This window comes from Pseudomonadota bacterium (assembly GCA_036339585.1).
Taxonomy (GTDB): domain Bacteria; phylum Pseudomonadota; class Alphaproteobacteria; order UBA8366; family UBA8366; genus UBA8366.
The window spans coordinates 57,672-140,808 of record JAYZAS010000006.1; the positions used below are offsets into that span (position 1 = coordinate 57,672).

Annotated in this window: 79 protein-coding genes and 1 pseudogene (1 of these 80 running past the window's edge); 18 read left to right on the forward strand and 62 right to left on the reverse strand. The window is 44.7% G+C overall.

Annotated elements, in window-relative coordinates:
* From VX941_06350 to tpiA, 13 genes are all read right to left on the reverse strand, one after another.
* Positions 1 to 106 carry the start of a helix-turn-helix transcriptional regulator gene (locus VX941_06350; protein ID MEE2933028.1) on the reverse strand. 626 nt of this gene lie to the left of the window's left edge, so only the first 106 of its 732 coding nucleotides appear in the window; the start codon lies at positions 104 to 106; its stop codon lies beyond the left edge, outside the window.
* Positions 107 to 356: 250 nt separating this feature from the next.
* Positions 357 to 800, reverse strand: a complete 444-nt coding sequence (locus VX941_06355) for a type II toxin-antitoxin system RatA family toxin (GenBank protein MEE2933029.1) — start codon at positions 798 to 800, stop codon at positions 357 to 359.
* Positions 801 to 809: 9 nt separating this feature from the next.
* On the reverse strand, positions 810 to 1,757 hold the full coding sequence (gene lipA, locus VX941_06360) for a lipoyl synthase (GenBank protein ID MEE2933030.1): 948 nt from the start codon (positions 1,755 to 1,757) through the stop codon (positions 810 to 812).
* A 7-nt stretch (positions 1,758 to 1,764) separates the two neighbouring features.
* Positions 1,765 to 3,177: a dihydrolipoyl dehydrogenase gene (gene lpdA / locus VX941_06365; GenBank protein MEE2933031.1), complete on the reverse strand. Its 1,413-nt coding sequence runs from the start codon at positions 3,175 to 3,177 to the stop codon at positions 1,765 to 1,767.
* Positions 3,178 to 3,191: 14 nt separating this feature from the next.
* Positions 3,192 to 4,457: a pyruvate dehydrogenase complex dihydrolipoamide acetyltransferase gene (locus VX941_06370; protein MEE2933032.1), complete on the reverse strand. Its 1,266-nt coding sequence runs from the start codon at positions 4,455 to 4,457 to the stop codon at positions 3,192 to 3,194.
* A 19-nt stretch (positions 4,458 to 4,476) separates the two neighbouring features.
* Entirely contained in the window at positions 4,477 to 5,844 is a 1,368-nt protein-coding gene (locus VX941_06375) for a pyruvate dehydrogenase complex E1 component subunit beta (GenBank protein MEE2933033.1), read from the reverse strand.
* Between the two features lie 46 nt (positions 5,845 to 5,890).
* Complete coding sequence (gene pdhA, locus VX941_06380) at positions 5,891 to 6,901, reverse strand: pyruvate dehydrogenase (acetyl-transferring) E1 component subunit alpha (GenBank protein MEE2933034.1); 1,011 nt, start codon at positions 6,899 to 6,901, stop codon at positions 5,891 to 5,893.
* A gap of 287 nt (positions 6,902 to 7,188) precedes the next feature.
* On the reverse strand, positions 7,189 to 7,503 hold the full coding sequence (locus VX941_06385) for a septum formation initiator family protein (protein ID MEE2933035.1): 315 nt from the start codon (positions 7,501 to 7,503) through the stop codon (positions 7,189 to 7,191).
* 138 nt (positions 7,504 to 7,641) lie between these two features.
* The gene (gene eno / locus VX941_06390) at positions 7,642 to 8,913 is read right to left on the reverse strand and encodes a phosphopyruvate hydratase (GenBank protein MEE2933036.1); all 1,272 of its coding nucleotides are present in this window, start codon (positions 8,911 to 8,913) and stop codon (positions 7,642 to 7,644) included.
* 41 nt (positions 8,914 to 8,954) lie between these two features.
* Positions 8,955 to 9,791: a 3-deoxy-8-phosphooctulonate synthase gene (gene kdsA, locus VX941_06395; GenBank protein ID MEE2933037.1), complete on the reverse strand. Its 837-nt coding sequence runs from the start codon at positions 9,789 to 9,791 to the stop codon at positions 8,955 to 8,957.
* Positions 9,791 to 11,428 carry a CTP synthase gene (locus tag VX941_06400; protein MEE2933038.1) on the reverse strand — a complete coding sequence of 546 codons (1,638 nt, stop codon included), beginning with the start codon at positions 11,426 to 11,428 and terminating at the stop codon, positions 9,791 to 9,793. Before VX941_06400 ends, kdsA begins: the two co-directional genes overlap by 1 nt.
* A 63-nt stretch (positions 11,429 to 11,491) precedes the next feature.
* Entirely contained in the window at positions 11,492 to 11,818 is a 327-nt protein-coding gene (gene secG / locus VX941_06405; GenBank protein MEE2933039.1) for a preprotein translocase subunit SecG, read from the reverse strand.
* Between the two features lie 100 nt (positions 11,819 to 11,918).
* On the reverse strand, positions 11,919 to 12,674 hold the full coding sequence (gene tpiA / locus VX941_06410) for a triose-phosphate isomerase (GenBank protein MEE2933040.1): 756 nt from the start codon (positions 12,672 to 12,674) through the stop codon (positions 11,919 to 11,921).
* 173 nt (positions 12,675 to 12,847) lie between these two features.
* Here tpiA and VX941_06415 point away from each other — a divergent pair, with 173 nt between their 5' ends.
* Positions 12,848 to 14,737, forward strand: a complete 1,890-nt coding sequence (locus tag VX941_06415; protein ID MEE2933041.1) for a peptidyl-prolyl cis-trans isomerase — start codon at positions 12,848 to 12,850, stop codon at positions 14,735 to 14,737.
* Positions 14,706 to 16,226 (forward strand): anthranilate synthase component I, encoded by a 1,521-nt coding sequence (gene trpE, locus VX941_06420; protein ID MEE2933042.1) that lies wholly within the window; start codon positions 14,706 to 14,708, stop codon positions 16,224 to 16,226. The genes VX941_06415 and trpE overlap by 32 nt, the downstream gene beginning before the upstream one ends.
* Here trpE and VX941_06425 read toward each other — a convergent pair whose 3' ends face one another.
* Positions 16,227 to 17,219 carry a divergent polysaccharide deacetylase family protein gene (locus VX941_06425; GenBank protein ID MEE2933043.1) on the reverse strand — a complete coding sequence of 331 codons (993 nt, stop codon included), beginning with the start codon at positions 17,217 to 17,219 and terminating at the stop codon, positions 16,227 to 16,229.
* A 624-nt stretch (positions 17,220 to 17,843) separates the two neighbouring features.
* Here VX941_06425 and VX941_06430 point away from each other — a divergent pair.
* From VX941_06430 to gltA, 8 genes are all read left to right on the forward strand, one after another.
* Positions 17,844 to 18,422 carry an aminodeoxychorismate/anthranilate synthase component II gene (locus VX941_06430; GenBank protein ID MEE2933044.1) on the forward strand — a complete coding sequence of 193 codons (579 nt, stop codon included), beginning with the start codon at positions 17,844 to 17,846 and terminating at the stop codon, positions 18,420 to 18,422.
* A 10-nt stretch (positions 18,423 to 18,432) separates the two neighbouring features.
* A complete protein-coding gene (trpD, locus tag VX941_06435) occupies positions 18,433 to 19,449 on the forward strand; it encodes an anthranilate phosphoribosyltransferase (GenBank protein ID MEE2933045.1) in 1,017 nt (338 codons plus the stop codon).
* The gene (gene trpC / locus VX941_06440; protein MEE2933046.1) at positions 19,449 to 20,288 is read left to right on the forward strand and encodes an indole-3-glycerol phosphate synthase TrpC; all 840 of its coding nucleotides are present in this window, start codon (positions 19,449 to 19,451) and stop codon (positions 20,286 to 20,288) included. Before trpD ends, trpC begins: the two co-directional genes overlap by 1 nt.
* Positions 20,266 to 20,742: a cyclic pyranopterin monophosphate synthase MoaC gene (gene moaC / locus VX941_06445; GenBank protein ID MEE2933047.1), complete on the forward strand. Its 477-nt coding sequence runs from the start codon at positions 20,266 to 20,268 to the stop codon at positions 20,740 to 20,742. The genes trpC and moaC overlap by 23 nt, the downstream gene beginning before the upstream one ends.
* Positions 20,742 to 21,953: a gephyrin-like molybdotransferase Glp gene (glp, locus tag VX941_06450; protein MEE2933048.1), complete on the forward strand. Its 1,212-nt coding sequence runs from the start codon at positions 20,742 to 20,744 to the stop codon at positions 21,951 to 21,953. Before moaC ends, glp begins: the two co-directional genes overlap by 1 nt.
* Before the next feature lie 213 nt (positions 21,954 to 22,166).
* Positions 22,167 to 22,862 carry a transcriptional repressor LexA gene (lexA, locus tag VX941_06455; protein ID MEE2933049.1) on the forward strand — a complete coding sequence of 232 codons (696 nt, stop codon included), beginning with the start codon at positions 22,167 to 22,169 and terminating at the stop codon, positions 22,860 to 22,862.
* A 150-nt stretch (positions 22,863 to 23,012) separates the two neighbouring features.
* On the forward strand, positions 23,013 to 24,410 hold the full coding sequence (gene gltX, locus VX941_06460) for a glutamate--tRNA ligase (GenBank protein MEE2933050.1): 1,398 nt from the start codon (positions 23,013 to 23,015) through the stop codon (positions 24,408 to 24,410).
* Between the two features lie 148 nt (positions 24,411 to 24,558).
* Positions 24,559 to 25,878 carry a citrate synthase gene (gltA, locus tag VX941_06465; protein ID MEE2933051.1) on the forward strand — a complete coding sequence of 440 codons (1,320 nt, stop codon included), beginning with the start codon at positions 24,559 to 24,561 and terminating at the stop codon, positions 25,876 to 25,878.
* 87 nt (positions 25,879 to 25,965) lie between these two features.
* On the opposite strand, the gene lpxB is transcribed toward gltA, so the two are convergent.
* From lpxB to VX941_06650, 37 genes are all read right to left on the reverse strand, one after another.
* Positions 25,966 to 27,123: a lipid-A-disaccharide synthase gene (lpxB, locus tag VX941_06470; protein MEE2933052.1), complete on the reverse strand. Its 1,158-nt coding sequence runs from the start codon at positions 27,121 to 27,123 to the stop codon at positions 25,966 to 25,968.
* Positions 27,124 to 27,128: 5 nt separating this feature from the next.
* Entirely contained in the window at positions 27,129 to 27,977 is an 849-nt protein-coding gene (gene lpxI / locus VX941_06475) for a UDP-2,3-diacylglucosamine diphosphatase LpxI (GenBank protein ID MEE2933053.1), read from the reverse strand.
* Positions 27,940 to 28,743: an acyl-ACP--UDP-N-acetylglucosamine O-acyltransferase gene (lpxA, locus tag VX941_06480; GenBank protein ID MEE2933054.1), complete on the reverse strand. Its 804-nt coding sequence runs from the start codon at positions 28,741 to 28,743 to the stop codon at positions 27,940 to 27,942. The genes lpxI and lpxA overlap by 38 nt, the downstream gene beginning before the upstream one ends.
* Complete coding sequence (fabZ, locus tag VX941_06485; protein ID MEE2933055.1) at positions 28,740 to 29,228, reverse strand: 3-hydroxyacyl-ACP dehydratase FabZ; 489 nt, start codon at positions 29,226 to 29,228, stop codon at positions 28,740 to 28,742. The genes lpxA and fabZ overlap by 4 nt, the downstream gene beginning before the upstream one ends.
* 26 nt (positions 29,229 to 29,254) lie before the next feature.
* The gene (locus VX941_06490; protein ID MEE2933056.1) at positions 29,255 to 29,848 is read right to left on the reverse strand and encodes an OmpH family outer membrane protein; all 594 of its coding nucleotides are present in this window, start codon (positions 29,846 to 29,848) and stop codon (positions 29,255 to 29,257) included.
* A gap of 3 nt (positions 29,849 to 29,851) precedes the next feature.
* Positions 29,852 to 32,233 carry an outer membrane protein assembly factor BamA gene (bamA, locus tag VX941_06495; protein ID MEE2933057.1) on the reverse strand — a complete coding sequence of 794 codons (2,382 nt, stop codon included), beginning with the start codon at positions 32,231 to 32,233 and terminating at the stop codon, positions 29,852 to 29,854.
* A gap of 54 nt (positions 32,234 to 32,287) precedes the next feature.
* Positions 32,288 to 33,385: an RIP metalloprotease RseP gene (rseP, locus tag VX941_06500; GenBank protein MEE2933058.1), complete on the reverse strand. Its 1,098-nt coding sequence runs from the start codon at positions 33,383 to 33,385 to the stop codon at positions 32,288 to 32,290.
* Between the two features lie 10 nt (positions 33,386 to 33,395).
* Complete coding sequence (locus VX941_06505) at positions 33,396 to 34,607, reverse strand: 1-deoxy-D-xylulose-5-phosphate reductoisomerase (protein ID MEE2933059.1); 1,212 nt, start codon at positions 34,605 to 34,607, stop codon at positions 33,396 to 33,398.
* Entirely contained in the window at positions 34,598 to 35,428 is an 831-nt protein-coding gene (locus tag VX941_06510) for a phosphatidate cytidylyltransferase (GenBank protein MEE2933060.1), read from the reverse strand. The genes VX941_06505 and VX941_06510 overlap by 10 nt, the downstream gene beginning before the upstream one ends.
* Positions 35,403 to 36,128, reverse strand: a complete 726-nt coding sequence (locus tag VX941_06515; protein MEE2933061.1) for an isoprenyl transferase — start codon at positions 36,126 to 36,128, stop codon at positions 35,403 to 35,405. Before VX941_06515 ends, VX941_06510 begins: the two co-directional genes overlap by 26 nt.
* A gap of 15 nt (positions 36,129 to 36,143) precedes the next feature.
* Complete coding sequence (gene frr / locus VX941_06520; protein MEE2933062.1) at positions 36,144 to 36,707, reverse strand: ribosome recycling factor; 564 nt, start codon at positions 36,705 to 36,707, stop codon at positions 36,144 to 36,146.
* Positions 36,708 to 36,720: 13 nt separating this feature from the next.
* Positions 36,721 to 37,440 carry a UMP kinase gene (gene pyrH, locus VX941_06525; protein MEE2933063.1) on the reverse strand — a complete coding sequence of 240 codons (720 nt, stop codon included), beginning with the start codon at positions 37,438 to 37,440 and terminating at the stop codon, positions 36,721 to 36,723.
* Between the two features lie 44 nt (positions 37,441 to 37,484).
* Positions 37,485 to 38,411: a translation elongation factor Ts gene (tsf, locus tag VX941_06530; protein MEE2933064.1), complete on the reverse strand. Its 927-nt coding sequence runs from the start codon at positions 38,409 to 38,411 to the stop codon at positions 37,485 to 37,487.
* Between the two features lie 57 nt (positions 38,412 to 38,468).
* The gene (rpsB, locus tag VX941_06535; protein MEE2933065.1) at positions 38,469 to 39,401 is read right to left on the reverse strand and encodes a 30S ribosomal protein S2; all 933 of its coding nucleotides are present in this window, start codon (positions 39,399 to 39,401) and stop codon (positions 38,469 to 38,471) included.
* Between the two features lie 156 nt (positions 39,402 to 39,557).
* Entirely contained in the window at positions 39,558 to 42,983 is a 3,426-nt protein-coding gene (dnaE, locus tag VX941_06540) for a DNA polymerase III subunit alpha (protein MEE2933066.1), read from the reverse strand.
* A 110-nt stretch (positions 42,984 to 43,093) separates the two neighbouring features.
* Positions 43,094 to 43,780, reverse strand: a complete 687-nt coding sequence (locus VX941_06545; GenBank protein ID MEE2933067.1) for an ABC transporter ATP-binding protein — start codon at positions 43,778 to 43,780, stop codon at positions 43,094 to 43,096.
* On the reverse strand, positions 43,773 to 45,017 hold the full coding sequence (locus VX941_06550) for a lipoprotein-releasing ABC transporter permease subunit (protein ID MEE2933068.1): 1,245 nt from the start codon (positions 45,015 to 45,017) through the stop codon (positions 43,773 to 43,775). Before VX941_06550 ends, VX941_06545 begins: the two co-directional genes overlap by 8 nt.
* A gap of 2 nt (positions 45,018 to 45,019) precedes the next feature.
* Complete coding sequence (locus VX941_06555; GenBank protein MEE2933069.1) at positions 45,020 to 46,363, reverse strand: proline--tRNA ligase; 1,344 nt, start codon at positions 46,361 to 46,363, stop codon at positions 45,020 to 45,022.
* Positions 46,364 to 46,457: 94 nt separating this feature from the next.
* Positions 46,458 to 46,946, reverse strand: a complete 489-nt coding sequence (locus VX941_06560; protein ID MEE2933070.1) for a hypothetical protein — start codon at positions 46,944 to 46,946, stop codon at positions 46,458 to 46,460.
* Between the two features lie 490 nt (positions 46,947 to 47,436).
* Positions 47,437 to 47,673, reverse strand: coding sequence for a DUF1467 family protein (locus VX941_06565; GenBank protein ID MEE2933071.1), 237 nt, complete (start codon positions 47,671 to 47,673; stop codon positions 47,437 to 47,439).
* 34 nt (positions 47,674 to 47,707) lie between these two features.
* Positions 47,708 to 49,384, reverse strand: a complete 1,677-nt coding sequence (locus tag VX941_06570) for a ribonuclease J (GenBank protein ID MEE2933072.1) — start codon at positions 49,382 to 49,384, stop codon at positions 47,708 to 47,710.
* The gene (locus tag VX941_06575; GenBank protein MEE2933073.1) at positions 49,381 to 50,151 is read right to left on the reverse strand and encodes a type III pantothenate kinase; all 771 of its coding nucleotides are present in this window, start codon (positions 50,149 to 50,151) and stop codon (positions 49,381 to 49,383) included. The genes VX941_06570 and VX941_06575 overlap by 4 nt, the downstream gene beginning before the upstream one ends.
* A complete protein-coding gene (locus tag VX941_06580; GenBank protein MEE2933074.1) occupies positions 50,148 to 50,900 on the reverse strand; it encodes a biotin--[acetyl-CoA-carboxylase] ligase in 753 nt (250 codons plus the stop codon). Before VX941_06580 ends, VX941_06575 begins: the two co-directional genes overlap by 4 nt.
* Before the next feature lie 13 nt (positions 50,901 to 50,913).
* Complete coding sequence (nuoN, locus tag VX941_06585) at positions 50,914 to 52,362, reverse strand: NADH-quinone oxidoreductase subunit NuoN (protein MEE2933075.1); 1,449 nt, start codon at positions 52,360 to 52,362, stop codon at positions 50,914 to 50,916.
* Positions 52,363 to 52,374: 12 nt separating this feature from the next.
* The gene (locus VX941_06590) at positions 52,375 to 53,910 is read right to left on the reverse strand and encodes an NADH-quinone oxidoreductase subunit M (GenBank protein ID MEE2933076.1); all 1,536 of its coding nucleotides are present in this window, start codon (positions 53,908 to 53,910) and stop codon (positions 52,375 to 52,377) included.
* A 5-nt stretch (positions 53,911 to 53,915) separates the two neighbouring features.
* Positions 53,916 to 55,871 carry an NADH-quinone oxidoreductase subunit L gene (gene nuoL / locus VX941_06595; GenBank protein MEE2933077.1) on the reverse strand — a complete coding sequence of 652 codons (1,956 nt, stop codon included), beginning with the start codon at positions 55,869 to 55,871 and terminating at the stop codon, positions 53,916 to 53,918.
* Positions 55,872 to 55,877: 6 nt separating this feature from the next.
* Entirely contained in the window at positions 55,878 to 56,186 is a 309-nt protein-coding gene (gene nuoK, locus VX941_06600; GenBank protein MEE2933078.1) for an NADH-quinone oxidoreductase subunit NuoK, read from the reverse strand.
* Positions 56,187 to 56,188: 2 nt separating this feature from the next.
* Positions 56,189 to 56,803 (reverse strand): NADH-quinone oxidoreductase subunit J, encoded by a 615-nt coding sequence (locus VX941_06605; GenBank protein MEE2933079.1) that lies wholly within the window; start codon positions 56,801 to 56,803, stop codon positions 56,189 to 56,191.
* A 37-nt stretch (positions 56,804 to 56,840) separates the two neighbouring features.
* A complete protein-coding gene (nuoI, locus tag VX941_06610; protein MEE2933080.1) occupies positions 56,841 to 57,338 on the reverse strand; it encodes an NADH-quinone oxidoreductase subunit NuoI in 498 nt (165 codons plus the stop codon).
* On the reverse strand, positions 57,338 to 58,369 hold the full coding sequence (gene nuoH / locus VX941_06615; GenBank protein ID MEE2933081.1) for an NADH-quinone oxidoreductase subunit NuoH: 1,032 nt from the start codon (positions 58,367 to 58,369) through the stop codon (positions 57,338 to 57,340). Before nuoH ends, nuoI begins: the two co-directional genes overlap by 1 nt.
* Positions 58,362 to 60,431: an NADH-quinone oxidoreductase subunit NuoG gene (gene nuoG, locus VX941_06620; GenBank protein MEE2933082.1), complete on the reverse strand. Its 2,070-nt coding sequence runs from the start codon at positions 60,429 to 60,431 to the stop codon at positions 58,362 to 58,364. The genes nuoH and nuoG overlap by 8 nt, the downstream gene beginning before the upstream one ends.
* Positions 60,432 to 60,450: 19 nt before the next feature.
* Positions 60,451 to 61,746, reverse strand: coding sequence for an NADH-quinone oxidoreductase subunit NuoF (nuoF, locus tag VX941_06625; protein MEE2933083.1), 1,296 nt, complete (start codon positions 61,744 to 61,746; stop codon positions 60,451 to 60,453).
* Positions 61,747 to 62,325, reverse strand: coding sequence for an NADH-quinone oxidoreductase subunit NuoE (nuoE, locus tag VX941_06630; GenBank protein MEE2933084.1), 579 nt, complete (start codon positions 62,323 to 62,325; stop codon positions 61,747 to 61,749).
* A gap of 8 nt (positions 62,326 to 62,333) precedes the next feature.
* On the reverse strand, positions 62,334 to 63,512 hold the full coding sequence (locus tag VX941_06635; GenBank protein ID MEE2933085.1) for an NADH-quinone oxidoreductase subunit D: 1,179 nt from the start codon (positions 63,510 to 63,512) through the stop codon (positions 62,334 to 62,336).
* A gap of 2 nt (positions 63,513 to 63,514) precedes the next feature.
* Positions 63,515 to 64,147 carry an NADH-quinone oxidoreductase subunit C gene (locus VX941_06640; GenBank protein MEE2933086.1) on the reverse strand — a complete coding sequence of 211 codons (633 nt, stop codon included), beginning with the start codon at positions 64,145 to 64,147 and terminating at the stop codon, positions 63,515 to 63,517.
* A 43-nt stretch (positions 64,148 to 64,190) separates the two neighbouring features.
* On the reverse strand, positions 64,191 to 64,730 hold the full coding sequence (locus VX941_06645; GenBank protein ID MEE2933087.1) for an NADH-quinone oxidoreductase subunit B family protein: 540 nt from the start codon (positions 64,728 to 64,730) through the stop codon (positions 64,191 to 64,193).
* Positions 64,721 to 65,086: an NADH-quinone oxidoreductase subunit A gene (locus VX941_06650; GenBank protein ID MEE2933088.1), complete on the reverse strand. Its 366-nt coding sequence runs from the start codon at positions 65,084 to 65,086 to the stop codon at positions 64,721 to 64,723. Before VX941_06650 ends, VX941_06645 begins: the two co-directional genes overlap by 10 nt.
* 413 nt (positions 65,087 to 65,499) lie before the next feature.
* On the opposite strand from VX941_06650, the gene VX941_06655 reads away from it, so the two are divergent.
* Together VX941_06655 and VX941_06660 are read left to right on the forward strand one after the other, a co-directional pair.
* The gene (locus VX941_06655) at positions 65,500 to 65,979 is read left to right on the forward strand and encodes a tetratricopeptide repeat protein (protein MEE2933089.1); all 480 of its coding nucleotides are present in this window, start codon (positions 65,500 to 65,502) and stop codon (positions 65,977 to 65,979) included.
* A gap of 107 nt (positions 65,980 to 66,086) precedes the next feature.
* Positions 66,087 to 66,806 (forward strand): metallophosphoesterase, encoded by a 720-nt coding sequence (locus tag VX941_06660; protein ID MEE2933090.1) that lies wholly within the window; start codon positions 66,087 to 66,089, stop codon positions 66,804 to 66,806.
* 3 nt (positions 66,807 to 66,809) lie between these two features.
* On the opposite strand, the gene VX941_06665 is transcribed toward VX941_06660, so the two are convergent.
* From VX941_06665 to VX941_06680, 4 genes are all read right to left on the reverse strand, one after another.
* Positions 66,810 to 67,259, reverse strand: a complete 450-nt coding sequence (locus VX941_06665) for a GNAT family N-acetyltransferase (protein ID MEE2933091.1) — start codon at positions 67,257 to 67,259, stop codon at positions 66,810 to 66,812.
* A gap of 113 nt (positions 67,260 to 67,372) precedes the next feature.
* The gene (locus VX941_06670) at positions 67,373 to 67,717 is read right to left on the reverse strand and encodes a hypothetical protein (protein ID MEE2933092.1); all 345 of its coding nucleotides are present in this window, start codon (positions 67,715 to 67,717) and stop codon (positions 67,373 to 67,375) included.
* Entirely contained in the window at positions 67,717 to 69,048 is a 1,332-nt protein-coding gene (locus VX941_06675) for an acyclic terpene utilization AtuA family protein (GenBank protein ID MEE2933093.1), read from the reverse strand. The genes VX941_06670 and VX941_06675 overlap by 1 nt, the downstream gene beginning before the upstream one ends.
* 145 nt (positions 69,049 to 69,193) lie before the next feature.
* A complete protein-coding gene (locus VX941_06680; protein ID MEE2933094.1) occupies positions 69,194 to 70,147 on the reverse strand; it encodes a hypothetical protein in 954 nt (317 codons plus the stop codon).
* Between the two features lie 302 nt (positions 70,148 to 70,449).
* Between VX941_06680 and VX941_06685 the strand changes: the two genes are divergently transcribed.
* On the forward strand, positions 70,450 to 71,457 hold the full coding sequence (locus VX941_06685) for a ligase-associated DNA damage response exonuclease (protein MEE2933095.1): 1,008 nt from the start codon (positions 70,450 to 70,452) through the stop codon (positions 71,455 to 71,457).
* Entirely contained in the window at positions 71,454 to 73,031 is a 1,578-nt protein-coding gene (locus tag VX941_06690; GenBank protein ID MEE2933096.1) for a cisplatin damage response ATP-dependent DNA ligase, read from the forward strand. Before VX941_06685 ends, VX941_06690 begins: the two co-directional genes overlap by 4 nt.
* A 313-nt stretch (positions 73,032 to 73,344) precedes the next feature.
* Here VX941_06690 and VX941_06695 read toward each other — a convergent pair whose 3' ends face one another.
* Entirely contained in the window at positions 73,345 to 73,527 is a 183-nt protein-coding gene (locus VX941_06695) for a hypothetical protein (protein ID MEE2933097.1), read from the reverse strand.
* A 203-nt stretch (positions 73,528 to 73,730) separates the two neighbouring features.
* Here VX941_06695 and VX941_06700 point away from each other — a divergent pair, with 203 nt between their 5' ends.
* Positions 73,731 to 75,005, forward strand: coding sequence for a DEAD/DEAH box helicase (locus tag VX941_06700; GenBank protein ID MEE2933098.1), 1,275 nt, complete (start codon positions 73,731 to 73,733; stop codon positions 75,003 to 75,005).
* 76 nt (positions 75,006 to 75,081) lie between these two features.
* Here VX941_06700 and VX941_06705 read toward each other — a convergent pair whose 3' ends face one another.
* The 3 genes and pseudogenes from VX941_06705 to VX941_06715 all read right to left on the reverse strand — a co-directional run bounded on the left by VX941_06705 (position 75,082) and on the right by VX941_06715 (position 76,558).
* Positions 75,082 to 75,651 (reverse strand): hypothetical protein, encoded by a 570-nt coding sequence (locus VX941_06705; protein MEE2933099.1) that lies wholly within the window; start codon positions 75,649 to 75,651, stop codon positions 75,082 to 75,084.
* 42 nt (positions 75,652 to 75,693) lie between these two features.
* Positions 75,694 to 76,038: pseudogene (locus VX941_06710) on the reverse strand (DUF427 domain-containing protein).
* 49 nt (positions 76,039 to 76,087) lie between these two features.
* Positions 76,088 to 76,558, reverse strand: coding sequence for a TerB family tellurite resistance protein (locus VX941_06715; GenBank protein MEE2933100.1), 471 nt, complete (start codon positions 76,556 to 76,558; stop codon positions 76,088 to 76,090).
* Positions 76,559 to 76,897: 339 nt separating this feature from the next.
* On the opposite strand from VX941_06715, the gene VX941_06720 reads away from it, so the two are divergent.
* The 3 genes from VX941_06720 to VX941_06730 all read left to right on the forward strand — a co-directional run bounded on the left by VX941_06720 (position 76,898) and on the right by VX941_06730 (position 80,053).
* Positions 76,898 to 78,385, forward strand: a complete 1,488-nt coding sequence (locus VX941_06720; protein MEE2933101.1) for a lyase family protein — start codon at positions 76,898 to 76,900, stop codon at positions 78,383 to 78,385.
* A 211-nt stretch (positions 78,386 to 78,596) separates the two neighbouring features.
* Positions 78,597 to 78,896: a hypothetical protein gene (locus VX941_06725; GenBank protein ID MEE2933102.1), complete on the forward strand. Its 300-nt coding sequence runs from the start codon at positions 78,597 to 78,599 to the stop codon at positions 78,894 to 78,896.
* A gap of 260 nt (positions 78,897 to 79,156) precedes the next feature.
* Entirely contained in the window at positions 79,157 to 80,053 is an 897-nt protein-coding gene (locus VX941_06730) for an NAD(P)-dependent oxidoreductase (GenBank protein MEE2933103.1), read from the forward strand.
* 136 nt (positions 80,054 to 80,189) lie between these two features.
* Here the strand turns inward: VX941_06730 and VX941_06735 are convergent, their stop codons facing one another.
* From VX941_06735 to arsB, 3 genes are all read right to left on the reverse strand, one after another.
* Positions 80,190 to 80,414: a hypothetical protein gene (locus tag VX941_06735; protein MEE2933104.1), complete on the reverse strand. Its 225-nt coding sequence runs from the start codon at positions 80,412 to 80,414 to the stop codon at positions 80,190 to 80,192.
* Positions 80,415 to 80,560: 146 nt separating this feature from the next.
* On the reverse strand, positions 80,561 to 81,286 hold the full coding sequence (locus tag VX941_06740) for a hypothetical protein (protein ID MEE2933105.1): 726 nt from the start codon (positions 81,284 to 81,286) through the stop codon (positions 80,561 to 80,563).
* 295 nt (positions 81,287 to 81,581) lie between these two features.
* Entirely contained in the window at positions 81,582 to 82,643 is a 1,062-nt protein-coding gene (arsB, locus tag VX941_06745) for an ACR3 family arsenite efflux transporter (protein MEE2933106.1), read from the reverse strand.
* Positions 82,644 to 83,137: the final 494 nt, after the last annotated feature.

The following is an 83,137-nucleotide window of genomic DNA, read 5'->3' on the forward strand; positions in this document are numbered from 1 at the left end:
CAATGTTATTCATTGTCGCGAGTGATATCCCAGAGGCCTTAGCAAGATCTAGCTGCTTTGCACCAACCAGCGCTCTTGCTGCTCTAATTTGGCCAGCTTTTATCAAAGTGATCGACGCAGCACTATCATTATCACTAATAAAAAGTCCTTCTTTCTTAAATACTACCTACGATACCTAAAATAATAGGTTCAAAATTGGTTTAGCACAACTAATTTTCTATATTTTGTGTCTAATATTCCACTCACCACAACAAATAGAACCAAGAGTGCGATTAAATATGGGTCGAGGTTAATAACACTACATTTGTAGTTTTTTTTTATATCTTTAAAAAGTGACTTACGGTGCTTTTTTTCAGTTAGGACTTACCGTAATGTATGCTGTCAGCTCTTTGTTCAAAAGCAGCCACCATACGGGCTACCGCCTGTTCAAAAAAAACGCCTATCACTCCCTGTAGCAAACGAGAATGAAACTCGAACTCAATTGAAAAATCTACAACACACCCCCCATCCTGAGCCTCTGAGAATTGCCAGGTATTCAAGAGCGCGCTAAACGGTCCATCAACGGCGCATACTTCTATTTTTAGCTCTTCCTCGATGAATTTTATCTCACTTGTATAAGTTTCACGAATGCCTTTATATCCAACAGCCATTTCGGCTATCATCCTAGATTCGGTTTTGTCGAGAACACGCACCGCAATGCACCATGGAAGAAATTCTGGATACATGTCTACATCCAGCACAATTTTAAAAACAGAATTCGGAGAGTGTGCTAGGTAGCGGCGTTCGGAATGACGATACATTGAAGCTTTTCAAGCTTGGGCGCTTTTAAGAGTGCCAAGGCGAGCAGCCCGCAATCGCCTGAAGTCGTCATCGGCATGATATGAAGAACGGGTAAGAGGCGACGATGAGACAAGCAAAAATCCCTTTGCTCGAGCCTTCTTTGCATACCCTTCGAACTCATTTGGTGTAACAAACCTGTCGACTGCCGCATGCTTCACTGTAGGTTGAAGGTATTGTCCGATCGTCATGAAATCTACATCGGCTGCGCGCAAATCATCCATCAATTGATATACTTCACCCTTACTTTCACCAAGCCCCACCATAAGACCAGACTTTGTGAATATGGTAGGGTCTAACTCTTTTACTCGAGCTAACAAAGTTAGGCTTGTAAAATAACGAGCGCCCGGTCGAATGCCTGGATAGAGGCGCGCAACCGTCTCGATATTATGGTTAAATACATCTGGCGCTGCCTCCACCACAATCTCAACCGCGCCAGCTTTTTTCATGAAATCAGGGGTGAGTACTTCAATAGTGGTTTTCGGAGCCATCTCTCTAATAGCATGGATCACTGCCGCAATGTGCCGCGCACCACCATCAGGCAGGTCGTCGCGATCCACCGAAGTTATAACTACGTGCTCAAGACCAAGTTTTGAAACAGCAGCACCAGTTCGTACCGGCTCAAACGGATCTAGCAATCCAGGTTTTCCCGTCGAAACATTACAAAAAGCACAAGCACGCGTACAAATATCCCCCATAATCATAAAAGTTGCATGCTTCTTAGCCCAACACTCACCAATATTTGGGCAAGCAGCTTCCTCACAAACAGTGCTGAGGCCGTGCTCAGAGACTATTGCCTTGGTTTCAAGATATCCCTCAGAAACAGGAGCTTTGACGCGGATCCAAGGAGGTTTCCGCTTGACTGGATTGTCTGGGCGCCTCTGTTTTTCAGGGTGTCGGGTGCGTTTCTTTTGCATCATCGCCTAGCTAAATATGGATGGCCTGATCGTAAGCATCAAGTACCGATTCGTGCATCATCTCCGAAAGGGTCGGATGCGGGAAAATAGTACTCATAATTTCTTTCTCAGTGCTTTCAAGAGTTTTTGCTAGCCCATAACCGTGAATTAATTCCGTCACTTCGGCACCAACCATGTGCGCACCAAGTAATTCGCCTGTTTCCCTGTCAAAGATTGTTTTGATAAGCCCCTCTTCCTCACCGAGGGCAATAGCTTTACCATTCCCCATAAATGGAAAACGACCAACTGAAATTTGGTGCCCCTCATCCTTTGCCGCCTCCTCGGTGAGCCCGACCGATGCTATTTGCGGCATACAGTAGGTACAACTAGGTATATTTTTTATCTCCAGCGGATGGACATCCTGTCGCTTCATTATTTTATCAACGCAAATAATAGCCTCATGGCTTGCCTTGTGAGCGAGCCACGGGGCACCAACAACGTCTCCGATTGCATAGATGCCAATTTCATTAGTCTGAAGCCATTGGTCCACCAATATATGACCATTTTCAGTTTTTACCTTTGTTTGCTCCAAGCCAAGATTCTCAGTATTTCCAACGATGCCAATCGCCATCACTACTCTGTCTACCGTTATTCTTCGGGGTTTGTCTGCGCTTTCTATTTGTGCCGTTACCGTTTTGGCCCCCTTCTTTAAATCACTCACTTTCGCGCCTGTAATGAATGTGATTCCTTGTTTTTCAAACTCCTTTTGAGCAAATGCAGAGATTTCAGAATCTTCCGTGGGCAGTATGCGGTCCAACATCTCGACAACCGTTACTTCAGCACCCAGGTTACAAAAGAAACTGGCAAATTCAATGCCGATGGCGCCGGACCCTATAACGAGCAGAGATTTTGGTACTACTTCGGGTACCATTGCGTCCTTGTAAGACCAAATAAGCTTGCCATCCGTTTCCATGTGAGACAGCTCGCGCGCCCGCGCTCCAGTAGCCAATATTACGTGTTTAGCAACCAAATCTATCTGAGGTTTACCATTTTTTTCTACTGTTATTTCATGCAACCCGGCGTGCCCACCACTCAGCTTCCCATGACCGTCCACTACGTCAATATTATTCTTCTTAAGCAGATGCTGAACGCCTATTGAGAGCTTTTTTGCTACATTTCTACTTCGCTGAACCACTTTGGAAATGTCGAAACTAGCTCCAGAAACCGTTAAACCGTACTCTTCAGCCTTTTGCAAATAGCTATAAATTTCGGCACTTCTAAGCAACGCTTTCGTCGGAATACAACCCCAGTTGAGACAGATCCCCCCTAGATGATTAGCTTCAACCACAGCTGTTGTCATTTTTAGCTGGGCCGCACGAATGGCTGCAACGTACCCTCCAGGGCCGCCACCAATTACAACGAGATCATATTGTTTTTTTTCCATCTTTGAAATGCCGCCTATAGTAGCATTGTCATTGGATCTTCAATTAATCCACTTAAACATTTCATATATTCCGCTGCTACTGCTCCGTCCACTGCACGATGATCCGCAGAAAGCGTTAAATTCATTACTGTTGCCACTGCCAGCGCACCATTGTGCACTACCGGAGACTGTTGTCCCGCCCCAACGGCAAGGATACAGGCTTGTGGGGGATTTATAACTGCATCAAAACTTTTTACACCATACATCCCAAGGTTAGATATGCTGAATGTCCCGCCGGTATACTCCTCGGGAGACAGCTTCCCGTCACGCGCTCGTTCTGCAAGTTCATGCATCTCTTTTGAAATTTGCTCCAAACCTTTGCCATCTGCATTGAAGATTATAGGAGTAATCAACCCCCCCTCCACGGATACGGCTACTGATATATCGGCAGATCTGAACACTCTAATTCCCGACTCCGTCCAGCAGGAATTCGCATTGGGCACCTTCTTCAAGGCTACACCAGCTGCTTTGATGATGATGTCATTAATTGAAAGCTTGTATGCACCATCAGCTTTTTTATTAAGTTCCGCTCGAAATTCTAGTAGTTTGTCGATTTCGCAATCAACTCTCACATAGAAGTGCGGTACCGTTTGTTTTGATTCTGTCAGACGTGCTGCAATAGTCTTGCGCATAGTCGAGTGTTCTATTAATTCATATTCTTGATTATTTGTGTCGCTGGTAGGATTTGCAGCAACAACAGCAGGCAATCCACCCGATAAAACGGCCTCAATATCGCGTTTTACAATTCGCCCATTGGGGCCTGATCCGCTGATTTCATCCAATCCAATTCCTGCCTGAGAGGCCATTCTTTTTGCTAGTGGACTGGCTAGTACGCGGTCTTTATCTACGGGATCTGCACCTTCTCCAAGACCTTTATGTTCCGGAGGAGTATGGTTAGCTTTTAAAGGGGTAGCCTCGCGCTCCCTTTCCGCAATTGGTATCTCAATCTTATTTTCAGAAACGAAATCTTCTGTAAGTTCGATTTCGTCAGCGGTTTCACCGTCTTCCAAAAGAAGAGCTATAACAGAATTGACAGCAACATTCTCGCTTCCCTCTTGCACTAATAATTTTGCTACCCTGCCCTCCTCTACGGCCTCAACTTCCATTGTCGCTTTATCTGTCTCAATCTCTGCAAGCACATCACCGGAGGCAACATCATCTCCTATGCTTACGTTCCATTTAGCGAGCTTACCGTCGGTCATGGTTGGCGACAGTGCTGGCATAAGAATTTTCACCGGCATGAGATAACGTCCTTTTTTGCTAACGGTAACATACGGCCTTTGCAGCCTCTGCGATGCTATTTGCCTGAGGTAATGCTAGATTTTCAAGATTAGCAGCATAGGGTAACGGAGCATTAGCTCCAGTGACCCGCGCGACCGGAGCGTCTAACCAGTCAAAAGCTTGGTCGGTGATGCGTGCACAAATTTCTGCACCCACACCTGACTGGGGAAAACCTTCTTCACAGCTTACCACACGGTTGGTCTTTTTAACTGAGCGAATAATGGTTTCATCATCCAAAGGTCGCAACGTTCTGAGATCAATGACTTCAGCACTTATGCCTTCCTCAGCTAATGCTTCTGCCGCCTCCATTGCCCTACTCACCATTATGGAAAAGGCTACTAAAGTAACATCCTGGCCAGCACGGACAACCTTTGCACTGCCAATCGGAACAGTCCAATCGTCGGTATCCGGAACTTCAAAACTGTGTCCATACAGTATCTCATTTTCCAAGAAAATTATTGGATTTGGATCACGTATTGCACTTTTTAAAAGTCCTTTAGCATCGGAAGCAGACCAGGGTGCAACCACTTTTAGACCGGGAATAGCTGAATACCAAGCTGCGTAACATTGTGAGTGTTGGGCTGCAACTCTTGCCGCTGCTCCATTTGGCCCCCGAAACACAATAGGACAACCCATCTGTCCGCCCGACATGTAAAGTGTTTTGGCGGCGGAGTTGACGATCTGGTCGATCGCCTGCATCGCAAAATTGAAAGTCATAAATTCAACAATTGGCCTTAACCCCATAAAGGCTGCTCCAATACCCAAGCCCGCAAACCCATGCTCCGTAATAGGGGTGTCAATAATACGCTTTGCACTGAACTCATCTAATAGGCCTTGGCTAACTTTATACGCACCCTGATATTCGGCAACCTCCTCGCCCATTAATAGAACATTTTCATCTCTACGCATTTCTTCAGCCATGGCATCCCTTAATGCCTCTCGTACTGTCTGAGTGGAAGTTTTACCATTCCATTCGAGTTCCGAGCTCATACCGTTATTGCTAGCCAAAACCATCGCGGTTTCCTCGGAGTTTTTTGTTTTAACGGTTAACTCATCGGGTATCACAGGTACCTGGGCGATATCGTTATTCGGCACTTCATCATCCCCATCTGCAAACATAACCGCTATAGGTGTTTTAACAGCAACCTCTTCTGCCCCCTCCGGCACCAATATCTTTCCAAGGGTACCCTCATCTACGGCTTCAATTTCCATTGTCGCCTTATCAGTCTCTATTTCTGCCAGCACCTCCCCAGGGAGTACACTATCGCCCTCAGACTTGAGCCAACGTGCCAACTTACCAGCCGTCATTGTAGGGGATAGCGCGGGCATCAAAACTTCTGTTGGCATCTACAGGTTCCCTCTCTGATCTTTTTTATATATAAGAATCAATATTTTAACTCTCCACCAAAATATCTGTGTAGAGATCGGATGGCTCAGGCTCGGGACTATTCTGTGCAAATTCAGCAGCATCCAAAACTATATGCTTTATTTCGGTATCTATCTTTTTAAGTGTGGCCTCATCTATAACTTTTTCTTTCAACAAATGACCCTTCATGCGTTCTATGGGATCCCGCTCCTCACGAACCTTTGAGACCTCATCTCTACTTCTATACCGGGCGGGATCAGACATTGAATGGCCTCTGTATCGGTATGTCATCATTTCAAGAATATAAGGCCCCTTTCCGGCTCGGCAGTGTGAAACTGCTTTTTTCCCAGCTTTTAAAACCGTCGAAACTGCCATGCCGTCAACCTGCTCACCAGGAATACCATAAGGCTCTCCTCTTACGTACAGGTCCTTACTAGCGGATGACCTCTGCACACTCGTGCCCATACCATATTGATTATTCTCAATAATATATATGACTGGCAATTTCCAAAGTGCAGCCATATTGAAAGCTTCATAAACCTGCCCTTGGTTAATCGCACCGTCCCCTAAATAAGTGAGTGATACATTTTTGTTCTTGCGATATTTGTGTGCAAAAGCAACTCCCGTTCCAATTGGGACTTGTGCAGCGACAATTCCATGACCACCATAAAAATTTTTTTCTTTCGAAAACATATGCATGGATCCGCCCTTACCGCGGGAATATCCGCCCACGCGCCCTGTCAACTCTGCCATAACACCGCGCGGGTCCATACCGCATGCAAGCATATGCCCATGATCGCGGTAACTGGTTATCACTGAGTCTTGTGGTGTAATAGCCTCTTGCATGCCCACAACAACGGCCTCTTGCCCAATGTAGAGATGACAGAAACCACCAATTAAACCCATCCCATACAACTGGCCGGCCTTCTCTTCGAAACGTCTGATTAACAGCATTTCTTTGAAAAGCTCAATCTGCTTTTCCGGCGCAATCTCACGAATAGCTTTCTTAGATCGAGGAGGAGTTTTTTTCTTCGCCATAGGTATGTCCAATACAATAACGACAGTGAACCACATACGTGGTTGTACAAATAGACCTAGCGCTAAAATCACAGGACAGCAATAGTTAAAAATTTATAATAATATCAATGCTTTATTAATTTTTAACTCAAAACAAGTTAAGGTATGAATGAAACCGTTTGAATTAAAATCGCGTTTACCGAGCTCACAAAGTAATTTTATTACGTAACGCCCCGTTTGGACACTTTCAAGGTAGGCAATTTGCATTTGTCGTCCCTATTGTGACCTAGTATTAGGACATCAAATGACTATCTCGAAAAATACAAAAGCAGATCGTCACTGCGCATAAGGTTAAGCGCCGCACCTGCTCGCTCCTCTAGAAGATCAAGATCCAAGCTCGTGTGACGAAGACCTCTTACCTTGATCTCCAGAGCTTTTTTTTCTAGATGGATTTCATCAAGTGCGGCCCGCGCGAGAGTCACCTTATGCTTCAACTTGATGTAGGAAAAGATACCTTTATCCCCTTGAATAGAATGGTAGGTGAAATAGCCAATAACCATGATGAACATGGCAGCAGGGAATACGACTTTTGCTCGCGATATCAATTCTTGCACCGTTGACATGTTGCAATGGAATCACGCCTCCACAAAAGAATCAACCGGCAAAAAGTGCCTACTCGAGGTAATTAGTCAGCAACCGCTGTAAATTTATACATTTACATGAAATTATATGGCAGGCTTTTGGCTCTTTTACATTTCGATTTACCGAACTATAGAACACCCAGCATAAACTGCGCTTACGCCAAGTTCCTCTTCTATTCGCAATAACTGATTATATTTCGAAAGCCGATCAGAACGGGATAAAGAACCGGTTTTGATTTGCCCACAGTTTGTAGCAACAGCAAGGTCAGCAATTGTTGTGTCTTCTGTTTCACCAGACCGATGCGACATAACGGCACCAAAACCGGCACGCAATGCTGTGTCAACGGTCTCAAGCGTTTCCGTAAGCGTGCCAATCTGGTTAACCTTAACTAAAATTGCAGTTGCCGAATTTTCCAAAATTCCCCGCTTCAATCGCTCGGGATTTGTAACAAAAAGGTCATCTCCAACAAGTTGTGTCTTCGCTCCAATAGCCTCCGTAAGTGCTGACCAACCATCCCAGTCATCCTCATCCATACCATCTTCAATGGAACAGATAGGATAGCGAGCCACAAGATCCGTTAGATAATCGACCATTTCGTCTGAGCTCAGGCTTTTGCCCTCGCCGGACAGAACGTATTTTCCATCTTTAAAGTATTCTGTAGCGGCACAATCAAGGGCTAGCAAAACGTCATCGCCAGGTTTGCAACCGGCCGCCTCAATTGCACGCATAACAAACTGCAAACCTTCATCAGTGGAGGCTAGATCGGGTGCAAAACCTCCCTCATCTCCTACATTCGTATTGTGCCCGGCATCACTCAAAGCGCTTCGAAGAGCATGAAATATTTCCGAACCAATACGAATGGCTTCACTCACGCTCTCTGCTTTGACAGGCATCACCATAAATTCTTGTATATCTATCGGATTATCTGCATGAGCTCCGCCATTTAATATGTTCATCATTGGAACAGGAAGCGTGTTAGAAAACGCACCACCGATGTAACGGTATAGTGGTAGTCGAGACTCCAGAGCGGCCGCTTTAGCTAATGCCATCGATACCCCCAGAATCGAGTTAGCGCCCAACCTGCTTTTGTTTTTGGTTCCGTCTAGATCGATCATAAGATTATCAAGGTGTCGCTGATTTCGACCATCCATACCGGACAACAAATCGAATATTTCTGTATTCACTGCTTGAACCGCTTGAAGAACACCCTTTCCCCCATACCTATCTGATCCGTCACGTAGTTCAACAGCTTCATGACTGCCAGTTGAAGCCCCAGAGGGCACCGCCGCCCGTCCCTCCGCTCCTGATTCAAGCATTACATCAACCTCCACAGTGGGATTACCTCTGCTGTCGATAATCTCTCGCGCTTTTATTTCGATAATAGCAGACATGAATTACCTCAGGTTTAACGTGGTTGTGAAGAAACTGGCGCCTATTCAAATTTATTTTTTACTATCTCATCTATCTCTTTCAACTTTTTGAGAAGAGACAAAAGATTTTCCAACTCTAACATATTTGGCCCATCTGAAGGCGAATTATCGGGATCCTGATGCGTTTCTACAAATACAGCAGCAACACCTACAGCCACAGCTGCTCTAGCAAGGTGTGGCACCATACCCCTATCACCACCCGATCGGGTGCCCTGCCCTCCCGGCTGCTGGACAGAGTGAGTCGCATCATATACGACGGGGAAACCGAGTTTGGCCATGATTGGAAGAGACCGCATATCTGAAACTAAGGTATTGTATCCAAAGCTCGCTCCCCTTTCACACAACAGTACATTATTATTCCCTACTGCTGTGATTTTTTCAGCAACATTTTCCATATCCCATGGTGCTAAAAACTGTCCCTTTTTTACGTTAATGCATTTCCCAGTGTGCCCGGCAGCCTCTAAAAGATCCGTCTGCCGACAAAGGAATGCTGGTATTTGAAGGATATCAACAGCCTCTGCAACTACTGAGCACTGCCCCACATCATGAATATCGGTTAATACAGGGCATCCCAAGCTCTCACGAATTTCCGCAAAAATTGGCAAGGCCTCTTCAAGTCCAACACCACGAGGACTTTTTGTTGAAGTCCTATTAGCCTTATCAAAAGAAGTTTTGTAAATAAAATCCAAACCCAGACTATCAGTCACTTTTTTTATGGAGGAGCTCATTTCAAGGGCATGCGCTCGACTTTCCATTACACATGGTCCGGCTATAATTGTGATCGGAAGATCATTTCCAATCCTGCAATTTCCTACGTGAACGTGGCGAGGCCTTTCCATTAAACCAACCTAGATTGTGTTACTGCGGCCTCAATAAAACTTGTAAATATTGGATGAGGTGCGAATGGCTTAGACATCAATTCTGGATGGAATTGTACCCCAACGAACCAAGGATGATCTGGTATCTCAACTATTTCAGGTAACAAACCATCAGGTGATAGCCCCGAAAATGCAAGCCCAGCATCTTCGAGGCGTTTTTTGTACGTAATATTTACCTCGTAACGGTGACGGTGCCGCTCTGAAATCTCTGGCTGATTAGAGAAAATATTTGAAACTTTAGTTCCCTCAACCAGCCGGCATGGGAAAGCACCAAGACGCATCGTCCCCCCCAAGTCGCTATCGTCGTTACGCCTCTCTATTGTACCTCCCTTGTTCCATTCCGTCATTAGTCCTATGACTGCATTTTCGGTTGGGCCAAACTCGGTCGAGCTAGCATTTTTAATACCTGCTAAATTCCTCGCTGCTTCGATTACCGCAAGCTGCATTCCAAAACAAATACCGAAATATGGGACACGGCGCTCACGTGCGAACCGAGCTACGGCAATTTTCCCTTCTGCGCCGCGTTCTCCGAAACCACCAGGCACCAATATGCCATCACAATTTTCAAGAGACTGTACAGGATCTAAAGATTCAAAAATCTCAGATTCCAGCCATTTCAAGTTCACTCGTACCTTATTAGCGATACCTCCGTGAACTAGAGCCTCACTTAAAGATTTATAAGCATCTAAAAGGTTCGTGTACTTGCCTACAACTGCGATATTTACCTCCCCTTCTGGCGTTCGCAATATTTTGGCAATTTTTTCCCATCGACTTAAATCAACTGGCTTCTGAGCATCTTCCTCCATTTGGAAATGCCTTAAAACCTGAACATCAAGCCCCTCGCGATGATAAGAAAGCGGAACTTCATAAATCGACTCTACGTCCAATGCCGGTATTACTGAGTCTTCTTGAACATTACAAAACGACGCTAATTTTCGGCGTGCATCAGGAGGTATATCGTGCTCAGAACGACACAGCATTATGTCGGCCTGGATCCCGACACTCAAAAGTTCTTTAACTGAATGCTGAGTTGGTTTGGTTTTCAGTTCGCCGGCAGCATTTAGATATGGAACAAGTGTTACGTGCACAAAAAGAGCTCTATCCGAGCCTAATTCATTACCTAGCTGCCGTATTGCTTCTACGAATGGGAGCCCTTCTATGTCGCCCACGGTACCGCCTATTTCAACTAAGACAAAATCTTCGTCGTCAAGATCATCAGTTATGAATTCTTTAATAGCATCTGTCACATGCGGAATTACTTGCACCGTACCGCCGAGATAGTCGCCCCGTCTCTCTTTGAGGAGCACTTTGCTGTATATACGCCCGGCCGTTACATTATCGCTTCTCTTTGCGGGTACCCCTGTAAAACGTTCATAATGCCCAAGGTCGAGATCTGTCTCTGCCCCGTCATCGGTCACGTAAACCTCACCATGTTGATAGGGACTCATCGTGCCCGGATCCACGTTCAGGTAAGGGTCCAATTTTCTCAGGCGCACCTTAAAGCCCCGCGCCTGAAGCAGGGCCCCGAGCGCGGCAGAGGAGAGCCCTTTGCCTAGTGATGATACAACTCCACCAGTAATAAATATAAACCGTGTCATTATTGACTAACCAATTTGATTAGCTCCCTAATCAGCAGCAAAATATGATCGTTTTGCCATTTGTTATTTTGATAAAGGCACTGTAGGGGGCTTTTTGGTATTTGGTGTCAACGGAGCACTGCGCTCATTGCCCGCATTGGGCTTATCTAAGTTTATATTACTTTTGTTGTGACTTCCGGCAAGGATAGCTAAAGTCAGGCTTGTCGCTATGAAAGAACCTGCCATGATAGCGGTCGCACGAGTAAGAAAATTTGCAGATCCGCGCACGCTAACGAGTGCGCCTCCGCTTCCCCCGATTCCTAGTGCTCCGCCCTCGCTTTTTTGCATCAAAACGGTCACAACCAAACCTATAGCCAAAAGTAAGTGAATAACTAAAATAATTTGTTCCATTTCCGCTCCATGGAAGCCGTGTAAAGGATACATAGCCCCGCATAAACAATCAAAAAACAGGGCTTAGATGTGAATGTTTAGCCAACATTAGGCGCGCTGGCTAGGGGCAAGATTCAGCAATAGCTATGAATTCCATTGATGTCAGGCTAGCACCACCAATTAGACCACCATCAACATCAGCGAGAACCATTAACGATTTGGCGTTATTTGCCTTAAGAGACCCTCCGTAGATTATGCGAATACCCTGGGCCGACTTTTCATCAATTAACTGCTTTAAAACCCCACGTATAGCATTATGCATTTCTGCAACTTCATTTATTGTAGGTGTTTTGCCGCTACCGATTGCCCAAATAGGTTCGTAGGCAATAACGGTATTTTGATCATCAGCCCCGTCTGGCACTGAAGTATGTATTTGTGCTTCTACTGACTTAAGTGCCATGCCCGAGTTGCGTTCATCATTAGTTTCACCAACACAAATAATCGATGTAATCCCTGCAGCCCATGCAGATCGTGCCTTAGCAGCAACAATTTGATTCGTTTCACAATGATCGGCTCTCCGTTCAGAGTGACCCACGATTGTATATGCACAGCCAACATCACGCAGCATAGAGGGACTGATATCTCCCGTATGGGCGCCCTGGTCATTTATATGGCAATCCTGTGCTCCAAGATGAACAGAGCTAGAACTTATAGCCTTACCTACCCTCTCTAAGTAGATTGAAGGCGGACATAAAAGAATATCGAGGTCTAAGTTATCGGCTTTAGCAGCCACTTCAATAGAGAGTTTTTCGGCGGTAGAGCTGGTGAGGTTCATCTTCCAATTACCAGCTATCAGGGGTCGGCGTTTTGGTGTCATATTTCAAAGCTTCTCTTTGTAAGATTTTGGTGAAAAACCACGATAAAGCTATATTAACCGATATGGGCTTGTTGTTGAACCGAATACGCTTGTTGTGATAACCGTCGCAGGCTATCAATCCCGAATTGGTCAACTACGGTATTTTGATCAACTGTTTTTGAAGGATAAATAATATGTTGCAGAACATTCGAGATGGCATCGCCAAGATTCTTGTCTATCTGCTTTTCGGCATTCTTATTTTAAGTTTTGCACTGTGGGGTACTACCGATTTTTTTGGCCAAGGCGCAGTGCAGACTGTCATAGCTGAGGTCGGTGACAGTAAAATTACCGCTAAAGCTATAGAAAGGCAGTACCGTCGACAGATCGATACACTCCGCAAACGCGGAATAAATGAGGAGCAAGCGCGAAAATTTGGCGTTCTTGACAGTGTAGTTGAACGTGTTGTTGATGCCAGCGTTTACGACTTAGCTGCCGAAAACCTCGGCTTAACCGTTGCAACAAGTGCCATCGAGCGCGATATACGAGATCGATTCGGCCAAATTGGTTCCGTCCAATTCGATCAATTATTGCGCGACAATGGCTATACCCTGCAGGAATATGAGGCCGCCCGGCGCGCGGAAATACCTCGTATGCAGATGATCGAAAGCCTTTCTGCTGGAGCTGCGGGCCCAAAGAAGTTGTTGAATTACCTTTATAGATGGCAGGCAGAAGAAAGAACTGCCGCAGTTTTTAAGGTTTCAGTGAACAAAAGGGATGTGCCAAGGCCTAAAGAAGCAGAGCTAATTAAGTTTCACAGTGAAAATCCACAGCTGTTCACGTCGCCCGAATACCGAAACCTGGTATTCGTTCACATCGATCCGGCAAAATTGGAACGATTAACTAAGGTGGATGAGGCCGTTCTCAGACAAATATATCAGGATAGGATATCTGATTTTACGCAAGCTGAAAAAAGAAAAGTCTCGCAAATATTGTTTGAAACGAAGAAAGAAGCGGATATAGCCCGTGCCAAAATAGAAAAAGGTTTGGATTTTGAGTCTGTTGCGGATTTAGTTGCTGGGCAGGACAAAAAGACAACACAGCTCGGCTCTGTGTCACGAGAAGACCTACCTAACACCCTGGCAAAAGAAATTTTCCGTTTAGGTAAAGGTAAAGTTTCCAATCCTGTAAAGGACGAATTCGGGTATCGTATTTTAAAAATCGATGATATTTTCCCAGAGCGAGTGAAGCTTTTTTCAGAAGTTAAGGCAGAATTAGGTCAAGAAATTCGCCAAGAACAAGCACTTGAAGATGTGATCCGAATATCAAATTCTCTCGAAGATTCGCTTGGTAGGGGACTCACTATTGAAGAAGCATCCGCCGAACAAGGTATAGAATCTCGACGAATAATAAACATTGACCAAGATGGGCGAGACGAAAATGGAAAAATGGTGGCCAATATTCCTGGTGAGCCCTTTTTAAAGACGCTATTTGATGCTGTGGAAGGGCAAGACACATTTATGACGGAAACTGCAGCAGGTGGATTCTTCGTTCTTCGAGTAAATAACATAAAAAAATCATCGGTTGTTCCGTTGCAGCGTGCGAAGGGACGAGTGCGTATTGCGTGGAGTGAGGCAAAAAAAATGAACCTCTCAAGAGTGAAAGCAGAAAATTTAGCTAACAAAATTAATGACGGTGCCACTATTTCTCGCGTAGCATCGTCGATAAAAGCAAAAGTTTTTAATATCGGCCCGACAAACCGCTTCGATACGGTTGAAGGAATACCACGCGAGTTAATTGCAAAAATTTTCAACCTAAAAGCTAAAGGCAAGGCTAGTTTTAGTAGAGGAAACGGCGAGTATTTTGTTGCATCACTTTCTCGAGTTACATCAGCAGATGGGCGCGTTGACAAAAAAAGAATCAACGCTCTCAAAAATGAAGTCAAAATATCGATGGTGTCGGATATACTTTCACAGCTTCAATCAGCAATTAGAGAATCACACGAAGTATCTATTAATAAGGCGGCTTTGAAGCAATTGTTTGAGAGCAATGAAGATGACAGCGGAGCATTGGGTGACACCCCCTAACTCGTCAACAATTATCGAGGCGTATGAGGCTGCCACTCCACAAGTCTATTGGGAGGGTCGAGTAGCCGATGTTGAAACACCAATTTCAGCAATGCTCAAATTGGCGGCCGATGAGCCTTACAGTTTTCTTTTGGAATCCGTCGAAGGCGGAAAAATACGTGGTCGTTACTCGTTTATTGGCCTTAACCCCGATTTGATCTGGCGCTGCTTTGACGCGAAAGCTGAAGTTTGCAGATCTCCACAGCGTGACAAACCTATGATTTTTGAACCATGCGCTGAAGATAGCCTAACCTCATTGCGTTCTCACCTCGAGGAGTCTGAAATCAAGATGCCTTCGGGGATGCCTCCTATGGCAGCAGGACTTGTTGGTTACATGAGTTATGACATGGTGCGATTAATGGAGCACTTACCGGACAACAATAGTGACCCGTTGGGCCTACCATCAGGTATATTTGTAAGACCTACCGTAATTGCAGTTTTTGATAATATAGGTGACACAATCACAGTTGTTACTCCGATTCGTCCCACAGCCAATCTATCAGGCAAAGATGCTCTTGAAGAAGCAAAGGCTCGTGTTGCACTTGTTTGGCAAAATTTAGATGCCCCATCTCACCCGCCCCGTATCCCTTCCAAAAATCAAGAGGCATGTGAATTCACAGCCAATATGTCCAAAAACGATTTCTGTAAGATGGTAAAACGAGCGCAGGAATACATACGCGCTGGTGATGCATTTCAAGTGGTCGTAAGTCAGCGTTTTAAGTCGTCATTTGACCTTCCTCCGCTTGAATTATATCGTGCCTTGCGTCGCCTCAACCCGTCCCCATATCTGTTTTTGCTCAACTTTGTAAATTTTTCTGTTGTTGGCTCCAGCCCGGAAATACTTGTAAGATTGCGAGATGACACGGTAACAATACGACCCATCGCAGGAACTCGACCTCGCGGAAAATCTCCAGCCGAAGACAAAGCGTTAAAAGATGACCTGTTAGGCGATCCGAAAGAATTGGCAGAACATCTGATGTTGCTCGATTTGGGACGGAACGATGTTGGCCGTGTGTCAAAAACCGGAAGCGTAAGTGTGACTGAAAAATTCACCGTAGAATATTATAGTCATGTCATGCATATCGTTTCAAATGTAATAGGTATTATCAAAAAAGAGTATGATGCGCTATCAGCATTAGTAGCCGGTTTCCCAGCAGGCACTGTTTCTGGAGCGCCAAAAATAAGGGCAATGGAAATTATTGATGAATTAGAAACCGAAAAACGCGGCATTTATGCTGGCTGCATAGGATATTTTGGGGCTGATGGCGATATGGACACTTGTATTGCATTGCGAACGGCTGTTGTCAAAGATGGGACGGTTTACGTGCAGGCTGGTGGTGGGGTAGTGGCCGATAGCGACCCAGAATTGGAGTATGAGGAAAGCCGCAATAAGGCGCAGGCGATTATAAGAGCCGTCCAAGCTGCCAAAAATATAAACCATTCGGTTTAGCTAAAACTTCTTGCGAGTGGTTTTGGTAAGCTGTCGACCAACAGTAGCTGCAACTGAGATAAAAACGAAACCACGCTCTTTGGCAGCCGGTATCCAAGCTCGCAATGCCGCAATGGTCGTATCATAAGGATGTCCAATCCCAACAGCAGTACCATTTTTTTTTGCTAAAACCTCAAGCTGCGAAAGCTGTTTTTGAATTGCTTTTTTTTCAACTTTGTTATCCAAAAAAATATCGCGAACAGCGTGGGGAACTCCCATTTTCATAGCAAGAAATTGTCCACGTGTTTTTGTGGTTGTCCTGGAATCTAAGAACAATAAACCTCGCCTTTTTAATGCCCGCATAACGATTCTCATGCCAGGGTACCATGCTGTAAACTTGCTTCCCATATGGTTATTTATCCCTACAAAACCATTAAATTGACTAAGATTCCAAGAAACTCGGTTTCGTAACTGCGCTGAGCTTAAGCTTGTAAGAAGGGCATTTTTACCCGGGTTTTTGCCTGCATCAATGGGCTCCATGGGCAGATGAACGAGTAGTTCATGCCCACGACGACGCGCTGCAGCAGCATGTCGATGAAGATTTTTCCCGTATGGAATTAAGGCGAGTGTTAAGGGCGGAGGCAACCCTATGGCTTGCTTAGTAAGGAGTTGATTTACCCCGAGATCATCTAGGACGATCGCTATAGCGGGTTTATTGGCTATATTATTTGCTAATCGCGCTGAATGGATCCGCCATGCCAATCTTGTTTTTTTTGAATTCAGGTATAGCTCATTTGTCTTGGCATGCGGGACCCTATCAAGGGTCGGTATCTTCGACCTGTTTGGCGACGAAATATTTTGTTCTGCATGAGATTTTGTTTTGGTGAAAACTTTATGCAGAGATTTTACCTTCTCCCCACCACTATTATCGATAACCGTTACTGGAACGCTGTAATTCTCTAATTTGTTTTGCTTACTTGAGATTTTGGTTTCCGTTTGCGTAGGCTTAAACAAAAAAACACCAAAAAACATGCCCATACAAAAGACAATGAAAACCCAGAGTATCTCGCGGAATAACCCTGACCCAATCTTAAAATCGGCCTTATTATTAAAAATGCGCTCCAAAAAACGCTTCGATCTCGCTTTTTTTGTGGATCGTTTTTTGATTTTTGATTTGGGTTTGCTACGCCGGGCCAATTGTTATCTTTCGGTTATGGAGGATTAGGAAAACATCACTAACAATCCTAGGTAAGTCAAATATATAAGTGCAAATTAATCATATAAACCCGAGGGTTTTTTCTGAGTATTTATCATATAAAAAAAATGCGAAAACTCTAAGCCAGCGACAATGGACTTTTTTCAAAAAGGTTTGATGCTTTACCAAAATATAGTGGTAAAACATCAAAGGTTCAGGAACACAATGATGACACGGCTATCTCGTAAGAAAAGCTTTTCACAAGTTTTTTTTAAAAAGCGCAGTCTACATTTATGGACTTTATGCGGCCACCACCGGATAAATAGTCCGAGGGCTTTTTTGTCCGTTTGGGAATGGCGTTCTCGTTTCAAATGCCCCATATTAGGTCTTTAACAAAAGTACACACATGCCTACGATGTCAATGAACACGAGCAAAATCTAAAATGTTTCTTCTAATAGATAACTATGACAGCTTTACGTATAATCTGCTTCATTTTATGGGAGAATTAGACGCTGAAGTTTTGGTTAAACGCAATGATAGTTTGTCAGTTAAAGATGCTTTAAACTTGGAACCTGAGGGTATCGTGATATCTCCTGGCCCGTGTGGTCCAGAGAGCGCTGGCATAAGTGTTGAACTCATCAGAAAAGCTGCAGGATACATACCGGTATTAGGGGTTTGCCTAGGCCATCAATCCTTAGGGCAGGCGTTTGGTGCCAAAATTGTACGCGCACCAGCACCAATGCACGGAAAAGTTAGTGATGTGAACCATACGGGGATAGGAGTTTTTGCTGGCATCCCGTCCCCCTTCAAATCAACCCGTTATCATTCTTTATTAATCGAACGTGAGACGTTGCCGGATTGCTTAAAGATTACTGCAGAAGCTGATAACGGCCTCATTATGGGAATAGAACACAACGAACACCCGCTTATTGGTGTGCAGTTTCATCCGGAAAGCATAGCGACAGAATATGGACATAAATTACTAAAAAATTTCATTGATATGACTTCCGATCAAAGGTGAGAAGCATTTCATGCAAAATCTAAAAGAATATATTACCAAAGTTTTTGAAAACGAGACGTTAAGCAAGGATGAGGCTAGCAAAGCTTTTGATGTTATGATGTCCGGTGACGCCACGCCGGCTCAAATTTCTGCATTCCTCTCTGCATTACGTTTTAGGGGCGAGACAGTCGAAGAGATTATTGGTGCGGCTGAGACAATGAGAAAAAAAATGAAGCACGTGAATGCTCCGATAGACGCGATAGACATAGTTGGCACTGGCGGCGATGCGCACGGTACTTTCAATATATCAACAGCAACAGCCTTGGTTGTGGCGGGTACAGGTGTTCCAGTAGCTAAACACGGCAATCGCGCGTTCTCGTCCCTCTCTGGGGCAGCAGATGTTCTCGCTGCGCTGGGAGTCGATCTCGAAGCTAAGAAAGAACTTGTAGAAAAATCAATTGTTGACGCAAAAATCGGATTTTTAATGGCCCCTATTTACCATAGCGCGATGAGACACGTTGGCCCGACCCGCGCTGAGATTGGTGTAAGAACTATTTTTAATATTTTAGGCCCGATGTGTAACCCGGCATCAGTAAAGTATTTGTTGGTGGGCACATACGACTTAAAATGGCTAGTTCCAATGGCAGAGACACTCTCGGGTCTTGGCGCTAGAAGGGCCTGGATTGTTCATGGCAATGACGGCATGGATGAACTTACAACAACGGGCACAAGTGCAATTGCACAGCTGACAGACGGTAATATTAGCACCTTAGAAGTTAGCCCGCGCGACGCAGGCCTACCCTTTACGGATATCGACAAGTTAAAGGGAGGATCTCCCGATGAAAATGCAAAAGCAATAAGAGACCTCCTTGAAGGAGCTAAGGGACCATACAGAGACATTGTTCTTTTCAACTCGTCTGCTGCCCTTGTTGTTGCAGAAAAAGCAGCGAATCTTAAAGAAGGTGTAGAGATAGCAGCCGAATCAATTGACTCGAGCAAGGCAAAGGATGCATTAACGAAACTATTGATGAATACGGGCAAATCATGATGCCTGATATTTTACAAGATATCTGTAAAGTTAAGCGCGGTGAAGTTCAAAACCGAAAAAAAATAATACCATTGTCAGAAATGATTTCCCGGGCCAAGGATGGATTAGCAGTGCGGGATTTCACCGCAGCACTCAAAGCTCGCCGGAGAGAGGGGAAATACGGCCTTATTGCGGAAATAAAAAAGGCATCTCCTAGTAAAGGGGTTATACGGTCAAACTTTAACCCTACGGCCATTGCAAAAGCATATGAAGCAGGCGGAGCCGCGTGTTTATCAGTTCTAACAGACAAACCTTTTTTTCAGGGTGCTGATGAGTTTTTGATTGATGCTCGTAATGCAACACAGTTGCCCGTTCTTCGGAAAGACTTCATGCTCGATCCTTTTCAAATATACGAATCGAGATCACTGGGGGCGGATTGCATTTTGCTAATTATGGCGGCGCTGAGCGATAATGAGGCGATATCGCTTGAGGGATTAGCTCACGATCTAGGCATGGCAGTTTTAGTCGAGGTTCATAATGCCATTGAGCTCGATCGAGCTGCAAGACTGTCCTCGCCGCTTATTGGGATAAATAATCGTAATCTAAAGACATTGAACGTGGACATAAACACTACAATCGAGCTTTCGAAATCCATAGGGCCCAATAAGCTTTTAATCAGTGAAAGTGGACTTTTTAGTCCGGATGACTTAGCTCGAATGTCCGATGCTGGTGCAAATTGTTTTTTAATCGGAGAGTCGCTGATGAGCCAAGAGGATGTAGAGGCAGCGACATTGCGTTTACTGAAAACAAAAAAGCCAATTGGAGACGAGGAAAATTATGCCGAAATTGACGCACATTAATGATGATGGAAAGGCATCAATGGTAGATGTGACTGATAAAAAGACGACCCACAGAACGGCTATAGCCCGTGGTTTCATTAATATGGCATCTAACACAATAGAATTAATAGAATCTGGCGGTGCAAAGAAAGGAGATGTTATGAGCACTGCACGATTAGCTGGTATTATGGCAGCAAAAAAAACACATGAACTTATCCCACTTTGTCATCCGTTGGCGCTTACTAGCATCTCGGTTGATTTCAAACTGCACAAAGAAAAGAATTCAATCGAGGTTACCGCAAAGTGTGGCCTAAGAGCCCAGACGGGAGTTGAAATGGAGGCTTTAACTGCCGTCAGCGTGGCGACCCTGACTATCTACGACATGTGTAAAGCCGTCGACCGAGGCATGCAAATATCGGACATTCGTCTCATTAGCAAAACTGGTGGGCAATCAGGCAACTTTGAGTTTCAATAATGTTAACGGTAGCTAACGCCAGAGCAAAAATCACAAAAGCGATGGAACGTACGGCCTCAATAGAGGTGAGTGTAAGTGATGTATTTGGCCGTGTCCTCGCTGAAGAATTGAAATCACGGAGGACACAGCCACCATTCGATGTGTCAGCGATGGATGGCTACGCAGTACGCGCAAGTGACGTCTCTTCTGTGCCTGCTACTCTAAAAATTGTAGGCACAGCACATGCTGGCGGAAGTTACTCCGAAACTCTCAACTCAGGCGAAGCGGTACGTATTTTTACTGGCGCGCCGGTTCCAATAGACGCTGACACTGTTGTCATCCAAGAGGATACAACTGTCGAGGGCGATAGTGTTATTATAAATGAAATAGAACCAGAACGGCATATTCGTTCTGCTGGCCTTGATTTCAGCGAAGGTGATATACTCCTTAAATCTGGACAATTACTCACGGCTCGAGATGCTGGGTTAATAGCAGCCATGAATATTCCCTGGGTTATGGTCAGACAGAGACCGCGTATTGGCATATTGTCGACTGGTGATGAAATAGTGATGCCGGGCGATCCACTGGGGCCAAATCAAATAGTCAGCGCTAATTCTACTGGCCTTGCCGCTGCAGTGCGTGCATTTGGCGGTGATCCTGTCCTTTTGGGAATTGCCCCAGATAATCGTAATGCTCTCGCACGCATAGCCGAAGGTGCTAAGGGTATTGATCTTCTTGTAACTACAGGTGGAGCATCAGTTGGAGATCACGATCTCATCCAGGAGGTTCTTGGCGGAATCGGTCTTGATGTTGAGTTCTGGAAAATTGCGATGAGACCCGGCAAACCGCTCATTTTTGGTAATTTTAACGACACACCTCTGCTTGGCCTGCCAGGAAACCCGGTCTCAACAATGGTTTGCGCTTTAATTTTTCTTAAACCAGCGATCGAAGCACAACTTGGCCTGCAAACTTCCGACGATGCTCTTGAAACTGTCGAGGTGACTGAGTCTCTGCCCAAGAATGGCGAGAGGGAAGACTACATACGCGGCAGACTAAACAAAAGTAAAAATGGAGTAATGCAAGTAACACCATTTCCTATTCAAGATAGCTCTATGATGGTTTCACTTGCACGATCCGATTGCTTCATCGTTCGAAAACCGCTGGCACCTGGTATATCTGCCGGAACCCCAGTGAAAATCCTTCGCATGCCTTCGATGCTAGCGGGATACTAAAAAGCTATTTATAAACTTAAGTTCTACTTGACCCGATTCGCGAACTTTAATAGAACATATGGGGAAGTTTCTGTTTTGTTCGGGTTTTTTTCGTCACTAGCGATTATTTTAACTGTAAAAGTTTATTAAATACTTGGTTGGGATGGATTTTTACTGGTGCATACACAAGAACCGTTTAATTTTTAATAGGTTTGTAAAGATGGGTGTTATGAAATGCTAACTCGAAAGCAATATGATTTGTTGATGTATATCCAAGATTGTCTTCTTAAGAATGGTATTCCGCCCTCTTTCGACGAAATGAAAGAGAAATTACAACTAAAATCCAAATCCGGAATACACCGCTTGGTTACCGGTTTGGAAGAACGAGGTTTCATACGCCGCTTACCCCACAAGGCGCGTGCCCTCGATGTCGTTAGATTGCCCGAAAATGTACCCGGAGAAAAACCAAAACATCAAGGTTTTAATCCAACGGTAATCAGTAATGATAAACCATTTGGGCGCCCCGGAATGCCGCTTATTGAAGCAGACGCCATCAGTCTACCATGCTATGGAAAAATTGCAGCCGGGACACCTGTTGAGGCGCTTCGCGACGAGACTGCTCAAATTGAAGTGCCAACATCGATGCTATCCTCTGGCGAGCACTACACGTTAGAAGTTGAGGGAGAATCGATGATTGAGGCGGGTATTTTTGATGGAGATACGGTCATCATAGAGTACTGCGACACCGCGGAAAGCGGGAACATCGTAGTTGCCCTCATTGACGAAACTGAAGCCACGCTAAAGCGGTTACGACGCAAAGGCGATTCAATTGCATTGGAACCAGCCAATAAAGATTACGAAACTCGGATCTTCGGCCCGGATAGAGTAACAGTTCAAGGCAAGCTTGTCGGGTTACTGAGAAGTTATTAGTATTCCGGCGAAATTACATTCTGGACAATTTTAGCCGGTGAAATGCATGCAACGATACATCATTCTTTATGACGGTTAGAATGCTTTTGGTTGTTTTAGAAAAGAAACATGTGATTTTATTTTCAGTATTGCTAATTGATTTGAACCACAATGACAGTTGTAACCCGCTTTGCTCCCTCACCTACCGGCTATCTACATATTGGTGGCGCACGTACCGCATTATTCAACTGGCTATTTGCGCGACATAATGGTGGCCACTACAAGCTGAGAATAGAAGATACTGACGCAAAACGATCTACCGAACCTGCCATCAATGCAATTATAGATAGCTTAAAATGGTTAAGGCTAGAAAATGATGGGGAAATAATTTTTCAATCTAGCAGACGCAACCTTCATGTCGCGGCAGCAGAAAAACTTCTCGCAGAGAACAAAGCCTATCGATGTTATTGCTCACCTGAAGAGTTATCCGCAATGCGGGCCAAAGCAAGAACTTCCGGAACAACCAATTCATATGACAGGCGCTGGCGCGACAGAGATCCAGCTGACCGTCCTAGTGACATAAGACCGGTAGTTAGAATTAAGATGCCACTTGAAGGAGTGACGACCATTAATGATAAGGTCCAGGGCGAAGTCAGTGTGAACAATGAGGAGCTTGATGACTTTATTCTTCTACGATCTGATGGCAGCCCAACGTACATGCATTCAGTCGTAGTAGACGATCACGATATGGGAGTAACGCATGTCATACGTGGAGATGATCATCTAAATAATGCATTCCGGCAATACCATTTGTACCAAGCGTTAAGTTGGGAACTTCCAGAATATGCGCATATTCCGTTGATACATGGACAGGATGGTCAGAAGTTGTCGAAGAGACATGGAGCGCTTGGTGTCGAGACATACAGAGAGATGGGGTATTTGCCTGAAGCCGTCCGTAATTATTTGCTGCGTCTCGGTTGGTCGCACAAGGATCATGAATTAATTTCGACCGAGAATGCTGTGAAATGGTTCAAACTTTCCAGTATTAATAAGGGACCATCACGTTTCGACTTTGATCGCCTCGACAGTGTTAACAAACATTACATTTCTGAGTGCAGTGATGAAAAATTAGTTCGATTGATCCTTGAATTTGCTAGATGCCATAAAAATATAAATGAAGACATATTCGTCAAACGCCTTTTGGTTTTACTTCCGGCTCTTAAAAAGCGTGCAAAAAATCTCAAAGAGATGTGTGATGATGCATTGTTTTTAGTTATACCGCCTGTTTATCCCGTTAAAGATAAAAAGGCTGCAAGTTGCCTCGGACCAAGTTCTATAGAATTGTTGAGATCGCTCAATTTAACACTTAATGAGATTGAAGATTGGAGTTTCGAACGAACAGAGACCTGTGTTCGTTCTTTTGCCGATGCCCGCGGAGTAAAGCTAGCCGATGTTGCGAGACCCTTGCGCGTAGCTTTAACTGGGTCCTTGGCTTCGCCTAGTATCTTTGAAGTTGTTGTTGCGCTTGGTCGTGAAGAGGTACAAACGCGATTAAGGAACGTCCAATGACGTTCCATAAAGTAAAAATTGTTCTCTCGACTGTAATTGCGATGTTTGTCAGAGCACGTTATACTGCAGTGCAGCAGGGTTCAAAACGTGGGACTTTGTACTAGTCAATTTAGGGTTTTTTAAAGAACAAAATCAGGGATGGGCTGATATGCCAAAATCACCGGCCTCGGACGGCGCAAATGAATACATCACATTAACTGACCACAGCACTGGCAAGACTGTTGATTTTCCCCTTTTACCGGGAGCAACTGGCCCAAAGGTGTTCGATATTGGCGCACTGTACAAAGAGACAGGCTATTTTACTTATGATCCTGGATACACCTGCACAGGGGCCTGCGAGTCAAAAATGACCTTCATTGACGGTGAACAAGGTATTCTTATGCACCGTGGTTATTTGATAGAAGACTTGGCAAAACAGAGTGACTACATGGAACTTTGTTATATGCTTTTGAACGATGACTTGCCAGATAGTAAGCAAAAAAAAGAGTTTGTGCGCATCATCACTGAACATTCTATGGTGCACGAACAGCTTAAGAAGTTTTACGACGGGTTTCGGCGTGGCGCACATCCAATGGCAATAATGTGCGGCGTTGTAGGAGCTCTTTCGGCTTTTTATCCCGATTCAATTGACATCCTTGATCCAAAACAGCGAACAATAACCGCACACAGATTGGTTGCAAAAATGCCTACCATAGGTGCGATGGCATATAAATACTCCATTGGCCAACCATTTATATACCCGCGCAATGATCTCAATTACGCGGAGAACTTTCTTCATATGATGTTTGCAGTCCCTGCTGAAGAGTACAAAGTCAATCCCGTAATTGCAAAAGCAATGGACCGTATATTTCTCCTGCACGCGGATCATGAACAGAACGCATCCACTTCGACGGTCCGATTAGCAGGTTCGACCGGTGCAAATCCATTTGCCAGTGTTGCTGCTGGAATTGCCGCGCTCTGGGGCCCAGCACACGGTGGAGCTAATGAAGCCGTGCTAAATATGCTAGCCGAAATAGGCAACGCTGATAGGATTCCAGAATATGTGGAAAAAGCCAAAGATCCAAATGATGAGTTCCGACTGTTTGGATTTGGCCATCGAGTATACAAGAATTATGACCCACGAGCAAAAGTTCTTCAAGAATCCTGTCATGAGGTATTAGACGCTCTGGGAATTGAACATGAGCCTCTTTTGGATATCGCCGTGCAACTAGAAGAAATGGCCCTGAAGGACGATTACTTCATAGAAAAAAAGCTATTTCCCAATGTGGATTTCTATTCTGGCATAATATTAAAAGCAATCGGAATGCCCACCACAATGTTTACAGTTTTATTCGCAATAGCCCGGACGATAGGCTGGATTGCACAATGGAACGAGATGATAGAAGACCCAGTACAGAAGTTGGGGCGTCCGCGCCAACTCTATACAGGAGCTACTGAACGCCCTGTAACCCCAATTCATAAGCGTTAAGGCCTACGCCGACCCAAGGTCGGGGACTTATTGCGCCGCGTTGGTAAATTAGTATTTGTTTTCTCTTTCCGCTTTCTAGCAGGTCAGTTATTTCTCTCCTAATAATTTCAAAATAATCTGGGCTGCGCGAGAACTCGGCGGTTTGTCTCCAACTCCTAATTTTTTCAAAGCGGGAGCTACACCTATTATCTGTCGTTTTTTCTCACTATCATGAAGAAGGCGTTCTAAATCGTCAGCAATAATCGCTGGTTTACAATATTCTTGCAATCGTTCCGGCACAACTTCCTTGTTGAGAATTATATTGATTAAATTAGCAAATCTTACCTTTATCATTAGACGTAAAATGGGAGCGGTTATAGATGCTACTTTGTAAGCTATGATAGTTGGCACCTTTGCAAGCGCCAGCTCTAGAGAGACAGTACCAGAAGCAGCGATTGCTGCGTTTGAAGCTGCCATTAGATCGTATTTTTCTTTGGTATCGCTTAATACGGTTACCGTCACCGGCCAATCACTCACGTAGTCAGGCAACCTTTTCGCCACAGTTTCTACTGTTGGAACAAAAACATGAAAAGAATATCCACGTTTGAGCAGAATGTTCAACACAGACCCAAAAATAGGAGCTAAACGGCGAACTTCGCCCTGTCTTGACCCAGGTAAGATACAAAGCACAATGGCATTAGCAGGTATGCCATAACGCTCCCGAAATAGAGGACCATTACCATTATCAGCGCCATATTCTATAACTGGGTGCCCGACAAAGTGACATGGTAATCCAACCTTTTCAAAAAAAGGCGGTTCAAAAGGAAGTAATGCCAAGACCATATCATAATTTTTCTTATATTTGTGGACACGCCAAGGTCGCCAAGCCCAAACCGTTGGTGCTACATAATGGACTTTTATTGCGCGATGATCACGCAATCTGGCTGCCACTTGATTTGAAAATCCTGGAGAGTCGATTGTTATCAAAATATCAGGGTCTTCAGATATGATCGAATTTACAGTTTGTCTTACACGGCTCAAAATACGCGGCAAATGCGGCAACACCTCCACAATACCCATCACACTCAATTCTTTCATTGGAAAAATACTTAAATGGCCCTTGGCCTCCATTTCTGGCCCGCCTACACCAATAAATTTCACCTTACACTTGGCCTGTTGGCGTATTTTTTCTATGAGCCTTGCGCCGATATGATCCCCTGAGGGCTCCCCAGCAATAAGAAAAATCTTTTTGGAATGCGCGCTCATCACAATTACGAGTTTTTGGGTAAAGCAACCAAGAAAAGGCCAGCTTTATCTGCATACGAGATAGTTTCCGTAAGCTCAACGATCAACACTCCACCTGCCTGTAAAGCGATACCCGAGAGACCCGCAGAATTGGCAAGTTCAACGGTTTTGATGCCAATAGTCGGAAGGTCTACCCTCTCATCCTGTCCTATTTTCGGCAGCTTCACCAGGACACCACCTATGCCATCACGGCGCAACAAACCTGACCGCTTAATGAGCATATCCGTACCCTCTGCAGCCTCAATACCAAGCACCATCCCTTGTTGTATGATTATCGACTGCCCAACATCAAATGGGCTGAGTGCCGCTAATATTTTTTGTCCACGCTCTATATCGCACTTCAACTCTTGGTTAGGTCTATGGATGCCTAAAACCCCCTCTGATGGCTTAAGGCATGGTAAAATTGTTTCAACACCAACAACCTTAACTCCCTCACTCTCGATTACATCAATGACTGCACTCAAAATACCGTCGTCCCCAAAAGCTTTCGACCCGGCTTGCATCAATACTTTTAGTGCCTTCGCGTCTGGGCGTATTGCTGCGAGCGATGGACGCCGGACAGGCCCAGTCATTACAATTTCTTTTATTTTGTGGCGATGCATTAGATTGATAGCTTTCCCAGCTGCTCCAAGCCTGCACCAGTCTAAAGGGTGGCCTTTTAACTCATTAGGGTCGGCATGATCCTTTATACCGAAAATATGGTAGGGGCGTTTTTCCTTAATGCAGGTTTCTGCAACGAGCCGTGGCAAAAGCCCCCCACCTGCAACAATTCCAAGTTTAGGTTTCATGGCCAGACTTAGGCTGGGTAACTCCACGATGCGAGTCCGCTTTAATGAAATCAATTATTTCCATTACGGCCGATTCTTGCCCGAAGGTTTCGGCAACATCCTTCACGCGTTCCTTGGCTGTACCTTCGTCAGCAAAAAGCATTCTATACGCGGCACGCAGCCGATTAATTTTTTCTTTACTAAAATTACTCCGTTTTAATCCAATTAAGTTGAGACCAGAAAGATGGGCTCGGTCTCCATGAACCTGACCGAATGGAATAACATCAAATTCCACACCAGTCATTCCACCTACCATGGCGTGATGCCCAATACGTACGAACTGATGCACCGCAGACAAACCTCCAATAATCGCAAAATCACCGAGAATAACATGCCCTGCTAAGGTTGCATTATTTGCCATGATTACATTATTCCCGACATGGCAATCATGCGCTACATGAGCCCCAACCATAAATAAACAGTTATCGCCAACACTTGTAACCATTCCCCCACCCTCTGTTCCAGGGCTCATAGTTACGTATTCTCGTATTTTGTTATTGTTTCCGATTCTTAAGATGGATTTCTCACCCATAAATTTTAAGTCCTGGGGGGCATGGCCTATGGACGCAAAGGGAAAGATTTCTGTATTTGAGCCTATTTCTGTTTGCCCTTGAATCACAACATTCGAGTGGATAAGGGAGTCATCGCCCAGTAGAGTGCTCGCCCCTATATGGCAAAACGGTCCAATCTTAACATTTTTGCCTATTTCAGCCCCTTTTTCGATAATCGAAGAAGCGTGCACTTCCACAGTCATCGATCGTCTACGATCATCGCGGTGAAAGATGCCTCGGCCGCTAATTGCCCCTCCACCATTGCCTCACTGGAAAATTTCCATACCTTGCCTCTCTGGCGTACTTTTTTAACATGTAAATACAATGTATCACCCGGCACAACTGGACGCCTAAAACGTGCATTCTCAATCGTCATGAAATATACGCCGGGCTGGCCCTCACTAGTGGGAAGGTTGTTAACTACTATTGCACCAGCAGTTTGAGCCATTGCCTCTACGATCAGCACGCCAGGCATAATAGGCTGGCCGGGAAAATGACCTTGGAAAAAAGGTTCCGAAACTGACACACATTTTATCCCTGTAGCACTCTCGTCCCCTACGACATCAACAACCTTATCTATGAGCAAAAACGGATACCGGTGCGGAATTAGGCTCATTATTGATTGAATATTTAAATGCTGAGGTTTTTTTGCGGCCAACGGCTCTATCGTTCTTGGTTTGCTACTCATAAATCCCACCCCACACAATTCTAAACTTACTGCCTTTTAGATGGTGGCGGCGATACCGCTAACTCAACTTTGGGCAACATCTTATCTAATCGTTCCAATGCTTCATTTGTCAGTACCAGATTTGTGTCTATAAATAAAACTATACGTCTGCTCTTTGTGGCATTAATGAACATATTGATACCGCGTTCTTGTGCCATTTTTTTTAATATTTTGTTTAAAACGTCATCGATTTGCGCCATTCCGCGATTAAATATCTGATCCAATTCGCTTTTGCGACTCTGCAGAATTCGAGAGAGCTCGGTAGCTTGCTGACGTATCTCCGCTCGTCGTTTTTTAAGCTGTTCAGCATCCAAAGTAGTCGACTGAAGTTTCAATTCCTCACTGGCTTTTTCTAGAGCATTCTGTGCGTCTTTAATCTCTGCTTGATAGCGTTGATAACGCTTTTCAATCAAGTTACGCAAACCTTTGGCTGCCATTGAGTCTCTGGTTATCAACTTATGGTCAACAACTGCAACCTTTGTTGCCTGTGAACTGGCCCCAGTCGGTGCACTGGAAAGGGCACCACTAAATAATAACAATGACGCAGCAATAAAAACCTGAATATTACTTTTAGTCTTCACGAACTAAAACCTCGTTCCAAAACTAAAGCGAACGAACTCAGTTTTATCAAAATCCTGCTTCACAATGGGATACCCAAAATCAACTCGGAGCGGCCCGAGGGGTGACTTCCAACCAATGCCAAATCCAACCGTAATCCTTGGATCCGCGACGTCATGAATTAAACGACTATTTTCCTCCGTACCAAATACCGTTCCTATGTCCGAGAAAACCGCACCCGATACTCCAAGCTCATCTGGAAGACCAAGCGGAAACCTAAGTTCTGCAGTACTCACTGCACGCGTAAGGCCTCCTAAGGCGTCACCTGTTGATTTGTCTCGTGGACCCACTCCGGACGTATCGAACCCGCGAAAACTGTCCCCACCAAGGTCTAATCTGTCAAGAACACGCACGTCTTGGCCGATACCGAAAATATGGCCCACTTCGGCAGAGACACTGCCTATCCATTGTTTTCCGAAGGGGTAATAATATTGCGCTTTTACTTTCGAAGACAGATTTCGGACGTCTCCTCCTAAACCTGCGAAGCTATTGCTCAAGCGAGCAACAAGACCCTCTGTTGGCTCATGGCGACTGTCTCGCGTATCGAATGTAAGTGTATGGCCTATTGCAGACCTTAGCTTCTCGCCCTCTTGGGTTTTTATAAATTGCGATGCATCAGATTGAATTCCAGTTAGTTCCTGACGCTCAAGCTGATATTTTATACTGTGTGACCACTCTTCAGTTATGCTATAACCCGAACGCAACGTCCCGCCAGTCCGTTTTTCATCGAATCCACTTTGGTCAGCCCTGTCCCGCGTATTCCGAAAAATATCAGCGCCCGCAGATAACTCCCGGTCTAAAAAATACGGTTCTGTAAAAGAGAGCTTATAGGTCTGGGAGACTGCAGAAATACGACCGCTTACGCCCAAATCCTGTCCTCGCCCCAGAAGGTTACGTTCACGAAGTGACAATTCTCCGAGAGGACCATCCGATGTAGAGAAACCAGCGCCAATACTTAATTCTCCAGTAGACTGCTCTTCCACATCTACTTCTATGACGGTTTTATCCTTTGCAGAGCCCGGCTTTTTATTTACCTTCGTATTCGAGAAATGACCTAAATTACTTATGCGTTGACGTGAACGCCGTAGCTTCGCTGCGTTAAAAGCGTCACCTTCGACAATCCGCATCTCTCTGCGAATTACACGATCGAGAGTACGGGTATTGCCGCGTATATTAATCCTTTCAACAAATGTTTTCGGCCCCTCTTGCACAGAATACGTGATGCTAATTTTGCGATTCTTACTGTCACGATTTACGACAGGGCGCACGTTTATGAAAGCGAATCCACGGTTGCCCACTTCATTAGTGATACTAACAACATCTCTTTCAACTTTCTTAGAGTCGTACCAATCTCCCTCTTTCGACTTAATTGAGGTTTTAAGGACCTTTGGATCTACCTCACTAATTTTGGATTCCGTATCGATAGAACCAAACCTATAACGCGCTCCCTCTTCAATCGTGAAGGTGACAAAAAAGTTAGACCTATCAGGAGCAAGCTCTGCTACCGCAGATATAACTCTAAAATCTGCGTAACCATGCTCTAAGTAAAACCTCCTAAGCAACTCCCGATCAAAGGTCAACCGATCCGGATCATACGTGTCTGAACTGGAAAAAAATCGATACCATCTTGAAACGCGCGTCATTATAACTTCTTGCAACGCTCCATCGGAAAACTCTTTGTTGCCGATGAATGATATTTGACTAATGCCCGTTTCAGAACCTTCATTTATTTCAAATACAAGATCAACTCGGTTTTGCTCTAGCTGAATAACCTTTGGTTCAACTACCGCACCGAAGTAACCGCTACGACGGTATAGTTTTAACAACCGTTCGACATCCTGTTGGACGCGAGTTCTGGTGAATACCACACGTGGACGGAGCTGAATTTCTACATTCAGCGCGTCGTTTTCAAGTTTTTTATTGCCTTCAAAGGCAATGCGATTAATAACCGGATTCTCGACCACACGAACTACCAAATTTGGCCCTTCCTTATTTATGGTAACGTCCCGGAAAAGACCTGTGCCGTACAATTTCTTTAGCGACCGATTGATAGGGTCGGGCAAAAAAGAGTCCCCAGGCTTTACTAACATATATGACAGGACAGTAGCTGGATCGATCCGCCTAGTACCCTCAACAATGATTTCTTTTATTCCAACTTTGGAGGGAACCGGCACGCTTTTGGAAGCGCGGGGAACAGGCTCAGATGAAGGCATTACCCCACCTTGCGGATTTGGCGGCACAATTATTGGTGCCACTGTTGATGACCCTACTCCTTGCGCACGCGAAATCTCCGCAAACGCCCCGAGAGTGGCCACAACAAATAATGAAGCGCCTAATACTCTAAACACTCGCAAGTCAACCTTCTATAATTTGTTAAGTATTAGGACGTTTTTCTTGTAAACTCAAACATTAAATATAGATTTAATGTCGTTTAAGGTAACAAAAACCATAAAACCAAGTATCAATGCCATACCAATTCTAAAACTATATTCTTGAATGCGCTCATTTATTGGCCTACGTATAATAGCTTCTACAGCATAAAAAAATAGATGCCCTCCATCCAGCATTGGTATAGGAAATAAATTAATCAACCCTAAGTTTATAGACAGTAAGGCCATAAACCATACGAAAGCGATAAATCCCGATTTTGCAAAATCACCAGACATTTGGCCGATCCGCACAGGCCCGCCTAGCTCATCGACGCTACGTGTACCCTGCACCATCTGACCAATAGCTTTAAAGGTACCTAGCGTTAACTGAACGCATTCCCGCAGTGCTTGCCAAACCGCTTTACTTGGGCCATGCCGCACGTACGATACACCTTGGCGACTAATCCCGAGCATTCCTATCTTATGGATGTTACCAGACCTGTCTTTCAACTCTGATGCTTCTGGTGTGGCATAAAGTCGGATTTTTTGACCAGACCGATCAACAAGCAATTGCAACCTTTCGCCTGCTGCTAATCTCACTATTTGTTGCACATCCTCAAAGCGATATATTTTATTACCATTAATTTCAAGAAACCTATCGCCCACCTTGAGACCGGCAGCCTCAGCTGCGCTCTTGGCCTTTACAGAGCCTACCTCAGCTGGCGTATACGGCTGTCCAACGCTCATGAACAAAGCAACCAAAATAACAATTGCAAATAAAAAATTTGCGGCGGGGCCAGCAAACACAATTGCGGCACGTTGGCCCAATGTTTTATGTGAAAACGAATATTTTTTTTGCTCATCGGTGAGCGGATTATTAGAATTCCCCCCGCCTGTATGGCCACCCTCACCAAACATTTTAACATAGCCACCCAGCGGAATAATACTGAATTTCCAGCGTGTCAGTGTTTTGTCAGTCCAGCCGAACAGCTCTGGCCCGAACCCAACTGAAAAAACCTCGATCCTTACTCCGTTACGTTTTGCCACTAAGTAATGGCCAAGCTCGTGAACGAAAACTAGTATCGTGAGAAGTACCAAAAACGGAAGTATATAAGTATAAAGAAATTCCATCACATTCTCTTTACCTGCCACCTATAGACATAGTGGTCATTATTGCGGTTGCAACCCGTCTGGCCTCACTATCAAGCACATCAACTTCTGACAAGGATTTTGGTCGCCGATGATCAAAATTGGCAAGCGCATTTTCTACAACAGCAGGAATATCCATGAAACCAATCTCCTTTTGAAGAAAGTGGGCGACGGCGATTTCATTGGCAGCATTCATAACAATAGGAGCGCTTCCGCCCTCTTTGAGTACCTCACGAGCAATTCTGAGTGCAGGGAACCTCTCGGGGTCGGGCGCCTCAAATGTTAGGGTCATAAGTTTCTGCCAGTTAAGACGATCACAAGGTGTCTCAACACGGTCTGGAAAACCAAGGGCGTAAGCTATTGGGGTGCGCATGTCTGGCGTACCAAGCTGGGCAAGGACCGACCCATCAACATAGGAAACCATACTATGTATGACCGACTGCGGATGGACTACAACATCAATTCGGTCTTCGGGAAGACCAAAAAGATGGAAGGCTTCGATTACCTCAAGCCCTTTGTTCATCATTGTGGCAGAGTCTACTGATATCTTTGCTCCCATATCCCAATTAGGATGAGCCACAGCTTCTGCTGGGCTAGCACACCTCATTCTTTTAGTTGTCCAATCACGAAAAGGGCCACCGGAGGCAGTTAATATAAGTTTCTCAATTCCCTTTTTATTCTTGAAATCAAAAACTTGAAAAATTGCATTATGCTCTGAGTCAACAGGTATGAGGGTAGCTCCATAGCGCTCTATTTCCGCCATCATCAGTTCACCGGCACAGACCAGGCATTCCTTGTTTGCAAATGCTACCGTCGCTCCGCGTTCGACAGCCGCTAATGTAGGTTTAAGGCCAGCAGCTCCTACTATGGACGCCATTACCCATTCGGCATTTCGTGCCGCGGCTTCGACAACAGCTTCTGAACCAGAGGCAATCTCAATATTTTCACCCGATAAGTAATCTTTTAATTCGCTATAAACTTCCGGATTTGCAATTGCCACAAACGATGGTTTTAACTCTTTTGCTTGCGCAGCTAACAATTTCACATTTGATCCTGCGGTTAGGGCTTCAACCTTGTACGCGCAAGAATTTCGTTGAATAATATCTACCGTTTGACAGCCTACGGATCCAGTGGAACCTAATATTGTAACTCGCCGTGGCTCAATCGAGTCAACCACCCCTGCTTCTTCTTTTTTCACGGCCATAAAAATGGGCTCCTACCTAATATAAAAGTTATTAGCGCTACGATTGGCAGCGCCGTCAAGTACCCATCGAACCGATCCAAGAACCCTCCATGTCCAGGCAGCAGTGAACTAGAGTCTTTAACATTAAAATATCGTTTCCACGATGATTCTAACAAGTCACCCGCCTGGGATACGAATGCTAGCCCAGCCCCTATGGCCAAAAAACTGAAAATTTCTGCATCTCCTAATAGATGAGCTACCACTGTGCTTACAATCCCACCAGCTAGCATTCCCCCGAGAAGGCCGGAGTAGGTTTTATTGGGGCTAATATTTGGGGCAAGACGCGGCCCACCAATAGTTTTACCAAAAAAGTAACCTCCAACATCCATCGCTGAAACAACCAAAACTAGCCAACAAATCGTCTCTAATCCGAATTCAGGCAACTTCCGCAGGTAGATAGCAGCCATCATCGTTGCTACTATTAACGCAGGTCCCGATCCGACTACAAAACCAAATCTACCATGCTTCCATGAGGCAACAACCAGACCAGAAAGCAACACACAGCCGATTAATGCAACCTGCAGTTCTGTTGCAAGTATACTGCCAGCTATAACAACGCTAAAAGAGGTTATTGTGCTCAAAAATAAGCGTACAAGCTTTTTGAACACACTAACTAAGCAGAACCACTCCCATAACAGCAAAGAAGACAGTAAAAAGAGGAAGCAATTCAGCACTAATCCGCCGAGCCAGAATGCAAGGCCTGCAATGGCTAACAACATCATTGCTGAGACAGTCCGTCTGAAAAGTTTTTGAGTTTTAATGACTGTCGATTGTTGCGCCATAACGACGATCTCTGCGGCGATATTCGTCTATAGCTTCCCTAAAGTGTTTCACCTGAAAGTCGGGCCATAAGACATCAGAAAATAAAAATTCGGTGTAGGCTAGTTGCCAAATAAGAAAATTGCTTAACCGTTGCTCGCCACTTGTTCGGATCAGTAAATCTGGATCAGGGATTCCACCGGTTGTCAGATATTTTGCAAAAAGAGCTTCGTCAATCGCCTCATTTGCAAGTGCCCCATCGGCAACTTGACGTGCTAGCACCCGAGCAGCCGATACTATATCCTGCCGGCCGCCATAACTAAGGGCGAGAATCAGAGTGAGACCAGAATTTTCTTCCATCGTATTCTCAGCATGATCGATAAGCTCAATAATATCATTTGTGAGACGCCCTCTATCCCCTATGACTTTCAAACGAACATTATTTTTGTGAAGCTCCGCAGTTTCAGAGCGTAAGTACCAACTCAGGAGCCCCATTAAATCATTGATCTCTCGCGGTGATCGATTCCAATTTTCCGATGAAAAACTAAATAGGGTCAAAAACTCAACACCAGTGTCAGAGGCATATTTTACTGCTTGCCGTGCTGCCTCCACTCCTTTCCGGTGCCCCTCAAGCCGGGGCAAATTACGCGCTTTTGCCCAACGACCATTGCCATCCATTACTATCGCGACGTGCTTGGGAGTGTTTTTCAATCCTTCATCCATGACTATAGGCAAATCCTAAACTTGCATGATCTCTGCTTCTTTTTGGGCAAGCGCTTCATCTATTTTCTTAACGTGCTTATTGGTCATTTCTTGCAGTTCATCAGACAATATGCGCTGATCATCTTGTGACATGGCACCATCCTTTTCTAACTTTTTAAGATCATCCATTCCATCACGACGCACATTTCTTACGGCAATACGTGCTTGTTCAGCATACTTGGCAGCAATCTTCTTAATTTCTAAACGCCTCTCCTCACTTAAATCAGGGATGGCTATACGGATCAATTGTCCTTCAGTTTGCGGGTTAAGGCCGAGATCAGATTCTCTTATACATTTTTCTACGGCACCAACCATACTTTTATCCCACACCTGAACAGTAAGGAGGCGCGCCTCGGGAATATTAATTGTACCTACCTGATCTATTGGCATTTTACTTCCGTAAGCATCCACTCTGAGGGGTTCAAGCAAAGCCGTGCTTGCTCGGCCCGTCCTCAAGCCACCGAATTCTCTCCCAAGCGCACTCAGAGCGCCATCCATGCGCCTCCCGAAATCTGCAATATCAAAACCATTGTCAGCCATAGTTTCCCCTCGCTCAAGAAATCAGCGTAAAACGACCATTACCCTTAATAACATTCGCAAACCCATCTTTCTCATTAATTGAAAAAACAATTATTGGTATCAAATTCTCCCGCGCTAATGATATTGCAGAAGCGTCCATAACTTTAAGGTCACGCGACAACACATCCATATAACTAAGTGTATCATAACGTTTTGCATCCGGATCAAGTATAGGGTCAGCCTCGTATACCCCGTCGACCTTAGTAGCTTTGAGCAAAGCGCCGCATTCCATCTCTGAAGCGCGTAATGCAGCAGCTGTATCAGTGGTGAAGTATGGATTACCGGTGCCGGCTGCAAATATAACAACCCTGCCTTTTTCCATGTGTCGTGCAGCACGTCGACGAACATAAGGCTCACATACTGCATTCATGGGTATTGCAGATTGCACCCGCGTTTGCACACCATCCAATTCAAGAGCACTTTGAACAGCTAACGCATTCATCACTGTTGCAAGCATCCCCATGTAATCAGCAGAGGCCCGTTCCATACCTCCTGCGGCCCCAGAAACTCCCCTAAAAATGTTACCGCCGCCTATAACGAGGCAAACTTCTACACCAAGGGCGATGACAGATTTTATCTCGGCTGCTACTTGCGAAACCATATCAGTATCAAGGCCAAATTCTCGATCTGCCATAAGCGCTTCGCCTGAAATTTTTAGAAGCACGCGGTTATATATAGGCTTGTTGCTAGCCATTTTGGGAGCAGCTCCTGCGTGCACGTGGTTCAGTTAACCTTGGTCTACGCTCCGGCAGTTGCAGCAACTTCAGCTGCAAAATCACTGGCCTCTTTTACTATTCCCTCGCCCAGACCATAACAGATAAAACCCTTAATCTCTATTTCGGCACCAATATCTTTTCTTGCGCCTTCAAGCACCTTTGATATCTTGGATTCGTTATCGATCACATAGGTTTGTTCTAATAAGCAAACCTCTTCATAAAATTTTCGCATACGACCATCTACCATTTTTTCTATAATTTCCGGTTCCTTGCCGGTATCAGACGCCTGTTCACGCAGGACTTTCCGCTCCCGCTCTCGGTCATCAGCCGACACATCATCCTTTGAGATCCATTGTGGTCGTGCGGCCGCTACATGCATGGCGAGCTGTTTCCCTAAAGAGGCGAGTTTTTTTCTATCGCCATTTGACTCCAACGCTACCAAAACACCAATCTTGCCAAGCCCTTCCGCCAGCGCACTATGGACATAGGTCGATATAATACCATCAGTGACGCTTAATGTTTCGGCTCTACGCAGTGAAATATTCTCTCCAATAGTCGCTACTTGGTGGGTGATTTCTTCCTGAACGGTCCTTTGCGTATCGAGATAAACAGCACCGCAAATATCAGAAATATTTCCACCGTTACTTAGGCTGATTTCAGTAAGATTACGCACTAAGACCTGAAATTCCTCGTTCCTTGAAACGAAATCTGTTTCGGAATTTACCTCAATTATTGCTCCTTTTGTGCCCTTTGAAGCGATTCCAACGAGCCCTTCAGACGCAACACGACCCGCTTTTTTGGCAGCAGCGGCCAAACCTTTAGTACGAAGCCAATCTACAGCCTCTTCGATATCTGCATTGGTTTCTTTTAGCGCTTTTTTGCAGTCCATCATGCCCGCGCCAGTTTTATCTCTCAACTCTTTGACGAGACCTGCGCTTATCGTCGCCATCATTTTTCCTTCCTAGTATTGCTGACGTTATCCAATTTTAGGCCGATATCTTATTTACTAACCCTGCCCAACCTCAGACGATGACGATTGATTTTCCTCTTTATCTTCCGATGCGCCCATCGCATCCGATTTCGCATTGTCTGGTTTCACACCCGGTGATTGCTCGGCCACCTCAGTCTCTTGATCCACGACTAGTTCTGTTTCGGTTTCATCTTCTTTCCTAAGCTTGGAATCTTTGTTTATCTGGGATTCGCTTTCGACTGCCTCCGGAATTATTTCTTTTTCTGACCCAGAACCGATTAATCCGGCTTGTAATCCATCCAGCACTGCATCAGCTAGCAAGTTACAATAGAGAGCAATGGCGCGCATGGCATCATCATTTCCTGGTACGGGAGTTGTAATTCCCTCGGGATCTGAGTTGCTGTCAAGTATTGCAATTGTAGGAATAGAGAGCTTTCGAGCCTCTTGGATAGCAATAGATTCTTTGTTGGTGTCTATAACCACAATAATGTCTGGCAACCCTGCCATTTCCTTAATTCCACCAAGCGCCCTGTCAAGCTTATCGCGTTCACGCTGAAGACCGAGGAGTTCTTTCTTGGTGAGTCCTACATTCTCTTCTTTCAGCAACTCCTCCAATTGTTTTAAGCGCCGGATGGAATTGGAGATAGTTTTCCAGTTTGTGAGCATTCCACCTAGCCACCTATGGTTAACAAAATTTTGCGCGCACCGGGTGGCTGCCTCTTTCACAATGTCTGTGGCTTGGCGTTTGGTGCCGACAAAAAGAACCCGCCCTCTATTCTGTGCGACCTCTCGCACTTGCTCCAGCGCTCGGTGGAGCATCGGAACTGTTTGTTCAAGGTCAATGATGTGAATGCCGTTTCGTTCCCCGAACAAATACGGTGCCATTCGGGGGTTCCAGCGACGGGTAGTATGACCGAAATGAACGCCTGCTTCCAAAAGCTGACGCATAGTAAACGTTGGCATTGCCATTGTAATATTCCTTTTCCGGTTCTAACCTTCGCGATCTGTCACCGACGTAAGCCGGCACCGGATTGACCCTTACAATTAAAGGCCATTCTAATCGCGTGTTTTATGGCGCGTGATGTACCTCCTTCGTGGATGTTTCGCAAGGAAAAAAAACAATGTTCAAATATCACGAACGTCGATCACCCCGGCGACTGCCTTTACCGCAGAACGAAACTCTGGAGTAATTTGGAACCGGTCTTTAATGTCTATTTCAACGTCCTGTTCGGGTAAATCCAGCATTAATGAAATCCGACCATTTCCCTTTGCACCATGTTCTTTAATAATTGAGCTTAAGGTCTCTATTGGCGTCTCATCTTTCACGAAAACTTGCAGACCTGCAGCGGCAGTTGACGTTGCCTCATCCAACGCATCTATCCGTGTGGCGGTAACACGGAAGTCTTCACCATTTTTTTGCACCCCTGCATGCACCATGATCGGCACACCTTTATCTAAAAGCTCTGAGCAACTCGACAATAGTTCGGAAAATATAGTTATTTCGTATATTCCGCTGATATCTGACATTTGCACGAAAGCAATTTTACCGCGTTTGCCATTGATGATGCGTTTTCCGACGACTATCCCTGCTAAGCGCATTACTGCGTCTCGAGCATTTCCACTGATGACCTCTTTCCAACTTAAAATTTTGAGCCTCTTAAAAGTATTTTCATACGCTTCCAGAGGATGTGCTGAAAAATAAAATCCTATGGCAGTAAATTCCTGCTGTAACCGTTCCTGGCTGCCCCAATCAGAAACATCAGGAAGCGGTGGCAAAGCATCTTGACCAATATCACCGAAAAGACTGGTTTGATTGCTCTCTCGCTCATTCTGAGCAAGTCCAGCATAGCTTAAGAAAATTTCAATGGCTTGAAATATTTGCCTCCTATTGGGATTAAGCGCGTCAAATGCACCTGCACGGGTAAGATTTTCCATTTGCCTTTTATTTACAACCTGCACGTCAAGACGATTTGCAAAATCAAACATATGTTCAAATGGCCCATTCGCTTCACGCTCCTCAACCAGCAATCCCATCGCCTCTGCTCCGACGTTTTTTAGAGCCCCAAGCGCATATCGCACAGCAAGCTCACCACTACTCTGCACCTCAACAGAAAAATTAGGTGCAGACCGATTTACATCAGGGGGCAAAAGCCTAATGCCAAGTCGATCGAGTTCAACACGAAATGCATTCAGTTTATCCGTGTTGGCCATATCCAATGACATTGATGCAGCCATAAATTCGACCGGGTAATTAGCTTTTAAAAACCCGGTCTGATATGCAACCAGCGCATATGCAGCTGCATGTGACTTATTAAAACCATACCCTGCGAATTTATTGACTTGCTCAAAAATATGACCCGCTACACCGCGGTCCACCTTGTTGTTCAAAGCCCCATCTATAAAAGCCGTCCGTTGGGCATCCATTTCGGCCTGAATTTTCTTTCCCATTGCACGCCGCAATAAATCTGCACCGCCAAGTGTGTAACCAGAGAGCTCTTGGGCTATCTGCATAACTTGTTCTTGGTAGATCATTATTCCGTATGTTTCTTTAAGAATATCCTCAATCAATGGATGCATAAAGTCTGCCTTTTCACGCTCATGTTTGCGCGCAATGTAGCTCGGGATGTTATCCATTGGTCCAGGACGGTAAAGAGAAACAAGCGCAATGATATCCTGGAACCTATCCGGCTCAAGCTTCCGTATCACATCCTTCATTCCACTTGATTCTAGTTGAAAAACGCCCGTGGTGTCCCCCCTGCAAAACATTTCATACGTGACTTTGTCATCCAAAAATATCGTTTCAAAGTCGATGTTTACGCCGCGTTTTTCGAGCAATTTTTGAGACTCTGACAGTACAGTTAAAGTTTTTAGCCCAAGGAAATCAAATTTTACGAGTCCCGCCATTTCCACGTATTTCATGCTGAACTGAGTTACTGGCATGTCTGAACGAGGATCGCGATATAACGGCACCAATTCATCTAAGGGTCTATCGCTTATTACTACCCCTGCTGCATGTGTTGATGCATGTCGATAAAGCCCCTCTAACTTTTTAGCCACATCAAAAAGCTGAGCCACCACCTCCTCTTTCTTAATCAGTTCCTGCAGCGCCGGCTCACTTTCAATGGCTTTTTCTAATCCAATGGGCTTTGCCGGGTTATAAGGGACTAGCTTGCATATCTGATCCACTTGACCGTAAGACATTCCCATAACACGGCCCACGTCACGAAGAGCCGCCCTAGCTTCGAGCTTTCCAAAGGTAATAATCTGTGCAACTTTATCGCGGCCGTAAACCTGCTGAACATACCCAATAACCTCGTCACGCCGATTTTTGCAAAAATCAATGTCAAAATCAGGCATCGAAATTCGCTCAGGATTAAGAAACCGTTCAAACAGAAGTCCCCATCTCAAGGGGTCAAGATCAGTGATTGTCAACGCCCAGGCCACTAAAGAACCTGCCCCTGAACCACGACCCGGGCCCACGGGAATATTTTGGTCTTTTGCCCATTGGATAAAGTCTGCAACGATTAAAAAATAGCCCGCATATCCCATGCTCTCAATAGTTTGAAGCTCGAACTCAAGCCTATCCACATATTCTGTTTTCGAATGCCCAGGCCCCACACTTCTGAGACGTTTGGAAAGCCCCTTGTTTGCCATTTCCCTGAGCACTTCCATTTCCGTTCTCGCACCTAATTCAGGATAAAGAGGCAAGATAGGATCCCGGACTTCAGGTACAAATGCACAACGCTGCGCAACAACCACCGTATTATCAATTGCTTCTGGAATATCTGCGAATAATGCCTTCATTTCTGCCGCAGATTTAAAATAGTGCTCCGGTGTTTCACGACGCCTATTTTCTTGATCAATTGTTGCTCCGGCCGCAATACATATCAGCGCATCATGTGCAGCATGCATCTCCCTCTCAGCAAAGAAAACTTCATTAGTTGCAATTAACGGTATGCTATTTTGATAGGCGAGATTTATTAAGCTTTGTTCGATTTGAGTTTCAATATCACGGCCATGCCGCATTAGCTCTATATAAAAGCGCTCTGGGAAAATCATATTTAATTTTTTAAGACAATGAAGAGCTGCCTCATCCTGGCCCTCAGCAAGCATGCGCCCGACAGGACCGGCTGGCCCCCCAGAGAGGGCTATTAACCCTTCGGAGTGTGCCTCAAGATCCGAATAACTAACTTCAACAGGTTGTAGGGCCTCATCTCCGAGATATGCTGCGCTCGAAAGTTTAAGGAGGTTGCTGTACCCGGCTTCAGATTGCACCAGCAGTATTAACTGATCGCCCGGAAGCCGTGTAACTTCGCCAGAATTAACCTCGCGTTGAAGAGTTATCTGGCAGCCTATAATCGGCTGAACACCGGCCTCTCTCAATACTAGCGAAAATTCCAACGCTCCGAACAGATTATTGGTGTCCGTGATAGCTGCTGCTGGCATATTGAATCGATCGCACAACTCTGCGATTTTACCTATTTTCAGCGCACCTTCCGAGAGCGAATAGGCTGAATGAATTCGTAAATGGATAAATTCAGCATGTCCCATATTTGAATTTATGCACGAAATTTACAAAATTTCTTGAATGCTTGTTTAATTCATACTTATTAGAGAGTTACGATCACCGTCTAATTTATAAAAATAGTAGAAATGACGACTCAGGAGTTTTCGTCAATAACCTTTCCCTTTTTCAGTAAAAGACGTCGGTCAAGTCTATTTGCCAAATCAGGGTTATGGGTAGCAATAAGGGCTGCTAATCCATTGTCGCTAATCAAACACTGCAATAGATCAAAAACAGATTCAGCGGTTTCGGCATCAAGATTACCCGTGGGTTCATCAGCAAGGAGTATTTGTGGCTCATTCGCAAGGGCCCGGGCAAAAGCGACACGCTGCTGCTCCCCTCCAGAAAGTTTTGCCGGGCGATGATCGCGGCGCTCAGAAAGGCCCACCGAATTTAAAAGATGAGCCGCATGCTCGGTTGCAATTCTTCTACTAACACCAGCCATCATTTGAGGTACGATGATATTCTCAAGAGACGAAAACTCTGGCATTAAATGGTGGTATTGGTAGACGAATCCAACATGATTACGCCTTATTGCAGTGCGTTCACGATCACTCATGTTACCACAATCCTGTCCTATTATGTTTACATCCCCTGAGGTTGGACGCTCCAAGAGGCCCGCAATATGCAACAGTGTTGACTTTCCGGATCCGGATTGGCCTACTAAGGCAACCGCTTCGCCCGGGCCAACGAAAAGAGATAAATCTTCCAGAACCTTAAGAGTCTTGGCAGGCTGCTGAAAGCTACGATGGATCGCACGTAGCTCTAGGAGTGGGCTATTCATATCGAAGCGCCTCGATTGGATCCAAACGAGCCGCCTTCCAAGAGGGATAGATAGATGCTAGCAGCGAAAGCGCCAATGCCATAATCAAGACTAAAACAACTTCCATGTTATCAATTTTTGAGGGCATTTTTGAGAGGAAATAAATTTCCGCAGGAAACAATTCCGTGTTCAATAAAGATTGTAAAAATTGCCTTATTTTTTCGATATTGAATGTAAAGAGCAGGCCTAAAATCCCACCCAGAAATGTACCCGCAACACCAACACTGGCTCCGGTCAGGAAGAAAATACGCAGAATCATTTGTCTGGTTGCACCCATCGTTCGAAGTATAGCTATGCCTTTGCGTTTATCGTTTACGAGCATAACTTGGCTAGAAATAACGTTAAATGCCGCAACTATGATAATAAGACTCAAAATTAGGAACATAACATTACGCTCTACTTTAAGGGCCTCAAAAAACCTTGAATTCACTTGTTGCCAACTCAGTGACCGGGCTACTGGCCAGAGTTTTTGATCGATGATCTTGCGGTATTCATCCGCTAAATCAGCATTTTCCGTTATGACCTCGATTTTTGAAACGGTTTCTTTATGTCGAAAAAAAAGTTGGGCCACCTTTATTGGCATGTAAATGAAATTACTGTCATACTCGCTCATGCCAACGCGAAAAATACCTCCCACACGAAAAGTTTTAGTACGCGGCACAGGACCCATAGCCGTATTAGTACTTTGGGGCGATATAAGTTTTATTTTGGATCCCACGTTAAGATTAAAACGACTAGCAAAACGCGAACCGATTAAGATCTTTGACCCATTTTTAAAACTATCAAGAGAACCTTTAAGGATACTATTCGATAAAATAGGACGCTGCAAAATACTCTCATATGAGAGACCCCGCACCAATGCTCCAGAGGACCGACTTCGGGTTGACGCTAGCACTTGCCCTTGGACAACTGGAGTAGCGGTCAGAACCCCATCAACTGATTTGACCAGTTTTACGAGAGCATTATAATCGGTCAGGACACGGCTTGGACTTACTACCTCAACATGTCCATTTACCCCTACTATCCGACTAAGAAGTTGCTCTCGAAAGCCATTCATCACAGACATTACAATGATCAATGTGGCAACGCCTAGCATGATACCAAGCAATGAAAACCATGTTACGACCGAAATAAAACCCTCCTGTCGCCTTGAGCGAAGGTAGCGAAATGCCACGAGACGTTCGAATGCATTAAACATATCTAAGCCTCAAGAAAGTTGAAGAATGCATCGTGCGACATTTCTTCACTTTTACCAGTTTTACGATTCTTAACCTCAATTACATTTCTCTCTACAGCTTTTGGCCCTATTATCACCTGATAAGGAACACCAATTAGATCCATTGTGGCAAATTTTGCACCAGCCCGTTCTGTGCGGTCATCATAGATAATATCGCTGCCTATTGAGGCAACCTTACTGAAGATGGTGTTTGCGACTTTGTCACAAGCTCCATCACCTTGCCGCAAATTTACCAGTCCTATATGAAACGGTGCCACACTTTCCGGCCAGATGATTCCATTTGCGTCATGACTCGCTTCTATAATACCACCGACCAGTCTTGAGATACCAATACCGTAAGACCCCATCTCAAGAGCTTTCTCTCCCCCATCAGCTAAATCAACAATGGCTCCAAGAGCCTCAGAATATTTTGTCCCGAAGAAAAAAATATGCCCGATTTCTATGCCCCTGGCGCAGACCCTCCTATCTACCGGCACCTCGCGGTGGAATTTCTCTTCGTCGTGAATTTCATCTGTGGCAGCGTAGCGCTGTGTCCACCGATCAATGATTGGCTGTAAATCTCCGTCGTAGTCTGCCTCATCTTTAAGTGCATCCAAATCGATGTAATCCGAATGACAAAATACTTCACTTTCGCCAGTCTCTGCTAAGATTATAAATTCATGACTAAGGTTGCCCCCGATGGGACCGGTATCAGCTTTCATTGGTATTGCTTTGAGCCCCATTCGTGCAAATGAACGCAAATAAGACACAAACATCTTGTTATAGGACAAACGGCCCGCCTGGGGTGATATATCGAAGGAATAAGCATCTTTCATGTAGAACTCGCGCCCACGCATAACGCCGTACCGTGGACGCACTTCATCACGAAATTTCCACTGAATATGATAAAGAATCTTTGGTACATCACGATAACTTCGCAAATCATTTCCAAATATCTCAGTTATCAATTCCTCGTTTGTTGGCCCGAATAACATCTCACGGTCGTGCCGATCTGTAATCCGAAGCATTTCCTTGCCATAATCTTCGTATCGTCCGGATTTTTTCCAAATCTCGGATGACTGAATGGTAGGCATCAGAAGTTCCTGTGCACCAGCGAGATTTTGTTCCTCACGCACTATCTGTTCAATTTTCTTAAGTACTCTAAAACCAAGAGGAAGCCAGGAATAGATGCCTGCACTAGCTTGACGGATCATTCCAGCTCGCAACATGTATCTATGAGACAATGTTTGCGCTTCCTGGGGTGTTTCCCTGAGGACAGGCAAGAAATACTTAGACATCCTAACGGCATTACTGGGGTCTATTTTCATTTTGCCTCCACCTCTGAGAAAATTCAACTGAGCTACAATAACAAAAATAGCAGAGACAATTTTTTACATCATTTATTCAATGTAAAAATTATATCTACCGCGCTACCGAGCGACATTTGCCCGCTAATTGTTCGATAGCCTTGTCATTCATTGGTTGACCATTAAGGGTAAACGTATTTTTCGAAATGTCGTATTTTACTTTTCCAACACCGGCTGATGTTTTGCTGAAACGAGCAGCGGACGCCTTTTTTAGGGGGTTAAATGCTATGGGAAATTCGATAGTTGATGGGAATTTCAACTTATGCCCGTTCCCGAGTTCCGCTCCCACAACCTGTTTTCCATAAACATCGACCCCAGGCTTATAATTTACGTCACTTCTTGGCTGATGCTGCGCCAGACGGGCACAATCTTTCGCATCAAAGCTGACACTTGTGGCCTTTTTAATTGCTTGGGCTTTGTCTTTTGTTTGATGGTGTCTGTTAATAGTTTTTTGTGACTCAAACGGATTAATCATGCCATCAGCAAATGCTCCGGAACTCAGAAATACCAAAATTCCAAGCACACCAAATTCTTGTTTAAACATATCTACCCTATCACTAACCCTGCCATCGTTTACTGGAAATCCTCAGGAAAACATAGAGCTTATTAAATAATTGATCGTTATTTATGATTGACCTTTCCCCCGATGGATTTCTATCTTAATCGAGCATGTTTTCTAATCCGGAAACCACAGACACCATAATAACGATACCGATGGAAATACACATCATCAAGAGTTGAGTAAATCCAGCTACGTGGGCGGAGTCAAAAAAACACTTATAAAGTAGCTTTGCTTCATCACGCTTTGATATTTCTGTTAAAAAAATCTGATCTGTTAACGAAAAAAAAAATGACAAGTTGCAAAAAGATCCCTAGTGTATAAGCAAGAAGTCGCTTTAAAATTCTATAATTAAAAAGGGCTAGGTTCAGGGAGGAATAAAAAGCGCAGATCGATAGTTAAATCGAAACTTCGCAGTCTACAGAGAGCAGATTTATTGGGACGGGAGCCTTCGAGCCCCGTCTTTTTTTATTACTTAAATGGCCCGAAAAGTTATGAGGTCTGACTCAATAATCCACCATGCAATGCCAAAAAGACCGGTTGAGATACCAGTTGTGGCAAGCATCTTTAATCCAATCCGGGGCTTAGCCGGCGCACTTTCAGCGTGCCCTTCCTCAGGTTTAGTCTCAGGATGATTGCCAAATGGCAGTATCGAAAAGAACACCATCCACCATATTAGGATGTAAACTATAATACCAGAAACCCATCCCATTGTTTGATATTCCTCCAATGAAACAATTTTTTATTTATTTAGATAAAAGATGCACCTTAATGATAGGCTTTTTACCAATTTTTTTCCTAAATACAGCCCGCACTTCTCGTTTAACAACCTCTATAATGGCTCCTTCATTCGACATAAATCTTTTACTAAGTGATGAAATAGCATCGCCTGCTCTTTTCTCTGCATCAATCAAAATTTCTTCATCAACGATTTCGTCTATCAAGCCAGCACTCGACACAAACGGTTGCAGTGCCAATTCCCCATTTTTCCCAAAAACTATGCTCACAAAAACGATCCCAGAACTCTGTAAACGTCGTCTCTCACGCATTGGCGCCGCATCAAGTGAAACTAAACGACTGCCGTCAACGCCGACGCGCCCTGTTTCCACATGATCGATTACATGCGCACCAGTAGGATCGAGTTTTAACATAGTGCCATTGACTGCAACTACTGTATGAGGCACCTGACACATTTTCGCCAGTTTACTATGGCCAACCAAATGCCGCATCTCACCGTGTATGGGCACCGCTATTTGCGGGCGGATATACTCATACATTGACACTAAGTCTTCTCGCGTTGGATGTCCTGATACATGGATTTTCCAGTCTTCATCTGTAAAAACGTTAACCCCCTTTGCTATAAACTGGTTCTGTAATCTCGCAACAGCCACTTCGTTTCCTGGTATAACTCTACTCGAAAAAATAACGTTATCACCCGGTTCGAGAACTACCTCGCGGTTATCACCGCGCGCTAATCTCGCCAAGGCAGCACGCGGCTCTCCCTGAGAACCGGTACAGATAAATAAGACCTTATCCTTGGGTAAATATCCGGAATTTTCCTCTGGTACGAATGCTGCCAGATGCTCGAAAAGCCCATTTTCGCGAGCAACCTGATTTATCCGATGCAATGACCTGCCAAGCAATACGACGTGCCGCCCACAATTTTCCGCTGCCTCAGCTATCGTTTGAAACCGAGCAACATTTGACGCAAAACATCCAACTACAACACGATCTTTGCATTGACTTATCAAACGCTGCAAATGCTTTTTGAGGCCGCCCTCGGAGCCTGAAACCCCTTTAACGAGGGCGTTAGTCGAATCACACATCATCGCTAAAACGCCCTCGTCGCCGATTTTACGTAGTTGCGCTACATCACTAGCTTTACCAATGACTGGATCTTTGTCGAACTTCCAATCGCCAGTATGCACAACAATGCCAGCTTTAGTTCGGATCACCAGCCCATTTGGCTCCGGGATTGAATGTGTAAGAGTGATCAGTTTGATATCAAACGGTCCAATGCTTAGGCTGCTCCCGCATTTAATTTCCTTGAGTGGCACTACCCGATCCAAACCACTTTCAGTCAGTTTGCGTCTCAGCAAACTAGCTGGGAATCCAGTTGCATAAACCGGACAGCCAAGCTGAGGCCAAAGATGTTGTATTGCACCCAAATGGTCTTCATGACCATGTGTAACAATTAGCCCTGCTAGTGTTGACGATCGTTCCTTAATGAAACTGGGGTCTGGCATAACACCATCTATCCCAGGGATGTAATCTTCTCCGAAGCTAACGCCCAAATCAACCATTAACCATGCACCATCATGCCCATAAAGGTATAAATTCATTCCGATTTCGCCAACACCACCTAGGGCTAAGAAAATAACTTCGTGTGGTCCGGGCTGACCGGTGCTTCTATATGAATTCATTTGGTATTTCGGCGATATATTTCGGCAAGGCCCCGCGTTGTCATACTGCTGTCAACAGCGGTAATCGTATTAGTTGCATCAAAGAACAGGGATGCGAGACCACCCGTCGCAACTGCTTTTAAGGAAGTGCCATACTCCTTACCTATGCGGTCGATTAGGCCTTCTAACAATCCGACATATCCCCAATATATTCCTGATTGCATAGCCGGAACCGTTGCTTTGCCAATAACAGAGCTTGGCCGGCTAACAGAAATTCGAGGGAGGCGAGCAGCAGCCTGATGCAACGCTTCAGCGGAGAGATTTATACCGGGAGCGATGACCCCTCCCAAGTAGCTACCCTCGTCGTCGATTACGTCAAAGGTTGTAGCTGTGCCAAAATCTATAATGATTAGGGGACCCCCAAAACGGACATACGCAGAAACTGCATTTGCCAAACGGTCATCTCCAACGTGATCGGGGCGTTCAATCTTTACCGACAACCCAAGATTAATACTTGGATCATCTACTAACATGGGTTCTCCACCAAAGTGCTGACAGCAGAGTTCAACTAAATTTACTTTTGTTTCCGGCACTACGCTTGCCACTATAGCGCCATCTATTTCATCTAAACTAAATCCCTCTAACTCGAAAAGTTGTGATAACCAAACGGCGTACTCATCGGCGGTACGTTTCGGATAATTCCCACAACGCCAGGCTGCGCATTGTTTGTCGGCATCGTACACTGCGAAAACTACATTAGTATTGCCACAGTCAATTGTCAGAATCATACCAGAGTCCTACTTAAAAAAACGTCGCCTGCAGATATTTTATCCACTCGTCCATCTGCACCTCGTAATAAGAGTGCTCCTCTCTCATCAAGACTCTCGAACACACCCTCTAGTTCGCGATCACCTGTTTTAACTAGAATTTTTTCACCCAAACCGACTGCATGGTCAAGCCATTCAGCCAAGATTATATCCAGACCAGAAACTGCCCATTTATTTTCAAGTTCCAAAAATCGTTCAATTAAATCAAAAAAAAGCACATCAACCGACACCTCACAACCCAAATCACGCAGGCAGGTAGCAGGGTATTTCAACTTATCAGGGGCTGACGCAACATTCACGCCTATGCCGACTATCACGCTTGAATGTTTAGAACCAACGGCGCTAGCGACCTCGAGAAGTATTCCAGACATTTTGGCACTTGCCACAAGTATATCATTGGGCCACTTAGTTTTTACCGAGTGGGTTGGAATTAATTTTTTGATACATCGTTGAACAGCCACAGATGCGACAAAGCTTAATTCGCTAAGACGGGCAGGCGGCACGCTGGGACAAACCACAATACTACATGCTAAATTGCCGGGAAGAGACTGCCATTGTCTTCCATTACGTCCCCTCGCAGCAGTTTGACGATCGCTGCTAACAACAAATTTTTCCGAAAAGCCGGCCTTAACCAGTAGTTTGGCTTGCTCATTTGTGGAGTCAAGTACCCCGTATCTAAGAATACGAATCCCATCACTGAAGTCGGCCATTACCAATCCTAAACTATTTTTCAAAAAGGACGGACGCCGCAGTAGACGCGCTATCAACAAGCAATGAAGGACTCAAGAAAAACAATAAAATTGTCAAGGCGCAGAGCGAAATAATCACACTTATCCGCTTTCCAATGGCACTATCAAGCTCGTCCGATAAATTATCGAAGTACATAACCTTAACTATACGAAGATAATAGAATGAACCAACTACACTAGCGAGAACACCGATGACAGCGAGCGAATACAATTCAGCTTCGATCGCAGCAAGAAAAATATATAGTTTACCGAAAAATCCGGCGAGCGGTGGTATTCCAGCCATCGAAAACATAAACAATAGTAGAGCTGCTGCTATCGCTGGATGCGATTTGCCTAATCCCGCTAGATCGCTAATTTGCTCGACGCTGCTACCTTTTCTCTTCATGCATAAAATACAGGCGAAAGTCCCTATAACCATTACAATATAAATAGCTAAGTATATTAATACTGCGGTCGTGCCTTCTTTCGTACACGCCCCGAGACCAATCAATGCGTAACCCGCATGGCCAATTGAACTGTAGGCCATAAGACGTTTTATATTTGTTTGGCTTATTGCAGCAAGCGCCGCGAGTACCATCGAAAGAACTGAGAGCACTATAATGATCTGTTGCCATTGATCCGCCATGCCCTGGAACGGCCCCATAGTTATCCGGACAAAAAGTGCCATGGCAGCTACTTTTGGTGCAGCTGCAAAAAAAGCTGTCACAGGTGTTGGCGCCCCTTCATAAACGTCTGGCGTCCACATGTGAAAAGGGACAGCCGCCACTTTAAAAGCTAAACCGACAATTAAAAAAACCAGCCCGGTCAATAAACCCAAAGAGATATTACTTGCACCAGCTATTGCAGTCTCGAGGCCTGCGAAACTGGTTGTCCCTGCATATCCATAAATCAAGGAACAGCCGTACAAAAGCATCCCTGAAGACAACGCACCCAAGACGAAATATTTTAGTCCTGCTTCGCTAGAGCGCAACGAGTCTCGATTTAAAGCGGCAACAACATAAAGAGCTAAACTTTGTAACTCTAAACCTATGTAGAGCGACATTAGGTCATTGGCCGAAACCATTAACATCATGCCTATAGTCGCAAAGGTTATAAGAATAGGGTATTCAAAATGTGCTATTTTAATTTTTCGCACCGCGCGATCGCCGATTAAGATAACTAAAGCAGCCGCCAGCAGCACAATAACTTTAATATATTGTGCAAAACCGTCATTAATAAATAAGTCATTAAAGGCCAGTTTCGTCCCTGTTTTGGAAAATAGTACAAGTCCGATTGCCACAAAAAGACTAAGCACGGCTGCATTAGAGATTAAAGTATATGCCCTATCTGCGGACGTGTAGACACCAACTACCATCATGCCCATTGCGGTTACGACCAACAAAAGCTCAGGCAAAGAAATAAGGAGGTCAACAAAACTATTCATACAAATAAGCCCCTAGCGAAACGCCATATTATTATTTGGAGTTGCGGCCTCGTAACTAGCTAAAGCATAATCATAATCGACTAATAGCTTGGTGATAGAAATTTCCATCGGCTCCAGAAAAGATGTGGGATAAATGCCCATCCAAAGAACGACCAACACCAAGGGCGTAAAAACCAAAATTTCTCTTTTATTAAGATCGGCAATACTCAATAGCTCGTCCTTTTTGAGCAACCCAAAGATGATGCGTCTGTAGAGGTAAAGCATATACGCTGCCCCTAGAATAAGGCCGGTTGCTATTAAAGCTGCGATCCAAGTGTTTGACTTAAAAGCACCTAGTAATACAAGTAATTCGCCAACAAACCCGCTCGTGCCAGGCAACCCTATTGATGCAAGCATAAAGATCATAAACACGGCGGCATACTTGGGCATCCGATGAACTAACCCTCCATAATCCGCAATAACACGACTATGCCGCCTGTCATAGACAACCCCTACACATAAAAATAACGCAGCTGAAACAATGCCGTGACTGAGCATTTGAATAATTGCGCCCGTCACACCTTGCTGGTTAGCGACGAAAATCCCAACAGTAACAAATCCCATATGTGCTACGGAGGAATAAGCAATGAGTTTTTTCATATCTTCTTGTGCTAGTGCGACAAGCGACGTGTATATAACAGCTATAATGCTTAGTAGAAAAACGACTGGCGCGAAAACATCTGAAGCAAGCGGGAACATGGGCAATGAAAATCGTAGAAAACCATAGCCACCCATTTTTAAGAGCACACCAGCAAGAATCACCGACCCCGCGGTAGGAGCTTCAACGTGAGCATCAGGAAGCCACGTATGCACCGGCCACATTGGAATTTTGACAGCAAAAGAAGCGAAGAAGGCGAGCCAAAGCCAAATTTGAAGACCACGATTGAATTCATATGTCATAAGATCAGGAATGTTTGTGGTGCCTGCAGTTATATAAATAACGAGCATAGCTAGTAGCATCAAAACCGAACCGAGCAAGGTATATAAAAAAAGTTTGAATGAGGCATAAACCCGCCGTGGACCACCCCATACACCGATGATAATAAACATTGGGATGAGAACTGCCTCGAAGAAAATATAAAATAATACCATGTCAAGGGCACAAAAAACCCCAACCATAAAGGTTTCTAATGCCAAAAAGGCTATCATATATTCCCGAACATGATTTCGAATTGCTGTCCAACTCGCTATGACACAAATGGGGGTTAAGAAGGTTGAGAGCAACACAAAAAATAACGATATCCCATCAATACCAACATGATAATGGATACCCAGCGACGATATCCATTCTACTTTTTCAATGAACTGAAAACCCGCTTTTGTGGGGTCAAAGTCTACCCAAAGAAAAAGAGATACAACAAATGTTGCTACAGAAGCCCATACCGCAATCCAACGTGCACTATTATCGGCAGCCTCTTGGTCTTCTCGCAAGAGGTAGGTTAGCAGAATAAATAAAACACCCACTAAAGGTGTGAATATAGTAAGACTGAGCAGATATAAATTCGACATGAATCCTACCGCAAAAATTCTGAAAAAAGGTACCAGCTTACAAGGCCAACAAGCCCAATCAACATAGCGAATGCATAGTGGTAGACATACCCAGTTTGTAGAATACTAACCAACTTCGAAAAGCGTAAAGTAATCATCGCAACGCCATCAGGACCAAGCCTATCTATCACGGCTCCGTCACCAGATTTCCAAAGATACCGTCCTATAGCAAATGAGGGCCTTACGAAGATCCGGTCGTACAGCTCATCGAAATACCATTTATTGTATGATATTTTGTAAAGTGGCCTGAACCGTGCGGCACAAATCATAGGCAACTTATCGTTTCGAATATAGAAAATGTAAGCAATTGAAATTCCCACAATACCTGCAGCAAGCGGAGACACTTTTACCCACAGAGGTACATTGTGAGCATTCTCTAATGCCGTATGAGTGGGAAGCATAAATAACGCATTCCCCCAAAATGACCTCATTTGATCGCCCCCGCCAGCAAAGGCTGTGTGCCCCAGGTAGCCAGCTATTAGAGCACCAGCTGCAAGAACGAGCAGCGGCACCCACATAATAGCCGGAGATTCATGAACATGGGCAAGCGTGCGCTCGTCGCAACGCGCCTGTCCGTGAAAGGTAAGAAACAATAGCCTCCAAGAATAAAATGCAGTCATTAGGGCCGCAATTAAGCCAAGCCAAAATGAGTAATATCCGTAAATGCTATCCGCTGCCCATGCGGATTCAAGGATTATATCTTTCGAGTGAAAACCAGCAAATCCGCCCAATCCAGGAATACCTATTCCAGCGAGAGCCAGCGAGCCAATCCACATATAAACATACGTGATGGGTACCAACTTACGAATTCCGCCCATCTTGCGCATATCCTGCTCGTCAGACATAGCGTGTATGACACAACCAGACCCGAGGAATAGCAACGCCTTAAAAAAGGCATGTGTAAACAAGTGGAACATCGCCGCACCGTAGGCAGATAAACCAGCAGCAAAAAACATGTATCCCAATTGAGAGCAGGTTGAATACGCAATCACCCGTTTGATATCATTCTGCGTGAGGCCGACGGTTGCTGCAAAAAAAGCTGTTGACGCACCGACGACAGCCACGACAGCAAGGGCTGTTTCAGAGTACTCAAATAATGGAGATAAACGACATACCATGAAAACGCCGGCAGTCACCATTGTCGCTGCATGTATGAGAGCAGACACGGGTGTCGGACCTTCCATTGCATCAGGCAACCAAGTATGAAGCCCAAGTTGGGCTGATTTTCCCATTGCGCCAATAAACAAGAGAAGACATAAGATTGTGATCGCGTGAAATTCTACTCCCAGAAATATTATTTCTGCTTCCGACTTGCTGGATGCCGCAAGAAAAATGTTATCAAGTTGGATAGTTCCAAACAGAACAAAAACGCCAAATATACCGAGCGCGTAGCCAAAATCACCTACTCTGTTGACAACAAATGCTTTTATCGCAGCGGCATTGGCACTCGGTTTATCAAACCAAAAACCAATCAACAAATAGGAGCATAACCCGACACCCTCCCAACCAAAAAACATTTGAATTAAATTATCGGAGGTGACCAACATCAACATGAAAAAGGTAAAAAAACTAAGATAGGAGAAGAAACGGGGTATAGATTTGTCGTGGTGCATATATCCTATGGAATACCAGTGAACTACACTGGAAACGGTGGTCACTACAACGAGCATTACCACTGTCAATTGGTCGATAAGAAGTGCCCAATCAAAAATAAACTTATCAACCGACACCCAATTTAATAGATGTACAGTACGAGGCCCTGCCCCCCATATCACGTCGTAAAATAATACCCATGATAAAACTGCTGATATTGTAAGTAACGAAGACGTGACGAGAGCTGCACCCCGATCACGCAAAACAAAACCGAACAAACCTGCTAATACAGCACCTAATAACGGAAGAAAAACGGCTAAAGTTTCCATTAACCATCAGCCTTTCATCATATTGATATCTTCAACCGCAATCGAACCACGATTCCGATAATAAACCACCAGGATAGCCAGTCCGATTGCTGCCTCTGCAGCAGCTACAGTTAGAACAAACAGAGCAAAAACTTGACCGACCAAGTTTTGGAGATGCGTGGAAAAAGCAACAAAATTGATATTAACAGCAAGCAACATAAGCTCTATTGACATCAAAATAATAATTACGTTTTTACGATTAATAAAAATACCGAAAAGACCAAGGGCAAAAAGCACGGCTCCAAGCCCTAGATAGTGCCCAAGTGTAATTTCCAAAACTAAACCCCGCTACCCGTTTTAACGTCGATAATTTCAATGGCTTCTTCGGGTTTCCGATCTAGCTGAGCCGTTATGCGTTGCCTTTTCACACCTTCACGCTGTCTCAAAGTGAGTACAATAGCTCCCAGCATTGCGATCAATAAAATAAGACCAGAAGCCTGAAAAAGGTAAACGTATTTAGTATATATCAGACGACCCAGTGCCAATGTATTGGACACACCATCAATAACCTGGGTGTTGACTGAAGCACTCTTTAAGTCAGCAGGAGAAATAACCCAGCCACTGACCACCATTAGTAACTCTAAAATAAGGACAAGACCAATCAATCCGCCGATTGGAAGGTATTGCAAAAAACCCTGCCTAAGTTGCACAAAATTTATGTCGAGCATCATAACAACAAAAAGAAACAACACAGCGACTGCGCCTACATAAACTATTACCAATGTCATTGCGAGATATTCTGCCCCCATTAAGACAAAGAGACCGGCAGAATTAAAAAAAGCCAGAATTAAGAAAAGAACTGAATGCACTGGATTACGCGAGCCAATCACCATTGCCGCCGAAGCGATAGTAACGCTAGCGAAAACATAAAACGCTATTGCTTGCACCATCATGAACGCCACTATCCTTTGTTAAAGTGCCAAAACTTTTTTATCTATACGGTGCGTCGAGGTTTATATTATTGGCTAATTCACTTTCCCAACGTTCACCATTCCTCAATAATTTTCCCTTATTATAAAAAAGCTCCTCTCGCGTTTCTTTGGAAAATTCATAATTAGGCCCTTCCACTATTGCGTCAACTGGGCACGCTTCTTGGCAGAAACCACAATAAATACATTTAGTCATGTCTATATCATAGCGTGTAGTGCGGCGTGAACCATCCTCCCTAGGCTCTGCCTCAATCGTTATCGCCTGTGCAGGACATACAGCTTCACAAAGCTTGCATGCAATGCATCGCTCCTCACCGTTGGGATATCTCCTGAGGGCGTGTTCTCCTCGAAACCTTGGGCTAAGTGGCCCTTTTTCATAGGGATAATTTATAGTGTACTTCGGTTTAAACATAGATTTAAACGTAAGCCACATGCCAGCAATAAGCTCTACCAACAAAAAACCACGTGCTGCACGGTCAAGTATAGACATGTTACTAATTACCTCCCCCCTGCAACCGGCAAAAGATCAAAAACAAGAAGAAAACCTGCGGTAAGTACTACGAATACCAATGAAAGGGGAAGAAAAACCTTCCAACCGAGGCGCATTAATTGATCATAACGATAACGCGGAAAAGTGGCGCGCACCCATAGAAAGAGAAAAAGCACGGCCATAATTTTTAAAACGAACCAAATCGGGCCAGGGACAACAGTAAAGGGATACATGTCAAAAGGAGGTAACCATCCTCCTAGGAATAACACCACGGTCATACCACTCATCAAAATCATGTTGGCATATTCCCCGAGAAAGAACATAGCAAACGTCATTGATGAATATTCCACATTGTACCCGGAAACTAATTCCGCTTCAGCCTCAGGCAAATCAAAAGGTGCGCGGTTTGTTTCAGCCAGAGCTGAAATAAAGAAAACAACAAACATGGGCAGTAAGGGCAAAAAATGCCAGTGCAGAATTCCACCTTTCTGCGCCACAACAATGTCACTGAGGTTAAGCGATCCAACCGCTAGTAATACGGTTATTATCACAAAGCCAATTGATACTTCGTAAGAGACCATCTGTGCAGCGGAGCGCAGTGCACCAAGAAAAGCGTATTTTGAATTAGATGCCCAGCCGGCCATTATGATGCCGTAAACACCGAGAGAGGAAATCGCAAAAAGATAGAGTACGCCGACGTTGATATCGGCGAGCACCAGTCCCTCACCAAATGGGATTACTGCCCAAGCTATCAAAGCCAATATAAAAGTAATCATGGGTGCTAGCACAAATACAACTCGGTTGGCACTGGCAGGAATAACAGTTTCCTTTAAAAACAGCTTAAGCCCGTCTGCGATAGGCTGGAGTAATCCGAACGGGCCCACAACGTTCGGTCCACGCCGCAGTTGGATCCACCCAATAACCTTTCTTTCAGCCAAAGTAAGGTACGCCACGCCAAGAAGAAGAGGTACTGTAATAGCCAGAATACCCCCAATGATCCATGCGACCGGCGCGACATATAATTGGAAAAATTCAGCCATTGGTTCCTGTAGCCTTCAAGGAATTTACGCCTAATTCTTCAGTGCATTGCGCCATCGTTTCTGAGGCCCTTGTGATAGAATTAGTCATATAAAAGTTTGACACAATATTTGTTAAAGGTGCCGGGTCGACTTTACCTTCATTAGGTTTAAAACCATACCATTTAGCTGCCGTTAAAGTATTCAGGGCTAGCATTGAGGGGTAGGAGCTCCGAAGTTTTCCTCTAAGCTCATCGAGAGTATCAAAAGGCAACGGATGATTTAAAGCCCCAGACAACGCACGGATTACCGCCCAATCCTCCCGTGCTTCACCTGGTGGAAATGTAGCACGTGCCGCCATCTGCACACGACCCTCGGTGTTCACATAGGTAGCGGGTTTTTCGGTATACGCAGCACCCGGCAATATAACGTCCGCTCTGTGGGCACCGGCATCGCCATGGTGCCCTTGGTAAACAATGAACGCGTCACCAAAACCATCCATATTTACCTCATCGGCACCTAATAGATAAACGAGCCCAATTTCGCCAGACTGTGCCCTAGTCTGAATTTCATCAACGCCACCACCACCATTGGCAGGGACAAATTCAATGTCTAGCCCGCCGACCCGTGCCGCAGCTGTATGAAGTACGTTAAAACCGTTCCAATCATCGGTAACAATTCCATGCACATCAGCGACTTTTTTTGCCATAGCAAGGATGGCCTCCCCATCTGCCCGGGTCAGCGCACCCATTCCTATTATCACCATAGGCTTTTCTGATGCGGAAAGGATCCCTGAAAAAGAGTGGCTACCTTCGGCGATAGCACGAAGTGAGTCAACGTTATTACCCAGATGCTCATACTCGTAAGTTAAATCAGAAGGTTCCCCAATTAATGCAATCGGCAATCCCCTGGTAAACCAATTACGACGAATACGAGCATTAAGGACGGATGCCTCGACACGAGGGTTAGTCCCGATTAATAGCAAAGAATCGGTTTCATCAATCCCAGCTATACCAGAATTAAAGATGTATCCTGCGCGATGTTTCGCTGAAAGCTTTGCGCCATCTTGTCGACAATCAAGATTAGGGCAACCAAGCGAATGCATTAATTCTTTCAGTGCATACATACTCTCAATGCACGCTAAATCACCCGCAAGCGCGGCCATACCCTGCCCTTTTAACGGCTTTATTTTTTCTGCAACCGTTGAAAATGCTGTTCCCCAATCGACTGGGACTAACTTCCCGTGCTCACCGCGAACATACGGTCGATCCAAGCGTTGGCGAGAGAGCCCATCACATGCAAAACGTGTTTTATCTGATATCCATTCCTCATTAATTTCCTCGTGCAACCGCGGCAGAATACGCAGAACCTCATTTCCACGTGCATCCACGCGAATGTTGGATCCTTGTGCATCCATGACGTCTATACTTTCAGTTTTAGTAAGCTCCCAAGGACGGGCAGTAAAAGCATATGGCTTAGAAGTCAATGCTCCTACCGGGCACAGATCAATAACGTTTCCCGAAAGCTCGGAATGTATCGCCTCCTCTAACGTTGAAATCTCAGCGTGTTCCCCTCGGTTTAACAACCCGATAGAATCCACGCCAGCAACTTCAGATGAAAAACGCACACAACGCGTGCAATGTATGCAACGTGTCATAATCGTTTTCACTAAAGGCCCCATATATTTTTCTTTTACTGCGCGCTTGTTTTCGTCATATCGGCTGCCCTCGTGCCCGTATGCGACAGCCTGGTCTTGCAGATCACACTCGCCGCCCTGATCACAAATTGGGCAATCAAGTGGGTGGTTTATCAAAAGAAATTCCATCACACCCTTGCGTGCTTTACGGACCATATCGCTGTCTGTTTTGATCTCCATTCCGTCGGAAACCGGCAAGGCGCATGAGGCCTGGGGTTTCGGGGGGCCAGGGGACACCTCAACAAGACACATTCTGCAATTACCGGCAACTGATAGTCTCTCGTGGTAACAAAAGCGTGGTATCTCCACGCCAGCCTGCTCACAGGCTTGGAGCACCGAAACCCCCGCCTCAACCTCTAACTCTTCACCATCAATCGTAACTTTTGGCATCGTATAACCTTCAATCCACCTATTCGGCCGCTTGCGCCGTTACTACAGAATTCTGCACTTTTAGGATACGCTCTTCAATAACTGGCCTAAAGTGACGTATTAAACCCTGAACCGGCCAAGCCGCGGCATCACCAAGCGCGCAAATCGTATGTCCTTCCACCTGCTTTGACACTTCCAATAAAGTATCTATTTCGTCTACTGTAGCGTTGCCTGCAGCTAGACGCTCTAAAACTCGCCACATCCAACCGGTACCCTCCCGACAAGGTGTGCACTGACCACAACTCTCGTGCTTATAAAAATAAGCAAGCCGGGCAATCGCCTTTATTATGTCTGTTGATTTATCCATCACGATGACCGCGGCGGTACCGAGACCAGTCTGGGCTTCTTTAAGCGCATCAAAATCCATGAGAATATCATCACAAACTTCTCTTGGAATGCATGGCGTAGAACTGCCGCCAGGTATCACCGCTAGCAAATTATCCCAACCACCACGCACGCCTCCAGCGTGCTTTTCAATCAAATCTTTAAGAGGCGTCGACATGGCCTCTTCAACATTACACGGCTGATTGACATGCCCTGAAATACAAAAAACTTTTGTGCCATGGTTGTTCTCGCGACCAAACGAAGTGAACCAAGATGCGCCGCGTCGAAGAATTGTTGGGGCAACAGCAATAGTTTCAACGTTGTTTACGGTTGTAGGGCAACCATATAAGCCGGACATTGCCGGGAAAGGGGGTTTTAATCTCGGCTGACCTTTTTTGCCCTCTAGACTTTCTAATAGGGCAGTCTCCTCTCCACAAATGTAAGCGCCGGCCCCGCGATGAACATACACGTCGAAAGCCCAGTCTGAATTTGCTGCATTTGAACCCAACAACTTAGCCTCATAAGCCTCTGCAACAGCAGCTTCTAATCTCATTGCTTCATTGTAGAATTCACCTCGAACGTAAATGTACGCAGAGTGAGCACCCATAGCAAATCCTGCCACTAAACACCCTTCGATCAGCCTATGGGGATCGTGGCGTAATATATCACGATCCTTGCATGTTCCAGGCTCACTTTCATCCGCATTCACAACAAGATAGTGGGGACGTTCACTTTCCTCTTGAGGCATAAATGACCACTTAAGTCCCGTCGGGAAACCAGCCCCGCCACGACCGCGCAACCCCGAGGCCTTCATCTCCTCAATAATCCAGCCACGGCCTTTTTTGATTAAATCCGCTGTGCCGTCCCACACGCCTCTAGAGCGTGCCGCCTTTAACTCCCAATCCTCAAAACCGTAAAGATTTGTAAAGATACGATCTTTATCCTGTAACATTTACTTCATCGCCTCAATTAATGTAGTTCTTCCTTCGATCGGTTCAGAACTGGTTCGGCCCACTTGCGAACCAATCGTTGGCTGTCTACCCGCCCTAAGTTCTTCAAGCACATCAATCACATTCTCAGGCGTCAAATCCTCGTAAAGATCGTCGTTGATCTGAACCACGGGCGCGTTAACGCATGCACCAACACACTCAACCTCCATCAAACTAAACACACCGTCATCGGTTGTTTCGCCCATTCCAATTCCAAGGTGTTCTTTAATAGCGTCCACCACAGCCGACGAATCCCTAAGCCAGCACGGTGTTGTGGTACAACATTGAAGGAGAAACTTTCCAACAGGCTTGAGATTGATCATGGTGTAGAATGTTGCTACCTCGATGACTCTTATGCGCGGCATTTCAAGCATAGTTGATATTTCATCGATAGCCTCATCAGAAACATATCCTCCAATTTGGCGTTGAGCTAAATCAAGCAGCGGCAAAACAGCGCTTTGTTTGCGGTCCTCGGGGTATTTAGCCAAAGCGCGTTTTACCTCACCCTCGTATTCCCCAATAAATGTGAAATTACTACCCACTCCCGCACCTATCGGTCTATCTCGCCAAATACAATATCCATAGAGCCGAGCACTGCGACGGAGTCAGCCAACATATGCCCCTTACAAATATGGTCCATTGCTTGAAGGTGAGCATATCCCGGAGCTCTGATTTTGCATCGATACGGTTTATTGGTACCGTCTGCAACGAGATACACACCAAACTCGCCTTTCGGCGCCTCGACCGCGGTATAAGTATCGCCGTCAGGCACATGAAAACCCTCTGTATAAAGTTTAAAATGGTGTATCAATGCCTCCATTGAACGCTTCATTTCACCGCGCGACGGTGGCGCAGCTTTGCCGCGCGCCAGAACGTCACCAGAGGGCATTTTATCAATACATTGATGAATTATCTTCAAACTTTGACGAATTTCCTCAACACGGCAAAGATACCGGTCGTAGCAATCGCCATTCTTACCCACTGGGATATCAAACTGCAGCTCGTCATATACCATGTAAGGTTGGGACTTCCTAAGATCCCACGGGATCCCTGAGCCTCTTAGCATGGGACCAGAGAACCCCCAACCCATAGCATCTTTTGCCGAAACAATACCTACATCAACCGTCCGCTGCTTGAAAATTCGGTTTTCGTTAAGCAGCGTTTCTAAATCATCAATAAATTTGGGGAAGCCAACCGCCCACTCTTCTATGTCTTCCAACAATCCAGCGGGCAAGTCTTGGTGCACCCCACCTACGCGATAGTAGGCTGCATGTAATCGGGCTCCCGACGCACGCTCATAGAATTCCATGAGTATTTCTCGGTGTTCAAATGCCCAGAGCATCGGCGTCATGGCCCCAACATCGAGCGCAAAGGCCGTTAAATTAAGAAGGTGATTCAAAATACGGCCCAATTCATCGTAAAGAACACGAATGAATTGTCCGCGTCTTGGAACTTCAATTTTCAAAAGTTTTTCTGCAGCAAGAACAAAAGCATGTTCTTGATTCATTGGCGCTACATAGTCTAGCCGATCAAAATAGGGAATTGCCTGAAGAAAAGTTTTATACTCAATCAGCTTTTCTGTACCACGGTGCAAGAGACCAATATGCGGATCAATGCGCTCCACAATCTCACCATCCATCTCCATCACCATGCGCAAAACCCCGTGAGCCGCTGGATGCTGCGGACCAAAATTAATGGTCATTGTTTTGAGCTTTTGTTCGGAAGCCATATTTATGCAGTCCCCTCAGGATCCTTGGTGTCAGATTTTTCGTCCCCCGGCAAATCTGGGGTCATACCTTCCCATGGGCTCAAGAAGTCAAAATTGCGAAAATCTTGTGTGAGTTTTACTGGCTCGTAAACCACTCGTCGCTCCTCATCATCGTAGCGAACTTCCACGTACCCCGTTAATGGAAAGTCCTTTCGAAGAGGGTGCCCGTCAAACCCGTAATCAGTAAGTATCCGACGCAAATCTGGATGGTCTTTGAAAAATATTCCGTATAAGTCCCAAACTTCACGTTCATACCAGCCCGCAGCAGGAAATATGCCAGAAATCGTTGGCACCCAATCTTCCTCATCCACGGTGACTTTGACTTTTATTCTAAGATTATGTTTTAGCGATAACAGATTATAAACGACATCAAACCTTGGCTCACGAAGAGGAAAATCAACGCCACATATATCCACGAGAACTTGGAATAAACAGGAAGTATCTGTTTTCAAAACTCGCAATACCTTAACCAATTGGGAAGCTTCTACGTGTATCGTTAACTCACCGTTTGCAACACCCCGAGTTTTGATATCCGAGGGGCAAAGATGAACCAAATGCTCCTGAAGCTCCAGTAATGTCTGGCTTTTTTCATCCATTGTACGAGACAACTATCATTGTTTGTAACTTGGTCCGGAACGCTCAACGAGCTATCGTTCCGGTCCTACGAATTTTCTTTTGTAATTGCAAAATCCCATAAACCAACGCTTCGGCAGTAGGTGGGCACCCAGGCACGTAAATATCAACTGGTACGATACGATCGCACCCGCGCACCACCGAGTATGAGTAATGATAATAACCCCCTCCATTCGCGCAGCTTCCCATAGAAATTACCCACCGAGGTTCGGCCATTTGGTCATATACCTTGCGCAAAGCCGGAGCCATTTTATTTGTGAGTGTGCCGGCCACGATCATAACATCGGACTGGCGTGGAGAACCTCGTGGAACCACTCCAAATCTGTCAAGGTCGTAACGAGGCATGTAGGCGTGCATCATTTCAACCGCACAACAAGCAAGACCAAACGTCATTGGCCACAGTGATCCCGTACGAGCCCAGTTGACTAACTTGTCGAAGTTAGCAACAACAAAACCCTTATCAGTCAACTCTTCTGTAACGGCAGTCAAAACTCCGTTGGGGCCATCAGTTGACGGTTGTATATTGTTGTCAAGCCCTACTCCCATTCTAAAGCCCCTTTGCGCCATTCGTAGATAAAACCGACAGTCAAAATTCCTAAAAATAGAATCATAGACCAAAACCCAAAAACGCCAATATCACCGAGTGCAACAGCCCATGGGAATAAAAAAGCGACTTCCAAATCGAAAATAATAAAAAGTATCGCAACCAGATAAAACCGAACGTCAAACTGACTTCGGGCATCATCGAATGCCTCAAAACCACATTCGTAGGCCGAAAGTTTTTCAGAGTCAGGCTTTTGACGAGCGACTATGAAACTTGCGAGCAGCATAGCTCCAGCCATGCCTATAGCGATCGCTAAAAATATTACAATCGGAACGTATTCTTTCAATAACTCCGTCATTTCCAACCTTGCCAAAAAGCGGATACAACTCCGCAATAAAGAAACGACATTGGACGAACTTCCGTCCTACTTTCGCTGCAATATAGTGAGAGAAAGCGCTGGCGCAAGTGCGTATAACAGCACTCAGCAAGGTAGAACGTAAGCCACTGATTCCTATAAGTTTTTTTAAGCATCAAAACAAGAGCACCAAAGCCAAGCTACCCTAAATGGGCTTTTAGACGTTTAAACCATTTTACCGAGGACTCCAAAGCAATTATGCAGCACGCCATCTGCGACCCTATTAATCACAATTGTGCAAAGTACAGTTAGAGGTTTTTCATACCAGACGCGCCATTTAGATTGGATTTTTACAGTCCTAAAATATATATGGGGCGTGAAGGACCTAACCTCAACTCATTTCAGGAGAAATTTAAATGCAACTATTGCGGCTTGCGTTACTCGCTCTTTTATTGGTTCTACAAACAAATCAAGTCCGTGCCGCTGATGATCCTCTTAGCGAAGAGCAGCTAAAGAGAAAAGCGTTGCAGGACCTTTCTGCTGCAAAAAAACAAATCAAAGCAAAAAAGTATGATTACGCCGTGTATTTCCTCAAAGAAGCACTCGACGCCGATAAGAAAAATGCAGACATTTATTATAATCTTGGGTTTGCCTATAGAAAGATGAAGAAATTTGACAAATCAATGGCCGCCTACAATAAGGCCCTTAAAATTAACCCAAAACATAAAGGGGCCTTGGATTATCAAGGCGAATTGTTTTTAACTTTGAAGAAACCAGCTGAAGCCCAAAAGAATTGGAAAAAATTACAAAAATTATGCCCAAGAGGTTGTCCTGATTTCACGAAGTTGCAAAAAGCAATCACCAGCTATAACTCCGGCACATACGGAGGCTATTAAAAACAAAAGAGGAAGTTTCCCTTCAAAAATAGTACGCAACACTCTTTTTGGTTAGAATATTGATTATGTTACAACACATACTGTTATCGAATTAGCAGGGAAGCTTCATGCCGCACCCACTCAGAATAGCACACTGCTCCGATCTGCATTTAGATGGAGACGGGTATTCACCAGACAATCAAAGTCCTAGTGCCTTATTTGTAAAAACTCTTCAACAAATTAAGAAATCCGATCCACACCTTCTCTTAATCGCCGGGGATCTTTTCGATAGCAATCGAGCGGATGATAGCATTGTGCTTTGGGCGATGCGTGTACTAGAAAGTTTGCCATTCAAAGTGTTTGTCATACCCGGTAATCACGACTGTATGCAACCAAATGGTGTTTTTGAACGGCATGACTTTAATGCTATCGAAAACGTCGTAATGCTAGCTAACCCAAATGGAGAAGTAGTTTGGGCCGAAGACCATGGCGTAGCAATTTGGGGAAAAGCAATGGTATCTCATACGCCCGAATATCGCCCGCTCAGTAATTGTCCAACACGCCCCGAGGGTTGTGATTGGTATCTTGGGATGGGGCATGGATTATTTGTTGGAAATGAAAAAGATAGCGAGCGATCATCTCCTATCACATTGCAAGAAGTCGAAGAGAGCCCATGCGACTATGTCGCCCTCGGTCATCATCATGCTGCAATGGAAATAGTTACAGATATAAAAACAGCAGCTTACTCTGGCTCACCGACTGATAACATAGGTAAAGGCCACACCTTCGCAGTGGTAAAACTTATTAAAGGCGTAGCGCCAGCATTGAATATCCTGACATTAGAGTAAAACTTACTTTCCCAAATTTTTACGGAAGTAAGTGGTTTCATTCACTGCGTTTCTATAGCCGAGTTGGTGATAAAAAGTGTGTGTGCCCCCCTCTGCTCGGTGTGTCGCGCTGGTGACTTCCACTAATGAACATCCATCAGACATTGCCAGCTTTTCGACGTGGCTGATCATTTTACTCCCTACTCCCTTACCGCGCCATTGCTCATCAATAACCAACGTAGTAATTCGAGAAACAGGCTTGATAACGTGAGGCCAGTGGAGAATTTGTAGGCTGATAAAACCAACAACCTGTGTGTCCATCTCAGCTACTATCATGTGGGTTCCGGGCATTCTTGCCAGCATGCTAGTTTTTTTTTGAATCTCTGTCCTATTTAATTCATAGCCCAGTTGAAGAAAGAGTTTCTCCAGAGCTGATGCATCATTGGAGGTAGGTGGCCTGAGAGTTATGTCCATATGTTCAAAGTCCATTACTCAACGTTGGTCTACGTATATTTTTCAGCCGATATTTTTCATCCACCCGGTCAACCCGTTTATCGTGTTTTGATGATAGCGCCGGTTGGTCTGTTTCAACATTCAGCAAACACCCAATGGTTGTCAGGCACCTCAATTTCCATGCACAGCAATATTGAAGCTCTCGATTTACCGTGCGTGTCTACCGCAAGGGAATCATTAACTCCACCCTCGAGTGCTTCGTCTAATATAAAGTTAAAAGCCTTGAGCGATGGAAGGTCAAACCGCTTTACATCTCCTTTAACGATATGACCAAAATAATCTTTGACTGCCTCTTCCGTCACTTGCTCAGACAATAAATCATAATCCTCATCGCGATAAGGAATGAGTCCGATATTGGATCGATTGCCTTTATCACCGGCACGCCCGTGCGCTATTTTATGAAGCTGTAATCTTGCCATTATTGCACCATCTGAAAATTAGGTTGGATCTTTTCCCGAGGCAGATAGGTAGCATAAGTACGAATAGTTCTTCGTAACGATTGCGTTTTTCCGCCGCCACCAGCAGGGCCATTAGTTGCTAATGTTTCAGCCTCTGCCAAAGCCGCCTGAGCACTCTCCTTATCAGGCGCCCGCACACAAAACCTCAGCCGGGCATCAAGCATTTCTTCGTTAGGCTCTCCAAACGAGAAGACACTATTTACCCCAATGATATCCACTCGCAATGGCAAATTCGATACTGCCTTATCGCGCCGCAGACGTTTAGTGACAACTTCGCCTGCGAGTTTAGCGCGCCCAGCAGCATTCCATCCACCGTAAGAAATTTCTGCAACTCCGAGCCATCCATTATCAACGCCGCATAGAACTTTAAGTTGATCTGGACGTTTCCGTCCTCGGACGCCCGACAGCCGAACACGATCCTTACCTAAGTCTTCTGCCTCAACTTCGTTAATATCCATAACAACGTCTGGGGTACGGTAATCACCAGGGTCGCCAAGCTCATAAAGGAGTTGCTGTCGAACCACATGCCGATCAACAAGCCCTCCAGACCCGTGTGTCTTCGTGATTATGACACCCTCATCGCTAACTTCTGCTATCGGAAACCCTAGGCGATCAAGGTCGGGGACTACTCGTTTCCCGCCGTCTGCATAATTTCCTCCTGTCGCGTGCCCTGCGCACTCAAGCATATGACCGGTCATGGTTCCTAAGGCTAATTTATCATAGTCTTCCGGACCCCAGCCAAAATGGTGAGCTAAGGGGGCAACGGCTAATGCTGGATCAGCAACTCGGCCCGCAAGGACAACATCGGCACCCTGGTCAAGGGCATCTTTCATTTCGAATGCTCCGATATACGCGTTGGCACAAATCAAAGGTGTGCCAAGGTTTGAAAGCTTTTGTCCGGTTTCTGCCAAAACCGGATCTAATTCTCTTACCATCTCAGTAACATCATCACCCGTAATCGCAGCAACCTTCAAGTTGTTTAAACCATGCTCTTTGGCAACGTCGCAAACTAACTTCGCAGCACCAATCGGATCAGCCCCACCAAGATTTGTAACTATTCGGACTTTTTTCTCTACAGCAGTCGGCAGAAGTGTTTCCATTCGATGCCGTAAATTAGCTACGTGTCCGGGCTTACCTGAACGCTTAGCTTCCTGAAGAAGTGCGAGCGTACGCTCAGCAAGGTGCTCCAGCATGAGAAAATCAACATTAGAATTTTCAAGAATATCCAACGCAGGCTCCAACCTATCATCGAGGAATCCCGCACCACCCCCAATTTTAATGCTCTCAGTCATTGCTTACTTCTCCTTACAACCAACGGGCCACCCGATTTGCGTAGCAAAATAAATTTCTCAATTTACACTACAAACTCCTTGAGCGATTGAACAGTTCAAGCGTTTGATTTTTGCGACCTAACCATCATATGCCTAGAAACGTCCGTCAAGGTACATTGGCTGTCGGCAATCCCCACAAACGCTCAGCATTCCGGTGCGCAACCGCGTGAGCTACAGCAGAAGGCAGGCTTTGCAATACTTTTTGCCAGATATGAGCTTGTTTTATATAAAACCAACCCCAATCCTCTTGCCAAACATTATCAAAAGCGAGGATGAATCTATCTGGATATTGAAGAACCAATTTACGCCAGGCTGGAATCAAACCGTTAGCACCGACCATTTCGGTCCATGGTTGACTCTTTTGTTTTATACCGTACCAATTTGCACGAGATGTGATTAGATGCAAATTATGATGATTTTCCAGCAGTCTCCCAGCCTCATTTGCTCGTAGCTGACCAAGATGCATCAATGCAACAGGATATCTATCCTGGCCTTGAAGAAATTCTTCAAATTGATTCATAAATGATGATCTCTGTAATGTATCACCTGGCACCGACTGAAATTCAATGTGCAAAACAATAGGCCATCCTTTGGACCGAGCAGCAGAGATTGCAGCAGCCGCCTGGGGCTCTGCAAAATCCATGTCTATTTCAGGGGCATCTCCTTTTCGTTTTTCAGCATGGTAGATCATAATTTCGGCCATAGCACCAAAGGTTGGATCCTGAAGCTGCTTGTTAAGACGCCGATAATATCTCGGCGAATTATCGCGATAAATGCCACCTTTTGTTCTTATGGATGCTGTGATCCGTTCAGGATTGGCCACTGCAAGACTGCTAATTTTTCGCCAACTTAAACCGCGACGTGCAGACAACAATGTACGGGAAACACCAGCCTTCTTCATCAGGGGAATAATGTCATCCAGATCTAAATATTTGCTTGCTTGGCTATGCGCATCAATCATTGGAATCCTTGTAGTGGCGTTTTCCAATGAGGTAGTTGTAACGCAGCCTCCAACAAATAAGAGAATGAAAACGCCACATAATCTTGCAAAATTTGACAATCGTATTCCTCCAACTTCTCAAACTGTAGCCAACGGAACTGATAATAAGATGGTTCATCAATAATGAGTATTGCTCTTTAATCCAAAACGTTTGAAATAGATCTAATCAGATTATCGGAAATTCGAACAAATAAAAAATACCGAGAAAATCGTGGAATGCGAAGATAGTAGTATTTTTGAAGATCAACGGACCAGCTTGGCCATGCATTAGCAGTGCTTGTTTATTATTTGGAAAACCATAAATACAAGGTTATACGTCCCCATCTTAGAATTAGTTAACAGAATTTTATATCCGCCAGATCATGCCAAAACCTCAGTCATGGCTTAAGGTTACACCACACGGATTATTCTGCATGCCGGGTGATTTTTATTTGGACCCCATAAAAGCAGTACCGAAGGCAATAGTTACTCACGGCCACGCCGATCACGCCCGTCCGGGTCATGAGGCGGTAATTGCGACACCCGAGACGATCGAAATAGCCAAAATGCGCATGGGTAACAATACATGGCAAAAAACAGAAGCACTCCAATACGGAAGAAGCCTTAGGTTTAACGGTGTGAATATTTCTTTAGAGCCGGCAGGACACGTTATCGGAAGTGCCCAGGTAGTGCTTACTTACGGAGGTTCCAAGGTTGTTGTATCAGGTGATTATAAACGCCGGCAAGATCCGACCTGCCTCCCCTTCAAGGTTGTTCAGTGTGATACTTTTATTACCGAAGCAACATTTGCCCTTCCGGTATTCCGCCACCCTGACGATCACACTGAGATTAAAAAATTACTTGCATCATTGGAACGGAACCCTGATCGTACTCATTTGATAGGGGCCTACGCACTTGGCAAAGCACAACGTGTGATCGCTTTGTTACGAAAAGCAGGGTATCAGAGCCCAATATTTTTGCACGGCGCAATAAAGAAAGTTTGTAATCTGTATAAGCAACTCGGAGTTCCGCTCGGTGAATTGAAAAGTGTTTCGCACTCAAACAAAAAAGACCTTATAGGGCAGATTGTTATTGCACCACCAAGCGCCACTAGGGATCGTTGGTCTCGAAGATTTACTAATCCCATAGTTTGCTTTGCATCCGGCTGGATGCAAATTAGACAGAGAGCTCGGCAACGCGGTGTTGAACTTCCACTTATAATTTCTGACCATGCAGACTGGGATGAGTTGACACAAACCTTAGTAGAAGTTGAAGCACCGGATATTTGGGTAACGCACGGGCGTGAGGAAGCACTAATTCACTACGCTGAAACGAAAGGAATTAGAGCAAGGGCACTATCCATGATAGGCTACGAAGAGCAGAACGAATGAGAGCCTTCTCAGAACTTTTAGATAATCTTATTTGCACTCCACAAAGAAATGGTCGCATCCGATTACTCATCAATTATTTTGAAAAAGAAAAAGATCCAAACCGTGGTTGGGCAGTCGCTATATTAACAGGCGGCTTGGAATTGCCTAATGCAAAGACATCAGTAATACGAAGCTTGATTTCTGCTCGAACAGACCAGAAATTATTCGAGCTGTCTTACGAATATGTAGGTGACTTAGCTGAAACAGTATCGCTCTTATGGCCAAACACTAGCAACAACAAGACACATCTCAATCTAACAAACGTTATTAAAGACTTGCAGAAAGCGAACCGCAAAACCTTTTATGAACTGGTTGAGAACACCCTAGATAAAATAGATACATCGGAAAGATTTGCATTTTTAAAACTAATAATGGGCAACCTGAGGGTTGGTGTATCTGGTCGTTTAGTCAAGCTCGCATTAGCCGAATACGGCAATAAAGAGCCCTCAGAAATAGAGGAACTGTGGTTCGGACTTAAGCCTCCCTATCAAGATCTTTTTGCATGGCTAGAGGCAAAAGCGCCGCCACCAATCATTAATGACAAATTAATATTTCGACCTTTGATGTTAGCAAATCCGATAACAAAAGACGCCCTTATGGATTTAGAGCACCAAAACTTTGTTGCCGAATGGAAGTGGGACGGAATAAGAGCTATCCTTGTAGGTGATGGCAAGGAATGTAAACTTTACTCGAGGACAGGAGATGATATTGGACAAGCCTTCCCAGACATTGTGCGCCTAACAAAATTCAGAGGTGTTGTCGATGGCGAATTATTGATAGTACGTGAGGGTGTTGTCGCACCCTTTAACGATTTGCAAAAACGCCTTGGTCGGAAAAAACCCAGCAAAAACCTGCTCAAAGAATATCCTGCCCATTTTCGGGTATATGATATGTTGTTTAATCATGACATAGACTTGCGATCGAAGTCACTTATCGATAGACGAACAAAATTAAAAGATTGGGTTGATGCTGTAGCGTCAACCCAAATTGACTTCTCCTCACAAATAAACTTTTCAAGTTGGGAAGAGCTTTCAGCCATTAGAGATCAAGCTCGGGAAAATGGTATTGAAGGGTTAATGCTGAAGCAAATAAATAGTCCCTACCTTCCTGGACGACCAAAAGGACCTTGGTTCAAATGGAAAAGAGACCCACTAGTCGCTGATTGCGTGCTTATGTACGCCCAGCGGGGCCATGGCAAACGATCCTCCTTTTATTCTGATTATACCTTCGGTTGTTGGCGCAGTACCGTTGATGGAGTTGATGAATTGGTTCCTGTTGGGAAAGCTTATTCGGGTTTTACAAATACTGAATTGGTCGAGATTGACCGTTGGGTACGAGCAAACGGAAAAGAGCGTTTTGGACCTGTTCGCGCGGTTGAAGTTGGACTTGTCTTTGAAGTCGCATTTGACGCTGTTCACCTTTCAAGTCGCCATAAGTCTGGTCTTGCAATGCGTTTCCCGAGAATCCATCGCATTAGGTGGGACAAACCTGCTCAAGAGGCAGATAGAGTGGAAGGCCTATTGGAACTGGTATAAATAGCAATGTGATGGTGCCATAAAAATCTTATATTCAACAACAAGAAGTGGTTTAGCCCTATTTTTTTTTACTCTTCCACGTACCACCGTAGTGATAAGTGTCAGGACATTCTTTTTTTACTATATTCAAACAAGCGTTGCACAGAAACATCCAGCCTATATTATTCTGGAATTTGCAACGAAAAAGGACACTAGCTGTTCTTCCGCACCTAGCACAATCCTTGTATCGTTCCCTCAAAAACCCCCCCCTTCCAAATATTCTGGCTATATAAAACGATCCAAAATTATATTTCACAAATCTGGCAACCGACAATTATGAAGCCTTCAAAACTTCTGCAATAGCATCATCGATAACCCCCAGCATCTGCAAACACATTTCGTCGGGCGCCTCGTCGTCTATTAATTCCCGCTCCTCGATCAGGTATTCTAATCTTTTCTTTTCCGGCATGTCCGTTAAAAGCTTGTGTAATTCATCCTTATATTGATCTGCTCTCATTGGATAACTCTACTTCGTTGCTTGACTTTCTTTCAATAACCGCACACGTAACAGTGACGGGCACGTATATCGCGATCTCAAACTTTATATAGAGCTGCGACTTTAAGTTAACAAAAAAATATTAATTCAAATTAATGCGCGAGATCTTCCGCTCTTGCTGAGTAGGCCAAAAGGGCGTAGTTCGGCTAGAAAGAAAACAGTTTATGTCTGACTTCCAAGGATTTGGTTTGGTAAAACCAATATTAAGAGCTCTAAAATCCGCGGGTTACACGCACCCTACTCCCATTCAAGACCAAGCAATTACACCATTGATGGAGCACAAGGACCTTTTGGGAATTGCACAGACTGGCACCGGAAAAACCGCGGCTTTTGCACTTCCAACGCTCCATTTATTGGCAACCGGGGGAAGGAAAGCGCTACGCCGTGAACCAAGAGGTCTGATTCTCGCTCCGACACGGGAGCTTGCTGGGCAAATCACTGACAGCATTCATGCTTATTCCAAAGACCTACCGCTACGTTCTATGGTTGCGGTTGGCGGGGTCTCAATACGGCCACAAATGCAGAAATTGAACCGTGGTGTTCATATTCTTGTTGCAACCCCAGGCCGATTGCTCGATTTAATGAAGCAGGGACATGCATCTCTGCGTTCAGTTCAGATCTTTATTTTAGATGAAGCAGACCGCATGCTTGATATGGGTTTCATTCACGATGTGAAAAAAATTGCTGCACAATTGCCAGATCGCCGCCAAACAGCTCTTTTCTCTGCCACAATGCCAAAAAATGTTAAGTTACTTGCGGATAAACTACTTACAAAACCTGTTCTGGCTGAAGTGACACCACCAGCCACCACCGTCGAAAAAATAGAGCAGCAGGTGCTCTTCGTGCCGCAAAATAAGAAGATGCAACTACTCATCGAAATGCTTGGCGATAAAAAAATACAACGCGCCCTTATTTTTGCACGCACCAAGTATGGCGCGAACCGAGTTTCAGAGAAGATAACGAAAACCGGCATCAATGCTGATGCAATCCACGGAAATAAAAGCCAAAATGCACGACAAAAGGCACTGGATAAATTCCGAACCGGCAGCATACGTGTGTTAGTTGCAACGGATATCGCCGCGCGAGGAATAGATGTCGAAGGCATCACCCATGTGATTAATTTTGATTTGCCAAACGAGCCCGAAAATTATGTGCATCGTATTGGGCGGACTGCGCGTGCCGGCCGGCAGGGAGTGGCAATATCTTTTTGCCAAGCTAATGAACGTCACTACTTGAAAAATATTGAAAAAGTCATTCGCCAAACGATCCCTGTATCCAAAAACCACCCTTACCACGAGGAGCAGCCAGTAAAGAACGAAGCAAATAATAAGAAATCTCCTGCTTTGGAAAATAATAAAGTAAAAATGAAGCAAAGTAGTAAAACTCCTCATCGGCGTCGAAATCGGAAACGCCGAAAAAAGCCAAAGCTCGCTGCCTAGCGACTTTTTAAATGATTGCGGTTTTAGATTGTGGATCTTACGCAAACGAGTTTGTTGATCCCCAAGAAATAATAAGCTAGGGCGTTATCCATTCTGCTTTGATAGGGTCAGTGTCACACTGAAATAAAGCTCTTAAATGCTCGTCTCGGTTGAGTGACAACCAATCTATTTCCAAAATCGAAATCTCAATCACGCAAAAGTTTTTATCTTTAATCTCCCGTACTTTTGAGCAAGAGCCGACATTCTTACGAGGATGACCGGGCACTTGGATTGATTGATAAAGTTCCCGCTGATGCGTTGATAGCTTCGACCATGCCTCTCGCCTCACTGATTGGCTGGCAATCATCGCATTTCCCGTCATACGGATTTGTATTCCACGTTTACGGTCATGAAAGTGGGCCATAACAAACGAACAATTTTCAATCTGAATAACTTTTTGAGCACGGCGGTCGGAATGGAAGCGGAGTGTCAGTTCATCCTTTTGGGCTTGCCTGAGAACAACCGTACGAACGGACGATCCTCTATGCTCAAGTGAGCTTGATAAATTCATCCAACGATATTCAGATTTTGGATCGCTCGAGCCTCTTGCTAAGTTGCGCCATATCTCATCGTAAATTAAACTTAGATCGGGAAAATTATCCACCATAACACTCCGTTATTTAAGAGAGTGACCGACCTTTGGTACCAATTATCCAATTTTTAGTTCGGCCCGGTTCTCGAAGAATGCCATATAACCGGCATACTCCTCTCCCTCGTCAAAAGGCACTTCATAGGACCATATGATATTTTTTTCGAATTTATTATTTACCCTGACCGAGTAATAAGACGCCACGCCCTTGAATGGTCAAAAACTGTCATGGTCCGACTTCTCAATTAGGTCAGAACGGACATCAGCCGGCGGAAAATAATACACAGGAGTGTGATCACTCTCACGCATTATGAGAGTACGCGTAGAGTCTGCAACGCATTCTCCCATAACCAATGCACGTATTCTTCTACTATCACCCTCCACCGTAACCTTGTAGTCCGGCATCTTAATGAAGCCAGGCGCGGGTCCCGCGAGATTTATACCTTTGGCCAAATCAACATTCCCCGTTGGCTAGCCGAGCAGCTCTCTTTTTTGCATCACCATTTTCCCTATCAGATACATACAAAAGGCCTCCTACTCTGCGCATCATATTGGTTTCGAAATCATCTAGGTTGCCGTCAGAGTAAACTACCTCCCAAAGCATTTCTATCATCCGAATTCGCTCGCTCTCATCAAAATGATCACGAACAACCTTTGTAATACTATAGAGTTCAACAAGTTCGGCATTTGCCTCTTCCGCTGCGCTTATAATTTCACCGACTTCCTCCTCAGGAAGATCGAAGTGCTCGATAAGAAGTTTCGAGATTTTAGTCCTCTCAGCTGCCTCAAATGTGCCGTCCATCATCGCGGCCTCTATAAGGAGACCAGCCGCAGCATGATGAAGCGCAGCCACACTGTGGGAACCTGCGGAAACATTCTCTTCAGTTTCATTCCCGAAGATCATATTCTTTAGACCCTTAAGCATTATTCGTTGCCCCTCAGTAAGATAAAAATGATAGAGATATTTGTTTCAATTATATAGAGATTTTCTTCGGTCAAACAATGTAAGAAAAAGGTTCAGCAGAAACCCGCAGTGGCCTTCTCATAACCGTATTCGCCGCAGTCAAAAGCAGTGAATAGCTCTTAAAGAGTTTTACATGCAACCAGATTGCTAATGTTATCCAACATACAACCAAGCCAAAGGCAGCATCAATTTGAACTGGTGATGCGAAATAGAGTTGAACAAAGCTTAGTTCCATTGTGACCGGCAACACATGTAACTAAAAGTATTTAATAATAATATTTATTGAGGGAGGGATTTATTTTGAGCTTCTTGTGGAAAAAACGCCTTGGCGATAGTGCGAGTGATCTTCTAAAGCACTATTATGCAGATATTCTACGCCGTCCTGAAATGCTGGAAGCACTTCATGATTACGACAAAGCCCAATTGATAATGATAGCCGAGTCAAAGAGAGCACCCAAAAGTGCGGTAAAAAAATTGGTTAAGGCGATTGCCCGCATGGAGCGAGCTGGCGTTGTGAGCGAACGCCAGAAACTCTGGAATGTAATCCATGGCGGCGAGGACTACCTTCGCCAGGAGTGTGGCGAGGATGCGGCTGGATGGATACATCTTGGCCGTTCAAGTCCGACTATCCGAGTTGTTGCAAGCCGAATAGCCTTTCGAAGAAAACTTATAGATATAATGACATCAAATCTTGAACTTAGGCATGCAATGATCAAGCTGGCCCGCAAAAATCTGAGAACTCTTATGCCGGGATATGCTTATATTCAACCTATAGAGGCCGGTACGTTTGGCTATTATATTATGTCTTTTGTCGAGCCTCTAAGGCGCGATTTTGTTCGGCTTATGAATGCGTATGAAAACACCAACATAAGTGCAGTATGCACAGGCGGTGGGTATGGTATTGAATATGATCTTGATATCAAGCGATTGGATGAACTCCTAGGGTTTAAGACGGAGATGTGGAACGCTCGAGACGCAATCCGAAATTACGACTATGCGGTTGAGGCTTACATGGGGCTTGCTCTTATGCATAGTACCCTGGGACGCCTAGCGCTTGATTTTCTCATCTGGCACAGTCAGGAATTTAATTTTATACGCCTGCCAAGTCGTCACTCCATTACCTCTTCCATCGCCCCACAAATGCGCATTCCATATGTCCTTGAGTTTATAAATGCTACCAGCGGTCAAATAACGGGGCGCCTTACAGAAGCACTTTCGGTTTTAAAAACTGCATCCGATCAGCTCGAACCAGCAACAATGTTACCAGCAGAATTTTGGACTTGCTGCGATGAGTCACATGCCGCTATCGAGTCCCTCATTGACTGTCTCAACGAAATTGAAATTAACAAAAAACGCATGGCGGAAAAGGCACAAGCCCATTGGGTACAGGCAACGACACTTATCGCGTACCTAGTTAATGATAAAAATATGTCTTTCCGTGTCGCACACCAGATATTATCGGTGGTTGGTAAACAGGTAGTGGATAGTAACCTTTCTCCTGCTGGAATAACCGTTGACATGATCGAGGAAGCAGCGATTCAACATACCGGTAAAAAGATTGGCCTTAACGAAGAAGCCCTCAAACAAACACTCGATGCTTGGAGTGGTGTCGAAGGTCGTCACTATAGGGGTGGCACCTCGCCTGATCGAGTTCGCGCCCATATTAAAGCTGCAAAAGCGAGTGAACGGGAGGATACGAGACTTCTTAAGAAGATTATACGTGGTATCGAAGTGGCCTCAAAAAAACGGACTGTAGCCTTTAAAGAACTACAATCCGCGTTTCGGTAAATGTGGCTTAACGCTTAATGTAGTCTTACAGCAGCCGAAGCAGTTTGTACCAACTAGAGCAAGAACCCGGGGCGCTAGTTAAAGCTAATCACATCAGCAATACGGCTCATCGGAACAAGTGTTGCTCTGTGTTTTAAAATCTCAAGCTTTTAGGGTATAGTACCAAATAATAAAACCCACACGGCTTTTGATATAAAGAATATCCTTCATAATGAAAACTTTCCTGATAATTGTTTTTATATTTGCGGGTTTGCTTTTTTACCCCCAAATCCAGGAGGGCACTGAGTCGTCCTGTGCCGCTCTAGAGCGTAAGGTCGTGACAGTCCTTCATAAAAATAAAGAAGGCGCAGCATTTTTAGGGCTATTACTGAAAGGCTTATCAAATGGGGCATTTGCACAAGAGGCTATTAAGTCTGAGTATCCAAATTTACCCCCAATCATGGGATGCTCTATTTCCTATTACGATGTGCTCCTTAATCCAGAAAGAGCATTAAAATTAAAGGCTAAATAAGGGGAAAATTGATTTTGGGGGGTCACTGGAAATGCTTACATGGTAAATCATACGTATACTGTATCACGGCACTAAGCCATCATCCCCTTAACTGTATGTCAGTCTATCTCGAAAAATATTTTCTGTAGGGATCAAGTTCAGCTCTTTCTCCTAGGACGCTGTATTTAAATCCTACTGACTAAATTTTTGAAGAGAGTAACATCGGATTAAAATCACTTTAACGATGTTGGATGCATCAAAAACGCGCGGGAGATTTAAGAATGAGGGCGGGATTTATCGGAACCGGTAGTATGGGGGAGCCCTTGGCGACGAATATACTAGATCAAGAAAAATCTCTTGTAGCCTATGACGTAAACTCAGAAGCCACGGCAGGTTTAGCTGACAAGCAAGCACGAATTGTCAGTTCTCCAGCTGCCGTTGCAAACGAGGCTGAGCTTGTTTTTGCCTGCATGCCAACCATCGAGGCCTTCCGAGCGGTCATCACCGGTGCCGATGGTGTCATTAATGGTAAACAAATGAAGACGTTCGTCAATCTTGGCACTATGGGCTCAGAAGCAGTCACTGAGATGGAAAAAGCCCTCGCAGCGAATGGCATTCCGATGCTAGATTCCCCTATTACCGGCGGGGTACAACGGGCATGGGACGCTGATATTACGGTTATCACTTCCGGCCCTCAAAGCGTGTACGATCAAGTCGAACCTTATTTGAAGTCATTTGCCCGCGATATTCATTATGTCGGTGACAAAGTAGGGCAGGCTCAAATAGCTAAAGTCTGCAATAACATCATGTCTTTCACCAATTTGGTGATTGGCCTGGAAGCTTTAACATTGGCGTCAAAAGGCGGCCTCGATCCGCACAAAGTCCTTGACGTTATAAATTCTGGATCGGGTCAGAATAGCGCTTCCTTGTCAAAAATTCCTAACTCCATAATGAAGGGAAGTTTTAATCTACAAGCGCCATTACATATAATAGAAAAAGATGCGTTCTTGTGGCGAATGGAATCGGAACGCTTGGAAGTTCCCCAAGGAGTTGGAAGCGCAACCTATCAAACCATCCAAGAAGCCTTGGCGATGGGGCTGCGAGACGGCGATTTAAGCGAGATTGTCAAGGTTATTGAACGCGCAGCCGGGACAAAAATCCTGAATACCGACAACTAACTTCTTTTAGTTGGATAGATAACGAAAAATATCCAAAAACTTAGAGTTTCTTGGATTAACCTGTAAGCTTTTTCAAAACCTGCCTCGGTGACTGCATTCTGAAAAAAGTTGCAGACAACGGGAACAACAAGAGGGCCTATTTTGGCCGATTAGCTTTAAGGTCCCAGCCTTGGTAACAAACTGTAACACCGCCACTAACATCACATTTTCTGACATGATCAGCCCGCACAAAAACAATATACCCATTCTTAAAGTTGGGGAAAATTTTAAGTTTGTACTTGGTATCATAAACCCAGGCAGCAGCGGTTAATACCCCGACCGTTGTTACCAATACCAACGTCCAGTAATATCTACCGCGCATAGGTTCGCTCACCCTTCAACAAATTACCCCCCCATTTGTAAAAGAGGTTAAACAAATCCACCAAAACATGAATATAAAATTTTTAGATTTAAATTAGAGAAATACAATAAGCTATTGTTAACTCAAAGCATTGAACATTCTAGCGCTTAATCTCCGTCTTTGTTCTGCCCCTCGCTTGGTTTTTCTTCTACGGACTGATCATTTGAGATCTGTTCCTCATTCATTTCTTCACCGCCCTCCTGTTCTTGGCCTCGATTGGCTTCAACAACCTGTTCTTCACGCGGTTGCTCAAGTATTTCACCTTCGGGTAGGTTGGGATTTTCATATCGAGTATATAGAGTTTGAGTCCGCTTATCTGTCTTAGTTCTAACAAGATACTCTTTCGCCATCTTGTTACTGACAAGAAAAGTCAATACGTAGTTATGTGAAAATTTTCCTAGACAGTAAGTCCGTCCAACATTCTTCGCCAAAATATGCTGAATTTCTTCGTATGAGAGAAATTCTTTAATTAGCAGTTCATTCGCAACAATTTCCGCCCGCTTTTTAATCCATCTATCTTTAGCGTCTTGGAAAAAAGTCACCATCTCATCACAAAACTCAGGTGTTATTGGTGTATCAATGGTGGTTTCAATGTTGCTGCCGTGATCTCTAAAATTATAGGCAACACCCCTAGCACTTGCACTGAATTTAGCTTCGACTAGATGTTTGTTCTCAAAACCATACACACAACCAAGAAGGAATGATTGTGTAGGTGCTATACCACGTGTGCGGCAGTGGATGCCTTTGTAGCAAGTAGATTTTGGCCATTCGAACGAAACCGAATATTCAGAAGCAAATCCCCGTTGAAGATATGACTCAGCAAACTTTTCCATTCTAAACCCCTCTAATAAGGCCGTTCCCTCAATTCCCAGCAACAATTAAACAATCATGTGCAAACTGTTTTGATTGTACTTCCCTTTTCATATCATACACGCCGACAATCGAGATCACCAAGCATTCAAAGTTGATATAAAGTTAGGAAAATATCATTCCATATCATAAGCCTATTGAAAATGAGATAGGGCATAAAACCAAAATCGAGAAGAGGTAGCCTACAGACTGTCTCCCAAAAATATCTTTTTCTTATTGGAGGATAGAAGGTTTGTTATTTCTGGTCGAAAAATTTTTTCAAACAGCCGCAAACTTATTTTTTGTTCTATTAGCGAATGCTACCAACGATAGCATCACTGGCACTTCAACCAATACACCAACCACTGTAGCAAGCGCCGCGCCTGAGTGGAGGCCGAATAAACTGATGGCCACTGCCACTGCCAGCTCGAAGAAATTGGAGGTTGCAATGAGTGCAGCTGGTGCTGCTATAGAAAATGGTACACGCCAAATATATGCACAGCCATATGCAATTAAGAAGATGCCATATGTTTGTAAAAGTAACGGTAAGGCAATCAAACCAATAATCATTGGTTTAGTAAGTATGGTTTCCGCTTGAAAACCAAAAAGCAAAATAATGGTGGCCAGTAACCCCATGATGGAGAGTGGCTTTACTTTGGCACTGAACCATTCAACGTTGTCTCGCTTACCAGATTGGTCTAGCTTTTTGCGGGTGAGATATCCGGCCGCTAACGGAATAACAACATACAAAAAAACAGAAATCGCCAGAGTTTCCCATGGCACAACAATATCGGTTACGCCTAGCAAGAGGGCAGCCAACGGTGCAAAGGCAAAAATCATAATGATGTCGTTAATGGATACCTGCACTAGTGTATAATTAGCATCTCCATTTACTAATTGGCTCCAGACGAATACCATCGCTGTGCATGGCGCAATTCCGAGTAGTATCATTCCCGCAATATATTCCATCGCTGTTTCGGGATCGACCAACCCAGAAAAGAGGTATTCAAAAAACAAAACTCCAAGCGCAGCCATAGTAAAGGGCTTTATAAGCCAGTTCAAAAACAAGGTTATGCACAGGCCTTTTGGTTTCCGCCCAACGTCTCTAATACTTGCAAAATCAACGTTTACCATCATCGGGTAAATCATCACCCAAATAAAGATAGCCACCACCAAATTTACACTGGCATATTCGAGCGTTGCTACAAACTGGAAAGAAGACGGTGAAATCGTGCCAAGGCCAACACCACCACCAATACATAGCGTCACCCAGAGAGAGAGATAGCGCTCAAATAGGCCAAGGGGCGAACTTTTAGTGATGGTAATTTTTCTTTTGATCATTGAATCCCTAAAATTAACTGCTGAAATCTAAGTCACGGTAGTGCGGTTTAAGTCAAATGTTGCCCAATTCTGCCGAGCACGATCGCGTCTGACGCCAACGTCTGCATGCGTGCAGCTTTCGACTATCAAACTATTCGAAGATACTTGAAGTTCATTACAGTTTAATGACTAATGTAATTTTTAAAGACCTTTCAACCCAGCATCACAAGATAGCGATGGCACAAGAAAAAAAGTAAATTCTCTTTTTGGAAAACTTCTAAAACTATCGAGCAAAATAATTTCTCAGTTGCTTCTTGTAGGATACAGATCTCAAAAACACATACTCAAGAAACCCAAAATGATAACAATCAGAAATTTTTATCCCGCCATTATTAGCTTATCGCCATAATGTGCAGAAAATTCAGCGCCTAGGTATTCCGCAAGCCGCTGCATCGCAAATTTACCACAACGGTTTTCCGCATCGGTGTTGTAATTTGTGTTCGTATTGATGTCGT

Coding starts and splice junctions, on each gene's coding strand:
- moaC (MEE2933047.1), top strand. CDS start 20,266: ATGCCGAAATTGACGCACATTAATGATGATGGAAAGGCATCAATGGTA.
- VX941_06605 (MEE2933079.1), bottom strand. CDS start 56,803: ATGATGGTGCAAGCAATAGCGTTTTATGTTTTCGCTAGCGTTACTATC.
- trpD (MEE2933045.1), top strand. CDS start 18,433: ATGCAAAATCTAAAAGAATATATTACCAAAGTTTTTGAAAACGAGACG.
- lexA (MEE2933049.1), top strand. CDS start 22,167: ATGCTAACTCGAAAGCAATATGATTTGTTGATGTATATCCAAGATTGT.
- nuoL (MEE2933077.1), bottom strand. CDS start 55,871: ATGGAAACTTTAGCCGTTTTTCTTCCGTTATTAGGTGCTGTATTAGCA.
- VX941_06730 (MEE2933103.1), top strand. CDS start 79,157: ATGAGGGCGGGATTTATCGGAACCGGTAGTATGGGGGAGCCCTTGGCG.
- VX941_06375 (MEE2933033.1), bottom strand. CDS start 5,844: ATGCCAACAGAAGTTTTGATGCCCGCGCTATCCCCTACAATGACGGCT.
- fabZ (MEE2933055.1), bottom strand. CDS start 29,228: ATGAGTAGCAAACCAAGAACGATAGAGCCGTTGGCCGCAAAAAAACCT.
- VX941_06635 (MEE2933085.1), bottom strand. CDS start 63,512: ATGGCTTCCGAACAAAAGCTCAAAACAATGACCATTAATTTTGGTCCG.
- glp (MEE2933048.1), top strand. CDS start 20,742: ATGTTAACGGTAGCTAACGCCAGAGCAAAAATCACAAAAGCGATGGAA.
- tpiA (MEE2933040.1), bottom strand. CDS start 12,674: ATGACACCAAAACGCCGACCCCTGATAGCTGGTAATTGGAAGATGAAC.
- VX941_06735 (MEE2933104.1), bottom strand. CDS start 80,414: ATGCGCGGTAGATATTACTGGACGTTGGTATTGGTAACAACGGTCGGG.
- VX941_06690 (MEE2933096.1), top strand. CDS start 71,454: ATGAGAGCCTTCTCAGAACTTTTAGATAATCTTATTTGCACTCCACAA.
- gltX (MEE2933050.1), top strand. CDS start 23,013: ATGACAGTTGTAACCCGCTTTGCTCCCTCACCTACCGGCTATCTACAT.
- VX941_06700 (MEE2933098.1), top strand. CDS start 73,731: ATGTCTGACTTCCAAGGATTTGGTTTGGTAAAACCAATATTAAGAGCT.
- gltA (MEE2933051.1), top strand. CDS start 24,559: ATGCCAAAATCACCGGCCTCGGACGGCGCAAATGAATACATCACATTA.
- eno (MEE2933036.1), bottom strand. CDS start 8,913: ATGTCTGCTATTATCGAAATAAAAGCGCGAGAGATTATCGACAGCAGA.
- VX941_06655 (MEE2933089.1), top strand. CDS start 65,500: ATGCAACTATTGCGGCTTGCGTTACTCGCTCTTTTATTGGTTCTACAA.
- VX941_06355 (MEE2933029.1), bottom strand. CDS start 800: ATGTATCGTCATTCCGAACGCCGCTACCTAGCACACTCTCCGAATTCT.
- VX941_06550 (MEE2933068.1), bottom strand. CDS start 45,017: ATGTTTAATGCATTCGAACGTCTCGTGGCATTTCGCTACCTTCGCTCA.
- VX941_06555 (MEE2933069.1), bottom strand. CDS start 46,363: ATGAAAATAGACCCCAGTAATGCCGTTAGGATGTCTAAGTATTTCTTG.
- rseP (MEE2933058.1), bottom strand. CDS start 33,385: ATGGAATTTCTTTATACTTATATACTTCCGTTTTTGGTACTTCTCACG.
- VX941_06560 (MEE2933070.1), bottom strand. CDS start 46,946: ATGTTTAAACAAGAATTTGGTGTGCTTGGAATTTTGGTATTTCTGAGT.
- lpdA (MEE2933031.1), bottom strand. CDS start 3,177: ATGGAAAAAAAACAATATGATCTCGTTGTAATTGGTGGCGGCCCTGGA.
- VX941_06505 (MEE2933059.1), bottom strand. CDS start 34,607: ATGGCCGTGAAAAAAGAAGAAGCAGGGGTGGTTGACTCGATTGAGCCA.
- VX941_06695 (MEE2933097.1), bottom strand. CDS start 73,527: ATGAGAGCAGATCAATATAAGGATGAATTACACAAGCTTTTAACGGAC.
- VX941_06575 (MEE2933073.1), bottom strand. CDS start 50,151: ATGATTCTGACAATTGACTGTGGCAATACTAATGTAGTTTTCGCAGTG.
- VX941_06565 (MEE2933071.1), bottom strand. CDS start 47,673: ATGGGATGGGTTTCTGGTATTATAGTTTACATCCTAATATGGTGGATG.
- nuoN (MEE2933075.1), bottom strand. CDS start 52,362: ATGAATAGTTTTGTTGACCTCCTTATTTCTTTGCCTGAGCTTTTGTTG.
- VX941_06660 (MEE2933090.1), top strand. CDS start 66,087: ATGCCGCACCCACTCAGAATAGCACACTGCTCCGATCTGCATTTAGAT.
- pyrH (MEE2933063.1), bottom strand. CDS start 37,440: ATGGCTAGCAACAAGCCTATATATAACCGCGTGCTTCTAAAAATTTCA.
- lipA (MEE2933030.1), bottom strand. CDS start 1,757: ATGATGCAAAAGAAACGCACCCGACACCCTGAAAAACAGAGGCGCCCA.
- nuoG (MEE2933082.1), bottom strand. CDS start 60,431: ATGCCAAAAGTTACGATTGATGGTGAAGAGTTAGAGGTTGAGGCGGGG.
- nuoF (MEE2933083.1), bottom strand. CDS start 61,746: ATGTTACAGGATAAAGATCGTATCTTTACAAATCTTTACGGTTTTGAG.
- VX941_06650 (MEE2933088.1), bottom strand. CDS start 65,086: ATGACGGAGTTATTGAAAGAATACGTTCCGATTGTAATATTTTTAGCG.
- rpsB (MEE2933065.1), bottom strand. CDS start 39,401: ATGGCAATGCCAACGTTTACTATGCGTCAGCTTTTGGAAGCAGGCGTT.
- nuoH (MEE2933081.1), bottom strand. CDS start 58,369: ATGGCTGAATTTTTCCAATTATATGTCGCGCCGGTCGCATGGATCATT.
- secG (MEE2933039.1), bottom strand. CDS start 11,818: ATGGAACAAATTATTTTAGTTATTCACTTACTTTTGGCTATAGGTTTG.
- VX941_06570 (MEE2933072.1), bottom strand. CDS start 49,384: ATGAATTCATATAGAAGCACCGGTCAGCCCGGACCACACGAAGTTATT.
- VX941_06640 (MEE2933086.1), bottom strand. CDS start 64,147: ATGGATGAAAAAAGCCAGACATTACTGGAGCTTCAGGAGCATTTGGTT.
- trpE (MEE2933042.1), top strand. CDS start 14,706: ATGACAGCGGAGCATTGGGTGACACCCCCTAACTCGTCAACAATTATC.
- VX941_06515 (MEE2933061.1), bottom strand. CDS start 36,128: ATGGATGAAGGATTGAAAAACACTCCCAAGCACGTCGCGATAGTAATG.
- VX941_06665 (MEE2933091.1), bottom strand. CDS start 67,259: ATGGACATAACTCTCAGGCCACCTACCTCCAATGATGCATCAGCTCTG.
- tsf (MEE2933064.1), bottom strand. CDS start 38,411: ATGGCGACGATAAGCGCAGGTCTCGTCAAAGAGTTGAGAGATAAAACT.
- VX941_06430 (MEE2933044.1), top strand. CDS start 17,844: ATGTTTCTTCTAATAGATAACTATGACAGCTTTACGTATAATCTGCTT.
- kdsA (MEE2933037.1), bottom strand. CDS start 9,791: ATGGAAAGGCCTCGCCACGTTCACGTAGGAAATTGCAGGATTGGAAAT.
- pdhA (MEE2933034.1), bottom strand. CDS start 6,901: ATGGCGAAGAAAAAAACTCCTCCTCGATCTAAGAAAGCTATTCGTGAG.
- VX941_06400 (MEE2933038.1), bottom strand. CDS start 11,428: ATGACACGGTTTATATTTATTACTGGTGGAGTTGTATCATCACTAGGC.
- VX941_06590 (MEE2933076.1), bottom strand. CDS start 53,910: ATGTCGAATTTATATCTGCTCAGTCTTACTATATTCACACCTTTAGTG.
- VX941_06740 (MEE2933105.1), bottom strand. CDS start 81,286: ATGGAAAAGTTTGCTGAGTCATATCTTCAACGGGGATTTGCTTCTGAA.
- VX941_06670 (MEE2933092.1), bottom strand. CDS start 67,717: ATGGCAAGATTACAGCTTCATAAAATAGCGCACGGGCGTGCCGGTGAT.
- VX941_06415 (MEE2933041.1), top strand. CDS start 12,848: ATGTTGCAGAACATTCGAGATGGCATCGCCAAGATTCTTGTCTATCTG.
- VX941_06545 (MEE2933067.1), bottom strand. CDS start 43,780: ATGAATAGCCCACTCCTAGAGCTACGTGCGATCCATCGTAGCTTTCAG.
- VX941_06725 (MEE2933102.1), top strand. CDS start 78,597: ATGAAAACTTTCCTGATAATTGTTTTTATATTTGCGGGTTTGCTTTTT.
- trpC (MEE2933046.1), top strand. CDS start 19,449: ATGCCTGATATTTTACAAGATATCTGTAAAGTTAAGCGCGGTGAAGTT.
- frr (MEE2933062.1), bottom strand. CDS start 36,707: ATGGCTGACAATGGTTTTGATATTGCAGATTTCGGGAGGCGCATGGAT.
- dnaE (MEE2933066.1), bottom strand. CDS start 42,983: ATGGGACATGCTGAATTTATCCATTTACGAATTCATTCAGCCTATTCG.
- VX941_06705 (MEE2933099.1), bottom strand. CDS start 75,651: ATGGTGGATAATTTTCCCGATCTAAGTTTAATTTACGATGAGATATGG.
- VX941_06510 (MEE2933060.1), bottom strand. CDS start 35,428: ATGGCGCAACAATCGACAGTCATTAAAACTCAAAAACTTTTCAGACGG.
- VX941_06580 (MEE2933074.1), bottom strand. CDS start 50,900: ATGGCCGACTTCAGTGATGGGATTCGTATTCTTAGATACGGGGTACTT.
- VX941_06715 (MEE2933100.1), bottom strand. CDS start 76,558: ATGCTTAAGGGTCTAAAGAATATGATCTTCGGGAATGAAACTGAAGAG.
- arsB (MEE2933106.1), bottom strand. CDS start 82,643: ATGATCAAAAGAAAAATTACCATCACTAAAAGTTCGCCCCTTGGCCTA.
- VX941_06370 (MEE2933032.1), bottom strand. CDS start 4,457: ATGCCGGTGAAAATTCTTATGCCAGCACTGTCGCCAACCATGACCGAC.
- VX941_06385 (MEE2933035.1), bottom strand. CDS start 7,503: ATGTCAACGGTGCAAGAATTGATATCGCGAGCAAAAGTCGTATTCCCT.
- VX941_06645 (MEE2933087.1), bottom strand. CDS start 64,730: ATGGGAGTAGGGCTTGACAACAATATACAACCGTCAACTGATGGCCCC.
- VX941_06685 (MEE2933095.1), top strand. CDS start 70,450: ATGCCAAAACCTCAGTCATGGCTTAAGGTTACACCACACGGATTATTC.
- lpxA (MEE2933054.1), bottom strand. CDS start 28,743: ATGACTGTGGAAGTGCACGCTTCTTCGATTATCGAAAAAGGGGCTGAA.
- lpxB (MEE2933052.1), bottom strand. CDS start 27,123: ATGAGCGCGCATTCCAAAAAGATTTTTCTTATTGCTGGGGAGCCCTCA.
- VX941_06675 (MEE2933093.1), bottom strand. CDS start 69,048: ATGACTGAGAGCATTAAAATTGGGGGTGGTGCGGGATTCCTCGATGAT.